Below are 113,014 nucleotides of genomic sequence, written 5' to 3' on the forward strand. Positions count from 1 at the left end.
TCGTTGTCCAGCCGCTGGGTGTCGACGCCCATGGCGGTGGCCACGTCCTTCAGGCGGCCGGGGCACACGCTGGCGTTGAAGCTTTCCACGTGGGGCAGCAGCACCGCGTTGCAGACGCCGTGGGGCAGGTCGTAGAAGCCACCCAACTGGTGGGCCATGGCGTGCACGTAGCCCAGGGAGGCGTTGTTGAACGCCATGCCGGCCAGGAATTGGGCGTAGGCCATGTTCTCCCGCGCGGTCATGTCCTCGCCCTGGGCCACGGCGGTGCGCAGGTTGGCGGAAATCAGCTCCACCGCCTTCAGGGCGCAGGCGTCGGTGATCGGCGTGGCGGCGGTGGACACGTACGCTTCCACAGCATGAGTCAGCGCGTCCATGCCGGTGGCAGCGGTCAGGCCCTTGGGCATCTTGGCCATCAGCGCCGGGTCGTTCACCGACAGCAGCGGCGTAACGTTGCGGTCGACGATGGCCATTTTCACGTGGCGTGCTTCGTCGGTGATGATGCAGAACCGGGTCATCTCGCTGGCGGTGCCGGCCGTGGTATTGATGGCGATCAGCGGCAACTGCGGCTTGGCCGACTGGTCCACGCCTTCGTATTCGCTGATGTGGCCGCCATTGCTGGCGCACAGGGCAATGCCCTTGGCGCAGTCGTGAGGCGAGCCACCGCCCAGGGAAATGATGAAATCGCTGCGCGACTGCTTCAGCGCGGCCAGGCCTTTCTCGACATTGCCCACGGTAGGGTTGGGCTGCGCGCCGTCGAAGACGGTGGCGTTGATGTCCTGCTCGGCCAGCAAGGCGGCCACTTTTGCAGCCACCCCGGCCTTGGCCAGGCCAGCGTCGGTGACGATCAGGGCGTTGCGGAAACCATACTTGCGAATGGCCACCACCGCCTCGTCGAGGCTGCCGATACCCATCATGTTCACGGAGGGAATGAAGAAGGTGCTGCTCATGATTGATCCTCTTTTATTGTGGTTGGCCCAGGGCCGGGCCGAGGTTGCGGTTCATCAGGCGAGCTGTGTGCGAGGTCAATGCTAGGCGCGGGGCGGCGGGGGAAGAATGGTGCTTTGGGGGGGATGGAGGGGGTGCTTTGGTAGTAGGTGGGCGCCGACGCAATCCCATCCACAACCCTCCTGCCGGCTGCTACGATACCCCTCACCAAAAGAACAAACCGGCGCGATCTTTGTAGTCTCCCGGATGGAGGAAAGATGACCGCCCAGAATGACCATCCGCTGACCGAGCTGCACCGCCTGCCCCGCAATCCCTGGCTGCAGAAGCTGGCCAACGCCCCCGCCGGCCTGTGGTTCTGGCCGATCATGCTGCTGGCCACGGTGGCGCGGCTGTACCAGCTGACCGCCTCGGCGATCTGGTGCGACGAGGGCTCGAGCCTGGTGATCAGCCAGTACGACCCCGCGCAGATCTGGCTGCACGCCGCCCACGACGTGCACCCGCCGCTCTATTACCTGGTGTTGCATGGCTGGATGTCGCTGTTCGGCAACGGCATGTTCTCGATTCGCGTCATCAGCGCCCTGCCCGGCATCGCCAGCGTGGGCCTGGGCGTATGGCTGCTGCAGTTGACGGCTGGCCGGCGGGCGGCGCTGCTGGGCGGAGTGATGCTGGCGCTGCTGCCGATTGCCGTGCACTACAGCCAGGAAATCCGCATGTACCCGCTGATGGGCATGTGGCTGCTGGGCGCCACCCTGGCGCTGGTGCATTGGGCCAGGCAGCCGCACCGGCATCGCTACCTGGTGATCTACGCGCTGCTGATGGCCGCCAGTTTCTACACCCATTACTTCACCAGCCTGTGCGTGCTGGCCCACTGGGCGTGGCTGGCGCTGCTGCGCGGCCATGGCAACCGCCTGGTGCAGCGCCCGGCGTGGTGGCTGGCCAACGTCGCCATCGTCGTCCTGTACGCACCGTGGATTCCCAGCCTGGTCGGCCTGGTGCAGCATCTGCCCGAGCTGGAAGCGGGCAACGATGTCGGCTGGATTGGCGCGGTGACCCTGGGTTCGCTGCCGTCGATGGTGTGGCAGTACCTGATCCTCAGCGACGGCTTCGACCTGCCAGTGGCGCTGTTCATCAGCGTGCCGGTGCTGCTGGCGGCCATTGTGTTCTGGGTGCTGTGCACCGACCGCCACGCCCTGCGGCTGCCGTCGATGCTGGTGATCTACTGCGTGCTGCCGCTGCTGCTGATCTTCCTCATCTCGTTCAAGACGCCGCTGCTGGTGGACCGCTACATGATGTTCTCGGCGCTGGCCCTGCCGCTGGTGCTGGGCGTGGCGGCCGACCGCCTGGCGCGCCATTCGCGGCCCCTGGCGATGGTCGCGGTGCTGGCCTACGTAGCCCTGCAGGGCGTAGGCCTGCAGCGCAACTATGACGTGGACGATGATCAGTTCGACAAGATGGTGGACTTCGTCAACCAGCGCTTCCAGCCCGGCGACCGCATCGTGGTCAGCGACCTGTTCTGGTATTTCGGCTACCTGTACTACAACACCACCGACACCGAGCCGCTGCTGTACACCCCGGCCAAGCCCGACGGCAGTTCCGGCCGCCCCACCGACTACGGCTTCGGCAACCTGGTGGACGAGCGCGCCGACCACATCTACGTCGACGCCCTGCAGCAGCTGCCCGCCGACCACCAGCGGGTATGGCTGATCAGCGGCACTGGCGACGTCGACGACTTCGCCTCGATACCCGCCCAATGGCGCAAGGTCGACCAGAAGGTGGTGGGCGACACCGAGGCGCGGCTGTACGAGCGCCCCTGATCAGGGCAGGTAAAGCTTGAAGTTGCCGCCGCCCAGGCTGCCGCCGTTGCTCAGTTGCACGTGGCCCAGCACGCCGTTGCGCTCATGGCGCTCGGCGATGCGCGCGGCGAAGTACAGGCCCAGGCCAGTGCTGCCGCTGACCGGGTTGATACCCTGCACGTAGGCCGACTGCGACTCGATCAGGGCCGGTGGGTAGCCAGGGCCGTCGTCGTTGACGCTGATCACCAGCTGGCCGTCTTCCTCGGCTGCGGTGATATGGATGGCCTCGCGGGCGAAGCGGATGCCGTTGATGATGACGTTGGCGACCACCGACCCCACCAGCTCGCGGTCGAAGAAGCCTAGCGGGCACAGCACGTCCACGTCATAGCTGGCACTGATGCCGCGGCTGGCCAGCACTTCCTGGTGCCAGGCCAGCTGCGACTCGATGAAATCGTCCATCTCGTGGTATTCGGGGCGCAAGGGCAGCTGGTTGACGCCCAGTTTGTACAGGCCCAGCAGCTGCACCATCATGCCGTTGAGGTTGGCGAACTCGTAGTCGATCACCCCGCGCTCGGCGTTTTCGCGCTGGGCCGGCGGCAGGCTTTGCGACCATTTGCCGTGGGCGGTCATCACCGAAGCCAGGGAGTTTTTCATGTCATGCACGATGGAGGCGATGACCATGGAGAAATCCAGACTTGCCTTGTCGTCACTCATGCACCAAACGCCCTGTTACGCAGTTTCTGATAGCGCTCGAAGCGCGCGTCGCTCTCGGGCATGTGGCCTACCATCCGCAGGGCCTCGCGGCACTCGGCCAACCCCGCCGCGGTAATCGGCACGCCCTTGGCGTGCAGCAGGCCCTGGGCCAGGTTCAGGGCGATACTGATGTTCTTCGGCTGCAGGGCCATGGCCTTGCGGAACAGCGCCTGGGCCTCGGCGAAGCGGCCTTCGCGGTAGGCGCGCACGCCCTCCTGGTTGACGTCGATGGCCACCTTGTTGGCCCCCAGGATCGCGGGGTCATCGGTCTGCTTGGCGATGTTCTGCATCACCGCCGGGTCGTCGCCATAAATTTCCGCGCAGCTCTTGAGCACGCCCACGCCGGCGTCGGCCTGCCCCAGGTTCTGCAACTGCGCGGCCACCGACAGGGCGGCCTCGGCGCTGAGGAACTGGTCCATGTCCTGCAGGCGGCCCACGGCCTCCTCGACCAGCTTGGCCGCGGCCTCCGGGTCTGAACGCTGCAGGCTGGTGGCCTTGATCAGGCGGGTGCGCACCTGGATGCCCTGGTCGTCGCCGTTGTCCTTGGCCACGTCCATCAGGGTCTGGTTCAGCTCCACGCGGCTGCGTGCGTCGAGGCCGGCATCGCCGCCCTTGTTGATCAGCGCCTGGGCGAAGCCGAGGTTGGTTTCCGGGTTCTTGAAGCGCGAATACTGGCCCTGGTTGACCGCCTGGCGGTAGGCACGGGACGAGGTGTCGAAATCCTGGTTCTCCATGGCCAGCTTGCCCAGCAGGCTCTGCCGGCGCACGGCCAGCGGCGATAGTTTCACCGCGTCTTCCAGCACCTGCTGCGCACGCTTGCCGTCGTTGCGTGCCACCAGCACCTCGGCCAGGCCGTCGTACAGCGCCGGCAGCATGGGGAAGGTCTTCAGCGCGCGCTCGTACACGTCCTGGGCTTCGGCCAGCTTCTTGCGCTTGAACAGTTGGCTGCCCAGCAACCCGAATGCCCACGGCGTCGGGCGGTCGGCCAGGATGGTCTTGAGGAAGGCCTCCAACGGCTCATGCTGGTTCAGGTCACGCAACGCCTCTGCCTTGTAGCGGTGGCACAGCGGCGCGTAGCGGGCGTCTTCCTGAGTGAGACGCGTGCAGGCGGCCAACACCTCCATCGGCAGCTTCTTGTCCAGCGCCTGCAGGATCGGCTTGAGCAGCGTCTTGCGCTGCACCAGCTTCTCCAGGCGCTGGGCCAGGCCGGCGCGGTTGAACGGCTTGGTCAGGTAGGCGTCGGGCTCCCATTCCAGGGCGCTCATCACCATGGCCTGGCTGTTCTCGGCGGTCACCATGATGAACACGCTCTCGTGGCTGAGCAGCTTGTCCAGCATCAGGTCTTCGAGCACCTGCTGGCCGTTCTTCTTGCCGTCGCCGAGGTTGAAATCGTGCAGCACGAAGTCGTAGCGCTTCTGCGCGCACGCCTTCAGCGCCTGTTCGCCGGTGTCCGCCGTGTCCACGTCCTTCACGCCCAGCTCGCGCAGCATGGAACGCACCGAGCTGCGGAAGTCGGAGAAGTCATCGACGATAAGAAACGATTTTTGGTTGTACGCCAGCATTCGCGATCCCGTCAGGGGAGTGAATATGAGCCCGTGGGGGCTATCCAATACGTGGGCTATCGGCATGGGCGGAATTTTCTAGAGGGTGTGCACCCCATGAAAACCGCGCGTTTGGCCCGGGTGTGGGACCGCTGGAACGCCTGCGGGGTCACACCATATTGCCACCATACAGCCACCAGCAATGCTGGCCGCGGCCGATTGCCACACGGGTAAAAAGGTAGGCCAGGATTGCCGGGGCGTCTTGCCGGCCTCGTGCAACTTTTGCCTCAAGACACCCCTATTTGAAATAACCCGAACAGACTCAATGGTTAGTTTAATCATTCCAAAATAAACATATACGAAACCCACCGCAACACTTTAACCTGCCGCTAAATAACAGTAATGGTGCATTGAAAATAATGTGCGCCATTACTCATTTTCTGACAATTAAATTTTATCTGCCCCTCCTGCACGATGAGGTAATGCATCATGCACGCAACAATAGAACGCACCACTGATATCAACTTGCGGATCTTTGATATCCGCCAACGCATCATGGCGCAGTGTGCGGAACTACGCCGCCGCCATCCGCTGTTGAATCATCAGGACGCCTTGGGGGCCAGCGTGCTGCTCGCTGCCGTGGCGGCGATAGCAGGCACCGCGGGGCTTTATCTGGGCGGGTATATACCCTGGTGGGCCTGCATCATCGCGAACGCGTTCTTCACCTCGTTCACCCACGAACTGGAGCATGACCTGCTCCACCGCCTCTACTTCCGCAGTCGGCCCGTGGCGCAGCACCTGATGATGGCGCTGTCCTGGCTAACCCGCCCCACGGCCATCAACCCCTGGGTGCGGCGGGAGCTGCACATCAACCACCACAAGGCTTCGGGCACCGAGACCGACCTTGAAGAGCTGACCCTGTCCAATGGCACACCTTGGGGAATACTGCGAGGGCTAATGGTCAGCGACCTGATGATTGGCGCGGCAGTGATGGTTACGCGTGCCAAGACATGGCGTGAACGCAAACAGCTGCTCGATACTGGCTTGAAAGCCTATTTACCCCTCACCGCACTGACGTGGGCAGCCTGGTATGTATTCCTCGGTTTTCACCTTATTCAGGGCATCGGTGATTTATCTGCACTACCGTTCCACTTCTCCACCTCATCGCTGAATGCCATGCAATGGCTCGATACTGTGGTAGTGATCATTATCGCCCCCAACATCCTGCGCAACTTCTGCCTGAACTTCATCACCTCGAACATTCATTACTATGGCGATATAAACCCCAAGGACCTTACCCAGCAAGTGCAGGTGCTCAACCCATGGTGGCTGTGGCCGCTGCAGGCGTTCTGCTGCAACTTCGGCGGCACCCACGTGATTCACCATTTCGTGGTGATGGAGCCGTTTTACATCCGCCAGTTGAGCGTGCCGGCGGCGTACCGGGCGATGCGGGAGAACGGGGTGCGGTTTAATGATTTCGGGACGTTTGGGCGGGCTAATAGATGGGAGCCCAAAGCGTGACTCAACCTATGGGGTGAGCCAGGCTCACCCCAATTTTTCAGAGGCACTTAGATTGCGCAGCGCCGACTCAGAAAGGTCCCACCCCAAAATAGCCACTGTCCTAACGACATCCTGTAGTGGTCAACTGATCCCGGACACTGCGTTAAGTTTTTCCTCGGCAACGGCAGGCGCTAATCCTTCGTTGAATTGATGCGGTCGCCGCCAGTTGTACCGTTCCATCAGAAAACGACCGATATCTTGTTTAGCCAACGCGGCGCTCATGTAGCCCACCGTCGGTATCCATTCAGTTTTCAGGCTGCGAAATAGCCGCTCCATCGGCGCGTTGTCGTGGCAGTTGCCGCGCCGACTCATGCTCTGCGTGAAGCGGTATCTCCATAGTCTTTGGCGGAAACTCCGGCTGCCGTATTGGCTGCCCTGATCGCTGTGAAATAGCACATTCTGAGGCCGGCCACGCTGCTCATAGGCCATATCCAATGCCTTGATCACCAGCTCAGCGTCAGGCTTGACTGAGAACGCCCAGCCTACGACCCGGCGGGCATAAAGATCGATCACCGCTGCCAGATAGTGCCATCGACCTTCGGCCCAAACGTACGTGATGTCACCGCACCAGACCTTGTTGGGGGATGCCACGCTGAACTCTCGATCAAGTACGTTCGGGATATCGGGTCGCTCCACGGTGGCCTTTTTGTAGGCATGAGAGCCCGGTTGTTTGCTGATCAGGTTCATCTCGCGCATCAACTTACGTACCTTGAATCGCCCGATTTGCATGCCGTCCTCTTTCATCATCAGCATGATGCTTCGACTGCCCGCAGCGCTTCGGCTTTGGGTAAACAGTTCGTTGACGCGGCTGCGCAAAATCACCCGTTCGGCATCAGGGGATCGGCGTTTTCGAAGGTATGCGTAGTAGCAAGATCGGGTGACTTCAAATACCGAGCACAATAGATCAACCGGCTCCTCGGAGCGAAGCCGATCGACTAACGCGAGCGCTCGTGTTCCTCGGCCATCAAGAGCGCGGTAGCCTTTTTTAGGATCGATTTTTCCCGTTCCAGACGATTGATTCGGGCTTCCAATTCTTGGATTTTTTGCTGCTCAGGTGTTAACGCCTTGCTGGTCGGGGTGACACCGCCACGTTCTTGCTGGAGCTGGTTCACCCAACGACGCAAGGCCGACTCAACCAGCCCAAGCGAACGGGCTGCCTCGGTATGGCTGTAGCCTTGATCGAGCACCAGGCACGCAGCCTCGCGCTTGAACTCAGGGGTAAAGGTACGACGTTGCTTGGTCATCAGACACCTCTCTGTGGCGAGCATTCTCGCCTAAATGGGTGTCCGGTTTCATTAGACCACTACATCCCCTCACGCCTGCTCATAAAGTCCCCTGCTTCAACCACCCTCGCCCCGCTCGCCTCCCATGCGCTCAAACGATCGACAAAGGCGTAGCCGTTCGGATACAGTAAAAGCTGATGAGTCAATACACGATAAGGACGACAATACAGTTCGATTCCTGGCTTTCCAACCTGAAGGACCGTAATGCCAGAGGTGTCATAATCAGACGCATAGAGCAGGCAGAAAACGGCAATTGGGGCGACTGCGCATCTGTCGGCCCAGGAATCAGCGAAATGCGCGTATTTGTGGGGCCGGGCTACAGGATCTATTTTGCCCGCTTCGGCACAATCCTTTACATGCTGCTCAATGGCAGCGACAAGGCCGATCAACACCGCGCCATAAAAGCAGCCAAACTTATCTTGGCCGAACTCCAGGAGCAGCCACATGGCTAAATCCAAGCCTTTTGATCCGGAAGATATGCCAATCATCTCCATCGCCGAATCCAGCACAATCCCGTTCGAAGCGTCACGCTACCTGGATAACGACGAAACCATCAGCGCCTACCTCTCCGCCAGCCTGCAAGAGGCTGACCCAAACGCGTTTTTGAAAGCCTTGTCGCAAGTCGCCAAGGCAAGAGGGATGACACAGTTGGCGAAGGAGACCGGATTGAGCCGGGAAAGCCTGTATAAAGCGCTGCAGGAAGGCGCAAAACCTCGATACGACACCGTGTTGAAGGTTATCGGTGCGCTGGGCTTGCAATTGACGGCACAGCCAAGCACTTCCGGCACAGCGACCACCGTCTTTCATCCCCCCCAAAGACCGTAGCGCCAGCGGCGTTCGCCTTGAGGTCATCCGTAGGAGACGGTCTTGGCCGCGACAGCGCCAACTTGAGATTGCCGCGACAGGCTTTGCAGCCGCTGCCGTAGGCTGCACTGGCCTTGGTCCACACTGAAAATCTTCAGCGTACTCGCGGGCGAGCGCAGCCTGGCGGCAGCGGCTACAACGCCCCCCTATAGCAGCGGCCGCAGGCCGCGTCATTGGCGCCGCGGTGGGCCAGGCATACCTTGCATGCAGCCTGACGCCGCCTGCGGCAGCTGCTACGGGTGCTGGGCCGCCCGTGCGCGCTTTGCCGCCACGGCCCTGTCCAGGGTCAGGTTGGCACAATCGATGAAGATGTACGCCAGGTAGGTCAGCGCCTCTTCGTGATGAAGCTCGCCAGCCCGGGGATCCAGCCCCAGCAGCCGACGGTTGCGTTCGGGCAGTTGCTTCCAGCCGTCGAGCAGGAAGCTGTGCAACGCATCGACAATGCGTTGGCGGGAATTGAAGCAGCGGGGCGACATCCGGGTGCCGGGCTTGCGTTTGATCGAGCGGGCGGCGGGTGGGCGTTTAAATGGGCGTGGGGTGCGGGGGAAACGGGGGGCTTGGCGGTCCATGACCTGATCCTCTCTGCCTGAGATACGTTGAGAGTCTATCCTAAACCAAATATCCCGTTTTGGGATAATCCTAAAATAGGTTTATTGAAGGTGTCGACTCCCCGAATCGGCAATCTCATGAAAACCATCTACAAGGAACGGTACCAGCAGCTGCTCATGCTGCTGGTGGAGGCCAGAAAAACGGCCGGACTGACACAGGCGCAGGTTTCGGCGCTGCTCGATAGACCGCAGTCTTTCATTGCGAAGGTAGAGAACGGCGACAGGCGCCTGGATGTGATTGAATTCATGGTGCTTTGCCAGGCGCTCGGGCAATCGCCGGAGAACATCATCACGCGAATTTCATGACGGGCATGTAGCCTGACAGCAGCGGCGAGATGCTACAGCTGCATTTCTTTTGCCCTGAGGACTGGCTTGGGGCATGTGGAGCGCAACCCATCGATATGCTCCATCAGCCCTTCAGGAATGCTTTGCCACATAGGATCGAGAATGAAGTCAACACCTTCCCGGCGAGCCATTTTGGCAGCCGGGACGAAGTCGGCATCACCTGCTACGAGCACAATTTGGTCAACCTGCTTTTTAAATGAAAGCGAAGCAACATCAACGCCTATACGCATGTCCACACCCTTTTGCCGGGTTCCCATGGAAACGTCTTCTGCGCTCAAATCCGCGATCTGGATCTCACCCTTCAGGAGCGCAGAGATCTTGTCAGGCTTTATGGTCCACTTCACGCCTTTGGACAGGTGGCCGAGTCGCAACGCCAGCTTCCGCTTGCTGCGCAGGCGGGCGTGCAACTCTTTGCGGAACAATGCTTCCTTGGACTTTGAAAAGTCCACGGCACGCTTCGAAATTGGATTGTGGTGCTTGATGTCCAGCGGCGGACAATCGTAGAAGAATATTCTGTATAGCTCCCGCCGCTCCTGTTTGAGGCTTCGCTCCGGTGCGCTGCCAATCGACCTGGATTGCGATTTGCTTAAATGGGAGATTGCCCAGCGATGCACCAGATCTGCAGCCCGTTCGGCGTTGTAGGCATTCTGCGGCTCGATTCGGCGGAATCTTTTTATAAAATACGCGCCATCAACCAATACTGCGGTAGGCATCCATTTCCTCCAGATAGCAAAACGCCCATGGGGTCGGCAAGTCCAGGATAGGTAGGACCGCTTACAGCCATGGGCGGGATACGTGCAGGATAGGTATCACCAGGCACCGGGTCAATCAATCGATTGTTCCTGATTGTAAGGCCAGACAGCGGGTACACAAAAACAACGCACAAACAAAAAACCCCGCAGCTTCTCAGCTGCGGGGCTCTTCGATATATGGCGGAGAGATAGGGATTTGAACCCTAGGTACTGTCGCCAGTACAACGGATTTCGAATCCGTCCCGTTCGGCCACTCCGGCATCTCTCCAGTGGCGCGCATGATACCAGCGTTTTCTAAAAAGGCGAAACCTTTTTTGAAAAAAATTTGCGTGGTATCAAACGCTTGCGTGAGCTTGCCGAATTACAGCGGCACGCCCAGGCGTTTGGCGACTTCTTCGTAGGCTTCGATCACGTCGCCCAGACCCTGGCGGAAGCGGTCCTTGTCCATTTTTTTCTTGGTGTCCTTGTCCCACAGGCGGCAGCCGTCAGGGCTGAACTCGTCGCCCAGGACGATCTGGCCGTGGAACAGGCCGAATTCCAGCTTGAAGTCCACCAGCAGCAGGCCGGCGTCGTCGAAGAGCTTGTTCAGCACTTCGTTGACCTTCAGCGACAGCTCTTTCATCTTCGCCAGTTGCTCGGCGGTGCCCCAGCCGAACGCAACCACGTGGGACTCGTTGATGAACGGGTCGCCCTTGGCGTCGTCCTTCAGGAACAGCTCGAAGGTGTACGGGTTCAGCTTCAGGCCTTCTTCCACGCCCAGGCGCTTCACCAGGCTGCCGGCGGCGTAGTTGCGCACCACGCACTCGACCGGAATCATGTCCAGCTTCTTCACCAGGCACTCGTTGTCGCCCAGCAGCTTGTCGAACTGGGTAGGGATACCCGCTTCTTCCAGCTTCTGCATGATGAAGGCGTTGAACTTGTTGTTCACCATGCCCTTGCGGTCCAGCTGTTCGATGCGCTTGCCGTCGAACGCCGAGGTGTCGTTGCGAAACAGCAGGATCAGGCGGTCGGCGTCGTCGGTCTTGTAAACCGATTTGGCTTTGCCACGGTAGAGTTCTTCACGTTTTTCCATGATGGGCTCCGCTTGCTAAGTAGATGGGCTAGGCGATTTCACGCCAGTCGAGCCCTGCATCTTGATCGGCCAGTTGCAGCCAGTCCGGGTCGCACCCCAGGGTGTCGACAAAACATTGCCGGGCCAGCTGCGGCAGGTTGTTCTTGCTGCTGAGGTGGGCCAGCACCAGGTGTTGCAGGTTTTGCCAGCCCAGCTCCGACACCAGGTTCGCGGCCTGGTGGTTGTTCAAATGTCCCAGGGAGCCGCCCACCCGCTGTTTCAGAAACATCGGGTAGTGGCCCCGGGCAAGCAGGTCGCGGCAATGGTTGGACTCGATCACCAGCGCATCGAGGCCCTGGTAACTGTCCATGACACGCCCGCAGTACGAGCCCAGGTCGGTCAGCACGCCGAGGCGCCGCTGGCCATCGCTGAACACGTACTGGGTGGGCTCCAGCGCATCGTGCGCCACGCCCACCACGTTGATCTTCAGTGCGTCGACTTCCAGCACGTCGCCACACGCCACGAAACCGGTGGGTTCCACGGGTTTGCGCAGGGCGCGGTGGGTGCCGCGGCTCAGGTACACCGGAATATTGTAGCGCCGCGACAGCAAACCCACGCCATGCACGTGGTCGGCATGTTCGTGGGTGACCAGGATGGCGCTCAATTGTTCGGGGCTGACGCCCAGGCGGGCCAGCCGACGTTCGGTTTCACGCAGGGAGAAACCGCAGTCGACCAGCACGTAGGTGCCTTGGTGAACCACCAGCGTGCCATTCCCTTGGCTGCCGCTACCGAGAATGGCGAAGCGCACTTAACCCAGGTTGTCCTGGATCACGCTCAACACGCGACGGGCCACATCGGCCGGTGCCACGGTATTGATGTTCTTCTCGACGGTAACCTGGATGTTGTCACCCACCTTGCTCAGGCGAACCTGGTAGCGCTCGGCGCGTGCCTCGATCTCTTCCTTGCTCGGCTCGCTGCCGAACAGGCGGCTGAAGAAGCCTGGCTTGTCATCCTTCTTGACGGGTTTTTCCGCCAGGTTGATGTAGTACAGGCCCAGGCTGCGGTTGATGTCTTCCACCTTCCACTGGCCGTGGTCCAGGGCGCGGCCAACGCTGGACCAGGCGCGGTCCAGGTCCGTGCCCACGTTCAGCACCGGGTTGCCGCTGCCGTCTTCGCTCAGGGCCACGCGGCTCGGGGCGTCAAAGTCACGCGCAGCCAGCAGCGACACCGAGCCGCCCTTCTGGGCGCTGCGGGTCATGCTGGCAAGCATTTCGTCCACCAGGGCCACGTCGGCACCGGCGTTGGTCGGCATTTTCGGGAAGTCGACCGACTGGCTGCTGCCCGAAGGACGGCTGACGGTGGTCACGTAGACTTCACTGGTGTTGCGCTGCACGCCCGGCTCGATGCGCACGCGCACGCGGGTCTCGCCGTCGCCGCTGGCGGCAGAGGCTTGCAGGCGCTTGGCCATGGACGCCGACAGCTCGTCATAACGCTGCCAGGCGGTGGTGAACTCACCGGTCTGCGGGCGCTCGTCGGCGATGCGGAAGCCGTTGTCCTCGAAGAACTGGTGGGCCACCGGCCAGGTTTCAGCCGGCGGGTGCTCGGACAGGATCCAGTGGGCGTCGCCGTTCTTCTGCAAGGTGTAGTCGGTAGCTTCCTGGGACGCCTGCAGCGGCAGCGGGCGCGGCACCTGGTACTCGCCGGTGCGCTGGGCCTCATCGGCGACGTTGCGCGGGATCGGCAGCAGTGGGTCCAGGCGCTTGTCCAGCGCCAGGCCTTCAGGGGTCTGCATGGGAGCCGTCTGACGGGCCTCCAGGTAATCGCTGCCACGGTCACGGAAGTAACCATTCTCGCCCCACAACCAACTGCAGCCGCTGGTGCTCGAAATCACCAGGGCAAGGGCGGAAAGACCGGCCAATCGCTTCATGCGTTGTACTTCCTCAATTAGACCAGGACGCCGGTCTGGCGCAGGGCCTGACGCAGCGTTTCGTGATAAGGGGCGCTCAACCAGGTGAGCGGCAGGCGAATGCCTTCAGGCATCAGGCCCATTTCGTGCAGTGCCCATTTCACGGGAATCGGGTTGGCTTCCAGGAACAGGTTCTTGTGCAGCGGCATCAGTTGCTCGTTGATGGCGCGGGCCTGCTCGGCCTCGCCACGCAGGGCAGCGGCGCACATTTCGTGCATGGCGCGCGGCGCAACGTTGGCGGTGACCGAGATGTTGCCCTTGCCACCCAGCAGGATCAGCTCGACTGCGGTCGGATCATCGCCGGACAGCAGCAGGAAGTCGCTGGAGACGCCGGCCAGGATGTCCTTGGCGCGCTGCAGGTCGCCGGTGGCTTCCTTGATACCGATGATGTTCTTCACGGTGGACAGGCGGATCACGGTCTCGGCCTTCATGTCGCAGGCGGTGCGGCCTGGCACGTTGTAGAGGATCTGCGGGATGTCCACGGCCTCGGCGACGTGCTTGAAGTGCTGGTACAGGCCTTCCTGGGTCGGCTTGTTGTAGTACGGGGTCACCAGCAGGCAGGCGTCGGCGCCGGCTTCCTTGGCGTTGCGGGTCAGTTCCACCGCCTCGCGGGTGGAATTGGCACCGGTGCCGGCGATGACCGGGATACGACCGGCCACCTGCTCGACCACGCGGTGGATCACATCGATGTGTTCCTTGTAGTCCAGGGTCGCGGACTCGCCGGTGGTGCCCACGGCGACGATGGCATCAGTGCCTTCCTTGAGATGGAAGTCCACGAGTTTGCTGAGGCTGTCCCAGTCGAGACGACCTTCTGCGTCCATGGGTGTGACCAGTGCCACCATACTGCCCGCAATCATGCAACCGCTCCTGCCGGAAAAAGAGAGCGGTAATGGTACTGGGGCCATGTGCCTTGCACAAGCGAAGTACCACCTCGCGAGCATTCCCCTTGGCGCCGCTTTTCGCTACCCTTCAGACTTTGATCGGTACCGGTGGGCGTGTTTGTCCGGTTTGCAACGCGTTCCAAGCACTGCAAACCCCTGATCCTGAGCCGCCGATCCCCTGCCAACGGGCGTTTTGCGCGCCGTTGCCGGCATCGTGCCCGGCTACCATGGGGTCACGCGGGCCAGCCTTCATGTCCATTTGTGTACTGACCGCTCATCGCTTTAGGAATGCTGCATGTCCACCCCCACAGTTCGCGAACAATTCCTTGTCATCAGTGCCCTTGGCCCTAACCCCATGGAGCTGACCAACGTCCTGTGCCGGGCCAGCCACGACAGTCGCTGCTCGGTGGTGACCTCGCGCCTGACCCGCCACGGCGAGTGCAGTGCCCTGGTACTGCAGGTGTCGGGCAACTGGGACGCCCTGGCGCGCCTGGAAACCAGCCTCGGCTCGCTGGCCAAGAAGCACGGCTTCACCGTCAACCTGGTGCGCAGCGCCACCCTGGAAACCCGCCCGCTGTCGCTGCCCTACGTGGCCTACGTCAGCTCGGTGTACCGCTCGGACATCATCAACGAGCTGTGCCAGTTCTTCATCGACCACCACGTGGAACTGGAGAACCTGACCTGCGACACCTACCAGGCACCGCAGACCGGCGGCACCATGCTCAACGCCACCTTCACCGTGACCCTGCCGCCTGGCGTGCAGATCAGCTGGCTGCGCGACCAGTTCCTGGACTTCGCCGACGCCCTGAACCTGGACGCGCTGATCGAGCCCTGGCGCCCCACCAACCCCATCTGACAAGGACTTGCCCATGGCAGTTGAAATCGGCCAGCCGGTCGCGGACTTCGAAGCCCCGGCCACTGGCGGCCAGTCGGTCAGCCTGAGCGCCCTGAAGGGTCGCCAGGTGGTGATCTACTTCTACCCCAAGGACAGCACCCCGGGCTGCACCACCGAGGGCCAGGGTTTCCGTGACCAGCACGAAGCCTTCGCGGCGGCCAACACCCTGGTGTTCGGCGTGTCCCGCGACGGCATCAAGAGCCATGAGAACTTCAAGGCCAAGCAGGCGTTCACCTTCGAGCTGATCAGCGACAAGGACGAGGCCCTGTGCCAGCTGTTCGACGTGATCAAGCTGAAGAAGCTGTACGGCAAGGAATACCTGGGCGTGGACCGCAGCACCTTCCTGATCGACCAGAATGGCGTGCTGCGCCAGGAATGGCGCGGCGTGAAGGTACCCGGCCACGTCGACGCGGTGCTGGCCGCCGCCCAGGCCCTGCACAGCGCCTGACCTGTGGGAGCTGGCTTGCCAGCGAGCTGTTGGGGCCCGAAAAGCTCGCTGGCAAGCCAGCTCCCACAACACCGCCGTTCGTTACAGAATCGGCGACACCTGCGGCTCGTTGCGCGGCCACGCGTCCAGCACTGCCTTGAACAAGGTGGCCAGCGGGATGGCGAAGAAGATCCCCCAGAAGCCCCACAGCCCGCCAAACAACAGCACCGCGCAGATGATCGCCACCGGGTGCAGGTTCACCGCACCGGCGAACAGCAGCGGCACCAGCACGTTGCCGTCCAGGGTCTGGATGATGCCGTACACCGCCATCAGGTAGATGAACTGGTCACCCCAGCCCCACTGGAACAGCGCGATCAGGGTCACCGGCACGGTCACCACCACCGCGCCCACGTAGGGCACCACCACCGACAGCCCGACCAGCAGCGCCAGCAGGGCCGCGTAGTTCAGGCCCAGGGCCACGAACGCTATATATGTGGCGACGCCGCAGATGATGATCTCGATCACCTTGCCACGGATGTAGTTGGCGATCTGCCGGTTCATTTCCTGGCCGACGCGGGTGATCAGCGCCCGCTCGCGCGGCAGGTAGCCCTTCACCCAGCGGGCGATCATGACCCGGTCCTTGAGGAAGAAGAACACCAGGATCGGTACCAGCACGAAGTAGATCATGATGTTCACCAGCAACGGCAGGCTCGACAGCGAGAACGTCAGCGCCCACTGGCCGAACTTGCCGATCTCGCCGCGCGCCGCCTCGATGGCCTGCAGCACCTGCTCGTCCGACACCAGGTGCGGGTAGCGCTCGGGCAGCAGCAGCAACAGCGACTGCCACTTGCCAAGCATGCCCGGCAGCTCGTTGAACAGGGTGATCAACTGGTGCCACAGCAGCGGCACCAGCACCAGCATGAACACCGCCAGGGCGCTCATGAACAGGGCGAACACCAGGGCCACCGCCACCCCCGAGGGCACGCGCAGGCGCTCAAGGCCGGTGACCAGCCCCTGCATCAGGAACGCCAGAACCATGCCCGCCAGCACCGGCGCCAGCATGCCGCCCAGGGTCAGCACGGCCGTGAACGCCAGCACCAGCAGCACCGTGAGCACCACCGCTTCTTCATCCGAGAAGTAACGCTGTATCCAGTCGCGAAGCACTTTGAACATCAGTTTTCCTTGTTATGAGAAGCGGGCACGCACGCTCAGGCTTTCTTCAGCCAATAGGTATAAACCCCGTCCCGAACAGTTTCGTGTAACAGGGCATGACCTGCCAACCGGGCAAAGCTGTGAAAATCGCGCTGGGAACCAGCGTCGGTGGCGATGACTTTCAGCACCGCCCCGGCCTGCAGCCGGTTGAGTTCCATCTTCGCCTTGAGCAATGGCAACGGGCAATTGAGACCGCTGGCGTCGAGCTCGGCGTCACACTGTACTGCGTCGGTCATGGCCTTTTTTTCTCCGGGGCACGGCAAGCTGGCGGGGTTGGCCGCCTAGAATACCTCATGCGCGGCCCCCTCTGGTCGTGGAAGGATGACCCGGCTACAGTAAGGTCTTTCTCGACTCAGAGCCCCGTGCATGTCTTTATTGCGCCCCACCCTGCTGACGCTTGCCTGCCTGCTGGCCCTGCCGGGCCATGCCGACGACTTGCCGTCACTTGGCGATGCCAGTTCGGCCATTGTCTCCCCGCAGCAGGAGCATGACCTGGGCCGTGCCTGGCTCGGGCTGCTACGCAGCCAGGTCGGCCAGCTGTCCGACCCCCAGCTCAAGGATTACGTCGAAACCACCGTGTACCGCCTGGCCGAAAGCAGCCAGCTGGACGACCACCGCCTGGAATTCATCCTCATCGACAGCAAGGAGCTCAACGCCTTCGCTGCACCCGGCGGCATCGTCGGGGTGAACGGCGGGCTGTTCCTCAACGCCGACACCGAAGGCCAGTACGCCGGCGTGATGGCCCACGAACTCTCCCACTTGGCGCAACGGCACTTCGCCCGCGGCGTGGAAGAACAGAAGCGCATGCAGATGCCGGTAATGGCCGCCTTGCTGACGGGCATCGTGCTGGCAGCCACCGGTGCCGGTGACGCCGGCATCGCCACCATCATGGGCAGCCAGGCGGCGGCGATCCAGTCGCAACGGGCGTTCTCGCGTGAAAACGAGAGCGAGGCCGACCGCGTCGGCCTGGTCACCCTGCAGAAGGCCGGCTACGACCCGCGCAGCATGCCCGATATGTTCGAGAAGCTGGCGCGCCAGTACCGCTTCGACGCCAAGCCGCCGGAATTCCTGCTTACCCACCCGGTCACCGAAGCGCGGATCGCCGACACCCGCAACCGCGCCGAGCAGTTCCCCAAGGGCGGCATCGAGGACAGCCTGCGCTTCCAGCTGATCAAGAAACGCGTGGAGCTGATCTACGAGGACACTCCCGGCATGGCCGCCAAGCGCTTCCGCGCCCTGCTCGACGAGAACCCCAAGTCCGACCCGGCCCGCTACGGCCTGGCCATCGCCCAGATCAAGAGCAGCCAGTTGAACGACGCGCGCGAGAACCTCAAGCCGCTGCTGGCCAAGGCGCCCAATGACATCACCTACAACCTGGCGGCGGTGGACCTCGACGTGGCCGCCAACAAGCTAAGCGACGCCCAGGCACGGGTCGACCGCCTGCTGGGCCTGTACCCCGGCAACTTCCCGCTCAACCAGGTGCGGGTCGACCTGCTGATCAAGCAGAGCCGCACCGCCGATGCCGAGAAGGCCCTGGAAGACCTGCTGCGTTCGCGCCCCAACGACCCGGACGTGTGGAACCAGGTGGCCGACACCCGCGGCGCCAACGGCAACATCATCGGGCTGCACCAGGCCCGCGCCGAATACTTCGCCCTGGAAGGCGACTTCCGCCAGGCCCAGCAGCAGCTGGACTTCGCCAAGCGCCGGGCGGCCAACAACTTCCAGCTGGCCTCGCGCATCGACGCGCGCCAGAAGGACCTGGCCGAGCAGGAGCGCATGGTCAAGGAAATGATGCGCGGGTGATGTACCCGGACGCGGCCTGCGGCCGCTGCTACAGCGGGTTTCCTGTAGCAGCGGCCGCCAGGCCGCGTCCCCCGCCATCAGCTATACTTTTTCCCCGCCACGGAAGGAGTTAGCCGCGCCAACGGTTTTTTTCGCGGCCCATTCGACAAATTTTTCACCATTGACGGCCAGCGTCTAAGCTTCAGGCAGGTACGATGAAATTACCTGATTGGGCTGACGACTATGGGCGCTTTGTGGCAGACAGAACCCACCAAGACTGCGGTACCCACCGACAGTCCGGCTGAACCACCGACCCCGAAACCTGCACGCCAGCGCCATTTGTGGCGCCGCCTGTTCTGGCTGCTGGTGCTGATCGGCCTGGTGGCACTGGCCTTCGCCATGCGCGCCGAAATGCGCACCTCCAAGCTGCAAGCCCGTGAATTCAGCCGCTACGCCAAGGATTTGACCTACACCCTGGCCCCCGGCCCCAGCGACTCCATCGCCTACCCCGGCGAAGGCCCGTTCGACAAGCGCCTGGGCTACAGCGACCTGGGCCAGTTCCTGCCCCGGCTGATCAAGCGCGACTACGCGATCGAGGCGCAGACGCGCTTCTCGCCTTCGTTGATGGCCTACTACGATCGCGGCCTGTTCATCCCCTATTCCGAGAAGATCCAGGCCGGCCTGACCATTACCGACTGCAAGGCCGACGTCCTCTACGAATTCCACTACCCGCAGCAGCTGTACGCGCAGTTCCAGGACATTCCGCCGGTGGTGGTCAACAGCCTGCTGTTCGTGGAAAACCGCAGCCTGCTCGACCCGCGCGAACCGCTGCTGAACCCGGCGGTGGACTGGCCGCGTTTCGGCAAGGCGGCCTACACCCAGGTGGCGAAGATCTTCGCCCTGCCCGGCCAGTCGGCGGGCGGCAGCACCCTGGCCACGCAGCTGGAAAAGTACCGGCACTCCCCGGACGGCCTTACCGTGTCGGGCGGCGAGAAGATCCGCCAGATGGTGTCCGCCAGCGTGCGCGCCTACCAGGACGGGCCCGACACCCTGGAAGCACGCCAGCGCATCGTGCGCGACTACCTCAACAGCGTGCCGCTGTCGGCCGTGCCCGGCCACGGTGAGGTGCACGGCATGGCCGAGGGCCTGCGGGTGTGGTACGGCGCCGATTTCGCCCGGGTCAATCAGGTGCTGTCGTCCACCGACAACAGCCCGAAAATCCTCGCCGAGCGCGGCCTGGCCCTGCGCGAAGTGCTGTCGCTGATGATCGCCCAGCGCCGCCCCTCGCACTTCCTGTCCAAGGGCCATGACGAGCTGGCACAGCTCACCGACAGCCACATCCGCCTGCTGGCCGCCAACAACGTCATCGACCAGCCCCTGGCCGACGCCGCCCTGGCCAGCAAGGTCAGCTACCGCGACTGGGTGCTGGAACCGACCATCCAGCCCATCGAGACCAACAAAGGCATCAGCGTGGCGCGCACCCGCCTGTCCACCCTGCTCAACCGCCCGCTGTACGACCTTGACCGTCTGGATCTGTCAGCCACCAGCACCCTGCAGAATGACCTGCAGCTGCAGGTCACCGACTACCTCAAGCACCTGGCCGACCCCGCCTATGCCCAGCAACTGGGGCTGATTGGCGAGCACCTGCTGACCCCCGCCAGCACCCCCGAGGTGAAATACAGCTTCACCCTGATGGAGCGCACCCCGGACGGCTCGCGCGTGCGGGTACAGACCGACAACACCGACCAGCCGTTCGACATCAACGAAGGCAGCAAGCTGGAGCTGGGCTCCACCGCCAAGATGCGCGTGCTCACCAGCTATCTGGAGATCATCAGCGAGCTGCACGACAAGTACGGCGCCCAGGCACCTGCCGAGCTGAAGAAAGCCGACATCAACGAGCAGGACCGCCTCAGCCGCTGGGCCGTGGACTACCTGATGCAGAACAAGGACCACGCCCTCAAGCCCATGCTCGACGCCGCCCTGGAGCGCAAATACTCGGCCAGCCCCGGTGAAAGCTTCTTCACCGGCGGCGGCATGCACACCTTCAAGAACTTCCGCAACGAAGACAACGGGCGCATTCCCACGCTCAAGGAAGCCCTGCGCGAATCCATCAACCTGCCGTTCATACGGCTGATGCGCGACATCGTCCGCTACACCACCTACAACGGCCCCAACAACAGCGCCGAACTGCTCAAGGACGACGGCGACCCCCGCCGCCAGGAATACCTGGCGCGCTTCGCCGACAAGGAAGGCAGCGACTTCCTGCTGCGCTTCTATAAACGCTACCAGGGCAAGAGTGCCCAGGAACGCCTGGACACCTTCCTCGACGGCCTGCACCCCACCGCCTCGCACCTGGCCGCCGTGCACCGCTACCTGTACCCCACCGCCAGCCAGGCCACCTTCGAAAGCTTCGTGCGCTCGCACCTGGGCAAGGGCGAGACGGTCACCGAAAAACGCCTGGGCGAGTACTACGACAGCTACGGCCCTGGCCACTGGGACCTGCCCGACCAGGGCTACATCGCCCGCGTCCACCCCCTGGACCTGTGGCTGGTGGGCTACCTGATGCAGCACCCCGACGCCAAGTTCAGCGAGGCGGTGACCGCCAGCCACTTCGAACGCCAGGAGGTCTACGGCTGGCTGTTCAAAAGCCGCCACAAGAGCGCCCGCGACAGCCGCATCCGCACCATGCTGGAAATCGAGGCGTTCCTCGACATCCACCGGCGCTGGGCGCGCCTGGGCTACCCGTTCGACCACCTGGTACCGTCGCTGGCCACTGCCATCGGCAGCTCCGGCGACCGCCCCGCCGCCCTGGCCGAGCTGATCGGTATCATCCAGAACGACGGCGTGCGCCTGCCGGTGCTGCGCATCGACAGCCTGCACTTCGCCGCCGGCACCCCGTATGAAACCGAGGTAACCGCAGCGCCGGACAAGGCCCGCCAGGTGCTCAAGCCGGAAATTGCCCAGGCCATGCGCGAAGCGCTGTCGCAGGTGGTGGACGCCGGTACCGCGCGGCGCGTGTCGGGCAGCTTCAAGACCGCCGACGGCACCGCGCTGGTAATGGGCGGCAAGACCGGCACCGGCGACAACCGCATCGAGAGTTTCGGCGCGCGCGGCCGGGTGCTGGGCTCCAAGGCCATCAACCGCACCGCCACCTTCGTGTTCTACATTGGCCAGAACCACTTCGGCACCCTCACCGCCTTCGTCCCCGGCCGCGCCGCCGAAGGCTTCCGCTTCACCTCGGCGCTGCCGGTGCAGGTGCTCAAGGGCATGGCGCCAATGCTGACGCCGTACGTGCAGCCGGGCGCCGCCACCCAATGCAAAGTGCCCAACCAAAGCACCGCCGCCCGCTAACCCGTAGCAGCGGCCGCCAGGCCGCGTCCAACGCCAATACGAATGCGGCGCCTGTGACGCGGCCTGTGGCCGCTGCTACAGGGGCCTTGTTGAGAACCATTCGTCTTTTGTGCTTGCGCAATTATAAGATATATCTTACGGTATATCTTAAGTAACCAAGCGAAGAGAAAAAGACGATGAGAGACCACCATCACCCCCACCCCCGCCGCGAGTTCGGCGACGGCCACGACGGCCTGGAACGCCGCCCCGGCCGCGAGCGCGGCGGCCGCGGCCCCCGTGTGTTCGCCCCCGGCGACCTGAAATTGCTGCTGCTGGCCCTGGTGGCCGAGCAGCCCTGCCACGGCTACGACCTGATCCGCCAGATCGAAGGCATGTTCGACGGCGCCTACAGCCCAAGCCCCGGCGTGATCTACCCGACCCTGACGTTTCTGGAAGAAAGCGAGCTGGTCCAGGGCGACGCCCAGGGCGGCAAGAAGCTCTACACCGCCACCGACGCCGGCCGCGCCTCGCTGGGCGACCAGGCCATTGCCCTGGAAGGCGTGCGTACCCGCATCGACGTGAGCAAGCGCGCCCTGCGCGGCCACGACCGCCCGGCCGAGATTCACGAAGCCGTGCACAACCTGCGCCATGCCCTGCAGCTGCACCACGGCCGCTGGAGCCCTGAAGAGATCGTGCGGGTCCGCGACCTGCTCACCAGTACTGCCAAGGCCATCGTCGATGGCCCCGCCACTGCTTACCCCGCTCAGGAGAAGTCCGTATGAAGGTAGAGAACACTCACGGCGTGCACCGCGTCATGCACGAAATCAAGCGCCGCCGCCTGGACGTGTTGCGCGTTACCCAGCTGACCCCGCGCATGCGCCGCATCACCGTGGGCGGCCCGGAGCTGGAAGGTTTCCTGAGCCTGGGCGCCGACGACCACATCAAGCTGATGTTCCCGCGCAACGCCGAGGAACAGGCGGCCCTGCTGACCCTGAAACTGGGCGGCCCCAGCGAAGGCCCGAAACCGGCCATGCGCGACTACACCCCGCGGCGCATCGACCTGGCCGCCGGCGAACTGGACATCGACTTCGTGATTCACGGTGACGGCCCTGCCTCCACCTGGGCCGAGCAGGCCGCACCGGGCCAGCACCTGTACATCGGCGGCCCGCGCAGCTCCACCATCGTCCCGGATATCTTCGACAGCTACCTGCTGATCGGCGACGAAACCGCCATCCCGGCCATCGCCCGGCGCCTGGAAGAACTGCCGGCCAACCGCAAGGCGCTGGTGGTGATTGAAATCGAGAACGCCCAGGAGCAGCAGGTGCTCAGCAGCGCCGCGCAAGTGGAAGTGATTTGGGTGGAGCGCCACGCCAGCGAACACGCGCTGCTGGCCGCCGTCACCGACCTGACCATCCCCACGGGCGAGCTGTACGCCTGGGTGGCTACCGAAGCGGCGCTGTCGCGCCAGGTGCGCAAGGTGCTGCTGGACCACCACCACCTGGGCGAGTCTGCCGAGGTCAAGGCCGTGGGCTACTGGCGCCTCGACGAAAACGACGAAGGCTGACACCCCGTAGCAGCTGCCGAAGGCTGCGTCCGAGGCCATCCGCTAAACCGCGGCGCCTGGGACGCGGCCTCTGGCCGCTGCCACGCAGGGCTGCGTCCGAGGCGACCCGCAAATCCGCGGCGCCTGGGACGCGGCCTTTGGCCGCTGCTACGCAAGCAGGCGGCGGGCTTGCCAGCGGTCCACGCCCACCAAGGCGAAGGAAATGGCCACGAAGCCGAGCAGAATCACCAGCGCATTCACCACCACCCGCCCATACCCCAGCGTGCCCACGTCGATGAACGGATAGGGGTACACGCCAATCTCGCTTCCGCGCAGCAGGCAATAGCCGAAATACACGATGGGATAGACCATCCACGCCACCACGTGCCGGGCCCGCAGGCTGCCCTTGGGCACGCACCACCACCAGAACGCCACGAACACCGGCGGCAGGATGTCATGCAGCAGCTCGTTCACCACCCACTGCACCCCTTGCGGGTGCCAGGTGTTGCGCAGCAGCAGGCTGTAGGCCACGCCCACCAGGATAATGCTCGCCGTCACCCCCGAACTCACCCAGGGCCGCAGCCAGAACGACGCCGCGTTGCCACCCTGCGCCCGCGCCGTGGCTGTCAGCACGATGGCCACCAGGGTGTTGGTGAGAATGGTGAAGTAGCTGAAGAAGTGCAGCACCCCGCCCACCAGGCTCGCCTGGTCGGCCAGCCGCCCCTGCAGGATCAATAGCAGCTGCACCGTCAGGGCCAGCCAGGCGGCCCAGGCCGACAGGGTGACGAACAGGCGCAGCGGGCGCGATGGCAGGGGGTTATGCATACAGGTCAGTCCTCGACAGGCCGTTTGGTGCGGGCCAGCTTCACGTACAGGCGCTCCACCTTCTCCCGCGCCCAGGGCGTCTTGCGCAGGAAGGTCAGGCTCGACTTGATGCTGGGGTCGCTCTTGAAGCAGCGGATATCAATGCGCTCGGCCAGCCCTTCCCAGGTGTAGTGGGTGACCAGCGCAGTGAGAATCTGCTCCAGCGTGACACCGTGCAGCGGGTTGTTTGTGGTTTGGGTCATGCCTGGCTCCAGCCGTGTGAGGGGTGCGCACCATAGCCGAGCCGTACGGCAGCGGGAAGACCTTAGCGCCGCAGCCTGGGCTGGCTAATAGGCGCTTTCTGCGCACCTTGTAGGATATTTCCTAATTTACCACTGTGCGGCCGAGCTGGCGGCGGTTGGCAGATTTAACCGCGGCGGCGTGACGCGGCCTTGTGGCCGTTGCTGCGGGGCTGGGCGCCGCTTGTTCGCGGGTGCATGACTAAAGATTAAGCCACCGCGCACGTTCGCCAAGGGACACTGAAGAAATTTTCATGGCTGCGAAAGGTCGATATTCAGGCGGTTCGGCGGGGTCCGGCTATTGTTACGCCACTAGCAACTATGCATGTTGCATAAGCGTCTTTTAATAACAAAAAAACCTCTATATCCTCCGCCACCCGCAACTGAAACGATTTTTTTGCGTAATAAAACCTACATTCTCCATTGACATTAATGCCATCGAAGAATGTACCGTTTGGTTAATAATTAAAGATCCTTAATAAATGCCAAAATTCGAACTTCGCCGCGCCCGCGTCGCCGGCCGCATCAACGTATCGCCGACCCTGCGCCTGCTGGGCGGCATGACTGCCCTGGGCCTGGCTTCCTGCGTCCAGGCAGCACCGGCCTTCGACGCCGATTCGCCCTACATGCTGGGCGACTGGGGCGGCAAGCGCACCGAGCTGCACGACCTGGGCTACGACTTCAAGATGGAGTACGTGGGCGAATCGGGTTCGAACCTGCACGGCGGCTACAACCATGACCACGCCACCCGCTACAGCGACCAGTTCGCGCTGGGCATGCACATGGACCTGCAGAAGATCCTGGGCTGGCACGACGCCGAGTTCCAGCTGACCCTGACCGACCGCAACGGTGACAACATCACCAACGACCGCGTGGCCGATCCACGCACCGGCGGCATCAGCTCGTCCCAGGAAGTGTATGGCCGTGGCAGCATCGTGCGCATCACGCAGATGTACTACGAGCAAAAGTTCTTCGACCAGGCGCTGGACATCAAGGTCGGCCGCTTCGGCGAAGGCGAAGACTTCAACAGCTTCCAGTGCGACTTCCAGAACCTGGGCTTCTGCGGCTCGCAGGTGGGCAACTGGGCCACTGGCATCTGGTACAACTGGCCGGTCAGCCAATGGGCCGCGCGGGTGAAATACCACCTGAACAGCGAAGTGTACGCCCAGATCGGCGCCTACGCCCTGAACCCGTCCAACCTGGAAAATGGTAACGGTTTCAAATTGAACAACGCCGGTACTACCGGCGCCGTGCTGCCGGTCGAGCTGGTGTTCACGCCGAAGATCAACAACCTGCCGGGCGAATACCGCGTGGGTTACTACTACAGCACCGCCAACGCCAAGGATGTCTACAAGGACAGCAACGGCCAGCCGGCCGCCCTGAGCGGTGACGACTACCGCTCCAGCTCCAGCAAGCACGGCTACTGGCTGACCCTGAACCAGCAACTGACCGCCCAGGCCAGCGACAACTCGCGCGGCCTGAGCGTGTTCGGCAACGTCACCGTGCACGACAAGAAGACCAACATGGTCGACAACTATGTCCAGGCCGGCGTCGTCTACAAAGGCCTGTTCGATGCCCGTCCAAAGGATGACATCGGCTTCGCCCTGGCGCGCATTCACGTGAACCCGGCTTACCGCAAGAACGAAGAAGCGACCAACGCCGCCAATGGCGTGACCGACTACAACGATCCTGCCTACATGCCAATCCAGCGCACTGAAACCAGCGCCGAACTGAACTACGGCGTGCACGTGACCAACTGGCTGACCGTGCGCCCGAACCTGCAATACATCAAGCACCCAGGCGGCGTGGATCAGGTCGACAACGCCCTGGTCGCCGGCATCAAGGTGCAGAGCTCTTTCTAACAACAATTCAACTTTACGGAAGAAGTTAACCAGACCACGAGCGTAGGCCCCCCGGGCTACGCTCGACTACTCAAACGTAACGGAGAAACCACACTATGAGCACTGACAGTGCTTTCAGTCGGGGTCGCCTCGCGCCGAGCTTGCTCGGCCTGGTGATGCTGCTAATGGGCCTCGCCCTGCTGGCCGGAGGTGTCAAGCTTGTCACCCTGGGCGGCTCCCTGTACTACGTGATCGCCGGCCTGTTCCTGGTCGTCACCGGTGTCCTGCTGCTGACGGGTCGTTCCGTGGCACTGGGCATCTACGCCGTGTTCCTGCTGGGCAGCACCGTCTGGTCGCTGGCCGAGACCGGCCTGGACTGGTGGCAACTGGTGCCACGCCTGTCGCTGTGGTTCGTGCTGGGCCTGCTGCTGTGGCTGCCATGGTTCCGCAAGCCACTGGTGCTGCGTGAAGCCGCGCCAAAAGGTACTTCGGTACTGGGCGTAGCCGTTGTGCTGGCCGGCGCCTGCGCCGTGGCTGCGCAATTCACCAGCTACGGTGACATCAGTGGCGACCTGGGTCGCGACGACACCGACATGACCAGCGCCGCCCCTGCCCAGCCCGATGGCGAGTGGCAGTCGTACGGCCGCACCGAGTTTGGCGAGCGCTACTCCCCGCTGAAGCAGATCACCCCGGCCAACGTGGGTAACCTGACCGAAGCCTGGCGCATCCGCACCGGTGACATGCCTACCGACAAGGATCCGGTCGAGCTGACCAACCAGAACACCCCGCTGAAGGTGAACGGCATGCTGTACGCCTGCACCGCCCACAGCAAGGTGCTGGCCCTGGACCCGGACACCGGCAAGGAAATCTGGCGCTACGACCCACAGATTCAGGGCCCGAACGGCAATGACTTCCGTGGCTGGGCGCACATGACCTGCCGTGGCGTGTCGTACTACGACGAAGCCGCCTACAGCAAGTCGGACGTGCCAAGCGCGCCGGCCGCCCTGTCCACCGCTGGCCAGGCCGTGGCCACCAGCTGCCCACGCCGCCTGTTCCTGCCGACCGCCGACGCTCGCCTGATCGCGCTGAACGCCGACACCGGTAAAGTCTGCGAAGACTTCGGCGACAAGGGTGTCGTGAACCTGCGCTCCAACATCGGCAAGTTCACCCCTGGCGGCTACTACGCCACCTCGCCTGCCGCCATCACCCGTAACCTGGTGATCATCGGCGGCCACGTGACCGACAACGAATCCACCGACGAGCCTTCGGGCGTGATCCGTGCGTTCGACGTGCACGACGGCCACCTGGTCTGGAACTGGGACGCCGGCAACCCGGACGACACCGCGCCGATCGCCGAAGGCAAGTTCTACACCCGCAACTCGCCGAACATGTGGTCGCTGGCCAGCGTCGACGAGAAGCTGGGCATGATCTACCTGCCACTGGGCAACCAGATGCCTGACCAGTGGGGCGGCAACCGCACCCCAGAGTCGGAGAAATTCAGCGCCGGCACCGTGGCCCTGGACATCGACACCGGCAAGCTGAAGTGGAACTACCAGTTCACTCACCATGACCTGTGGGACATGGACGTACCAAGCCAGCCTACCCTGGTCGACATCAAGACTGCCGAAGGCGTGAAACACGCCCTGGTGCAGCCGACCAAGCAAGGCAGCCTGTACGTGCTGGACCGCACCACCGGCGCGCCAATCGTGCCGATCCAGGAAGTGGACGCGCCGAAGGGTGCCGTGGAAGGCGACCACACCGCGCCAACCCAGGCCCGCTCGGAGCTGAACCTGCTGCCGCCGGAGCTGAACGAAAAAGCCATGTGGGGCGTGACTCCATTTGACCAGCTGCTGTGCCGCATCCAGTTCAAGTCGCTGCGTTATGAAGGCCAGTACACCCCTCCGTCGACCCAGGGCAGCATCATCTACCCGGGCAACGTCGGTGTGTTCAACTGGGGCGCCGTGTCGGTGGACCCGGTTCGCCAGATGCTGTTTACCAGCCCCAACTACATGGCGTTCGTCTCCAAGCTGGTGCCTCGCGCCCAGGTGGAAGCGGGCAGCAAGCGTGAAAGCGAAACCAGCGGCGTGCAGCCAAACACCGGCGCCCCGTATGCCGTGATCATGCACCCACTGATGTCGCCGTTCGGCGTGCCATGCCAGGCTCCGGCCTGGGGCTACGTGGCCGGTGTCGACCTGACCACCGCCAAGGTGATCTGGAAGCACAAGAACGGCACCAGCCGCGACAGCTCGCCGATCCCGCTGAACCTGACCCTGGGCGTGCCTAGCATGGGCGGCTCGATGGTCACTGCCGGTGGCGTTGGCTTCCTGAGCGGCACCCTGGACCAGTACATCCGCGCTTATGACGTGAAAAACGGCAAGAAGCTGTGGGAAAGCCGCCTGCCAGCAGGTGGCCAGTCGACCCCGATGACCTACACCGGCAAGGATGGCGCACAGTACGTGCTGTCCGTGGTGGGTGGTCACGGTTCGCTGGGCACCAAGATGGGCGACTACATCATTGCCTACAAGCTGTCCAAGTAACGCTGTGATGTAACGAAAAACGGCTCCCTCGGGAGCCGTTTTTTTATGCTCAAAAGCCCGAACATCTCCGATCCGGCGACGGCTCTTGATCTGCTTTTGATGTTGATCTGGCTCTTGATCTTGATCTGGCTGTTGATCTGGCTTTTGATCTTGATTGTATGCCCCGTAAAGCGCCAGGGCCGACTGGAGGCGTCGCTCAACGGGCTGCCCGAAGGGCCGAGGCCGCAGGCCGAAGAGACGGTAACCCGCAGGCTTCTATAGCGGGTGCCGTCTGATCTGGTCAACCAATCCCGGACATTTGTTTAGGAGCTACGCCGCCAGCCTTTCATGCTCCACCGGCGTGCGGTACTCGTTATGGCTGTGAAGCCGGACCTGGTTGTAATGATGGATCACGTAGCGAAGTACATCCGGCCTGGCCTTCGCCTCGTCCTGGTAACCTTTCTTGGGTATCCACTCTGACTTCAGGCTGCTGAAAAAACGCTCCATCGGTGCATTATCCCAGCAGTTTCCACGCCGGCTCATGCTTTGCCTCATCCCGAATCCTTCAAGCTTGTCGCGAAACAGCTCACTGCTGTACTGACAGCCTTGATCCGAATGAAACATGACCTTGTCGGGCATTCCGCGGGCCTGATAAGCCAGCTCCAATGCCTTGCACGCCAATGCCGAATCGGGGCTTTTGGAGATGGCCCAACCCACGATCCGCCGGGCATACAGATCGAGGACAGCCGCCAGATAGAGCCAATGCGTCCCCGCCCAGATATAGGTGATATCACCACACCAAACCCGATTGGGCGCCGACACTTCGAACTGGCGCTCCAATAGATTGGGTGCAAATTTTGCCTCCACCGTGGCCAGGCGATAAGGGTTTGGCCGACGTTGAATGCTCCGCAAATCAGCCTCGGCCATTAACCGCCCGGCCAAAAAACGCCCCACCTGCTCTCCCTGGGCCTTGAGTGCCGCAGACAATACCCGTGCGCCCATGGAGCCTCGACTTTCGGCATGCAGCCCTGTGGCCAACGTTTTCAGCCGCTCCCGATCTGGATCGGGGCAATTGCGGCGCTTGAGATGCTCGTAATAGCCGCTGCGGCTTACCCCAAAAACACGACACAAGTCAGTTACCGTGAAACGCTCACTTAACGCATCGATCAAAGCCTTCGATCGAGGGAATCGTTCATCAAGAGAGCGGTAGCCTTTTTTAAGATTTCCTTCTCCAGCTCGAGCTTGCGGATTTTTACCTGCAGCGCCTGGATTTGCTGTTGTTCAGGCGTCATGGCTGAAGCCGTTTCGGGGGTGATTCCGAAACGCTCTTGGCGGAGTTGTTCCACCCACCGACGCAGTGCGGTTGGGCCAACGCCCATGGCTTTGCAGGCTTCTGGGGTGGTGTAGCCACTATCAAGGACAAGGGCTGCTGCCTCTTGCCTGAACTCTGTCGAAAAATTACGTCGGGACATCGAACACCTCTTGGTTGAGCGGTAGATTACCGCTCCTTTGGGCGTGTCCGGGATAATTAGGCCACATCAGTCTGCCCGTTGAGCGGCGCCGGAAGGAGGGGACCCGTAGCGCAGCGGAGGGCCCAAGCAGGGGCAAGCCCTTTTTGCTTACTTTTTGGGGCGACTGCCAAAAAGTGAGTCGCCGTAAGGGCGAAACGGTCGGTGGTCGCACCCCGAAAATGGATATATCCAGAAACGTCAGAAGCGGGATCCGACCATCGTGAACATATCCATTACCACGGGTGATGCAGAATCACCTTTTCGGCCTTACGCCGACTCACTTTTTGTCAAACGCCACAAAAAGTAAGCAAAAAAGGCTTGCCCCTGCTTGGTCCCTACGCTTCGCTGCGGGTCCCCTCCCTCCGGCGTCGCCCAAGCGGCCGACGGCCCGGAATAGAAGCGCCTCCGGTTCCGCCTTCCCCGGCTACGCCGTGGACCGCTCGGCCAACGCCTCCAGTCGGCCCTGGCGCTTTATGGGGCACACAATCAAGATCAACGGCCTCACGGGATCAAGATCGAGATCAAGAGCGGGGTCGCGGGCGCCGCTACTTCTCGATCACTTCCCCACGCATCGGCGCCAACCGCGCAATCAAGCGGTTCTGCGCCGTCACCGGCACGCCTTGGTCTTCCATGGCCTTGATCAGGTCCTCCACCAGCGCGTTGAAATCACTGCGGGTCAGGTGCTGGCCCTTGTGCGACTCGGCCATGGTGTCGCCGGTGTAGGTGCACGGCCCGCCCGCCTCGACGCAGAACTGCTCGATCAGCTTGTCGCGCAGGCGGGTGATGTTGACGTTGCGGAAGTGCTCGACGATGCGCTCGTCGTGGGCGATGTGCAGCAGCATACCCTCGACGATCCGGGTGATGCCGGGCTTGGCGCCCAGGTCGCGGTAGAGGCTGTCGTCCTTGGGCGGCTGGGTGTTGGCGGTGCAGGCGCCGAGCAGCAAGGCGGTGGCAAGCAACAGGCGGCGCATGTCAGTAGCTCCCCTGGATCGACAGGTACGTGCCGTTCTGGTTGTCCAGGGTAGCGATTTCGCCCAGGCGCGCGTAGGCCAGCACCACGGACACGTGTTTGTTGGGGAACCAGCCCACGAACAGGTCGGCCCAGTCGCTCTCGCCGGAGAACGACAGGTTGTCAGGCTTTTCCTTGTACTCCAGGCCCACTGCCCAGCGCGGGTTGAACAGCACCGCCACCGAACCCTCCTTGAGCACGCTGCGGGTGTCGCGGCGGTCGCCGCCAAAGCCCAGCACGCCCAGTTCGTTGGCGCGGCTGTAGCGCAGGTTGCCGTTCACCAGCAGGTCGTAGCCGAACGCGCCGCCGAGGAACAGCCGGCTGGCCGCCAGGTAGCCTTCCACGTCGGAGTCGCGCCTGGCGCCGACCATCTGCGGAATTTCGAAATTGTTGTCGTGCTTGTACTCAAGGCCCAGGGACACCTGAGGCAACTGGTCGTAGATCAGGTCGCCGAACAGCCGCACCTTCACCCCGAAGATATCCTGGCCCAGGCTGCTCTGGGGCAGGTCGAGCTTGTGCCCCAGGGTGCCGAGGTCGAAGCGCTGGTGCGCGTAGGAGACTTCCACGCGGTTGTCGTAGCTGGCCGCCAGGCCCACCACGTCCAGGTTGTAGTCGGGCAGGTCGACGTGGGTACCGAACGCCGTAGCGCCCCACTCGCCCTGCTCGCCGTAGCCGGCCAGCACCGCCCAGGGGTTGATGCCGCCCCCCGCGGCGCCATCCAGGCTGGAGGCGCCACCGGTGGCCAACAGGCGCCCCTGGTCCGCGACGGCGACCGAAGACAGGCACAACGAACACAGCAACAGGGACAATCGACGGGTCATATTTCAGTGGACCATGGCAGACAATGAAGGCAGGGGTTGCTTGAGCCAGGCCTCGAAAGCCATGGCGGTAAGCGGGCGGCTGATCAGGTAGCCCTGGGCCGTGTCGCAGTGCCAGCGCTCCAGCAGGCGCAGGCTGTGTTCGTATTCGACGCCCTCGGCCACCACCTTGAGCCCCAGGTTGTGGCTCATCTCGATAGTGGAACGCACGATTACGGCGTCTTCGCTGGTTTCATCCAGGTTGCGCACGAACGACTGGTCGATCTTCAGCTCCTGCACCGGCAGGCGCTTGAGGTGCGCCAGCGACGAGTAGCCGGTGCCGAAGTCGTCCACCGACAGGCTGATGCCACATTCGCGCAGGCGGTACAGCACTTTGAGCGCCGACTCCGGCTCGCGCATGATGGCGCTTTCGGTGATCTCGAAAATCAGCTGCCCGGCCGGCACGTCGTACACCTTGAGCAGCGCCGAGACGCGCTCTGCCAGGTCCTGCCCCAGCAAGTCGTCGGCGGAGATGTTCAGTGACAGCTGCACGCGCAGGCCGCGGCCGTTCCACTCGCTGAGCTGGCGGATGCCTTCCTCGATCACCCAGCGGGTCAGGATCTGGATGCTGCCGGTGCGTTCGGCCAGTTCGATGAACTCGCCCGGCGAGACGATGCCCAGCTGCGGGTGGTGCCAGCGCAACAGCGCCTCGGCCTGGCGCACCTGGCCCTGGCGGATGTCCAGCTTGGGTTGGTAGTTGAGCAGCAGCTCGCCGTTGTCGGCGGCGCGGCGCAGGTCGCGGATCAGGCGGATCTGGCGCTGGTGCGCCAGGTCGCGGCCCTGCTCGTAGACCTGCAGGCGGCCGGGCATCTGCGAGGCGTCCTTGAGGGCCACGGCGGCGCGGCCCAGCAGCTCCTCGGCGTTGGCGCCATCGGCGGGGAACGCGGCAATGCCGATGCGGCAGTCCAGGGCCACGTCGTGGCCGTTGAAGCGGTGCGGCTTGAGCAGCAGCTGCTGGAGTTTGTCCGCGCGGGCCACGGCGCTGTCGCTGTCGGTGTGCTCCAGCAGCAGCAGGAATTCGTCGGCGATCAGGTGCGCCAGGGTGTCGCCGGGCGTCAGGGTCGCCTGCAGGCGCTGGCTGACCTGTTTCAACAGGCCGTCGACGAACGCCGGGCCGGCGCCTTCGCTCAGCGCGCGCAGGTTGTCCACGCCCAGGTACAGCAGGGCCATGGGCCGGTTGGCGGCGATGGCGCTGCTCAGGCGTTCCATGGCCAGGGTGCGGTTGGGCAGGCCGGTGAGGCTGTCGTGCAGGGCGTTGTGCGCCAGCTGCAGTTCGCGCTCGGCGATGCCCTCGCGCATGTGGTTGAAGGCCTTGGCCAGCACCCCCAGCTCGTCGCGACGCTCCAGGTGCACCGGGCTCTGGTAGTCGCCGTTGCCGATGCGCTGGGCCGCCTGGGCCAGCACTTCCACTGGCTGCGACACGCTGCGCGCCAGCAGCAAGGCGCCGGCCAGGGACGCCGCCAGCGCCGCCAGGGCGATCACCAGGATGGTGTTGTCCAGCGTCGCGAAGGCGTGCAGGGCGTCGTCCAGCGGGCTTTGCAGCAGGGCGATGACCTGGCCGCCGTCGTTGTCATCGAGCATCAGCGGCTGGCTGAGGTAGCGGCGCTGGTCGTGGCTGGCCAGCGACACCTGGTGGCTGGCGCCGTTGGCCAGCATCCACTCGGTAATCGACGGCAGCAGCGCGGGCGGTTGGGTGCTGACCAACGTGCCCAGCTGGCCGCCGTCACGGGACAGGAACGACACCTGCAGGTTGGTCAGGCTGTGCAGTTCCTGCGCCAGCGCGTCGTCCATGACGAAGCCCACCACCACCCGGCCGATGGGCAGCGGCGCCATCACCGGGGCCTCCACCAGCAGGTGCGGTTGGCCCCCCAGGGGCACGATCAGCATGGCCTGGTTCTGCCGCCGCGCATCGCGCAGCGCCTGGTCGAAACGGAACGCCGTGCCATCCGCAAGCCCGGCCACGGTGCTGGCCATGACCTTGCCGTCCATGCCCAGCAGGATCATGTCGCTGGCGCCAATGCGCGAGCCATGGTTGGCCAGGGCCGAGCGAATGGTCGCCGAGTCGCCGCTGGCCACCGCGTCGCGGAAGCCGAAGTCGGCAGCCAGCAGCTGCGCGGCGTCCTTGAGGCGCTTGCCACGGGCGTCGAGCAGGCGTTCGAACACCCGCGCGCCCAGCTGCAACTGATCGGCAGCCTGGCCCCGCACCGCATCGGTGGTGGCCAGCTTCACCGACAGGGTCAGCGCGGCGATCACCACCAGCAGCAAGAGGATGAGCACGCAGGCGATGCGTGCCTGGAAACTACTTCTCAGTTTCACGGACAGCTTTATTGAAGGCATCGCCGAAGCCACTCGTTTCAGGAGCATGGGGGGTGTCGGCCGCAGGCGGCGTCACCGTGAGGTTCCAGGAACGCTGCAGGCCGCTGGCGGCGACGTCGATGGCGCCACCGCTGACGGTCTGCATGTCGGGCAACTGCGGGTGCCACAGGGTGACCTGATAATGGCCTGGCGGCACGTCCAGGCTGAGGCTGCCGTCGGCACCACTGACGGCAAACCACGGATCATCGGTCACGTAGATATAACCCAGCATCCAGTCATGAATGTTGCAACCCAGCACCACTACCCCGGGTTTGTCGAACAGCAGTGGCTTGGTCGGCGTCCCTTCGTACAAGCGTAGTTCGAAACGCTTGGGGGTTGAGAACGAATACACCTGGTGGCGGATGTTGTCGCTGTTGGGAAACTTGATGTTGGTGCCGGTGTGCACGGCCAGCACGTGGGGCACGAACTCCTGCTTGACCTGGTCCATGTCGGCGTTCGGCGCGGCGTTGCCCGGGCCCTGCCCTTGCAGGCTGAGCACCGCGCCCGGCAGCGGCTTGCCGGCGGGGTCGACGATTTGCACCTTCAATGGCGCGGCCACGCACGCGGCGGCCATACCCAGGCCGAGCAGCGTTGCAGCAACATGCTTGAACAATTTCGCCATAGCGGCACCCAAGGTCAGAAATCAGAATGCGCCAGCCTTGGCAATCGCGTGCTCCGGCAGATTAACCGTACCGGACAAAGAGATCACGCGGAAAAAAGAGGCAAATAGCCATCACTGAATTTTCCCGACGAAAGGCGGCGAGCCAGGCCGCGAGAATAGCACTTGAACGTCTATTCCGTGGCCTGCAACACAGCTCATGTGCACGTGCCGGTGGGTATATGAAGGTTATCGTCAGCTTTTGGTAAAGCTGGAGTGCCGCCATTGAAACCACCGGGCATCTGCCCCATCTAACCGCCATAGTCATTTGCGCAGGTGCCCCATGAGCGACCAGCAGGATTTCCCCGAACACCCGAACGAGCAGCCGGACCACGAGCACATCGAGCATTCGCCCCATTCCAGCACCGAGCTGGCGTTGCCCGACCAGAACCTGCCGGACAAGGTCTACATCATCCCGATCCACAACCGGCCGTTCTTCCCGGCCCAGGTGCTGCCGGTCATCGTCAACGAGGAGCCCTGGGCCGAGACCCTCGACCTGGTAGCCAAGGAGCCGCACCACTCGCTGGCGCTGTTCTTCATGGAGACGCCCCAGGACACCCGCCACCTGGACACCTCCAACCTGCCGCTGTACGGCACCCTGGTGAAGATCCACCACGCCAGCCGCGAGAACGGCAAGCTGCAGTTCGTGGCCCAGGGCTTGTCGCGGGTGCGCATCCGCTCCTGGCTCAAGCACCACCGCCCGCCGTACCTGGTGGAAGTCGAATACCCGCACCAGCCGGCCGAGCCCACCGACGAGGTGAAGGCCTACGGCATGGCCCTGATCAACGCGATCAAGGAACTGCTGCCGCTCAACCCGCTGTACAGCGAGGAGCTGAAGAACTACCTCAACCGCTTCAGCCCCAACGACCCGTCGCCGCTCACCGACTTCGCCGCCGCCCTGACCTCGGCCACCGGTGCCGAGCTGCAGCAGGTGCTGGACTGCGTGCCGATGCTCAAGCGCATGGAAAAAGTGCTGCCCATGCTGCGCAAGGAAGTGGAAGTGGCGCGGCTGCAGAAAGAGATCTCCGCCGAGGTGAACCGGCAGATCGGCGAGCACCAGCGCGAGTTCTTCCTGAAGGAACAGCTCAAGGTCATCCAGCAGGAGCTGGGCCTGACCAAGGACGACCGCAGCGCCGACCTCGAACAGTTCCAGCAGCGCCTGGAAGGCAAGACCCTGCCCGCCCAGGCGCAGAAACGCATCGACGAGGAAATGGGCAAGCTGGCCATCCTGGAGACCGGCTCGCCGGAATACGCCGTCACCCGCAATTACCTGGAATGGGCCACCGCCCTGCCCTGGGGCGTGTACGGCAAGGACAAGCTGGACCTCAAGTTCGCCCGCAAGGTAATGGACCAGCACCACGCCGGCCTGGATGACATCAAGAGCCGCATCCTCGAATTCCTCGCCGTGGGCGCCTACAAGGGCGAGATCAGCGGCTCCATCGTGCTGCTGGTGGGCCCGCCGGGCGTGGGCAAGACCAGCGTCGGCAAGTCCATCGCCGAATCCCTGGGGCGGCCGTTCTACCGCTTCAGCGTCGGCGGCATGCGCGACGAGGCCGAGATCAAGGGCCACCGCCGCACCTACATCGGCGCCCAGCCGGGCAAGCTGGTGCAGGCGCTGAAGGACGTGGAGGTGATGAACCCGGTGATCATGCTCGACGAGATCGACAAGATGGGCCAGAGCTACCAGGGCGACCCGGCCTCGGCGCTGCTGGAGACCCTGGACCCGGAACAGAACGTCGATTTCCTCGACCACTACCTGGACCTGCGCCTGGACCTGTCCAAGGTGCTGTTCGTGTGCACCGCCAACACCCTGGACTCCATCCCCGGGCCGTTGCTGGACCGCATGGAAGTGATTCGCCTGTCGGGGTACATCACCGAGGAAAAGCTGGCCATCGCCAAGCGCCACCTGTGGCCCAAGCAGCTGGAAAAGGCCGGCGTCGACAAGAGCAAGCTGAGCATCAGCGACAGCGCCCTGCGCGCGGTCATCGAGGGCTACGCCCGCGAAGCCGGCGTGCGCCAGCTGGAGAAACAGCTGGGCAAGCTGGTGCGCAAGGCCGTGGTGAAACTGCTGGATGAGCCGGGCCAGGTCATCAAGCTGGGGCCCAAGGACCTGGAAGCCTCGCTGGGCATGCCGGTGTTCCGCAGCGAACAGGTGCTGTCGGGCAAGGGCGTGATCACCGGCCTTGCCTGGACCAGCATGGGCGGTGCCACGCTGCCCATCGAGGCCACGCGCATCCATACCCACAACCGCGGTTTCAAGCTGACCGGGCAGTTGGGCGAGGTGATGAAGGAGTCGGCGGAGATCGCCCACAGCTACATCAGCTCCAACCTGAAGCAGTTCGGCGCCGACACCACCTTCTTCGACGAGGCCTTCGTGCACCTGCACGTGCCCGAGGGCGCCACGCCCAAGGACGGCCCAAGCGCCGGCGTGACCATGGCCAGCGCCCTGCTGTCCCTGGCCCGCGACCAGGCGCCGAAGAAAGGCGTGGCCATGACCGGCGAGCTGACCTTGACCGGGCACGTGCTGCCCATTGGCGGGGTGCGCGAGAAAGTCATCGCCGCACGCCGGCAGAAGATCAACGAACTGATCCTGCCGGAGGCCAACCGTGGCAACTTCGAAGAGCTGCCCGATTACCTCAAGCAGGGGCTGACGGTGCACTTCGCCAAGCGCTTCGCTGATGTAGCGAAGGTGCTGTTCTAAGTCCGCCGCACGCAATCTGTAGCCGCTGCCGCCAGGCTGCGCTGGCCCTCTGCCTCGCTGAAGATATTCGGTGAACCCCAGGGCCAGCGCAGCCTGCGGCAGCGGCTACAGCTGTGCGCCATGACACACATCTTCGGTTATGCTGGCGGCCATCCCGTTCACCTGGAGCCGTCCATGACCGCTGCCCGCCTCCTCCTGCCTGCCAGCCTCGCGCTGCTGGCCGCCTGCGCCCAGCAACCGACGCACAACGTCGACCTGGCCAAGCAAAGCCAATGCCCCTTGAAACTGGTCACCGGCCAGACCCTGACCCTGGCCCTGCCCAGCAACCCCACCACCGGCTACCGCTGGCTGGTGCAGAACCCTGCGCCCAACGTGCTGCAGGTGCTCAGCCCCGAGGTCTACACCAACCCCGAGGACGCCGGCCTGGTCGGCGCGGCCGGCCAGTCGGTGTGGCGCTTCCAGGCCAAGGCCGCAGGCGACGGGCACTTGCTGCTGGTGTTGCAGCAGCCGTGGGCGCCGGAGGTGAAGCCGGTGCAGGTGTTTGATTGTTCCATCAGCGTCAAATAGCCCTTGTGGGAGCTGGCTTGCCAGCGAGCTTTTAGAGGGTCCCAACAGCTCGCTGGCAAGCCAGCTCCCACAGTCTGTCTATCTCACCTGCAATAAACCGCCAATCCCGGTAAAATCCCGGCCTTCGTTTTTTACCGACCCGCCGGAACCGCCGTGAGCAAAGAACCCGACCGCCTTTTCGCCCAGCCCCTGGCCCAAGTGCCCGACTTCGCCTTCAACGAAGACGTGGTGCGGGTGTTCCCGGACATGATCAAGCGCTCGGTGCCCGGCTACCCGACCATTGTCGAGAACCTCGGCGTGCTGGCCGCGCAGTTCGCCCAGCCGCACACCGCGCTGTACGACCTGGGCAGTTCCCTGGGCGCCGTCACCCAGTCGTTGCGCCGCCACGTGCGCAGCGACGACTGCCGGGTGATCGCCGTGGACAATTCCAGCGCCATGGTCGAGCGCTGCCGCGAATACCTCAACGCCCAGGACTCGATGTTCCAAGAGCTGCTGCCGGTGCAGGTCATCGAAGGCGACATCCTCAGCCTGGACTTCGCCCCGGCGTCGGTCATCGCCATGAACTTCACCCTGCAGTTCATCGCCCCCGACCAGCGCCTGGGCCTGCTGCAACGCATCCGCCAGGCCCTGGTGCCGGGCGGCGCGCTGATTCTGTCGGAGAAGCTGCGCTTCGCCGATGAACAGGAACACGAACTGCTCACCGACCTGCACATCGCCTTCAAGCGTGCCAATGGCTACAGCGAACTGGAAATTGCCCAGAAGCGCAGCGCCATCGAGAACGTGATGAAGCCCGACAGCCTGGAGGAAAACCGCGAGCGCCTGCTGGCCGCCGGTTTCTCCAAGGTGGTGCCTTGGTTCCAATGCCTTAACTTTGCCTCGTTGATTGCCCTGCCATGATTGATCTAGCCCCCCTGGTCCGCCGCATGGCGGGCACGCCCCTGGCCAAGTGGAGCGAGGGCCTGCAGGCCCAGCTCGACGCCAAGATGGAAAAAGGCCACGGTGACCTGGAACGCTGGCAAGCGGCCCTGGACGCCCTGCCAGCCCTGGTGCCCAGCGAAGTCGAGCTGGCCAGCAGCCTGACCCTGGACTGCGCCTGCGACGACGCCACCCGCGCACAGATGCGCAGCGCGCTGATGGGCCTGTCGCCCTGGCGCAAGGGCCCGTTCAACCTGTTCGGCGTGCACGTGGACACCGAATGGCGCTCGGACTGGAAATGGTCGCGAGTGGCCCCGCACCTCGACCTCAAGGGCAAGCGCGTGCTGGACGTGGGCTGCGGCAATGGCTACTACCAGTGGCGCATGCTCGGCGCCGGCGCCGACAGCGTCATCGGCGTGGACCCCAACTGGCTGTTCTTCTGCCAGTTCCAGGCCGTGCAGCGCTACCTGCCGGACCTGCCTGCCTGGCACCTGCCGTTCGCCCTCGAAGACCTGCCGGCGAACCTGGAAGGCTTCGACACGGTGTTTTCCATGGGCGTGTTCTACCACCGCCGCTCGCCCATCGAACACCTGCTGGCCCTCAAGGACTGCCTGGTGAAGGGCGGCGAACTGGTGCTGGAAACCCTGGTGGTGGAAGGCGACAAGCACCAGGTGCTGGTGCCCGAGGACCGCTACGCGCAGATGCGCAATGTATGGTTCCTGCCCTCGGTGCCGGCCCTGGAGCTGTGGCTGCGGCGCGCCGGTTTCACTGACATCGAGTGCGTGGACGTGAGCCTGACCACCGTGCAGGAACAGCGCAGCACCGAGTGGATGAAATACCAGTCGCTGGGCGATTTCCTCGACCCCAACGACCACAGCCGCACCATCGAAGGCCTGCCGGCACCGATGCGCGCGGTGATCAAGGCCCGCAAGTAATCCACCTGTGGGAGCTGGCTTGCCAGCGAGCTGTGGCTGCCCCGAAAAGCTCGCTGGCAAGCCAGCTCCCACAAGGGTTACACCAACCCGTCGATCATCACCTGGGCGCTGCCCCGGGAGCAGCGCTCCACCCGCCCGCGCACGCCATACACCGCCGCCAGGCTGTCACCATCGATGACCTCGGCCGGCGCCCCGTGGGCAATCAACCGCCCGCCCTTGAGCATCAGCACCCGGTCGGTCTGGCGCAGGCTGATGTTGATGTCGTGCAGCACGATCAGGGTCACCATGTTGCGCTCGCGGGTCTCCTGGCCAATCACCTCCATCACGTGGAACTGGTGGTTGAGGTCCAGCGCGCTCAGCGGCTCGTCCAGCAACAGCAGCAGCGGCTTGCGGATCAGCGCCTGGGCCAGGCCCACCAACTGCTTCTGCCCGCCTGACAGCTGGTCGAGGAAGCTCATGGCCAGGTGGGCGATGCCCAGCCGCTCCAGCAGCGCCCGGGCTTCGTCGATGTCCTGCTGGCGCGGGGTGTTGCCACTGGCGCGGCGCGCCACCAGCAACGATTCGAACACCCGCAGGTGCACGCTGGCCGGCAGGCTCTGGGGCAGGTACACCACGCGCTCGGCACGGGCGGCGTAGCTGGCCTTGAGCAGGTCGTCGCCTTCCAGCAACACCTGGCCGCTGGCCGGCGTCAGGCCGGCGATGGCCTTGAGCAGGGTGGACTTGCCGCAGCCGTTGGGCCCCAGCAACGCGGTGACCTGGCCCCGGCCGATGCCGGCCAGCGACAGCTGCTCGATGATGCGACGCTTGCCGTAGCTGACGTCCAGTTGCCGTACTTCAAGCATCAGTGGCCTCCGCTGCGGCGCAGCACGATGGACAGGAAGAAGGGAATGCCCACCAGCGAGGTGACGATACCCACGGGAATCAGCACCCCGGGGATGATGTTCTTCGACGCCACCGAGGCCAGCGACAGAATCAACGCGCCGGCCAGGGCGCTGCCCGGCAGGTAGAAGCGATGGTCCTCGCCGAACAGCAGCCGCGCGATGTGCGGGCCCACCAGGCCGATGAAGCCGATGGTGCCGACGAAAGCCACCGCCAGCGCCGACAGCACGCTGACCCGCAGCAAGGTGCCCAGGCGCAAACGCTTCACGTCGATGCCGAAGCTGGCCGCGCGGTCTTCACCCAGGCGCAGCGCGGTCAGCTGCCAGGCCCGGCGCAGGGCCAGGGGCAAGGCCGCCGCCACGGCCAGCGCCAGCAGGCCGACTTTCATCCAGCTGGCCCGTGCCAGGCTGCCCAGGGTCCAGAACACCAGGGCCTGCAGCGAGTCTTCGGTGGCCACGAACTGAATCAGCGACACCAACGCACCGAAGGTGAAGCCCAGGGCGATGCCGAACAGCACCACCACGCTGGTGTCGGCCTTGCGCCAGCGCGCCAGCAGGTCCAGCGCCAGGGTGGCGATCAAGGCGAAGAGGAAGGCATTGATCGCCACCAGCCACTCGTCCGGCACGCCGGGAATGCCCAGGTTGAGCACGATCGCCAGCGCCGCGCCAAACGCCGCGGCATGGGACACGCCCAGGGTGAACGGGCTGGCCAGCGGATTGTTGAGGATGGTCTGCATCTCGGCGCCGGCCAGGCCCAGGGCGGCGCCCACCAGCACCGCCATCAGCGCCTGGGGCAGGCGGATGCTCCAGACAATCACCTGCTGGCCGGGGTTCACCGAGGCCTTGTGCACCAGGGTCTGCCACAGGTCGTGCAAGGTCAGGCCCGATGGCCCGAGGGTGAAGTCCAGCAGCAGCGAGGCGACGATGGCCACCGCGAACAGCCCCAGCAGCACCAGGCGCCGGCGCAGCACGCGCTGGTAGTCGTCGGTGATCGCCTGCTGCGTTGCAACCTCCATGTTCATGGCGCAGCCTTCAGGTCGGCCCAGAAGGCGCCGCTGATGTCTTCAGGCAACATTTTCTGCAGCTCCGCCTGGGTCTTCAGCGGGTCGAGGTCCTTGAACTGTTGCGGGTAGAACCACTTGGCCATGGCTTCGATGGCCATGATGTTCAGCGGCGAGTTGTAGAAGTTGTGCCACACGCCATGCACCCGGCCTTCGCGCACGGCGGTAAGGCTGTTGATGCCCTCGCGCGACACCAGGGTCTGCAGGCTTGCGCGGGCGTTGGCCACGCTCACGCCACCGCCAGCCTTGTAGCCGGCGTCGGTGGCGCTGTTGTCACGGGTCCCGCTGACCAGGTAGAAGCGCGGGTCGGCGGCAATGAGTTTTTCCAGGTTGATGTCACCGATGATGCCCGGCAGCAGCCCGGCGGCGATGTTGTTGCCGCCGGCGGCTTCGATGAACTCGCCCATGTTGCCGTTGCCGGCGGTGTGGCAGCAGGGAATGCCGCCCTTGCCGACGCCGGCCAGCATCTCGATGAACACGCTGGGGCGCTGCTCGCGGGGGATCTTGCCAACCACGTCCTGCACGCGCTTGAGGTGCTGCTGGTAGAAATCGATGTAGGCCTGGGCCTGTGGCTCGCGGTGCAGCACCTGGCCCAGCAGGCGCATGCTGGGCACGGTGTTCTGCATCGGGTGCTGGCGGAAGTCGATGAACACCACCGGCACGCCGGCGTCCTGCAGCTGCTTGACGATGGGGTTGTCCAGGCTCGGGCCATGGCCGGCGATGCCGAAGATGGCCACGTCGGGGTTCAGCGCCAGGACCTTCTCGGCGCTGACGCTGGCTTCGGAGGTGGTGCCGATGGTCGGCACCTTGGCGATGGCGGGGTAAATGGCCTTGAAGGCGTCATAGCCGGGCTTGTCCACCGAGCTCAGTTCACCTTGCCAGCCGGCCACGCGCTGGAACGGCTGCTTGCCTTCCAGCAGCGCCATGGCGTAGATCATCCGCCCCTCGCCCAGCAGCACGTGCTGGGGGTTGTCCGGCACCTGCACCGTGCGCCCGGCGATGTCGGTGACCGTCTGCGCCAGCAGCAACGGGCTGAACAGGCTCAGGGCCAGGGCGGCCAGCAGGCCTTTGGCGCGGGTGGAACGGGTTGCACGGCGTTGCATCGGGACACCTCGGTCGGATGAAAAACGCCGCCGATTTTAACTGCCAATGATTCTTAACTCCGTGAAACATGTGTCAGGTGTGGCTCACACCAGCACGCTGCGGTCGAACACGAACACCTTGCCCGGCTCCGGGCGGTGCTCGAGCAGGGTCTGCGGGCGGCCCATGGGCGGTCGGTTCTTTTCCCCGGTGTCGACGATCCAGCCCTTGTCCTTCATGCGTTCCAGGCGCCCGCGCAAGGTGGTGTGCTGCACCGCCTGGCCCAGGCTGGCCTCGAACGCGGCCAGGGCCTCGGTGACGGTGAAGCGCGGTTGCAGCAGGTGCAGCGGCAAGGCCGTGTACACCGCCTTCGCCGACAGGCGGGCGTGGGCTTGGGCCACCAGCTCGGCGTGGTCGAAGGGCAGCGCCGGGATGGCGTCCAGGGCGAAGAAGCGCAGGTCATCGCCTTCCAGCGCCGTGGTCGGGCACAGCAGCGCCAGGTAAATGGTGCTCATGGACCAGCCACGCGGGTCGCGGCTGGCGCTGCCCACGGTGGCCACCTGCTCCAGGTGGCGCGGCACCACCCGCGCCTTCTCGTCCAGGGCGCGGGTGGCGGCGGCGTCCAGGCTGGCATCGGCGCAGCGGCCATTCACCAGCACGCCGGGCAGCGCCCACTGGTCCTTGAACGGCTCGCGGGCGCGGCGAATCAGCAGCAGCTCCAGGCGCTGCTGCGGGTTGAGGCGCAGGGCGACGATGTCGACGCTGGCCAGTATCTGCGCGTTGTTCATAGGCATCCTTCTCGCTGTAGCCGCTGCCGAAGGCTGCGCTGGCCCTGTGCCTCACAGGAGATCTCCAGCGACCCGTCGGGCCAGCGCAGCCTGCGGCAGCGGCTACAGGATTGCGGGGCGGCAAAATTTGCTTGACCACATATTACATCAGGTGGAATATGTAGTCACGCACAGCGAAGCAAGGAGTTGCCCCATGAAGATCGCCAGTTTCGACATCGACGCCCAGAAAGGCTTCACCCCCCTCTGCCCGGCCGAGCTGCCGGTGCCCGAAGGCCATCTGATCGGTGCGGCGCTCAACCACCTGGCCAGCTTCGCCAGCCTGCGCCTGGGCAGCAAGGACGCCCACTCGCCGCAAGCGGCCTGGGTGGTCGACAGCCCGGAAAAAATGCTCCAGCCGCTGGCCCTGCCCAACGCCGACATCACCTGGGTCAGCCACTGCGTGCCCGGCACCACCGGCTTCGAGCTGCTGGACGAGCTACCCAAGCCGCTGGACTACGATTTCTTCGTGTGGAAAGGCATCGAGCCCGACCTGCACCCCTACGGCGCCTGCTACCACGACCTGGCCGACACCCGCAGCACCGGCGCCATCGAGTTCCTGCGCCAGCAGGCGGTGGGCTTCGTGCTGGTAGGCGGCCTGGCGCTGGACTACTGCGTGAAGACCACTGCCCTGCAGCTGCGCAACGCCGGCTTCCGCGTCGGCGTGTACCTGCCCGCCTGCCGCGCCATCGCCGAGGCCACTGCCACCGCCGCCTGCCAGCAGATGCAGGCCGCGGGCATCGAACTCTATGCCAGCGCCGCTGAACTGGCTGCTGCCGTGAACAAGGAGGCCTGAGCATGGCCGAGAGCGTATTTGCCGACCGTATCGTGCAGAACCTGCTGGACACCGACTTCTACAAACTGACGATGATGCAGGCGGTGCTGCACAACTACCCCAACGCCGAGGTGGAGTGGGAATTCCGCTGCCGCAACGCCGAGGACCTGACCCCGTACCTGGCCGAGATCCGCTACCAGATCGAGCGCCTGGCCGACATTTCCATCACCCACGACCAGCTGGCGTTTCTCGAACGCATTCCGTTCATGAAGCCGGACTTCATCCGCTTCCTCAGCCTGTTCCGCTTCAACCTGCGCTACGTGCACACCAGCGTCGAGGCCGGCCAGCTGTGCATTCGCCTGCGCGGGCCGTGGCTGCACGTGATTCTCTACGAGATCCCGCTGCTGGCGATCATCAGCGAGGTGCGCAACCGCCAGCGCTACGGCAATATCGTCATGGAGCAGGCCAGCGAGCCGCTGTACAAGAAGCTCGACTGGCTCAAGGGCGAAGCCAGCGCCAGCGAACTGGCCGGCTTCCAGCTGGCCGACTTCGGCACCCGCCGGCGCTTCAGCTACCGGGTGCAGGAAGAGGTGGTGCACATCCTCAAGCGCGACTTCCCCGGCCGTTTCGTCGGCACCAGCAACGTGCACCTGGCCCGCGAACTGGACGTGAAGCCCATCGGCACCATGGCCCACGAGTGGTTCATGGCCCACCAGCAACTGGGCCCGCGCCTCATCGACAGCCAGATCGCCGCCCTCGACTGCTGGGTGCGCGAATACCGTGGCCTGCTGGGTATCGCCCTGACCGACTGCATCACCATGAATGCCTTCCTCAAGGACTTCGACCTGTACTTCGCCAAGCTCTTCGACGGCCTGCGCCACGATTCCGGCGACCCGCTGCAGTGGGCGGAAAAGGCCATCCAGCACTATGAAAGCCTGGGCATCGACCCGCTGAGCAAAACCCTGATCTTCTCCGACGGCCTGAACCTGCCCAAGGCGCTGAAACTGTATAGAGCGCTGCACGGGCGGATCAATGTAAGCTTCGGCATCGGCACCAACCTGACCTGCGACATACCCGGGGTCGAGCCCATGAACATCGTGATCAAGATGACCGCCTGCAACGGCCATCCGGTGGCGAAGATTTCCGATACGCCGGGCAAGACCCAGTGCCTGGACGAGAACTTCGTCACCTACCTCAAACATGTATTTCGCGTCTGAATCGCACCCTCAGGAGTTCGACATGAGCAACCGTCAAATCGAAATCGCCCAGGCCCTCAACGTGGTGCCGCCCTTCGCCGACGCTGCCGCGCTGGAAGCGGAAATCGACCGTCGCAAGGCCTTCATCAAGCAGTGCCTGCGCAACGCCCACGTCAAGGTGCTGGTGCTGGGCATCAGCGGCGGCGTCGACTCGCTGACCGCCGGCCGCCTGGCCCAGCTGTCGGTGGAAGAACTGCGCGCCGAAACCGGCGACCAGGGCTATAAATTCATCGCCGTGCGCCTGCCGTACAACATCCAGCACGACGAGCACGACGCCGCCGCCTCGATGCAGTTCATCCGCGCCGACGTGGAAGACACCGTGAACATCGCCGGCGCCGTGCTGGGCCTGTCCGAGCAGGTCGCCCACCTGCACGGCCTCACCGACGCCCGCCGTGACTTCGTCATCGGCAACACCAAGGCGCGCATCCGCATGGTGGCCCAGTACACCATCGCCAACGCCAACAACGGCCTGGTGATCGGCACCGACCACGCCGCCGAGGCGGTGATGGGCTTCTTCACCAAGTTCGGCGACGGCGCCTGCGACCTGGCCCCGCTCAGTGGCCTGGTGAAACACCAGGTACGGGCCATTGCCCGGCACCTGGGCGCGCCGGAAAACCTGGTGGAAAAAGTGCCCACCGCCGACCTCGAGGAGCTGCGCCCAGGCAAGCCCGACGAAGAAGCCCACGGCGTCACCTACGCACAGATCGACGCCTTCCTGCACGGCCTGAAGGTGAGCGACGAGGCCTACGCCATCATCGTCCGCACCTACGACAACAGCCAGCACAAGCGCGAGCTGCCGTTCGCGCCTTAACCCGCCAGCACGTGCTGGCCGCGCTCCTTGAGCAAAGCCAGCAGCACCTGCGCCGCCGGCGACAGGTAGCCATCGATGCGCACCGTGACCCCCATGGTGCGCGTCACCGTGGTCTCCGCCAGCTCCACCTCGCGCAGCAGGTTCATGCCAATGCCATGCTCCAGCGACTCACGCGAGAAGAAACTGAGCAGGTGCGTGTGGGCGATCAGCCGCGGCAACACCGACACCGTATTGCTCTCCACCTGCACCACCGGCGGCGGCAGTTCGCGGCTGCTGAACAGGTTATCCAGCCAGCGCCGCGACGACACCGTGGGCCCCGGCAGCACCCAGCGGTAACGGTTGAGGTCGGCCAGGGTGTAGGGGCCGTCGAAGATCGGGTGGCTGGCGCTGGCCACCACCACCGCTTCGTCGCGCAGCAGCGGGTAGCTGGCCAGCGGCCCTTCGCTGGCGATGAACGAACTGATGATCAGGTCCAGGCGCCCCGCCACCAGCGATTCGCGCAGCACGTCGTCCTGGCCGATGGTCAGGTTCAGGGTGATGTCCGGCGCCCGTTCCAGCAGTGCCGCGGTCAGCTGCGGCAGCAGGTGGTCGGCCATGGACGCGGCGCAGCCCAGGCGAATGGTGCCCACTGTGCCGCTGGCGAAGTCCTTCACCTCGCGCTCGGTCTCGGCGATGCTCTGGCGCAGCTCGCGGCCACGGGCCAGCAGCAGCTCGCCGACGTCGGTGAGCTTGATGCCGCGGCCCTCGCGCCGGAACAGTTGGGTGCCCAGGGATTCTTCCAGGCGCTGGATGCTCTTGGTCAGCGCCGGCTGGCTGCGGTTGAGCTTATCGGCGGCCCGGCCCAGGTGGCCGAGCTCGGCGATGGTTTCAAAGTAGGTGAGGTCGCGCAGGTCCATAATTCATAACTGCCAGTTATCGTTTCATCAGTATTAGAAAATAGACTTGATCGGTTGCCAGGTCGATAATTCTTCCGCGTCCTGCCTTGACCAGGGCGCCTGGAGACTTGAAACCGTGTCGCGTGCCCCTTCCCTCGCTCTACGCTACTGGCCCACCTGGGCCCAGTGGTTCGCCCTGATCATCCTTGCCGGCAGCGCCGGCCAACTGCTTAACCACCTGCAACTGCCCGCCGGGCAATTCGTCGGCCCCATGCTGGTGGCCATCGGCTTCGGCGTCTGCGGCACCACCCTGCGCATCCACCGCCAGGCGTTCCGCCTGTGCCAGGGCACCATCGGCCTGCTGGTGGCGCACTCCATCAGCATGGCGGTGCTGACCGCCGTGGTGCAGTCCTGGCCGGTGATGCTGTTCGCCACCGCCCTCACCGTGCTGCTGAGCACCGCAGTGGGCCTGGTGATGGCCCGCTACGGTGGCATCGGCGCCCGCACCGCGGCCTGGGGCACCTCGCCGGGGGCAGCCTCGGCCATGGTCTCGATGGCCGAGGACAACGGCGCCGATGGCCGCATCGTCGCCACCATGCAATACGTGCGGGTGGTGTGCGTGGTGATGATCGGCGCGCTGGTCAGCCGCCTGCTGGGCGCCGACGGCAGCGGCACCCAGGCCCATGGCGCGGTGGTCAGCCTGCAGGGCGCGCCGCTACTGGACCTGGCGCTGAGCCTGGCGGTGATCGTCATCGGCGTGCTGCTGGGCACGCGCCTGCCGGCCGGCGCCCTGCTGGGGCCGTTGCTGCTGGGCGGCGTGCTGCAGCTGTGCGGGCTGATCCACATCGTGCTGCCAGCGCCGGTGCTGAGCCTGGCCTACGCTACGGTAGGCTGCTACGTGGGCCTGCGTTTCGACCGCACCACCATTCGCTACGTGTTCAAGCGGCTGCCGGCGATGATCAGCGGCTCGCTGCTGCTGATCGTGCTGTGCGCGCTGTCGGCGTGGCTGGTGGCAGACCTGCTGGGCAAGGACTTCCTCTCGGTGTACCTGGCCACCAGCCCGGGCGGCCTGGACTCCATGGCGATCATCGCGGTGGACACCCATTCGGACGTAGGGCTGGTGCTGGCGATGCAGACGCTGCGGCTGTTCGGGGTGATCGTGACGGGCGCGTGGCTGGCGCGGTGGGTGATTCGGTTGTCGGAGCGCTAGGCCGTATTGATTTCACTCCAAAGGAATGAAATCAATACGAAATGAACCGAGCGTCCGGCTTATCGAGCGATACCGGACCTCGGTGGCTTTGGAGCCGTAATGATTTCATTGCACTCTTAAAGACGTAAAACCGTAAATAATTGATTTATAACGATTTAATTTCTGGCACTGCCCTTGCTCTGTTCAACCTCATTCCAAACAGAACACAAGGACCGCGCCATGTTCTCCAAAAGCCTCACCCTCGCCGATTTCGACCCCGCCCTGCACGACGCCATCGCCCTGGAGGCGCGCCGCCAGGAGCAGCACATCGAGCTGATCGCTTCCGAGAACTACACCAGCCCGCAGGTCATCGAGGCCCAGGGCTCGGTGCTGACCAACAAATACGCCGAAGGCTACCCGGGCAAGCGCTACTACGGCGGCTGTGAGTTCGTCGACGTGGTCGAGCAGTTGGCCATCGACCGCGCCAGGCAGCTGTTCGGCGCCGACTACGCTAACGTGCAGCCGCACTCGGGCAGCCAGGCCAACGCCGCGGTGTTCCTGGCCCTGCTGCAACCGGGCGACACGGTGCTGGGCATGAGCCTGGCCCACGGCGGGCACCTGACCCACGGCGCCAAGGTGAGCTTCAGCGGCAAGCTGTACAACGCCGTGCAGTACGGCATCGACGACCAGGGCCTGATCGACTACGACGAGGTGGAACGCCTGGCCGTGGAGCACCAGCCAAAGATGCTGATTGCCGGTTTCTCGGCCTATTCGCGCACCCTGGACTTCGCCCGCTTCCGCGCCATCGCCGACAAGGTCGGCGCCTACCTGTTCGTCGACATGGCCCACGTCGCCGGGCTGGTGGCCGCCGGCCTGTACCCCAACCCGCTGCCCTACGCCGACGTGGTCACCACCACCACGCACAAGACCCTGCGCGGCCCACGCGGCGGCCTGATCCTGGCGCGCAGCAACCCGGCGCTAGAGAAGAAGCTCGACTCGGCGGTGTTCCCCGGCGGCCAGGGCGGCCCGCTGATGCACGTCATCGCTGGCAAGGCGGTGTGCTTCAAGGAGGCGCTGGCGCCCGGATTCAAGGCGTATCAACAGCAGGTCATCGACAACGCCCAAGCCATGGCCGCGGTGTTCGTTGACCGTGGCTACGATGTGGTGTCCGGCGGCACCGACAACCACCTGTTCCTGGTCAGCCTGATCCGCCGCGGCCTCACCGGCAAGGACGCCGACGCCGCCCTGGGCCGCGTGCACATCACCGTCAACAAGAACGCCGTGCCCAACGACCCGCAGTCGCCGTTCGTGACCTCGGGCCTGCGCATCGGTACCCCGGCGGTAACCACCCGCGGCTTCGGTACCGCCGAGTGCACGCGCCTGGCCGGCTGGATCTGCGACGTGCTGGATCATATGGGCGATGCCGACGTGGAAGCCGAGGTAGCCGCCCAGGTTGCGGCACTAAGCCGCGACTTCCCGGTATACGGCCGCTAGTCGGGCCGGGTTGCCCTCTGGCACACTTCGCCCAGAAGAACTGCCAAGTAGGGCAACCTAGCAGGCCTGCGGGCCCATGTCGGGAATAACAATGAAACTGCATCAACTTCGCGCTTTAGTCTCCATCCACGAAACCGGTAGCCTGCAAGACGCCTCGCAAGTGCTGCACCTGACCCAGTCGGCCCTGAGCCGCGCCATCAAGGAACTTGAAAACGAGCTGGGCATTACCTTGCTGGTGCGCTCCAACAAGGGCATGACCCTCACCGAATACGGCCAGCGCATGCTCGGCCACGCCCGCCAGGCACTGGAAAGCGTGCGCCGCGCGCGCCAGGAAATCGAAGACATGAAGGGCCTGGTGGTGAGCGAGATCACCATCGGCGTGACGCCCGTCACCGCTTTGCTGCAGCCGCTCAAGCAGAGCCTGGTGGACTTCCAGCACAGCTACCCCAACGCCACGCTGAAGGTGCTGGAAATGCGCCCCACCCAGCTGCTGCAGCACCTGCGCGACGGCCTGCTGGACTTTGCCCTGACCTCCCAGGTGCCGGCCAACGCCGTGGGCCTGGACTGGCAGCCGCTGTGCCGCATTCCCGGCGTGGTGGTGGTGCGCAAGGACCACCCGCTGCGCATGGTGCGCTCGCTGCGGTTGTTGCAGCAGGCGCACTGGATCAGCGTCGACCCGCTCACCGACAGCCAGTCGCAGTTCAACCAGCTGTTCGAAGGCAGTGCCCTGGGCCGCCCGCGCAAGGTGTTCGAATGCACGGCCATGAACCTGGCGATCAAGATGCTGATCGACAGCGACGCGGTGATGATCATGAGCCAGCCGGCCCTGGGGCATGACCTGGTGGGCCTGAGCGACATGTCCAAGCACCTGCTGAAGGTCGACATTCAGGAGCCGGTGCCCGAATACTCGGTGAACCTGGTGTGCGTGAACCGCAGCTACCTGACCAAGACCGCAGGGCAGCTGTTTGCCCAGTTGCAGGAACAACTGGCCAACAAGCCCGCCATCGTCTAATCCGTAACAACGATATCGGGTGGGAGCTGGCTTGCCAGCGAGCTTTTGGCACTTGAACAGCTCGCTGGCAAGCCAGCTCCCACAAAAACGATCCGGCATCCCAATGGAGCATTGCGCAAGGGGTTGCACGGCGCGCTGGATGAGGCGGGTGGGGCCTCTGCCACGGGGTTTGTTCTGATACGCAAATGCCGGCGCCCTGTCTGGAGAACGTCTCGCGTTACCCTTCTGCCCACCTCAAGGGCACCACATTCGCGCACCGCGAGTCGAAAATGCCCACCCGGCGCTCCCGCCATTTCCTGCGCCGCCCCTGACCCGCACCAACGGTTGGGGGCTTGCATAAAAGCGATGTGCACTTTCACCGGCGCTGTTCAACACTGCGGACCACCACGATCCCGGGTACAGGAACATCGCCATGAAGAGCACCCCCGCCAGTGATTTGCCCCTCCAACCCAGCCCGGCCCAGGCCTCGCTGCAAGCGCGCAAGATGCGCCGCGTGGTGATTGCCTCGTCCCTGGGCAACGGCCTGGAGATCTACGATTTCACCGTGTACAGCTTCTTCGCGGTGATCATCGGCAAGCTGTTCTTCCCCGGCGAGTCGGCGCTGGCCTCGCTGCTGATGTCCCTGGCGACCTTCGCCGTGGGCTTCCTGATGCGCCCGCTGGGCGCGGTGCTGATCGGCCGCGTGGCTGACCGCAAGGGCCGCAAGGCGGCGCTGTCGCTGACCATCGCGCTGATGACCCTGGGCACCGGCATCATCGCCTTCACCCCCACCTATTCGAGCATCGGCATCGCCGCCACCCTGCTGCTGGTGTTCGGCCGCCTGCTGCAAGGGCTGTCGGCCGGCGGCGAAGTGGGCAGCGCCTCGGCGTTCCTGATGGAATCGGGGCACACCGACAACCGCTGCTTCATGGTCAGCTGGCAAGGCGCCAGCCAGGGCGCTGCGGCGCTGCTGGGCGCCCTCACCGGCCTGCTGCTGAGCAGCAACCTGAGCCCCGAATCGCTCGAAAGCTGGGGCTGGCGCGTGCCGTTCGTGATCGGCCTGCTGATTGGTCCGGTGGGCTGGTTCATTCGCCAGCACCTGGAGGAAACCCATACTGAAACCACCAACACGCCTTCGCTGATGCAACTGCTGCGCGAACACAAGGGCACGCTGCTGCTGGGCATCATGTGGATGGCCGCCTCCACCGTGAGCATGTACATGGTGGTGTTCTACATGCCCACCTACCTGGTGCGCACCCTGCATTACCCCAGCAGCTTTGCCTTCGCCCTGGTGGGCCTGGCCAGCGCCCTGCTGGCGGTGATTCCGCCCATTGCCTCGCGCTACGCCGACCGCCTGCCCCGGCGCAAGCCATTGCTGTACTGGATCGCCGGCCTGGCACTGGTGTTCGCCTACCCCGCGTTCCTGCTGCTGGGCCTGCAAAGCACCTGGCTGTGCATGCTGGCCATCACCCTGCTGATCATGCCCATGGCCGTGGGCGTGGGTGCCAGCTTCGCCATGCTGATGGAGGCCTTCCCCCGCGAGCAGCGCGTCACCGGGCTGTCGGTTATCTACAGCTTCGGTGTGACCCTGTTCGGCGGCTTCTCACCGTTGCTGGTGACCTGGCTGATCGGCCTGACGGGCAACCCGCTGACCCCGGCCCTGTACCTGATCGCCACCCTGATCATGAGCCTGATCGCCCTGCGCCTGTTCCCCGAACATCCGGGCCGCGACTGACTCCCCCCTTTACTGCCAGAAAAAGGAAGCAACCGTGAGCAACCTGATCATCAACCAGAAACTGCAAGCCAGCGCTGAACATTTCGCCACCATCCGCCGCGACATCCACAGCTTCCCCGAACTGGGCGGCGAGGTGCCACGCACTGCCGGCCTGGTGGCCGAGATGCTCGGTGCCTGGGGCTACGAGGTGCATACCGGGGTGGGCGGCTGCGGCGTGGTGGGCGTGCTCAAGCGCGGCAACGGCGCGCGCACCCTGGGCATCCGTGCCGACATGGACGCCCTGCCGATCCTGGAAAAGAACGGCCTGCCCTGGGCCAGCCAGTACCAGGGGCGCATGCACGCCTGCGGCCACGACGGCCACACCGCCACGCTGCTGGCCGCGGCCGAGCAGCTGGCCCTGCACGCCAAGTTCGACGGCACCCTGAACCTGATCTTCCAGCCGGACGAAGAAGGCCTGTGCGGCGCCAAGCAGATGATCGACGACGGCCTGTTCACCCGCTTCCCCTGCGACGCGGTGTACGCCTACCACAACATGCCCGGCCTGCCCGTGGGCCAGGCCGTGGTGCAGGCCGGCGGTTTCATGGCCTCGTCCGAGCGCGTGACCATCACCCTGACCGGCCGTGGCGGCCATGGCGCCATGCCCGAGCGGGCCATCGACCCGGTGCCGGCGCTGGCCAGCATCATCACCGCGCTGCAGACGGTGATCTCGCGCAACCTGTCCACCGATGACGCCGCCGTGCTCAGCGTGGGCATGGTGCAGGCCGGCACCGCGTACAACATCATTCCCGAGACGGCCAAGGTGATGCTCAGCGTGCGCACCGCCGACCCGGCCGTGCGTGAGCGGGTGGAGAAGCGCATTCGCGAGATTGTCGAGGGGCAAGCCGCCAGCTTCGGCGTGAGGGCCGAGATCGACTACTGCCTGCTGGCCCCGGTGCTGGTCAACAGCAAGGCCGAGACCGAGCGCATGCTGGGCGTGGCCCGTGAGGTGCTGGGCGCGCAGAACGTGCTGGAGAAAATGCCGGTGCGCATCATGGGCAGCGAGGACTTCGCCTGGATGCTGCACGAGAAGCCGGGCTGCTACTTTATCCTGGGCAACGGCACCGGCGAGTTCAGCGGGTGCTCGGTGCACAACGACCACTACGACTTCGACGACGCGGTGATCCCGCTGGGCGCGGCGTGCTGGGTGGGGTTGGTGGAAGGTTATTTGAAAGGTTGAGATCGCGGACGCGGCCTTCGGCCGCTGCTACGGAGGATTGTGCCCTCCCCCTCCCGTAGCAGCGGCCGCAGGCCGCGTCCGAAGCCTACGCAATCAGCGAGCAGCAGCCACGATCAGCTGCTTCATCTCGCTCACCGCCGCCTTGAAGCCCACGAACAACGCATGGGCCACCAGCGCATGGCCGATGTTCAATTCGTTGATGCCCTTGATGGCCGCCACCGCCTCCACGTTGTGGTAGTGCAGGCCATGGCCGGCATTGACGATCAACCCCTGGGCCACGCCAAACGCCACGCCATCGGCGATGCGCTTAAGCTCCTCAGCCACCTGCGCCGGGGTTTCGGCATCGGCGTAACGGCCCGTGTGCAGCTCGATGGCCGGCGCGCCCACGCGCTTGGAGGCGGCGATCTGGCGCTCGTCGGCGTCGATGAACAGCGACACTTCACAGCCGATCTTGCTCAGGCGCTCTACCGCCGCCTGGATACGCGCTTCCTGGCCGGCCACGTCTAGGCCGCCTTCGGTGGTCAGCTCCTGGCGGGTTTCCGGCACCAGGCACACGTGGGCCGGACGGATGCGTTCGGCGAACGCCAGCATCTCTTCGGTAACGCCCATTTCGAAGTTCATGCGCGTCTGCAGCACGTCCTTGAGCAGCAGCACGTCGCGTTCCTGGATGTGCCGGCGGTCTTCGCGCAAGTGCACGGTGATGCCGTCGGCGCCCGCCTCTTCGGCGTCCAGCGCAGCCTTGACCGGGTCAGGGTAGCGGGTGCCGCGGGCCTGACGCAGGGTTGCCACGTGGTCGATGTTGACGCCGAGAAGAATGCGATTGCTGGTGGTCACGGGAGCGCTCCTTGGAATTGAGACCCCAAGGATACGTGGTGCTCACGGCTTGCGAAACAGTTCCCGACTGACCAGCGGACGACCGCCCAGGTGCACGGCCAGCGCCTGGCGCATCAGGCGCTTGGCAGCGCTCAATGCGCCGGGGGCAGTCCAGTCGGCTTCGGCCATGGCCAGCAGCTCGCTGCCCTTGAACAGGCCGGGCTGGATCAGCCACACGCGTTCAAGGCCGGCGTCCACCTGCAGGCGGTACAGGCCGTCGGCCTCCACCGGGTCGCCGTTGACGTCGCTGTCCATGGCGAAGCCGTAGCCCAGTTCATCCAGCAGCCGCCATTCGAACGCGCGCAGCAGCGGCTCCAGCGGCAGGCCGGCGGCCAGCGCCTGCAAAGTGGCGGCGTAGCTGTCGTAGATAACCTGGTTGGGGTCTTCGGCCGGCAGCAGGCGGGTCAGCAGTTCGTTCAGGTACAGGCCGCTGAACAGCGCGTCGCCGACCATCCAGGAGGCCACGCCCACCGCTTCCATGCGCCCGACGTTCTTCAGCTCACCCTTGCCACGGAACTCCACTTCCAGCGGCACGAACGGCCGCGCCAGGCTGCCGGCCTTGCCCCGGGCGCTGCGCAGCACGGCGCGCAGGCGGCCGCCCGGGGTAAGGAAGTCGACCAGGGCGCTGTTCTCGCGATAGGGGCGCGAGTGCAGGACGTAGGCGGGGTAAAGGACGAGGGTGGACATGGGTCGGCACTCGGTTTCAGGCGTTCCAAACAATTGTGGGAGCTGGCTTGCCAGCGAGCTTTCGGGCCTCAAAAGCTCGCTGGCAAGCCAGCTCCCACAAAAAACCATTCCCCCAAGGGGGAATGTGGCGCAGATCAGAGGTCGCCGTAACCCAGCGAGCGCAGGGCGCGTTCGTCGTCGGACCAGCCGCCCTTCACTTTCACCCACAGGTTGAGCATGACCTTGGAGTCGAACAGCAGCTCCATGTCCTTGCGTGCTTCCATGCCGATACGCTTGATGCGCTCGCCCTTGTCGCCAATGATGATCTTCTTCTGACCATCACGCTCCACCAGGATCAGGGCGTGGATGTGCAGGGTCTTGCCCTGCTGCTTGAACTCTTCGATCTCGACGGTGATCTGGTACGGCAGCTCGGCGCCCAGCTGGCGCATGATCTTCTCGCGTACCAGTTCGGCGGCCAGGAAGCGGCTGCTGCGGTCGGTGATCTGGTCTTCAGGGAAGAAGTGGTCATTTTCCGGCAGGTGCTTGGCGATCAGGCCTTCCAGAGCGTCGAGGTTGTGACCCTGCTGGGCCGACACCGGGACGATCTCGGCGCTGGGCAGCTGCTCCTGCAACCAGGCCAGGTGCGGCATCAGCTCGGCCTTGTCCTCGATGCGGTCGGTCTTGTTGATGGCCAGGATCACCGGGCCCTGCACGTACTGCACGCGCTCCAGCACCAGTTGGTCTTCGTCGGTCCACTTGGTGCGGTCCACCACGAAGATCACCACGTCCACGTCTTTCAAGGCCGCCGAGGCAGTCTTGTTCATGTAGCGGTTGAGCGCCTTTTCGTTGCTCTTGTGCATGCCGGGGGTGTCGACGTAGATGGCCTGGATCTCGCCTTCGGTCTTGATGCCCAGCATGTTGTGGCGGGTGGTCTGCGGCTTGCGCGAGGTGATCGCCAGCTTCTGGCCCAGGATGTGGTTGAGCAGCGTGGACTTGCCCACGTTCGGGCGGCCGACGATTGCGACATAGCCACAGCGGGTTGGGGTTGTATCAGTCATTGCCATTCTCCACGCCCAGGGCAATCAGGGCTGAAGCGGCCGCTACCTGTTCGGCAATACGACGGCTCACACCCTGACCTCGGCTTTTTTCGTTCAAAAGGGTCACTTCACATTCGACGAAAAACGTCCGGCAATGCGGTTCGCCCTGGATATCCACCACTTCGTAACGCGGTAGTTCGCAACCACGCGACTGCAGGTATTCCTGCAGGCGGGTTTTCGGGTCCTTGTTGGTGTCCACCAGCGTCAGGCTGTCGAACTCGCTGGTCAGCCAGGACAGCACACGCTCGCGGGCCACTTCCATGCCCGAATCCAGGTAGATGGCACCAATCAGCGCTTCCAGGGCATCGGCCAGGATCGATTCGCGACGGAAACCGCCGCTCTTCAATTCACCGCTGCCCAGGCGCAGGTATTCGCCCAGGTCGAAACCACGGGCCAGTACGGCCAGGGTCTCGCCTTTCACCAGCCGGGCGCGCAGGCGCGACAGCTGGCCTTCGCGGGCCTGGGGGAAACGTTCGAACAACGATTCACCGGCCACGAAGTTGAGGATGGCATCACCGAGGAACTCCAGGCGTTCATTGTTGCGCCCGGCGAAGCTGCGGTGAGTCAAGGCCAGCACCATCAGGTCCTGGTCTTTAAAGGTATAGCCGAGCTGACGCTCGAGACGGCTCAAGGAAACACTCACGGTTTACGCACGCTGAATTCGTGGTCAAATTTCACCACCAGATCGACGTTGCCGATCAGTGGCTCACGCTGTTCGTATTGCAAATGGGCGGCGAACACGTCGTCGTCCAGTGTCACTTTCATGATGTTGCGGGCTTGCAGGTCACGGATGTTATTGACACTCATGCCCTTGTCCACATGGTTGTAGAAATCACCAACCGTGTCGATTTTCTCCGCCTTGTCGGTCGCTGCCGATTCGATGATCTTCTTCATCGTCCAGTAGTCGAAATAGTGCGGCAGCACCTTGAAGGCCGTACTGGCGACAAACCCCAGTATGGCCAGCAGTACCAGCCCTCCCAGCAGCGAAATACCTTTCTGCGAACTGGCTGCGTTCATGCTCAAGCTCTCCATCCCTGCTGCCGCCTGAAAAGCATTCGGCGCTGTCCACTGGACAGCGCCGCCTGGTGTTACTTGATCAGCCCAACTCGCGAGAAGTTCGGCAAGTGGCTCATCTTCGGCTCCGGCCAGCTCATCCAGACCGCGAAGGCCTTGCCGACGATATTGCGGTCCGGGACCATGCCCAGCAGTTCCTTGGGAATACGCGGGTCATCCCAGTAACGGCTGTCGTTGGAGTTGTCGCGGTTGTCGCCCATCATGAAGTAGTGCCCGGCAGGCACGGTCCATTGATTGTCCGGCGGCATGTGGTAACGGCCCATTTCCTTGCGGATCAGGTGCTCGACGTCGCCGAGTTTTTCCTGATACAGCTCGGCGGTGCCCAGGCTGTTGGGCTCTTCGCCCAGCAGTTGCTCGGCCACCAGCTGGTCGTTGACGTACAGGCGCTTGTCATTGGTGTAGCGGATCTTGTCGCCCGGCAGGCCAATGACGCGCTTGATGTAGTTGACGTTCGGGTCGCTTGGGTAGCGGAACACCATGACATCGCCACGCTGCGGGTCACCGATCTGGATGATCTTCTGGTCGATCACCGGCAGGCGGATGCCGTAGGAGAATTTGTTGACCAGGATGAAATCACCCACTTCCAGGGTCGGCTTCATGGACCCCGACGGGATCTGGAAGGGTTCGACCAGGAACGAGCGCAGCACCAGCACGATGAACAGCACCGGGAAGAACGACTTGCCGTATTCGACCAGCGCCGGTTCCTTGTTCAACTGCTCGAGCACCACCGGGTCCGGCTCGCTGACACTACCCTGGTAGGTTGCGATCGCGGTCTTGCGGCGCGAAGCCAGGAAGACCAGATCGAACAGGGCCAGCAAACCGCAGACGGCGACAGCAATGACCAACAACAGCGGGAAATTTAGAGACATAGGACCTAACTATCCAACCTGAGCACGGCGAGGAAGGCTTCTTGTGGAATTTCCACGTTACCGACCTGTTTCATGCGTTTCTTACCGGCCTTCTGCTTCTCCAGAAGCTTGCGCTTACGGCTGACGTCACCGCCATAGCATTTGGCCAGTACGTTCTTTCTGAGCGCCTTGACAGTGGTCCGGGCCACGATCTGCCCGCCGATGGCGGCCTGGATCGCAACGTCGAACATCTGCCGAGGAATCAGTTCTTTCATCTTCTCGGTCAGCGCGCGGCCCTTGTAGTGGGCGTTGTCGCGGTGAACGATCAGGGCCAGGGCGTCAACCTTGTCACCGTTGATCAGCACGTCCAGCTTGACCAGGTTGGCCGACTGGTAGCGATCGAAATGGTAGTCCAGGGAAGCATAGCCGCGGCTGGTGGATTTCAGGCGGTCGAAGAAGTCCAGCACCACCTCGTTCATCGGCAGGTCGTAGCGCACCTGCACCTGGCTGCCGAGGAACTGCATGTCGCGCTGCACGCCACGCTTCTCGATGCACAGGGTAATGACGTTGCCCAGGTGCTCTTGAGGCACAAGGATAGTGGCGGCCACGATCGGCTCGCGGAAATCTTCCACCGAGGACACGTCAGGCAGCTTCGACGGGTTGTCGACGTAGATGGTCTCGCCGGTCTTCAGCACCACTTCGAAGATTACGCTTGGCGCGGTGGTGATCAGGTCCAGGTCGTACTCGCGCTCCAGGCGCTCCTGGATGATTTCCATGTGCAGCATGCCCAGGAAGCCACAGCGGAAACCGAAGCCCAGGGCGTCGGAGCTTTCCGGCAGGTACTGCAACGACGAGTCGTTAAGGGTCAGCTTGGACAGCGCGTCGCGGAAGTCTTCGAAGTCTTCGGAGCTGACCGGGAACAGGCCGGCGTAGACCTGTGGCTGGATGCGCTTGAAACCAGGCAGCACCGGCACGTCCGGGGTGCTGCTCAGGGTCAGGGTGTCACCCACCGGCGCGCCGTGGATGTCCTTGATGCTGGCGATGATGAAGCCCACTTCGCCCGCTTTCAGGTCGGCGGTGGCGGTGTGCTTGGGGGTGAACACGCCCACGCTGTCGACCAGGTGCACCTTGCCGGTGGACTTGACCAGGATCTTGTCGCCCTTCTTCACGCGGCCGTGGCGCACGCGTACCAGGGAGACGACGCCCAGGTAGTTGTCGAACCAGGAGTCGATGATCAACGCTTGCAGCGGATCTTCGATGTTGCCGGTAGGGGCCGGAATGTCCTGGACCAGGCGCTCGAGCACGTCGAGCACGCCCATGCCGCTCTTGGCGCTGCAGGCCACGGCGTCGGTGGCGTCGATGCCGATGACCTTCTCGATCTCGTCCTTGACGCGATCGGGGTCGGCCTGGGGCAGGTCCATCTTGTTCAGCACGGGCATGACTTCCAGGCCCTGCTCGATGGCGGTGTAGCAGTTGGCGACCGACTGGGCCTCCACGCCTTGACCGGCATCGACTACCAGCAGCGCGCCCTCGCAGGCGGCCAGCGAACGGCTGACTTCATAGGTGAAGTCGACGTGGCCGGGGGTGTCGATGAAGTTCAGCTGGTAGGTCTTGCCGTCCTGCGCCTTGTAATGCAGCGTGACGCTGTGGGCCTTGATGGTGATGCCACGCTCACGCTCCAGGTCCATGGAGTCCAGCACCTGAGCTTCCATCTCGCGATCGGCCAGGCCGCCGCACATCTGGATGAACCGATCGGCCAGCGTCGACTTGCCATGGTCAATGTGGGCGATGATGGAGAAATTGCGGATATGACTCAAATCACTCACGGATCAACACTCAAAAAGGCTGCGGGCCGGACGCCCAACGAAAAATAGCCGGGAATTGTACCTGAATTACGGGGCGATGTGGGAGACGGTTGATCATGAACATCCTGGGGAAGCCCACCCCCATCGACATCCGCTCACAAAAAAGGGCGGCCCACCGGCCGCCCTCCCCTGTTTCAACGCCAGCTTATCACTCGCTCAGCTTGAAGGTGATGAAGCTTGCGCGGCCCTGGCGCAGCACGCGCATGGACACCGAGCGGTTCTTCGGCAGGCCTTTGGCGATGTCGGTGAACTCCTTCGCCGAACCGATGGCCTGGTTGTTCAGGTGGGTGATGACGTCACCCGGCTGCAGGCCGATCAGCGCCGCAGGGCCGTCCTGCACGTCCTTGATGACCACGCCGCTTTGCAGGTCCAGGGACTTTTTCTGATCGGCGGTCAGGTCGGCCACAGAAACGCCCAGGCGATTGCTGTTGCTCTCGGCCTGCGACTTGGCGGCGCCACCGGCGAGGATGTCGTCGTCATTGGCCGGCATGGCACCGACGGTCACGTCGATGGTCTTGCGCTTGCCCTCGCGAACCACTTCCAGGCTGGCCTTGGCGCCGGCCTTGAGGCCGCCCACCAGGTGCGGCAGGTCGGCCGACATGACGATCGGCTGGCCGTTCATGCTCAGGATCACATCACCCACCTGCAGGCCGGACTTGGCCGCCGGGCCGTCCTCGACCATCTGCGCCACCAGGGCGCCGGCCGGCTTGTCCAGGCCGAAGGATTCAGCCAGGTCCTTGTTCACTTCCTGGATGACCACGCCCAGCCAGCCGCGGCTGACCTTGCCGTCTTTCTTCAGCTGGTTGGAGACATCCATGGCCACGTCGATCGGGATCGCGAACGACAGGCCCATGAAGCCACCGGAACGGGTGAAGATCTGCGAGTTGATACCCACCACCTCGCCGTTCATGTTGAACAGCGGGCCGCCGGAGTTGCCCGGGTTGATGGCCACGTCGGTCTGGATGAACGGCACGTAGGCGTCGTTGGGCAGGGTACGGCCCTTGGCGCTGACGATGCCCTTGGTGACCGAGTGATCGAAGCCGAACGGCGAGCCGATGGCCAGCACCCACTCACCAACCTTGAGCTTGTCGGAATCACCCAGTTTGACCGTAGGCAGGTTCTTGCCGTCGATTTTCAGCAGGGCCACGTCGGTGCGCGGGTCGGTGCCCACCAGCTTGGCTTTCAGTTCGCTGCGGTCGGACAGGCGCACGATGATTTCATCGGCGTCGGCGATCACGTGGTTGTTGGTCAGCACATAGCCGTCGGGCGAGATGATGAAGCCCGAGCCCAGCGACTGGGCCTCACGCTGGCGATCACCGCCCTTGGGGCTGCGCGGCGAACGCGGCATGTTGCGGAAGAAGTCGCGGAAGGCCGGGGGCAGGTCGTCCAGGTCCGGCATGTCGCCGGCACCGGCGCTGCGGTCGGGCAGCTTCTGGGTGGTACTGATGTTGACTACCGCGGGCGAGGCCTGCTCCACCAGGTTGGTGAAGTCAGGCAGCGCCTCGGCCTGGGCGGTGACGACCTGGCCGAGCATCAGCACGGCGGCGCACACGGTCAGGTAATGCTTCAAGCGTAGTATCGACATACGGCTCCCGTATTTAACGAGCTAGGTTTAGCAAGTGGGTTCGCCAGACGCACAAAACCCGGGCACTGCCGCAAGGCAATGTCCGGGTCCGGGGGTGTCGGCAGTGGCGATCCTGAAACAGCAGACAAGGCCAGACCCTTGAGGGTCTGACCTATAGAAAAATTCAGGGGGTTTTGCAACCTGACTGACAGAAGTTTCATTTCGTCATCCTTTGTAACGGATGCCGTGAAGCGCCATGCGACGTGCTCCCTGCACGCCCACTCCTGCTCAGCACAGGCGCCTCAATTCTTCGCCTGGGCGTCTTGGGCACGCATCGACAAGGCGATGCGCTCGGCGGTGCCGATGGGAATCTCACCCACCACGGTGACCATCACTTCCCCGTTGGGGGTGGTGAGGCGCCGCGACACGGCCGAGGTCGGCCCCAGCTGCGTGCGGGTGTCAGCCCCGACGCTGCCATTGAGCGGCTCAAGGAACACCGAGAAGCGCGCCAGGCCATCGTCATACATCAGGCTGCTGACGGTGGTCTTGGTGTCGGGGTCCTTGCGCGAGGAACTGCCGGCCAACTCGAAGCCCGGCGGCAGCCAGTCCGAACGCCAATGGCCGGCGGCGGGCGCCGAGGCCTGGGCGACAACGGCCGGCCCCAGGGGCTTGCAGTTGTCGCTGGCAGCCAGCTCCGCATCCGTGGGCACGTCGGTGTCCAGGCGGGTGAACTGGAAGCGTTCCAGCAGGCGCCCCTTGTCGTCGAGCAACAACGACTTGAGCGGCAGGCCAGTCTTGCTGTCCAGGTGCAATTCGAAACCGTAGCGGTGCTGATCCTTGGGGGTCAGCGTAACGATGGTGGCATCGCGCCCGGCCACGCGTGATTGCCCCGCGACCGCAAGGTCGTACCAGGACATCAGCTTGAGGGGGTCGAGCACGCGGCCAGAGGAATCAGGCGTCTCGCTCACACCGGGAACCAGGGCGCCACTCACGCACTGGGTACGGCCATCCACGCGCACGACTTCCTGGGCCGAGCCATCGAGCTGCAACAGCCGCTCGCTGACCTTGCCGTTCTGGGCGCGATGCCAGATGTCGTGGGTGGTGAAACTGCCGTTGCGTTCGTAGACGAAGGTACCCTGGAAGCTCTGCTGCTGCTCGGCCTGGGCCAGGCGGTTAAGCCACTGCGAAGCGTCGCTGGCCGCGAAGGCCGGGACGCTCAGACAGGAACCGAGCAATAGCGGTAGTAGCGGTATGGCGCGCATGGTCCTCCTTAGCGGTTTTCAAGGCTCGCGGCACGTGCGTATGGCAACGCGCTTTCGGTCCCTTTCAACGCAGCTTCCTGGGCGTGTTGGCGCAGGTAGCCTGGCAAGCGCTGGTCATGCATGCCAGCCTGACCTTGCAGAACACCGTTGGCCATGGGGCCAGTGCTCTGGTCGTTGCTCTCAGTGTAGCCTGCCAGCACGGCCGGGCCCTGCACCTGCGGCACGGAAGGTGCCTGCTGGGTAGCCGGTTGCTGCTGGGCCAGCTGGTTGCCGGCGATTTCGTCCTGGTTGTACAGGCGCACGCCTGCCAACACCGCCACGGTGACCGAGGCTGCCACGGCCAGGCGGCCCAGGCTGCGCCATGGACCACGAGTGGCCTTGACCGGTGCGATTTCCTCGGCAATGGCTGCCGATACGGCGGTGGCCAGGTCCAGGCGTGGGTCGAGCAAGTCCTTGTGCATTACCGCACGGGCAATCTGGTAGCGATTCCAGGTTGCACGTGTTTCTGGATCTTCCAGGGCGTTGATGACCCTGCGCAGTTCCAGTTCGTCCGCTTCGTTATCCATCACCGCGGACAGCGATTCCTGCAAAGCTTCACGACTCATGGCGGTTCCTCTCTTGGCTGTCGCCGCTGTCTCAGGTTTCCTGCAACAAAGGCTGCAGGGCTTTATCTATGGCCTCCCGAGCGCGGAAAATCCGAGATCGCACGGTACCCACCGGGCATTGCATGACGCTGGCAATGTCCTCGTAACTCAGACCGTCGAATTCACGTAAAGTTAACGCCGTACGCAAATCTTCTGGCAGTTGCTGGATGGTCCGGTGGACGGTGCCCTCGATCTCATCTCGTAACAGGGAGCGCTCCGGAGACTCCAGATCCTTGAGGCCATGATCGCCGTCGTAGAACTCGGCATCCTCGGAACTTACATCGCTATCTGGCGGCCGACGACCGCGGGACACCAGGTAGTTTTTCGCCGTGTTGATGGCGATGCGGTACAGCCATGTATAAAAGGCACTGTCACCGCGGAAATTGCCAAGCGCCCGATACGCCTTGATAAAGGCCTCTTGCGCCACGTCCTGGGCTTCATGGGTGTCGTGCACGAATCGCACGATCAACCCGAGAATCTTGTGCTGGTATTTCAGCACCAACAGATCGAAAGCTCGCCGGTCGCCGCGTTGAACACGCTCGACCAGTTGCTGATCCTCTTCCTGGGTTAGCATGAACACTCCTCGTTGAGCCGGGAGGAGCATTGCTTAAGCCATCGTTCAGGCTTGCAATCATAGACTCGGGCTTTTCGCAAAAGTTCTCCCCTCCAAGCAAGTTTCCTGCACGCCATGATTTGACCTGCACGAAAACCGCAGCGCGGTCATGGCCGGCTGCGTCAATAATCTTGTCGTCGAATCCGCTTGCAGTGGCCAGCGACTTCAGCCCCACATAAAGCCGACGCCGTTTCCCTTCTCATGGGCGACCGTCTATGGATACCGGGGTGTTGAATAAAGTTCCCGGTATTTGCAGGGATCGCCCGCGGACATTGCGCGATTGTGCGTTGACCGCCGGTGTTTCAGCCATGAAACAAGGCTCAAGCACGGTCGATCAGGCGCAAGCGCCCCATCCGTCGGTTCGTGTATCAGATAGCCCGACCAACGGTATAGTTCCACAACGCCATGAAGGCTTGGCTATTGTGCCGATACCCCCCTCTATATACTAGTAGCCCATGACCGATCCGCGATGCTCATGCGCCAGTAGCAGCTGCCAAAGGCGGCGTCCTGTACCAACCGCTACGAAGTGAGGATTGCGCGCGCAGGGCCGCTTGGAGGAGACTGCGCCGAAAACAATAGTCGCCCCCGCGGAATAAAGACATGAGCCAGCAGTATCAACACGACGTTCTAGTGATTGGCAGCGGTGCCGCCGGGCTTAGCCTGGCCCTGACCTTGCCCGGGCATTTGCGCATTGCGGTACTGAGCAAGGGCGACCTGTCCAACGGCTCCACCTTCTGGGCCCAGGGCGGCGTGGCCGCGGTGCTCGACGACACCGACACCGTGCAGTCCCACGTCGAGGACACCCTCAACGCCGGCGGCGGCCTGTGCCATGAAGACGCGGTGCGCTTCACCGTGGAGCACAGCCGCGAGGCCATCCAGTGGCTGATCGACCAGGGCGTGCCGTTCACCCGTGACGACGACCCGGCCCACGACGAGAACAGCTTCGAGTTCCACCTGACCCGCGAGGGCGGCCACAGCCACCGGCGCATCATCCACGCTGCCGACGCCACCGGCGCGGCGATCTTCCGGACGTTGCTGGCCCAGGCCCGCCTGCGGCCCAACATCGAGCTGCTGGAACAGCGCGTGGCGGTCGACCTGATCACCGAGCGGCGCCTGGGCCTGGCCGGCGACCGCTGCCTGGGCGCCTACGTGCTGGACCGCAACACCGGCGAGGTCGACACCTTCGGCGCGCGCTTCACCATCCTCGCCACCGGCGGCGCGGCCAAGGTCTACCTCTATACCAGCAACCCCGACGGCGCCTGCGGCGACGGCATTGCCATGGCCTGGCGCGCCGGCTGCCGGGTGGCCAACCTGGAATTCAACCAGTTCCACCCCACCTGCCTGTACCACCCCCAGGCCAAGAGCTTCCTGGTGACCGAGGCCCTGCGCGGCGAAGGCGCGGTGCTGAAACTGCCCAACGGCGAACGCTTCATGCCACGCTTCGACCCGCGCGCCGAGCTGGCGCCCCGGGACATCGTCGCCCGCGCCATCGACCATGAAATGAAGCGCCTGGGCGTGGACTGCGTGTTCCTCGACATCAGCCACAAGCCGGCCGAGTTCGTCACCAGCCACTTCCCCACTGTGTACGAGCGTTGCCTGGCCTTCGGCATCGACATCACCCGCCAGCCCATCCCGGTGGTGCCGGCCGCGCACTACACCTGCGGCGGCGTGATGATCGACCAGCACGGCTGCACCGACGTGCCCGGCCTGTACGCCATCGGCGAAACCACCTTCACCGGCCTGCACGGCGCCAACCGCATGGCCAGCAACTCGCTGCTCGAATGCTTCGTGTACGGCCGCTCCGCCGCCGCGCACATCGTCGAGCAGCTGCCGCATACCGCGCTGCCCGAGCGCCTGCCGCAGTGGGACGCCAGCCAGGTGACCGATTCGGACGAAGACGTGATCATCGCCCACAACTGGGACGAGCTGCGGCGCTTCATGTGGGACTACGTGGGTATCGTGCGCACCACCAAGCGCCTGCAACGTGCCGAGCACCGGGTGCGGTTGCTGCTGGACGAGATCGACGAGTTCTACAGCAACTATAAAGTCAGCCGCGACCTGATCGAGCTGCGCAACCTGGCCCAGGTGGCCGAGTTGATGATCCGCTCGGCCATGCAGCGCAAGGAAAGCCGCGGGCTGCACTACACGCTGGATTACCCGGAAATGCTGCCCGAGGCGCTGGACACTATCCTGGTGCCGCCCACCTTCGACGACTGAACTTGAGCCGCACCCGCAGGCGCCGATGCTCGTCGGCGCCCAGGGTGTCGGCGGGCAGGCACAGGCTGCGCGGCCACCACTGCCCCGGCAGGCGGAAGCGCAGCAGCACCAGGCCCGGCAGCGCCATGCTGTCGGGCAGCAGTTGCACCGCCTGCCAGCCCTTGGCAGGGTTCCACAGCGCCCAGCCGCCGGCATCACGGCGCAGGGCGCGCCAGGCGTGGGGGTGGCTGAGCAGAAGGCTGCGGGGCAGGTGCCAGGCGGCGTGGGCCAAGCATATCAACATGCCCAGGCCACGCCAGGCGAACGGCGCATCGAGCAGCACCAGGCTGAACAGTGCCAGCCCCAATGCCGCCAAGTAGGTCGCCAGCAATCGCCGCGAGGCGTGCCAGCGGCAATGGAACAGCTTACTTGGGCTGGACACGGTCCAGGATCATGCGAACCATGCGCTGCAGCTCCGGGTCCTCGGATTCGGTGCGTTCCATGAACCAGCCGAACATGTCCTGGTCTTCGCATTCCAGCAGGCGGCGGTAGCATTCGCGGTCCACGTCATTGAGGCTGGGGTACACCTCCTTGACGAAAGGCACCAGCAACACGTCAAGCTCCAGCATGCCGCGGCGGCTATGCCAGTAGAGCCGGTTGAGTTCAATATCTTCGACCATGGAGCGCTCCTCAAATAGGCGCGCAGTATACAGCGACCTGCGCCGCGCGGCACTTGGACGCATGTCTATATATGTGTGGGGTGCGCGGGACGCGGCCTGCGGCCGCTGCTACAGGTGTGTGGGGTGCCGCCAATCCGGATGCGGGGTGCCACCGATCCGGTTCGGCGCCGGCCTGCGGCACACCTCCAACCCGTAGCAGCTGCCGCAGGCGGCGTCCGGCACCAACACGCTGTTCAACCATAGTCACCTACCTATTTTCCCGGCAGCGCTCTATGATGGAGCCCAGTCTTTTAGCCCTTGCGATGCCCCATGGCCAATTCTGCTTTTTTCTGCGCGCTGTCCCACGAAGGCGTCCTCGCCGTACGCGGCTCCGATGCCGGCAAGTTCCTGCAGGGTCAATTGACCTGCAACATCAACTACCTCACCGAGCAGTACGCCAGCCTGGGCGCGCGTTGTACCCAGAAGGGCCGCATGCAGTCCAGCTTCCGCATCCTGCTGCAAGGCGATGGCGTGCTGCTGGCCATGGCCCGCGAGCTGGTGGAGCCGCAACTGGCGGACCTGAAGAAGTACGCGGTGTTCTCCAAGTCCAAGCTCACCGACGAAAGTGACGCCTGGGTGCGCTTCGGCCTGGTCGACGGCCAGCCGGCGCTGGCGGCCCTGGGCCTGGAACTGGGCGAAGAGAGCAACGTCGCCACCCGCAACGAAGCGTTGATCGCCGTGCGCGTGTCGCCCCAGCGTGCCGAGCTGTGGGTGCCAGCCGAGCAGGCCGAGGCCGTGCGCCAGCAGCTTGCGCAGCACTTGCCCCAGGGCGAGCTGAACGCCTGGCTGCTGGGCCAGGTGCGCGCCGGTATCGCCCAGGTGATGCCGGAAACCCGCGAGACGTTCATTCCGCAGATGCTCAACCTGCAGGCCGTGGGTGGCGTCAGCTTCAAGAAAGGCTGCTACACCGGCCAGGAAATCGTGGCGCGCATGCAGTACCTGGGCAAGCTCAAGCGCCGCCTGTACCGCCTGTCGCTGGCTGACGGCCAGCCGCCGGCGCCAGGCACCGCATTGTTCTCGCCCAACCACGCCAGCGCCGTGGGCGAAGTGGCCCTGGCGGCCGCTGCCGAGCAAGGCGTGGAGCTGCTGGCCGTGCTGCAGGCCGACGCCGTGGAAGACGGCAACCTGCACCTGGGCAGCCCGGAAGGCCCGCGCCTGAGCCTGCTGGACCTGCCGTATGAACTGGATCGCGACCGCGAGATCCAACGCTAGGCTACATTGCCCCGCCCCCGCGACCGCGTCCAGGAAGTCCCCATGAGCGAGCTGGCCGAGACAGTCCAAGAGCATTTGCTGACGGCCATCGCCAACGATGACCTGGTGCTGCCGACCCTGCCCGAAGTGGCCTTGCAGATTCGCGAGGCCGCCGAGGACGTCGATATCAGCATTCCCGCCCTGGGCAAGGTCATCGGCCGCGACCCGGCGCTGGCGGCGCGGCTGATCAAGGTGGTCAACAGCCCGATGCTGCGCGCCACCCAGGAAGTCACCGACCTGACCGGCGCCATCAACCGCCTGGGCATCAACTACAGCAGCAACCTGGCCATTGGCCTGGTGATCGAGCAGATCTTCAACGCCCGCGCACCCGTGGTGCAGGCCAAGCTGCATGAGGTGTGGAAGGCCAGCCTGGAAGTGGCCGGCATCAGCTACGAGCTGTGCCGCCGCTACACCCGGCTCAAGCCGGACCAGGCGGCGCTGGCCGGGCTGGTGCACCAGATCGGCGTGCTGCCGATTCTCACCTACGCCGAAGAACACAATGAGCTGCTGGCCGACCCGGTGTGCCTGAACCACGTCATAGAGCGCATCCAGCCGGTGCTGGGCAGCAAGATCCTCGCCGAGTGGGAATTTTCCCAGGCGCTGGTGCAGGTGCCGGGCGAATACCTCGACCTCAACCGCCCCAGCGTTCAGCTGGACTACACGGGGCTGATCCAGATCGCCCGGCTGCTGCGCCAGCATGACGTCCATCGCCTGCCTGACCTGGCGGCCTACCAGCACCTGGGCGTGGGCGACGAAGTGCCGCTGGACAGGCTCGAGCTGGACGCAGCGATGGCGATGTTCCGCTAATCGGCGACAAAACTCACCCGCACCTTCAAGCCGGTCTGCGCGCCATCGTGCAGGCTGATCTGCGCCCGGTGGGCCTTGCAGATCTCGCCGACGATCGCCAGGCCCAACCCCGAGCCCTTGGCGCTGCGCCGGTAGAAACGCTCGAACACCTTCCCCCGCTCGCCCTCGGGAATACCCGGCCCGTCGTCTTCGACTTCCAGCACGGCCGGGGCGCTGACCCGCAAGATCACGTTGCCGCCCACCGGCGTGTGCGCCAGGGCATTATCCAGCAGGTTGCTGAGCAGCTCGTTGAGCAGCGTCGGCTCGCCGCGCAGCCACACCGGCTGCTCGGCCTCCAGCGCCAGGGCCACGCCACGGGCATGGGCCAGGGGCGCCATGGCCATGCCCAGTTCGCGGGCCACCTGGCTCAGGTCCAGGCGCTGGGCGCCGCCCTCGGCGATGGCGCGGGCACCGTTCTCCACCCGCGCCATGGACAGCAGCTGGTTGGCCAGGTGGGTCAGGCGGTCGGCGTCCTGGCCGGCGGCGTCCAGGGTCTGGCGCCACACCTCGCCCTGCTCGGCCCGCTGGCCCAGGGCAATGCGCGCCTTCAGCGCTGCCAGCGGCGTGCGCAGCTCGTGGGCGGCGTCGGCGATAAACTGCGCCTGGCGCTCGAACTGCCCGCGCAGGCGTTCGGTGAAGTGGTTGAGCGAGGCCACCAGCGGCACCAGTTCGCGCTGCACGCTGACCTCTGGCAGCGGCCGCAGGTCATCAGGCTGGCGTGCTTCAACCTCGGCGCGCAAGCGTTCCAGCGGGCGTAGCGCGGCGCTGACCGCGTACCACACCAGCATCAGCGCGCCCAGCCCCAGCATGCCCAGGCGCAGCAGCGTGTCGGCCATCAGCCCGCGGGCCATGCGGATGCGCGCCTCCTCGGTCTCGGCCACGCGAATCTCGGCCATACCGTTCATTTCCGGCTCGCTGACCGCCTTGAGCAGGCTGACCACGCGCACGTCCTGGCCCAGGTAGCGGCCGTTGTAGAAACGCGCCAGCGCCGGGTAGTCGTCGGTGCGCGGCGTGCCCGGCGGCGGTGGCGGCAGGTTTTCGTAGCCCGAGATCAGCTGCTGGTGAATGTCGTTGACCTGGTAGTAGATGCGCCCGGCGCTGTCGTAGGCGAAGGTGTCCAGCGCCACGTAGGGCACGTCGGCGCTCAGGCTGCCGTCGCGCTGGGACAGGCCGGCAGCGATGGTCCGCGCCGACGCCAGCAGGGTGCGGTCGTAGGCGGTGTCGGCGGCCTCGCGGCCGTTCCAGTAGGCGCTCAGGCCGCTGGCCAGCATCAGCACCACCAGCAGCAACGCCAGGTTCCACAGCAGGCGCCCGCGCAGGCTGTCGAGCTTACGCATCGCGACCTTCGAGCAGGTAGCCCAGGCCGCGGAAGGTGACGATGGCCACGGCCTGGCCATCGAGTTTCTTGCGCAGGCGGTGCACGTAGATCTCGATGGCGTCGGCGCTGGCCTCCTCGTCCAGGCCGAACACCTGGGCGGCCAACTGCTCCTTGCTCATCACTCGCCCCGGCCGGGCGATCAGCGCTTCGAGCACGGCCTGCTCGCGGGAGGTCAGGGTCAGCAGCTCATCGCCGAGGGTGAAGCGCCGGGTCTCCAGGTCGTACACCAGCGCGCCGCAGCGTTGCTGGCGCTCGCCACCCAGCACGCTGCGGCGCAACAGCGCCTTGACCCGCGCCTCCAGCTCGCTGAGCTCAAAGGGCTTGGCCAGGTAGTCGTCGGCGCCCAGGTTCAGGCCGTGGACGCGGTCCTTGACGTCGCTGCGCGCGGTCAGCATCAGCACCGGCAGGTGCTTGCCACGCCCGCGCAGGCGCGCCAGCACCTCGAAACCGTCCATGCGCGGCAGGCCGACGTCGAGCACGGCCAGGGCGTACTCCTCGCTGCCCAGCGCCAGGTCGGCGGCCACGCCGTCGTGCAGCACATCCACCGTGAGGCCGGTATGCTTGAGCGCCTGGGCCACGCTTTCAGCCAGCGGCAAGTGGTCTTCGGCAAGTAGGACGCGCATGGTCAGGTATCTCTTGTTGTAGGTATCGACGCGGCAGTGTACGCCCCGATCCACGGCTGTGAAGGGCTGCGAAGGGCAATTTTCGGCTGAAAGGTTGGCGAAAGGTTGAGCCCCTAGGATCGAGCCACGACAGGTCCGCCATGGGCCTGCCGCGCAAGACGCCACGATGCGTTTTCGCCATAACAAGAACAAGAACTGGAGACATCACATGAGCCCTACCCTGCGCCAGCTGGCCCTGGCCGCCAGCTGCCTGTTGCTGGCCAACACGGCGTTCGCCGCCGAACCCAAGCGCCCCGAATGCATTGCCCCGGCCTCCCCCGGCGGCGGTTTCGACCTGACCTGCAAGCTGGTGCAAAGCGCCCTGGTCAACGAGAAAATCCTCACCAAGCCCATGCGCGTCACCTACATGCCTGGCGGCGTGGGCGCCGTGGCCTATAACGCCGTGGTCGCCCAGCGCCCGGCCGATGGCGGCTCGCTGGTGGCCTGGTCCAGCGGTTCGCTGCTGAACCTGGCCCAGGGCAAGTTCGGTCGTTTTGACGAAAACGCAGTGCGCTGGCTGGCGGCGGTGGGCACCAGCTACGGCGCCATCGCGGTGAAGAGCGATTCGCCCTACAAGAACCTCGACGACCTGGTGCAGGCGCTGAAAAAAGAGCCCGGCAAGGTAGTGATCGGTGCCAGCGGCACGGTCGGCAGCCAGGACTGGATGCAGACTGCGCTGATTGCCAAGGCCGCCGGCATCAACCCGCGCCAGCTGCGCTACGTGGCCCTGGAAGGCGGCGGTGAAATCGCCACCGCGTTGCTGGGCGGGCACATTCAGGTGGGCAGTACGGACATTTCCGACTCCATGCCGCACATCCAGAGCGGCGACATGCGCATGCTGGCGGTGTTTGCCGACAAGCGCATCGACGAGCCGGGCATGAAAGACATCCCCACCGCCCGCGAGCAGGGCTACGACATCGTCTGGCCGGTGGTGCGCGGCTTCTACCTGGGGCCCAAGGTCAGCGATGCCGAATACGACTGGTGGAAAACAGCGTTCGACCAGATGCTGGCGTCCGACGACTTCGCCACGTTGCGCACCCAGCGCGCGCTGTTCCCCTTCGCCATGACCGGCGCCGAGCTGGACGGTTACGTGAAGAAACAGGTAACCGAGTACAAGGCCCTGGCCCAGGAATTCGGCCTGGTGCAGTGACCTGCGGCCTGCCTCGTCCCGAGGCAGCCCCCTCTCGCCAAGGAGTTTCGACCATGGCCCTGCAACGACTGTTTGCCATTGCCCTGCTGCTGGCCTGCGCCGCGCTGGCGGTGATGGCCTGGCCCTACCAGGCCGCTTTTTCCTACGAACCCGTGGGCCCGCGCGCCTACCCGCTGCTGATGCTGGGCCTGATGGCCGCAGCCCTGCTGTACATGGCCGTGCGCCCCAGCGCCATCATCCACAGCGACGAGGCACCGCCACTGGACCGCGCCACCCTGGGCAAGATCGGCGCCTGCGTGGTGCTGTTGCTGGTGTTCGCCGGCACCTTCGAACCCCTGGGTTTCATTCTTGCCAGCGTGCTGACCGGCATCCCCATGGCCCGCCTGTACGGCGGCCGCTGGCTGCCCAGCGCTGTGGTGGTGAGCCTGATGAGCGTGGCCCTGTACCTGCTGTTCGACAAGGCCATGGACGTCCCCCTGCCCCTGGGCCTGCTCGACGTACTGGAGAACTGACATGGATACCTTCAGCTACCTGGGCCAGGGCTTCGGCGTGGCCCTGAGCCCCTACAACCTGGTCACTGCCCTGTGCGGCACGCTGATCGGCACCGTGGTCGGCCTGCTGCCGGGCCTGGGGCCGATCAACGGCGTGGCGCTGCTGATCCCGATTGCCTTCGCCCTGGGCTTGCCACCCGAGTCGGCGCTGATCCTGCTGGCAGCGGTGTACCTGGGTTGCGAGTATGGCGGGCGCATCAGCTCGATCCTGCTCAACATCCCCGGCGAAGCCTCGACGGTGATGACCACCCTCGACGGCTACCCCATGGCCCGCCAGGGCCTGGCCGGGGTGGCGCTGTCGCTGTCGGCCTGGAGTTCGTTCATCGGCGCCTTCATCGCCACCTGCGGCATGGTGCTGTTCGCGCCGCTGCTGGCGCAATGGGCCATTGCCTTCGGGCCCGCCGAATACTTCGTGCTGATGGTGTTCGCCATCGTCTGCCTGGGCGGCATGGCCGGCGACCGGCCGTTGAAGACCTTCATTGCCGCGCTGATCGGCCTGTTCCTGGCCTGCGTGGGCATCGACGCCAACAGCGGCGTGTACCGTTTCACCGGCGACAACGTGCACCTGGCCGACGGCATCCAGTTCGTGGTGCTGGTGCTGGGGCTGTTCTCGGTCAGCGAGATTCTGCTGTTGCTGGAGAAGACCCACCGCGGCCAGGAAGCCGTGAAGGCCACCGGGCGCATGATGTTCAACGTCAAGGAAGCGGCCTCGGTGTTCGTGGTGAACATCCGCTGCGGCCTGCTGGGCTTCGTGATGGGCGTGCTGCCCGGTGCCGGTGCCACCCTGGCCAGCGCCGTGGCCTACATGACCGAGAAGCGCATGGCCGGCGCCAGCGGCACCTTCGGCCAGGGCGACAAGCGCGGCCTGGCGGCGCCGGAAACCGCCATCGGCGCCTCGGCCTGTGGCGCCCTGGTGCCGATGCTGACCCTGGGCGTGCCCGGCTCGGGCACCACGGCGGTGATGATCGGCGCCCTGTCGCTGTACAACATCACCCCCGGGCCGCTGCTGTTCCAGCAGCAGCCGGACATCGTCTGGGGGCTGATTGCCTCGCTGTTCATCGCCAACATCATGCTGGTGATCCTCAACATCCCGATGATACGCATCTTCACACGCATCCTCGCGGTGCCGAACTGGGCGCTGGTGCCGGTCATCGCGATCATCACCGGCATCGGCGTGTACGCGGTGCATGCCACCACCTTCGACCTGTTCCTGATGGTGGGCATCGGTATCTTCGGCTACATCCTGCGCAAGCTGGACTTCCCGCTGTCGCCGGTGCTGCTGGGGTTCATCCTCGGCGGGCTGATGGAGCAGAACCTGCGGCGCGCGTTGTCGATCTCGGACGGGGCGCTGAATATCCTGTGGTCCAGCCCGATCACGGCGGGTGTGTGGGTGCTGACGGCGCTGATGCTGCTGTTGCCGTTGCTGCGCCTGTGGCGCAAGCGCGCTAGCCTGGCCACCGCCTGACGGCTGCGCGCCGGGACGCCGCCTCGGCGGCTGCCACGGGGCGTTCGGGGCGCAACACCGGGAAATCAGATGGGCGGCAACTGCCAGTCAATCGGCGCCAGGCCGCTCTGCTGCAGGAACTTGTTGGTACGGCTGAAATGCCCATTGCCGATAAAACCGCGGTAGGCCGACAGCGGCGAGGGGTGCACCGAGGTCAGCACCAGGTGCTTGCTGCTGTCGATCAGCTTCTGCTTGCTCTGGGCATGGGCGCCCCACAGCAGGAACACCACGCTCGACTGCTGGTCGCTGACGGTCTGGATGATGCGGTCGGTGAACGACTCCCAGCCCTTCTTCGCATGGGACGCGGCGTTGGCGCGCTCCACGGTCATGGTGGTGTTGAGCAGCAGCACGCCCTGCTCGGCCCAGTGCTGCAGGCAGCCATGGGGCGCGATGTCGATGTTCAGGTCGCGCTTCAATTCCTTGTAGATGTTCACCAGCGACGGCGGCGTGGCAATGCCCGGCTGCACCGAGAAGCACAGGCCGTGGGCCTGGCCCGGGCCGTGGTACGGATCCTGGCCGAGGATGACCACCTTCACCTGCGGCAGCGGCGTCAGGTTCAGCGCGTTGAAGATCAGCGGGCCGGGTGGGTAGATTTCCTTGCCGGCGGCGTGTTCCTGGCGCAGGAACTCACGCAGCTGGTTCATGTACGGCTGGTCGAATTCGTCACGCAGGGCGTGTTTCCAGCTGGGTTCGAGTTTGATGCGGTCGTCGGTGGTCATGGGCATAGCCTGGCAAACAATGGGGCGGACACTAGGAAAGCCGCCCCTGATTGTCAATCAATGTAACCGGAGACTGACGCCGTGCCGACGGCGGGCCATACTGCTGAATTGGACACTGCCCCATTCGCGTCACTCAAGAGGTCAGGATGAATCTGCAATTCGAAGAGCTTGTCGGCGTCGACGGCGCGCGCCTTGGCGTGGCCACCCTGGACGCCGAAAAATCCCTCAACGCGTTGTCGCTGCCCATGGTCGAGGCCCTCAACGACCAGCTGGAACGCTGGGAAAAGGACGATCAGATTGTCTGCGTGCTGCTGCGCGGCAACGGTGCCAAGGCCTTCTGCGCCGGCGGCGACGTGCGCAGCCTGGTGCAGGCGTGCCGCGCCCACCCCGGCGAGGTGCCGCCGCTGGCTGCGCACTTCTTCGCCGGCGAATACCGCCTGGACTACCGCTTGCACACCTTCCCCAAGCCGCTGATCTGCTGGGGCCACGGCTACGTGCTGGGCGGTGGCCTGGGCCTGCTGCAGGGCGCCAATATCCGCATCGTCACCCCCAGCAGCCGCCTGGCCATGCCGGAAATCAGCATCGGCCTGTACCCGGACGTGGGCGCCAGCTGGTTCCTGTCGCGGCTGCCCGGCAAGCTGGGGCTGTTCCTGGGCCTGACCGGCTCGCACATCAACGGCCGCGACGCCCTCGACCTGGATTTGGCCGACCGCTTCCTGCGCGACGACCAACAACCGGCGCTGATCGAGGGGCTGTTGCAGCTCAACTGGCAGGAACAGACCGCCGTGCAGCTCAACAGCCTGCTCAAGGCGCTGCAGCAGGAAGCGCTGGGCGAGTTGCCCGAAGCCCAGTGGCTGCCGCGGCGCACGCGCATCGACAGCCTGTTGGACACAAGCGACGTGGCCGGCGCCTGGCGCGCGCTGGTGCACCAGCGCCACAGCGACGACGTGCTGCTGGCGAAGGCTGCGCACACCCTTGAAGAAGGCTGCCCGTTGACCGCACACCTGGTGTGGGAGCAGATCCAGCGGGCGCGCTACCTGTCCCTGGCCCAGGTGTTCCAGATGGAGTACACCCTGAGCCTGAACTGCTGCCGCCACCCCGAGTTCAGCGAAGGCGTGCGTGCGCGGCTGATCGACAAGGACCAGAAGCCGCGTTGGCACTGGCCTGACGTCGCCAGCATCCCGCAGGCGGTGGTGGACGCGCATTTCAGCAAGGCGTGGGAAGGCCGGCATCCGCTGGCAGATTTGTCTGATTACTGAACTTCAGCGGCAGCTACACCACACCGTAGCCGCTGCCGTAGGCTGCGCTGGCCATCAGGGCCGCTGAAGATCTCCAGCGGTTGTATGGGCCAGCGCAGCCTGGCGGCAGCGGCTACAGTGTTTCGCGCCCTTCCAGTGCGCCATTAGCGCCGTCCAGGCCCGCCAAACCCGCCGTGGTCACCATGGTCACCATGCCCTTGCCAGTTGCCCCGGCCAGGGCCGCGGCCTGGTGGTGGGCCAGGTGGCGGCCGGTGGCCGTTCCAGCCCGGCCCACCCCAGCCAGGGCCGGGCCCTGGGCGGTAGTAATGAGGCGGCGGTGCGTAATAACGCGGCGAGCGCACGTAGTAACCGGAGTTGTAGTACGTCGACCCGTAGGGGTAGTAGCCGTAGGGATAGGCACCACCGGCATACACGTCGGTGCGGTAATAGGCTGGCCCCTCGTAAGGTGCACAGGCAGTGGTCAACAGACCCAGCAACACTAGCAGCAGAAGTCTCGTTTTCATGGCGGCCTCCCGGACCGCTGGACAGCTCGAACCAGCGACGCTGGTCGGCGCCGAGCAAAATATAGCGATCGGCATAGATTAAGACAGGCGAAATCCGACTCAGTGCCATCACGGAAATAATTTGCTACAACATCGAAACACTCCCAATTGCCGTCTCGTACTTTAGGCCAGCATTTCCCGCGCGGCCTCGCTTTCCCCTAGAATGCCGCACCGGTCTACAGCCAATGGATTTGCTATGCCGCCCCGCCTTGCCTCGCTGTCCCAGCGCTCGTTGATCCTGACCCTGGTGGTGCTGCTTGCCAGCGGCTTCGTGCTGACCTCGCTGTTGAGCTACTACGCCTCGCGCAGCTCGATCCGCGACAACATCGTCAACACCGAGCTGCCACTGACCAGCGACACGGTGTACTCGGAAATCCAGAAAGACCTGGTGCGCCCGGTGCTGATCTCCTCGATGATGTCGCGCGACACCTTTATGCGCGACTGGGTGCTGGCCGGCGAGCGCGACCCGCAGCAGATGACCCGCTACCTGCAGGAGGTGATGACCCACTACGGCGCCTACACCGCCTTCTTCGTCTCCAACGCCAGCCTCACCTACTACCAGGCCAAGGGCGTGTTGAAAAAAGTGCAGCCCCATGAACCCCGCGACGCCTGGTACTTCCGCGTGCGCGACATGGCCACGCCCTACGAGATCAACGTCGACGTCGACATGGCCAACCACGACGCGCTGACCATCTTCATCAACTACAAGGTGTTCGACTACCAGGACCGCTTCATCGGGGCGGCCGGCGTGGGCCTGCAGGTGAACGCCGTGGTCAAGCTGATCGAGGACTACGAGCAGCGCTACCAGCGCCGGGTGTACTTCGTCGACCGCCAGGGCCAGGTGGTGCTCACCGGCACCCACGGCGGCCCTCAGGGCGCCCGCAGCGGCCAGGCCCTGGGCGCCGTGCCAGGGCTGGAGCAGCTGCTGGCGCAGATGCCCCTGCCCAGCAGCGGCAACCACGAATACCTGGCCGACGGCGCCCGGCACTTCCTCAACGTGCGCTTCATTCCCGAGCTGGACTGGTACCTGTTCGTCGACAAACGCGAGGACAACGCCCTGGGCGACATCCGCCAGTCGCTGTACCTGAACCTGATGATCTGCCTGCTGGTGACCGCCCTGGTGCTGGCCCTGCTCAAGCGCGTGATCGGCCGTTACCAGCAGCGCCTGGAGCTGCTGGCCACCTGCGACACCCTGACCGGCCTGCCCAACCGCCGCGGCTTCGACCTGCTGGCCACCCAGGCCATCAGCGAGGCCATGCGCGACACCCAGCCACTGGCGGCGCTGCTGCTGGACCTGGACCACTTCAAGCAACTCAACGACAGCCACGGCCACCTGGCCGGCGACGAGGTGCTCAAGGGCTTCGCCCAGGTGCTGCGCGCCAGCCTGCGCCATTCCGACATCCTCTGCCGCTGGGGCGGCGAGGAGTTCATCGTGCTGCTGCGCGCCACCCCGGGCGCCGATGCCCTGCAGATCGCCGAGAAGATTCGTCGGCACACCGAGGAATACACCTTCCCCTATGGCGACAAATCGCTGAAAATCACCACCAGCGTCGGCGTGACCGGGCTGCAGCTGGACGACACCCTGCACACCCTGCTCAACCGCGCCGACCATGCGCTCTATCGCGCCAAACAGAGCGGACGCAATTGCGTGCGCAGCGAGTTGCCCCAATCCTGTCATGAATGATGTCAGCCTGTGCCCGGCCTGTGGCGCCCCCAACGCCTGCAGCCTGGCCGACCCGCGCACCGCCACCCAGTCCTGCTGGTGCTACGGCGTGAGCATCGACCCCAGCGTACTCGCCGCCCTGCCCGCGGCATTGCGCGACAAGGCCTGCCTGTGCCCGCGTTGCGCCCAGGTGCTGGACCAACTGCCGCCCCAAGGGCCTGCATGCGCCTCGACCGCTTCCTGAGCAACCTGCCGCAGCTCAACCGCAAGCAGGTACGCCTGCTGCTGGTGGAACGGCGCGTGCGCGTCGATGGCGTGGCCACGGGCGACCCGCATCATGAGGTGCGCGAGTTCAGCCAGGTGACGCTCGACGACCAGGTGCTGCAAGCCGGGCGCCCGGCGCGTTACTTCATGCTGCACAAGCCCATGGGCTGCGTCAGCGCCACGGTCGACCCGCAGCACCCCACGGTGCTCGACCTGCTGCATGAGCCGGACAAGCACGACCTGCACCTGGCCGGCCGCCTCGACTACAACACCTCGGGGCTGATGCTGATCACCAACGACGGCCAGTGGTCCCGCCGCCTGACCCAGCCGCAGACGAAACTGGGCAAGGTGTACTACGTTGAAACCGAGCAACTCATCGACGCGCAGTACATCGAGACCTTCGCCCGCGGAATTTATTTTGCCTTCGAAGACCTGACCACCCAGCCGGCCAAATTGGAGCTGTTGGGGCCGCGCAGTGCCCGCCTGACCATCGTCGAGGGACGGTACCACCAGGTGAAGCGAATGTTCGGTCACTTTCAAAACAAGGTGTTACGGCTACATCGTGAGCAAATGGGTCCGCTAACCCTTGATCCAGAGCTGTCGCCGGGCCAGTACCGGGCGCTGCGCGCTGAAGAGATTCAGCAAATCTAGGCGTCTTACCGCCGGGCAGAAACCTCACTGACATTGTGCCAACGGTACTTGCGCAGACGTCATCGGCCTGCTTGAATCCAATCGTCGGTCCACATGTGACTCGGCAGTCACCACCATATTCTAAGAAACCTTTTTGCTGGCAACCGGCCGCTTCCATCGGGCCGCGAACTGGCAGATCGCCCGCTTATAACAATACCCGTCGACCAGATTGTACGGATCGACATGGGCAAAAAATTCCCAGGCAATTGCCTACCTGTCACAAATTGCGTGCAGAGTCTTGCGTGCAGAGTCGCTTGCGCGAGTACCCGTTTCTTTTGCCAGGAGTCTTACGACATGAGGCCAGAAATCGCTGTGCTGGATATACAGGGTCAGTATCGGGTTTACACGGAGTTCTATCGCGCGGATGCCGCTGAAAAGACCATCATCTTGGTCAATGGGTCACTGGCCACTACCGCGTCATTTGCCCAGACAGTGCGCAATCTGCATCCTCAGTTCAACGTAGTGCTGTACGACCAGCCCTACGCCGGTAAATCCAAGCCCCACAACGTGCACCACCGTGCACTGACAAAGGAAGAGGAAGGCCAGATCCTGGTGGAGCTGATCGACCACTTCAACGCTGAACACGTGATGTCCTTCTCCTGGGGCGGCGCCTGCGCGCTGCTGGCCTTGGCCCACCAGCCAAAGCGCATCGAGAAGGCCGTGATCAGCTCGTTCTCCCCGGTGCTCAATGCCTCGATGCGCGACTACCTGGAACGCGGCGTCCATTACCTGGGCCGTTGCGATCGCCACAAGGTCGGGCACCTGGTCAACGACACCATCGGCAAGCACCTGCCGTCGTTGTTCAAGCGCTTCAACTACCGGCACGTCAGCAGCCTGGACGACCATGAGTACGCGCAGATGCATTTCCACATCAGCGAAGTACTGCAACACGACCTGGGCAACGCCTTGCACGCCGCGGCGAAGATCAACGTGCCGGTGCTGTTCATGAACGGTGAATGGGACGAATACACCACTGCCCACGAGGCACGGCATTTCGCCCAGCACGTGGCGCGGACCGAGTTTGCCACCATCCAGAGCACCGGGCACTTCCTTGACATGGAACACAAGGCAGCCTGCCGCGACACCCGCCTGGCCCTGATGGACTTCCTCAAGCCCAACCCGCAGGAAAACCGTGTTCGCTACCGCCCGTTCGACGGTCACCATGCGCTGGCCATCTGAACGCCTGGCCAGCCGACCGCTGTGCTTGCTGCTCGACGCCCGATAACCTGGCAAAGAAGCGTGGCAACCACGGCGGCCGGCCGGCAAATTCCGCCTCGGGCGGATAAAAGGCTTCAATTGACCGGCGAGTTCTGGTAAAAAGTGAACCGCGTTCAGCGGGTGTCGTATAATGGCATTACTCCAGCTTCCCAAGCTGATAACGAGGGTTCGATTCCCTTCACCCGCTCCAGCATTCTCCACGGTTCGCTGCTCGTCCTGAGCCAGTGAAACCATTCAAGGCAAGCGTCAGCCCTGCTGCTGATGCAGCCTGATACTCCCCCCAGAATATTCAAACACCCGTAGCCGCTGCCGTCAGGCTGCGCTGGCGTTCGTGTGCGCTGAAGATTTACCGTAGTCCTTCGGGTGCGGGAGATTATTACGCATTGTATTACGCATGATAACGCGCAACACTTAGCGCACACCTGGCCACCTCAATCCTATTTCCTGCATGCCAAGCCCGAGGATCAATTCATGAGCGCACTTCTCGACCGCGCCGATCAGGCAGTCTCCGCCACCGCCATGGCCCGCACCTTCGGGGCACGGTTAAAAGAAGTTACCAATGGAGACGTATCCCACCTGGTGGTCTTCAAGGACAATGAGCCAGCGGCAGTGCTGATAGGCGTGAGCGCCTACCAGGCCATGCAGGACGAACTCGAAGACCTGCGTGCTGAAGTGCTGGCCATCGAGCGGCTGCGCAGCCTTGATGAAAAAGAAACCGTGAGCCTCGAAGACATGGAAGCTCTGTTCAACTAAGCGGGTACCAATGAATTGGAATGTCCGGTTTCATCCCGGGGTGCAGGATGACCTCAAGCTGTTGGGCAAGGCGGAAGCCACGCGGGTGCTAAAGGTGATACGCGAACGTATTGCCCACGGCGAACCCGATAAGGCCGGCAAACCGCTTCGCGGACTCCTGGCGGGATATCGACGCCTAAGGACGGGCGATGTGCGGATTGTCTACCGCATAAATGGCGCCGAGATTGTGCTGGTGCTTTGCGTTGGTGCTCGGCGGGGTGACGAGGTTTATGAGGCTGCGACCCGGCGGGCCTGAATGCCTTCGACTGGCAACGTGAGCAAATCACCGGTCCATTGCCCGCTCCACCACCCAAGCCAACGGCACCGTCAGCAACAACATCGCCGCCAACGTCATCACCGCCGCCGGTATCCCGGTCGCGTCCCCCAACCGCCCGAACAGCACCGGCGCCAGCGCGCCCGCGCCGATGGTGCCGGTGTAGAACAGCGCGAAGGCCTGTTCGCGCTTGCCGGCACCGGCCAGCTCAGGCACGGCGCCGTACAGCACCGATGAGGTTCCGTTGAGCGCCAGCCCCAGCAACGGCAGCAGCGCCATCAGGGCGAACTGCGGCAGGAACACCGCGAGCACGATCAGCACCGCGGTAGTGGTCTCGGTGAGCCACACGGTCTTCATCATGCCGATGCGCGCGCCCAAATAGCCGCACAACAGCTTGCCGAAGGCACCACCGATGAACAACAGCATCAGCGCCAGGCCGATGCCGGCGCTACCCGCGCCCTTGCCTTGCAGCAGGAACGGCAGGAAGGTCAGGAAACCCATGCGCACGGCGCTGTCGAGGGTCCCGGTCGCCAGCAACGCGCGCAGACCGGTTACCGAACCTTCGCCAGCAGCCGCCTTCGGGGTTTTTCCAGCGTGGAGCGCAGCCACTGCTTGCGAGGGAATCAGCCACCACAGCAGCACGGCGGCACTGATACCCAGCAGGCCGATGAGGGTGGCGCTGGCGCGCCAGCTGATCACCGTCAGCAGCAGCCCTACCAGGCCGGGGATCAGGGTCTTGCCGATATCGCCGGCAAAGTTGTACTGCGACAGCGCCTGCTTCACGCCCCCGCCCACTTCATGGCTGTCGGTCACCAGCGATGACGCCAGCGGGTGCTGGGCGCTGGCTCCCAGCCCACCGAGCATCAGCGCAACCAGCAACACCCCCAGGCCACCGGCCTGGCCAACCAGCAAATACGCCACCCCGGCCAACGCCGTGCCGCCCACCAGCAACCGCTCCCGGCCCCAACGCCGGGCCGCGCGGCTGGCCAGCAGTTGCAACCCGGCCATGGTCCCCGAGTACGCGCCGCGCAAGAGCCCCACCTGGGCCAGGCTCAAGCCAAATTGCGCCTGCCAGATGGGCAGCAACACATAGATGAGATCGGTGAGACCGTCGTGCACGGCGTGGGCCCCGCAGGCGGCGAACAGCGAACGCCGGCGCAGGCTTTTATCGGTACCAATGGGGGAAGCGGCGGCAAGGGGATCGTCGAGTACAGTCATTGTTGGTCTTGGCGCTGAAAGACAGGTCGAGGGCTATCCGTGTTTATAAGCCAATCCGGAATCTGCGCACAAATACCCATTCCATCTAACCGACTTTCAAGGCGGATCGGGGAAAAAAACGTCGCTAGCGCTGGCTGCGGCAAGGGCTACACTGGCATCAATGCAAAAGTTGTCGGCAATGGATCCACCCGCAGGTTAACAGAACCATTACACACGCCGCAGGTCGTACCGATAATGACCCCCCAGCTGCCCTATGGAACAAGGAGCTCGGCATGACGGACCAGCTGCTGCAACCCGTGCTGTTGGACAAGCTGTATGAAAACCAGTTGGCGATTGCCGCCGCAGTAGAGGAACTGGCCCTGTGGGTCGAAGTGCGCTGGGAGGCGGAGGATATCGCCGAGAACGTGCGCAGCGCCCTGGAAACCCTGGACCGCAACGCCGACTACATCAACCGCACCATCGCCACGTTGCGCAAGGACCGCCAGGACCTGTAGCCCGCGCCCCATGGTAGGCAGCCCAGGCCCTAGGCACGCGCCTGGACGTTGCCTGCCTGGCCGCGACATCTTTCCGCGGACAAACTGCCTATATTATTTTTGCTGTATTCCTCGCAGCCAAAGAATAAAAACGTCGGTCCTGCCGAAATTGGATTCATTAAAAAGCGCCTAAAAACAATCACGTCGTAAAAGTTCCCGATGCGCCCCGCCCACTTATCAGGCCAATCACCGCTGCCAATATTCAAGCGCCAGCTTATTGCCCGTGCAGGTCGTTGACAGCAAACGACTTCAGTCATAGCTTCATGCCTCAGTGAATCGCCACCGACGTGCCCCAGGTTCACTTTCCAACAAGATGGGCGACATGCCCGCGCTTTGCCAAGCGTAACGAACTGGACTCTTCATTTGCCTACGTACTGCCGCTAACCGATGCAGTCACGGGTGCTGCGCGCCTGTCTGCCGGGGAACTACCACCGCACGATGTTGGAGTGCTGGACCATGGCCGAAGTACAAGCGAAGCGCTTTTCGTTGTCGTTGTTGCCGCGCCTTGTGGGATTTGGCGTGCTGTCATTCATCATCTGGTTGCTGTTTTCCACACTGTTCATGCCGCTGATGAGTTCATCGGCGACCCGGGCGATTCTCAACGCCCCGGTGATCCTGCTGACCACGCCCATCGACGGGGTGGTCCGCACCCTCAACATCGCCCCCGGCAGCACCTTCACCACCGGGCAGGACATCGCCACCATCGAAAACCCCCGCGCCAACCAGGAAACCCTGCTGACCCTGCAAACCCGGCGGCTTACCCTGGAACAGCAGCTGTCTTCGCTGGCCAGCCAGGCCGACCATGACCAGCAGTACTACGATGCCCTGGAAAAAACCAGCGAGCAGTACCAGAGCGCCTACCAGACCCGCCAACTTTATGCGCAGAAAGCTCTGAAAGCCGAAAGCAGCGCGGCCAGCGCGCGCCTGGCCGACGCCGCCGACACCGTGCAACGCAACCTGGAGTTGTTCCAGCAGGGCGCGGTCAGTGAGGCGGTGGTGGCCAGTTCCAAGGCGCAACTGGCGTCGTTGCAGGGGGCCGCCGAGTCGGTACGCTCGCGGCTGCGTATCAACAGCGGCGACCTGTCGGCTGCCAAGGATCAGGTGTACCTGGACCCCGACCAGTTGCGTATGTTCGACCTCAAGTCGCAGATGACTACCTTGCAGTTGAGCCTGGCCAACCAGGCGAAGAACCGTGCCACCCAGCAGCAGGAACTGGACAACCTCAACCAGCTGATCGACACCGAGCAGCACCGGGTGCAAATGATGGCTGCCTATGACGTGGTGGCCTACTCCCCCGGCACCGTGCAGGAACTGGTGGCCCCCCAGGGCACCCTGGTACGCGCGGGGGCAACCCTGTTGCGGGCGACCAATTGCAGCCAGAGCTACGTGATCGCGGTCTTCCCCGAGCGCATGGCCAGCAAGATCACCCGCGACAGTGCTCTTGAGGTATCGATACACGGGCTGGACCAACCGCTCAAGGCCAAGGTGGTGCAACTGCTCTCCAGCCCTACTGACATCCAGGCCAGCAGCTACAGCGTGCCCTTCCCCTATGCCGAGCAGAATTCGGTGTACGTGGTAGCTGCCTTCGACAACGACCTGCCCGACAGCGCACGTGCACTCACCTGCAACCCTGGCAACTGGGTCACTGCCACGGTGTCGCGATGAGGTGGCCGGCGCTCAAGGTGCTGGGGTTGATGGGCGCGCTATGGCTGGGCCACGCAGCGGCCGATGATGCCCGCCCGCATTTGGCGCAAATGACCTGTGCAGCCTTGGGCCAGGCAGTCCGGGCCCTGGGCAGCGGCCCGGTCCTGCTGGCCAGCTACCCGCCGCTCAATGGCCAGCCGCCGGCGATCCTGGCGTTGCGCGGGGTGGCGTTCACCTATGACAACGCCCTGGCCAGCATCGCCCTGTTCGGCTGCGGCAACGCCGCCGCGGGCCGGCAGATCGCCGATGCCCTGGCCTATGCCGTCGACCACGACCCCGACTACCACGACGGCCGCCTGCGCAACGCCTATGCCGCCGGCCCCATCAAGCCAGGCGCCATCGCCCTGCCCGGCTACTGGAGCCAGGAACGCGGCGGCTGGAACCAGGACGCCTATCAGGTCGGCAGCGCCACCGGCAACCAGGCCTGGGCGGTGCTGGCACTGCTGGAAGCCTACCGCCAGGGCCAGGATGACCATTACCTGCAGGCCGCGCGCAAAATCCTCGACTGGACCCAGGCCAACACCTACGACAGCCAGTCGCCACCGGGCTTCATCGGCGGCTACTACGGCTACCCGCCCAGCCCCCAGCGCCAGGGCTGGAAATCCACCGAGCACAACGTCGACCTGGCCGCCGCCTGGAGCGCGCTGGACCGCCTGCACGCCAACGCCAGCGCGGCCAGCCAGGCGCAGATCGCCCGGCGCTTCGTCTACAGCCAGTGGGACGCCGCACAGGGCCGTTTCCTGATCGGCACCCTGCCCGACGGCCACACCCAGGAGCGCGAGAAGTCCGGGCTGGACGCGCAGATCTGGCCGTTGATTGCCCTGCCCGACCGTCCCCGGGACTGGCAGCGCAGCCTGGCGTTCATCGACCACGCCCACCGCTTCGCCGACGGCTACGGCTTCAACCGTGCCCCCGACGGCCTGTGGACCGAAGGCACCGCCCAGGCCGCCGCGGTGGCCCAGCTCAGCGGCGCCAGCCAGCAGGCGCAGCCCTTGTGGGCGGTGCTGGTGGCACAGCAGGCCGGCGATGGCTGGCTGTTCGCAACGCCACAGGCGCAGATCAGCACGGGCCTGGCCATTGGCCCCAACTCCACCAGCAACGACTTTTTCTACTACCACCTGCCCCACCTGGGCGCCACGGCATGGGCGGCCATCGCCGCCACCGGCGTCAACCCCTTCACCGGTGCTCAAGAGGCGAACTGACATGCATGCACTCGACTCGCTGCAACTGTTGCAGATCAACCTGTGGACCCTGGCCATCGTCGTGCTGTTCAGCTGCCTCACCCACCGTGACCAGTGGGGCGCCCGTGCGCTGTTCGGCGGCCTGACCGCCGTGCTGCTGGTGAACTACCTGCTGTGGCGCATTCGCGAAACCCTGCCCGACAGCCACTCCGGTTTCGCCACGGTGTGGTCCTACAGTTTCCTGTTCTTCGAGATGCTCGCCATCGGCTACACGCTGTTTTCGATTCTGGTGATGCTCTGCCGCAGCGACCACCGCGCCAGCGCCGATGCCGGCGAACAACGCCTGCGCGCCATGGGGCGCGAGGCGCCGGCAGTGGACGTGTTCATCTGTACCTACAACGAAGGCCTCGAGGTGCTGGAGAAAACCATCATCGCCGCGCAGGCCATGGACTATCCCAACTTCACCGTGTGGGTGCTCGACGACACCCGGCGCGACTGGCTACGCGACTACTGCCAGCGCATGGGCGTGGAATACGCCCGGCGTGCCGACAACTTGCATGCCAAGGCCGGCAACCTCAACAACGGCCTGCGCCAGTCGGCGGCCCATAGCAACGCGCCGTACATCCTGGTGCTGGACGCCGACTTCGCCCCGCAGCAACCCATCCTGATGCGCACCCTGGGCCTGTTCCAGGACCCGAAGGTGGGCCTGGTGCAGACCCCGCAGTTCTACTACAACCCCGACCCCATCCAGCACAACCTGGGCTCGGCCACCTGCTGGGTGGATGAGCAGCGGGTGTTCTTCGACGTCTTCCAGCCGGCCAAGGACGGCTGGGACGCCGCTTTCTGCGTGGGCACCTCGTTCGTGGTGCGCCGCGACTTGATCGACAGCATCGGCGGTTTTCCCACCGGCTCCGTGTGCGAGGACATCTACACCACCTACCGCCTGCTGCAGCAGGGCTACGTCACCCGCTGGCTCAACGAACGGCTGTCCATCGGCCTGTCCGCCGAGGGCCTAACCGACTACATCAACCAGCGTGGCCGCTGGTGCCTGGGCACCGTGCAGGTGGCGCTGCTCAAGGATGGGCCTCTGCGCGGCAGCGGCTACACCCTCAACGACCGCCTGCATTACCTGCACGGCCTGCTGCACTGGTTTTCCAAGCCGTTCATTTTGATGATGCTGATTTCCCCGGTGCTGTACTGGTACTTCGGCATTGCCGGCTTCTACGCCAAGCCCATGGATTTCCTCGCGTTCGGCATGCCGGCATTGATCGCCTTCTGGGGCTACGGCACCTGGGTGACCGACCGGCGCACCCTGCCGATCTTCACCGAAGTGACGCAAATCGTCGCCTCGCTGGCGGTCACCGCCACCTTGGCGAGCGCCCTGCTGAGGCCCTTCGGGCGGCCATTCAAGGTCACCGCCAAGGGCATCGACCACTCAAAAACCGTGGTGCACTGGAAGCTGTTCGGGTTCTTCCTGGCGTTGACCACGCTTGCGCAGATCGGCGCCTTCACCGCCATCGTCACTGCCGACAGCCTGGACGGCAACATGACCTTCAACCTGTGCTGGACGGTAGTGGCGCTGGTCTACAACCTGGCCACCCTGGTGGCCTGCGTCGACCGCCCGCGCCTGCACGGTGAAGAGCGCTTCCCCTTCGACCGCCCCGCCGGCCTGCGCCTGGGCGGCCGCATCGTTACTGGCAGGCTGCTGGACATTTCCATCAGCGGCACGGCGTTCGCCTGCCGCCAGGCCAGCGCCATACGCTGCGGCGCGCGGGGTGAGATCTGGATCAACAAGGTGGGTTGGGTGGGCGTCGAGGTGATGCGTCAACACCAGGGCGTGCAGTTGGGCCTGCGCTTCATCGACATGGATGAGGCCCTGCGGCGCAAGCTCATCGGCCGGCTGTTCAGCGACGCCAACGCCAACGTCGCCGGCAAGGCGCACCCTGGCATCGCCTTCGGCAGCCTGCTGCGCCGTGCCTTGCTGGGCGAGAAACGCGTGGCGCCGCTGCCGGTTCGGCGGCGTCGCCGCAGCGCCGGGGCCGCAGGTTTTCCGAGCCTGCCGGCACGGCGCCAAACACCGCAACTGCTGCAGGTTGCCCATGGCAAGGGTGGCTTGCTGAGCCTGTTGTTTTCGCAACTGCGTGCCCTGCTGGGGCCGCGCCTGTAGGAGTGCGGTGATGAGAAACTACTTGCTGGCGTCACTGCTGGTGGTGGGCGGCTGCTCGCTGGAGCCACCCTACCAGCCACCCGAACCGCCGCTGGACCAGGCCTGGCCGGCCAACGCCAGCGGCGCCTGCTGCGAGGGTCGCGCGGCGTTCGCACAGGACTGGCACAACTTCATCAGCGACCCGCAGTTGCGCCACCTGATCGACCTGGCCCTGGCCAACAACCGCAGCCTGCGCCAGTTCGCCGCCAGCGTCGACGAATCACGCGCCTCCTACAACGGCGCCAGCGCGGCGCTGTACCCCAGCATCGGCATCGACACCTACGCCGGGCGCAGCAAACTGCCGGCGTTGGTGCAGACGCCCGGCGGCGGGGCGAGCGCCGGCAGCATCGCCAATACGTTCCAGGCCACCGCCGGGTTCACCTCCTACGAGCTGGACTTCTTCGGCCGCGTACGCAGCCAGCAACACGCGGCGGGGGCGCGTTTCGAGGCCAGCCAGGCCGACTACCAGACCGCGCGCCTGGCGCTGATCGGCGAGGTGGCCAGCACCTGGCTGACCCTGAAGGCCAACCAGACCTTGCTAGACCTGGCGCAGAGCACCTTCGAGTCCCAGCGCCACTACGGCGAGCTGCTGCGCTCCAGCTACAACCTGGGCTCCACCGCGCGCATCGACGTGCACCAGGGCGACGCCATGACCAACACCGCCGCCGTGCAGGTCAACACCTACCGCATGCAGGTGGCGCAGAACCTCAACGCCCTGCGCGTGCTGGTGGGCCAGCCGGTGCCCGACGCGTTGCTGCCCAAGGGTGACCTGGGCAGGCAGTTGGCTACGGCCGACGTGCCCGCCGGCCTGCCGTCGAGCCTGGTGGCACGGCGGCCGGACATCATGTCCGCCGAGGCGCAGATGCGCGCCGCCAACGCCGAAATCGGCACCGCCCGCGCCGCCTATTTCCCCAGTTTTTCGCTCACCGGTGCACTGGGTAGCCTGAGTGGCGACTTCTCGAAACTGCTCAGCGGCCCCGCCGCCTTCTGGAATTTGGCCGCCGCCGGTTCCCTGACCCTGCTCGACGGCGGCACGCGCAAGGCTGGCGTCGACGCCAGCCACGCCCGCTACGACGAGCGCACTGCGGCCTACGAACAGACCGTGCTCAACGCCTTCCGCGAGGCCGCCGACGCCCTCAACGCCCGCCAGGAAATGCTCACCCAGGTAGCCGCGCAACAGCGCCTGGTCACCGACTACCAGGAAGCCTACCGCCAGTCCCGGCTGCGCTTCGAAGCCGGCCTGGACAGCTACTTCTCCACCATGGACGCCCAGCGCTCGCTGTTCGGCGCGCAGCAGCAGTGGCTGCAACTGGAGCTGGCGCGGGAGATAAACCAGGTGAACCTGTACAAGGCGCTGGGTGGCGGCTGGACGCCGCCGGCCATCAAAGTGGCCGGGAAGTAGCCTCCTACGCTTCAAATATTAACTTACAAGGCTGGCAGCTCCGCGCCGCGGGGCCAAGAACTCTGGGGATAATGTTCTTTGGGATACTGAGGTTATCTGCGCGGGATCGGAAGAGTAATGTCCGCTCCCGCGTTTTATATCGGCGTCACAGGATTGGCGTCCTGGTACTCACAGGCGGACAGACATCCCCGTTTAGACGGCTAAGTCGTTCGCAGCATGGCTATGCTCTTTATGGGCAGGATCGTGCGTGGGTGCCCTTGGGCACGCCGGACTGTGGCCGGTACGCCAACCCGTACGGTTCTGCCCTCCTGATTGGCGTCAGGAAGCAGACATAGACCAACCACAGAGAAATCCTTATGAGCAATCCAGCTTTGTCCCAAGCCCTCCGGAGTATGGGCTATGTTCGTCTCAACGCTGACGAACGCACACTGATCGAAAACCTGCGCTGGACCCGCCATCCAGGGCGTGAACAGGTTTATCGACTAGCAGAAAAACTGCGTATCAAACGCCCTTGGGTATTGATAAAGGACTGATTTCTGAGCAATACCGTCTGGGGCACCAGGCCCCAGACGCTGGCTATTCACCTGAAAAAGGCTATCACTGGTAAAACCCCACGGTCTTTTTCAGCTGTTCCGAGTATTCATAAATATCATCCACGCAAGATATTGGGTGACGGGTTTCAACCTTAGCCTCGTCGAAGATACCTATATATTTCTGGCTACGGTTGAAATGCAATCTGCAGATCGGTTTCCGGTTATTGTCGTCCAGCAGGATTCCGAAATAGCTTTGCGTATCACGCTGGACAATGCGCTTCGCATCCACCACCGACCGGACCAAGGCCCTCACGATGTGGTAACCCTCCAGCTCTTCGAGGGTAGTGATCACCTTATCGTCAGACTCGTCATCAACCGCACTGTTAGCCGCTTCGACAGCCGTCGCTACAGTTGCGAGGGCGGGCTGAACCACTCCACTCATCGCAGATTTCAGCCGGTCGTTGATCTGATCGTTTAGAAACTGAATGAGCGCCTTCCGGGTGAGCTCATTGAACTGCTCTCTGACCTTCTGGGTGATGACACCGTCGTACACACGCGTCGTGAACACCTTGACGAAGTCGTCCTCAGGCTTGGTGAATTGCGCAGCTATCAGCTTTTTTATTTGGCTAACGTACTTCAGTTCGCCTGCAGCGCTGATAATCGAATCGACATCAAAGGCACCCTTTGTCAGCTTGGTGAGCTCTGGGACCGAGTACTCATCGATATCGAGCAAATCGAGCTCTAAAAACGGTTTTTCATCCATTTTATTCGGTGCATCAAGGTCAGTGAAAAACTTATAAACCTGACCGTTCGTCAACACAGATATCCGCGCACTGGTGACATGAAAATAGCGAAACAGCTGCGAGGCGTGGTTGATCTGCAACGGTTCACCGATCTTTTTGCACTCGATCAGGATCTGGACTTCTCCGTCCTTCATGATTGCGTAGTCGATTTTTTCACCTTTCTTGGTGCCCACATCGCAGACAAATTCAGGCGTCACTTCCTGCGGGTCAAACACGTCATAGCCCAGGACAGTGCTGATGAAAGGCATGACAAAAGCGTTCTTGGTGGCTTCCTCCGTCTGGATCGCCGGTCCCTGTAGACGCACCTTCGCGGCCAGGCTGGCCAATTTTTCGAAAAACTCCATGTGCCGCCCCTTTTTGTGTTTTTTCAGTCCGTAGATAGCGATGCTGGCTAACTGCCCATAAGCAAGCGTAGCCACAAAGCCATGCAAATAAAGCCTCGTTCGAGAGGAGGAAAAAAAGAGGAAATTTCCTACGCCTTTAGAACAGCCTTGCTGCATCCCGTGGCTTCCAAATACCCGTTAGCGCACGATGCGATCAACATCGGTGGTCATACGTCTGAGGGAACACAGCGCGCGCCCGTAGCAGCTGCCGCAGGCCGCGTCCCGGCGCAACACAGGCCCGCCGCCGGACGCAGCCTTCGGCAGCTGCTACGCGAATGCGGAGACCCCGTAGACCGCGTCGCCTGCATCGCGGCCAAGGCCGGCTCCTACCACGTATGGCGTAGGAGCCGACTTTAGTCGCGATGCAGACGACGCCATTTCAAGACAGTTGCTGCTGCGTGCGATCGCTGGGTCAGGGTGAATCAGTAGCCGTTCGCCTGGAGGATCTCCGCCACGCTGCGGCTGGCCGGGCGGTGGTAGAACTTGAGCAACTCGCTGCTGCGGTTGGTGAAGATGCCATCTACGCCCGCGGCCATGACTTTCTGGTAATCCACCGGGTCATCCACGGTGTACACGTGCACCAGCATGCCCTTGGCGTGGGTGAGCTGGTTCATCCAGGGTTGCACCAGGTCCATGTAGCTCTGGTCGCCGCCCTGGGTCAGGGCCGCCGAGGGGCCGGTGCCGACTGCGCCGTTGGCCTTGGCGAAGTCCAGCCACTGTTCGAAGGCCGAGTGGTCGCGGGGTTGCTGGCGGGCGTAGTAGGCGGCCTTGGTTTCGCCGCTGGCGGGGTTGTAGGCCACTGGCGAGGCGGGGTCGATGCTGCCCTCGCCTACCCACAGCAGCAACACCTTCGGCACCTTGGGCATGAACTGGTTGAGCAGGGTCAGGCTGCCTTTCTCGAAGGTCTGCAGCACCAGCCGGTGGCCCGGCGCCACCTCGCCGGCAGCGGTCAGCCAGCCGCGCTGGATCAGTTTGGCGGTGAGTTCCTTTTCGATGCCGGGGAACAGCAGCGGCGCCTTGGTCTCGATGTACAGCCCCGGGCGGTGTGCCGGGTCCTGGTCGGCCAGGTCGATGATCTCATCCAGGGTCAGGATTTTCAGGCCCGCGTAGGCCGGGCGGGCGCGATCGGGATAGGCCTTGTTGTACCAGCTGCCGGCATCCAGGGTTTTCAGCTGCGCCAGGGTGAACTGGTTGACGGGCTGGTCTTTCTGCTCGGGGAATTTCGTCGCGATGTCGGTGGTGCGCCCCAGGTTGGTGTCATGCAGGGCAATCAACTGGCCGTCGCGGGTGCGTTGCAGGTCCATTTCCAGGTAGTCGGCACCCAGCTCGCGAGCCAGCAGGTAGGAGGCGCGAGTGGACTCCGGCGCGTCATAGGAAGCGCCGCGATGGGCGATCACGGCCGGCCAGGGGATACCGGCAGCCTTGGCCAGTGCCTCGCCCGTGGGCACTTGGGCCTGGGCCACGGCAGCGGCGGTCATGAGTAAAGCGGTGGTCAACCAACGTAACGACATGGGTGCTTCCTGCAAGGGCAAAAGAGACCAGCATAGTCGGCGACGAACATGACAAGACGGTTTCCCCGCCCGCACCCCATGGTACAGTCGCGCCCTGTAACCGATCCCGAGCAAGACGCACGCCATGGAACTCGACGCTTTCGACGCCAGCCTGGGCCAATGGCCTCAGCTGCCCTTTCACTGCACCGGCCTGTTGCTGGGCAACGGCGCCAGCCGTGCCCTGTGGCGCAACTTTGCCTACGACTCGCTGTTCGAGCGCGCGCAGAAAGTGCGCAACAAGCCTCTGGGGCAGACCGACCTGGCGCTGTTCAAATCCATGGGCACCGAGAATTTCGAGCAGGTGCTCAGCGCCCTCAACACCACGGTACGGGTCAACGCCGCGCTGGCCATCAGTGCCTCGGCACCGCTGAACCGCTACTACGCGATCAAGGAAGCGCTGATCCACGCCATGCGCAGCGCCCACCTCCCGTTCCGTCTGCTACCGGGCGAACACTTGCATGCAATTGCCCGCCACCTGCGTGAATACACCACCGTGTACTCGAGCAACTACGACCTGCTGGTGACCTGGGCCGTGGAACAGGCACCCGAGGGCTTCGACGAGCTGTTCGACGTGGACCAGGGCTTTGACGTGCGCCGCGTGCGCAGCGACGCCACCCGCGTGCTGCACCTGCACGGCGGCCTGCACCTGATTCGCCAGGTGGACGGCACCACGCGCAAGCGCAACGCGGTGGGCAGCGCCCTGCTGGACGGCTTCGCCATCAACCAGCCTGGCGAGGTGCCGCTGTTCGTCAACGAAGGCCGTCGCGAAGACAAGCTGCGCGCCATTCGCCAGTCCGACTACCTGAGCTGGTGCCACGCGCAACTGGCCCAGCACCAGGGCCCGTTGTGCCTGTTCGGCCACAGCCTGGGCGAGCAGGACCGCTACCTGCTGGAGGCCATCGAACAGGCCGGCGTGCAGCAGCTGGCGGTGTCTATCTTCCCGCTGAGCGATGCCTGGATTCTCAGCCAGAAGCACTACTTCACCACCCTGTTCGCCGGCCGCGAGGTGCAGTTCTTCGACGCCACCAGCCACCCGCTGGGCGCGCCGGCGCTGAACGTGCCGGTGCCAAAGCCTGCGGTGAAGCGCAAGCGCTAGGCTGGTGTAGCAGCGGCTGCCAGGCCGCGTCACTGGCAACTCGGACGCAGCCTTCGGCAGCTGCTACGGGGGTGGTAGGCCGGCTTGCAGCAGGTCGAGCGACGGTGGTTCAGGCAGCAGTTGCCAGTCGCTGTCGCCTAGCTGTTCCGGCAGGACATGGCGCAGGCTCAGCACTTGGCCGTGGGGCAAGGTTAGCAGGGTGTGTTCACCGCTGCGGGTGAACGCCGGACGGCTGCCCTCGGCAAAGCCACTGAGCAGCAGGCGATCCTGCCCTGGCTCGAAGTCCAGCAGCGTATCGCCCTCCTCGGCCCGCGCGTGAATCACAAAACGATCGCGCCCCGGGCCGCCATTGAGCGTGTCGTGGCCAGGCCCGCCGTCCAGCCAGTCATCCCCGGCACCACCCCGCAGTTGATCATCGGCATGACCACCCAGCAGCGCATTGGCTGCCCCATTGCCGATCAGCAGGTCGGCGTAATCGCCACCGATCAAGTGCTCCAGCTCGCCAGGGGTCTCCAGGCGCACGGCCTGCCCGGCCAACCGCGCCTCGCCGCGACTCAAATCGATAACCGAAGCGCTGCTGATAGCCGCCGCGTTGAGGGTGTCAATGCCACCGTTCACGTCCAGCAGACTCTTGCGTGCAGGGGCGTGCAACGTGGCCAATTCGTTGGTGTACACGTAGTGATCATTGCCGTTGTCCTGGCGTCCGAACAGGTTCAGGCGCCAACTGTGCAGCACCCCGGTGCTGCCCTGGGCCAGGTCGGTGATGTGCAGCCGCCACTCGCCCGTCGCCGGTTCGCCACGCAGGCGTGCCGTGCTGAAGATGAAGTCCAGGCGCTGCTTGCGGTGGAAGCGCAGGTCGCCGGCATGGGCGCCATCGGCCGGCGGCTTGCCAGGCCGGTCCATCAACACCGAACGGGTGCCCGACGGTGAGACCAGCACCAGTTGCAGGTCCCCGGGCCGCTGGTGCGTCAGCTTGACCTCGACCAGCGCGTGCTCGACGCGCAGGCGCGCGTCCGCCAACGACATGGCGTAGCTCAGGCCGCCAGGGTCGTTGTCGGGAATGGCGAACTCGCCGCGGCGGCTGGCCAGCGGCTGCTCCAGCAGCGCCTCGTTGGCGAACCGCTGCCGCGCCGGCCAGTCCTGGGCCAGGCGCACGGCGGCCTGGGCGTCGACCTCGCCGTAGCCGTAGTCGTGGCTGACATGCATGCCGCCGCCGTTCCACTGGCGGCTGGCGTTGTACTGCCAGTCGGTGGACGGGTCGCGCACCTGGCGGGCGGTGAGCGTGAGGATGTCCTGCACATCGCGGTAGCCCAGGCGCGGGTTGGCCTGCAGCATCAGCGCGACGATGCCGCTGACAATCGGCGCCGCCAGGCTGGTGCCGGCCTGGGGCACCCCCACCCGGGTAAACACGCCCACCCCCTGGGCGCTGACCAGCAGGTTGGCGCCGGGGCTGGAAAAGCCCGGCGCCGCGCACGGCTGGCTGCGCGGCGGCGGGCAGGTGGCGGCGACCATGATGTTGCCGCGCATATTGCTCAGGCTGGCGTAGTTGGTGTTGCCACCGGCCTGGCGGTCGTTACCGGCGCTCATCACGATCACCGTGCCCAGCCCGTCGCGGCCTTCGCTCAATGCCCGCCGGTACTGCACCGGCACCGCGCCAATGGCCGGCACCTGCAGCACCGGCTCGAAACGCCCGATGGCGCCCCAGCTGAGGTTGGCCACGTCGTAGCGTTTCAGCTTGGCCAGGGTTTCCAGCTGCCCGCCCACCCAGTGGCCACCAATGGTTGCCTGGGGCGCCACGCCCACGGTGCCCTGGCTGTTGCGCGCGGCCACCATCACCGCGGCCACGCTGCTGGCGTGCTGGGCATGGGGGTCGGGGCTGGCCTTGCTGCCCCACAGCCAGGGCACGCTGTTGGCCTGCCACTGGGGGTCGACGTTGGGCAGCAGGTCTTCATCGTGGTAGGCGAAGGCCTTCTTGTGCGCCTTGCCGTGCGCCTCGAACTGGCCGATGCGCACGCCCTGGCCGCTATAGCGCGCCCACACCCCAGGTATATTGCTCTGGTGCAGGTAGGTTTGCAGTGGGTAGTCGGGGTCGCTGGGCGGCTCTTGCGCCCAGGCCTGGCCTGCGCCGCAGCAAAGCGCCGCCAGGAAGTAAATGCCATTGCCCATATGAGCACCTCGCCCGTGGGAAAAAGGCGAGTGTCACGGGGTACGGAGGGGCTGCCTATCCGACATCAAGCCTCGGACGGCAAAAAAGAACCGTCCTACGCTGGCGTCGGAAACGCGGGCTTCAGATCAGGCCGTCGGCCTTGAGCAGGGTTTCCAGGCAATGCTCCTGGATGGCATAGAATGCCTTCAGCGCCTCGATCTTTTCCAGCAGCGCACGCGGGTCCTGGGGTTCGGCGCGCTTCACCGCCAGGATCATCTTGTTCTTGTTGGTGTGCTCCAGCGAGATGAACTCGAACACCTTGGTGTCGTAGCCGCAGGCTTCCAGGTACAGGGCGCGCAGGCTGTCGGTGACCATCTCGGCCTGCTGGCCCAGGTGCAGGCCGTATTGCAGCATGGGCTTGAGCAGGCCAGGGCTCTGGATCTGCAGGCGGATCTGCTTGTGGCAGCACGGCGAGCACATGATGATGGCCGCGCCGGTGCGGATGCCGGTGTGAATGGCGTAGTCGGTGGCGATGTCACAGGCGTGCAGGGCGATCATCACGTCGATGGCGCTGGGCACCACGGTGCGCACGTCGCCGTGCTCGAACACCAGGCCGGGGTGGTCCAGGCGCGCCGCGGCGGTGTTGCACAGGGTGACCATGTCTTCGCGCAGCTCCACGCCCGTCACCTGCCCCTCGCGGCCCAGGGTGTTGCGCAGGTAGTCGTGGATGGCGAAGGTCAGGTAGCCCTTGCCCGAGCCGAAGTCAGCCACGCGCACCGGCTGGTTTGCCGCGATCGGCGCGCCGGCGAAGGCGTGGGAGAACACCTCGATGAACTTGTTGATCTGCTTCCACTTGCGCGACATGGCTGGAATCAGCTCATGCTGCTTGTTGGTGACCCCCAGGTCCACCAGGAACGGCCGGCTCAGTTCCAGGTAGCGTTTCTTCTCGCGGTCATGCTCGGCCGAGGCCGCCTGGCGCGGCTGCTGCGCGGCGTTGCGGTGCAGCATGGGCTTGTTCTTCTTGCTGAACTCCAGCTGCACCTCGTCGGTGAGGGTCAGCAGGTGCGCGTTCTTGAAGCTGGCTGGCAGCAGGTCGGCGATCAGCGCCAGGGCTTCGTCCAGCGCCAGGTTCTTGGTGATGTCGCGGGTCTGGTAGCGGTAGACGAACGACAGGCAGGCCTGCTCCTTCACCGTCACCGGCTTGATGATGACCCGCTGCAACTGCGCCTCGGCGCCCACGTGCCGGGCCAGCACCAGCTTGACCAGGGCATTCTGCTCAAGGCTTGCGCCCAGCAGGTCGAGGAAGGTGGCGCGCGGGTCGGTCGCGGTCTTGGGGCTGGCAGCAGGGGCGGACATCGGAAAAGCCTGGGGAGAATGAAGATGTGCGCATTTTACGGGGCTTTGGCCCGCCAGGGCACGGACTTGTTCATATTCCGGACGTCGGCCCTGCTACCACGCCGCCGCAGCCAGGCCGCCCACGCCCATCAGCAAGGCGGAATAGAACATCACCACCCTCTGCAGCAGCGCTTCCCTGCCCAATCGTGAACCTGCGCCTATGCGCAATACGCACAATCCCATCACGGCAATGGCCAGCATCAGCTCGCCTATCAATAACACCAGCATTTCAATAGTCCCGGACTCGATCAGATAAACACCCCCGCAGGCCTGGCCGCGGCCACCACGGGGGCGGACGGCAGCGGCGACAGGGCCAGTTCCATGCGGTTGCGCGCGCGCCCCTTGCGCAGCAGCGCCGACACATGATCACGCACGGTGTAGGCGCTGATACCCAGCAATTCGGCGATTTCCCGGTTGGTGGAGCCTGCCAGCAGAAGGCTCAGGACTTCCTTCTCCCGTGGGGTCAAATGCATGAAGGTTGCCTGCTCATCGACCAGCACAAGCGCGCACCTTAGTCAGGCGCAGGGAGAAAAACAATGCACGGAAATACGTACTTATAAAATCAGGAAGTGCCGCGCATTGACTTTCAAAAACAACAGAAGAAGGCCACAAAAAGATAAGGAAAAAGTTACACAGTCCTACAACTTCGTCTGTCAGAACACCCGCCGCTTCCTACTCACCGGCCAGCCGCCCGCCGCTGCCTGAATACGACACTGGGCAAAACAACTCTGGATTGCCGCCCCTCGATGGGCTAAAAGAAGCGCGCACATTACAAAAACATTCGTTCCACCTTCTTGGGCTCGCCTGTTTGCCTTCGCAAACCACTGCAAGCCATGACGAGAGCTATTCATGAAGAAGCTGTGCCTGCTGGGCATCCTTACAAGCCTGGCCTTTCCACCGGCCATGGCGGCCACCGCCCCCTCTCCTCTCAAGACCAAGGAAGCGTTCATCGCCGACTTGATGAAGCGCATGACCCTGGACGAGAAAATCGGCCAGCTGCGGCTGATTTCCATCGGCCCGGAAATGACCCATGAACAGATTCGCGACGAGATCGCCGCCGGCCACATCGGCGGCACGTTCAACTCGGTGACCCGCGCCGAGAACCGTCCCATGCAGGACGCGGCCATGCAGCGCAGCCGGCTGAAGATACCGATGTTCTTCGCCTATGACGTGATTCACGGCCAGCGCACCATTTTCCCCATCAGCCTTGCCCTGGCGTCCAGCTGGGACATGAGCGCCATTGGCCTGAGCGCGCGCACCGCCGCCCAGGAAGCGGCCGCCGACGGTATCGACATGACCTACGGGCCCATGGTGGACATCGCCCGCGACCCACGCTGGGGCCGCACCAGCGAAGGCTTCGGCGAGGACACCTACCTGGTGTCGCGCATCGCCAAGGTGATGGTCAAGGGTTACCAGGGCGACAACGTCGCCGCCGCCGACAGCGTCATGGCCGCGGTCAAGCACTTCGCCCTGTACGGCGGCGTGGAGGGCGGGCGCGACTACAACATCGTCGACATGAGCCCCACGCGCATGTACCAGGACTACCTGCCGCCGTACCGCGCGGCCATCGACGCCGGTGCCGGCGGGGTGATGGTGGCGCTGAACTCCATCAACGGCGTGCCCGCCACCGCCAACACCTGGCTGATGCAAGACCTGCTGCGCAAGGACTGGGGCTTCAAGGGCATCACCATCAGCGACCACGGCGCCATTCACGAGCTGATCAAGCACGGCGTGGCCCGCGACGACCGCGAGGCGGCGAAGCTGGCGATCAAGGCCGGCATCGACATGAGCATGAACGACCAGGTGTACGGCAAGGAGCTGCCGGGGCTGGTGAAGTCCGGTGAAGTGAGCCAGGCCGACGTCGACAACGCCGTGCGCGAGGTGCTGGGCGCCAAGTACGACCTGGGCCTGTTCCAGGACCCGTACCGCCGCATCGGCAAGGCCAGCGACGACCCGGCCGACACCTACGCCGACAGCCGCCTGCACCGCCAGGCCGCGCGGGAAGTGGCGCGTACCAGCATGGTCTTGCTGGAGAACCATGACCACACCCTGCCGTTGAAGAAGCAAGGCACCATCGCCCTGGTGGGGCCACTGGCCGATGCGCCGATCGACATGATGGGCAGCTGGTCGGCCGCCGGCAAACCCGACCAGTCGATCACCCTGCTGCATGGCCTGCAGAACGCCGTGGGCGACCGCGCCAAGGTGATCTACGCCAAGGGCGCCAACGTCACCGATAACCAGGACGCCATCGAGTTCCTCAACCGCATCATCTTCGACCGCGAGGAAGTGCACATCGACAAGCGCCCGGCCGAGCAGATGATCGCCGAGGCGGTGAAGGCCGCCGAGCAGGCCGACGTGGTGATGGCTGCCGTGGGTGAGGCCCGGGGCATGTCCCACGAGTCGGCCAGCCGCACCACCCTGGCCCTGCCCAACACCCAGAAAGCCCTGATCAAGGCGCTGAAGGCCACCGGCAAGCCGCTGGTGCTGGTGTTGATGAATGGCCGGCCGCTGTCGCTGGTCGAGGAGCAGAAGCAGGCCGACGCCATGCTGGAGACCTGGTTCTCGGGCACCGAGGGCGGCAACGCCATCGCCGACGTGCTGTTCGGCGACTACAACCCGTCGGGCAAGCTGCCCATCAGCTTCCCACGTTCGGTGGGGCAGATTCCGGTGTACTACAGCCACCTCACCATCGGCCGGCCGTTCAACCCCGGCCAGCCGGGCAACTACACCTCGCAGTACTTCGACGAGGAAACCGGGCCGCTGTACAGCTTCGGGTATGGCCTGAGCTACACCGACTTCAGCCTGTCGGACGTGAGCCTGTCCAGCGCCACCCTCAAGCGTGGCGGCACCGTCACTGCCAGCGTGACCGTGAAGAACACCGGCAAGGTCGCCGGTGCCACGGTGGTGCAGCTGTACGTGCATGACGTGGTGGCGTCCATGGCCCGGCCGATCAAGGAGCTGAAGAACTTCGAGAAGGTCACCCTGCAGCCCGGCGAGGAAAAAACCGTGCGCTTCACCCTCACCGAGGACGACCTGAAGTTCTACAACCCGCAGCTCAAGTATGCGGCGGAGCCGGGTGAGTTCCAGGTGCAGATCGGCCTGGACTCGCAAAACGTCAAGCAGCAGAGCTTTACCTTGCTGTAGGCGACGCCGCCTGCGGCAGCTGCTACGGGTTCGTCGAAATCCCGTAGCAGCGGCCGGCAGGCCGCGTCCGAAAGCGCCGCGCATTTCCCGGAATATTGGGGAAAGCCAGGCCCCGGCGAAGTATTACCAATGATGTGCGACAAAGTTACACACCCGCCCATCGTGCTATGGTTTTGCCCCCCAACCGATTGGCAATGCCCATGCGCTTCCCATCTCGCGCCCTGCGCCTGCCCCTGATCACCCTGTTGATCATCGCCGGCACCCTGGCTTCGGCCCTGCTGGCCATGCGTCACGCCCAACGCCTGGCCATGGCCGAGGAAGCGGGTCGTGCCCATCAGCAACTGGGGTTGTACGCCAACTCCCTGCACACCTTGATCGAGCGCTACCGCAGCCTGCCCGCCGTGCTGGCGCTGGACCCGCAACTGATCGCGGCGCTCAAGGGCCCCGTCGGCGCCGCCGCCCAGGACGCATTGAACCGCAAGCTGGAACAGATCAACCAGGCCGCGCAAAGCTCCACCCTGGAGCTGCTCGACCGTGACGGCCTGGCCGTGGCCGCCAGCAACTGGCAGCTGCCCACCAGCTACGTTGGCCAGAACTACGGTTTTCGCCCCTACTTCCTGCAGACCCGCAGCCAGGGCAGCGGCCGTTTCTACGCCGTGGGCGTGACCAGCGGGGTGCCGGGCTACTTCCTCTCCAGCGCGGTGAAGGACGAGCACGGCGCCTTCCTCGGCGCCATGGTGGTGAAGCTGGAGTTTCCGGAGCTGGAGCGCGAATGGCGCCAGGGCAGCGACACCCTGCTGGTCAGCGACGCCCGCGGTATAGTGTTCATCGCCAACCAGCCGGGCTGGCGCTACCGCCAGCTCAAGGCGTTGAGCGCTGCCGACCAGGCCGAGCTGGCCAGCACTCGCCAGTACGACCGCCAGCCGCTGAGCCCCCTGGCGGTGAAGCCGTTGGCGGCCTTCGACGGCGACAGCCAGTTGGCACGAGTCGACGGCCCGGATGGCAGCGCCGATTACCTGTGGGAGTCGCTACCACTGACCAGCGAAGGCTGGACCCTGCACCTGCTGCGCAAGCCGCAGCTGGTCGCAGAGGACGCCCGCAACGCCGCCCTGGCCGCCGCTGGTGCCTGGCTGACCCTGGTGTTCCTCGGCCTGTTCCTGTACCAGCGCTGGCGCCTGGGCCTGGTGCGCCAGCGCAGCCGGGAAGAGCTGGAAGCGCTGGTGCAGGCGCGCACCCGCGAGCTGCAAACCGCCCAGGACGGCCTGGTGCAGGCCGCCAAGCTGGCGGCCCTGGGGCAGATGTCGGCGGCCCTGGCCCACGAGATCAACCAGCCGCTGACCGCCCAGCGCATGCAGCTGGCCACCCTGCGCCTGTTGCTGGACCACGGCCGCGTCGACGACGCCTACCAGGCGCTGCTGCCGCTGGAGCAGATGCTCACGCGCATGGCCGCGCTCACCGGGCACCTGAAGACCTTCGCGCGCAAGAGCCCGGCGGGCCTGCGCGAGCGCGTGGACCTGGCCGAGGTGGTGGACCAGGCGCTGCAACTGCTGGAGCCGCGCATCCGCCAGGAACGGGTCAGCACCGTGCTGCACCTGACCCGCCCGGCCTGGGTGCGCGGTGACCCGATTCGCCTGGAACAGGTGCTGATCAACCTGCTGCGCAACGCCCTCGACGCCATGAGCCAGAAGCCCCAGCGCCGCCTGGAAGTGCGTATAGACCGCGATGCCGGGCAGTGGCGCGTGTCGGTGGCCGATAGCGGTGGTGGCATCGCCCCGGAACACCTGGCCACGGTGTTCGACCCCTTCTTCACCACCAAACCGGTGGGCGACGGCCTCGGCCTGGGGCTGGCGGTGTCCTACGCCATTGCCCACGAAAGCGGCGGCCACCTGAGCGCTGCCAACCAGGGCAACGGCGCCCTGCTCACCCTGGTCATGCCTGTAGAACCGGAGGCCCCATGAACCCGACGCCGCTACGCGACGTGATGCTGGTGGACGACGAAGCCAGCATCCGCGATGCCGTGACCCAATGGCTGGGCCTGTCCGGGTTCACCGTCACCAGCCATGACCGCGCCGAAGCCTGCCTGGCGGCGCTGGCCGCGGACTTTCCCGGGGTGGTCATCAGCGACGTACGCATGCCGGGCATGGACGGCCTGCAACTGCTGGAACAGCTGCAGGCCCGCGACCCGCAGCTGCCGCTGATCCTGCTCACCGGCCACGGCGACGTGCCCATGGCGGTGCAGGCCCTGCAAGGCGGCGCCTATGACTTCCTGGAAAAACCCTTCAGCCCCGACACGCTGCTGAGCAGCCTGCGCCGCGCCCTCGACAAGCGTGCACTGGTGCTTGAAAACCGCCGCCTGCAAGCCCGCGCCAGCCATCAAGACCGCCTGCAGGCCGACCTGCTAGGGCATTCGCCGGGCATGCAGCAGCTGCGCCGGCAAATCCTCGAGCTGGCCAGCCTGCCGGTGAACGTGCTGATTCGCGGCGAGACGGGCAGCGGCAAGGAGCGCGTGGCTCGTTGCCTGCATGAGTGCGGGCCACGGGCGGCGAAACCCTTCGTGGCGCTCAATTGCGCGGCAATCCCCGAGGCGCTGTTCGAGGCTGAGCTGTTCGGCCATGAAAGCGGCGCCTTCACCGGCGCCCAGGGCAAGCGCATCGGCAAGCTGGAACATGCCCATGGCGGCACGCTGTTCCTCGACGAAATCGAAAGCCTGCCGCTGGCCCAGCAGGCCAAGCTGCTGCGGGTGATCCAGGAGCAGACGGTGGAGCGCCTGGGCTCCAACCAGAGCATCGCCATCGACGTGCGCATTGTCGCCGCCACCAAGCCGGACCTGCTGCAGGAGGCGCGCGCCGGGCGCTTCCGCGAAGACCTGGCCTACCGCCTGAACGTGGCCGAACTGCGCCTGGCACCGCTGCGCGACCGCCGCGAAGACATTCCCCTGCTGTTCGAGCATTTCGCCGCCCACAGCGCGGCCCGGGCTGGCCGCGAGCTGCCCCGCCTGAGTGCCACACGCCTGGCGCAACTGCTCAGCCACGACTGGCCGGGCAACGTGCGCGAACTGGCCAATGCCGCCGAGCGCCATGCCCTGGGCCTTGAAGCGCCTGAAGCGACGCCAGCCGCCAGCCCTGGCACGTCGCTGGTCGCCCAGCAGGAAGCCTTCGAGGCCCAGTGCCTGCGCGCGGCCCTCAGCCGCCACCACGGCGATATCAAGGCGGTGCTGGCCGAACTGCAACTGCCGCGCCGCACCCTCAACGAGAAGATGCAGCGCCACGGCCTGCAACGCGAAGACTTCCTCGCCTGACAAAACCATGCGCCGCCTGCATCGCGACTAAAGTCGGCTCCTACGCTGCCCGTGGTAGGAGCCGACTTTAGTCGCGATGCAGGCGACGCGGTGTTCGGATCAGCGGAAATCCGCTTATAGGCGGGTGGTCAATCGGCGGAATTTTGCTTAAAACGCACGCTCACCCCCTCTAGACCAAGCCTCTGCAACCTGGCACGCCCCCTGCTACGTCCCTTCCCAAGGCACGCCGTTCGCTGCCATACAACAACAACGAAAAGGAACCAGCATGGAAATCTCCCCCAGCCTGCCCGCGGGCGCGCAGGCCACACCGAAAACCACCTCCAGCCGGCTGAAGTCGATCTTCAGCGGCTCGGTGGGCAACATGGTCGAGTGGTACGACTGGTACGTGTACGCCGCGTTTTCCCTGTACTTCGCCCAGGTGTTCTTCCCCAAGAACGACCTCACCGCGCAACTGCTCAACACCGCCGCGATCTTCGCCGTGGGCTTCCTGATGCGCCCCATCGGCGGCTGGCTGATGGGCCTGTACGCCGACCGCAAGGGCCGCAAGGCGGCGCTGATGGCCTCGGTGCTGTTGATGTGCTTCGGCTCGCTGATCATTGCCCTCACCCCCGGCTATGAAACCATCGGCGTCGGCGCGCCGATATTGCTGGTGTTCGCACGCCTGTTGCAGGGCCTGTCGGTGGGCGGCGAGTACGGCACCTCCGCCACCTACCTCAGCGAGATGGCCACCAAGGAGCGCCGCGGGTTCTTCTCCAGCTTCCAGTACGTGACCCTGATCTCGGGCCAGCTCATCGCCCTGGCCGTGCTGATCGTGCTGCAACAGACCCTCACCGAGGAGCAGTTGCTGGCCTGGGGCTGGCGCGTGCCGTTCGTGATCGGCGCGCTGTGCGCGGTCGTCGCCCTGTGGCTGCGCCGGGGCATGGAAGAAACCGCCTCGTTCAGCCAGAAGAAGGAAGCGCCCAAGGAAAGCCTGATGCGCACGCTGATGCGTCATCCCAAGGAACTGCTGACCGTGGTCGGCCTGACCATGGGCGGCACCCTGGCGTTCTACACCTACACCACGTACATGCAGAAGTACCTGGTGAACACCGTGGGCATGAGCAAGACCGACTCGACGATGATCTCGGCCGCCACGCTGTTCCTGTTCATGTGCCTGCAACCGGTGATCGGCGCGCTGTCGGACAAGATCGGCCGCCGGCCCATCCTGATCGCCTTCGGTGTGCTGGGCACCCTGTGCACCGTGCCGATCCTCACCACGCTGCACACCATTGAAACCTGGTGGGGCGCGTTCTTCCTGATCATGGCGGCGCTGATCATCGTCAGCGGCTACACCTCGATCAACGCGGTGGTGAAGGCCGAGCTGTTCCCCACCGAAATTCGCGCGCTGGGCGTGGGCCTGCCCTATGCGCTGACGGTCTCGATATTCGGCGGCACCGCCGAGTTCATCGCCCTGTGGTTCAAGAGCATCGGCATGGAAAGCGGCTACTACTGGTACGTGACGGCGTGCATCGCCTGTTCGCTGCTGGTGTACGTGTTCATGAAGGACACCCGCACCCATTCGCGCATCGAAACCGATTGACCTGTAGCCGCTGCCGCCAGGCTGCGCTGGCCCTGTGCCTCGCTGTAGATTCTCAGTGAACCGCAGGGCCAGCGCAGCCTGCGGCAGCGGCTACGGTTGCGTGGCGCGTCCTGTCGGCGGCACACTGGCATCTTTGCCCACCAGGATCGTGCAATGCCCGACGATATCCACTACTACGAACCTTCCCAGGGCCACGGCCTGCCCCACGATCCGTTCAACGCCATCGTCGGGCCGCGGCCCATCGGCTGGATCTCGTCCCACGACGAGCAGGGGCGCCTGAACCTGGCGCCCTACAGCTTCTTCAACGCCTTCAACTACATCCCGCCGATCATCGGGTTCTCCAGCGTGGGCCGCAAGGACAGCCTCAACAACATCGAGAAGACCGGCGAGTTCGCCTGGAACCTGGCCACCCGGCCGCTGGCCGAGCAGATGAACCAGAGCTGCGCGGCGGTGGCGCCGGAAGTCGACGAGTTCAGCCTGAGCGGCCTGACGCCAGTGGCGTCGAAGGTGATCGCGGTGCCGCGGGTGCAGGAAAGCCCGGTGTCGTTCGAATGCAAGGTCACGCAGATTATCCAGCTGCAACGGGCCGACAAGCAGGTGGTGCCCAGCTGGCTGATCCTGGGTGAGGTGGTGGCCGTGCACATCGCCAAATGGCTGCTCAAGGACGGTATCTACGACACCGCCGCCGCCCAGCCGATCCTGCGTGGCGGCGGCCCCGCCGACTACTTCCAGCTGGGCCCCGAGGCCCTGTTCAAGATGTATCGGCCGCAGTAGGCCGTTACCAGACCAGCTCGCCGTCGGTGTCCACGTCGGCGAGTTTTTCCAGCTCGTCGCAGGCAGCCTGGTCAGCGGTCATGGCGGTAGCGAAGGTGCTGCCTGGCAATATCTTGTGGAAGCGCGGCGCGCCACCGGCGCCCAGCGCCTTCACGGCAATGGCTGCGCTATAGCCACCCTCGCCCGGAACCACGGCCGAAACGGCCTCGAAGTGTTGAAACTCTTTGCGTGCCATCGTCAGTGCCCCGGCGTTTAGTGAAGCCGGGCATTCTAGCGCTTCAACTCGCGAGTTTGTGCACCGCGCAAGTGCTGCGGCTGTCCACGTCGCTAAAGGTGTAGAAGTCCAGGCTGGTGACCAGCATATCGTTCACCAGCGCATCGAACACCTGCATCACCGGCGAATCGAACCAGATGGCCATGGCCTGCTGGCTGGCCCAGAAACCGCTGATCAGCCACAGGTCTTCGTCGCACTGGGAGTGCTGCAGGGCAAAGTGCAGGCAGCCCGGGGTGTGGCGCGAGGGCGCCAGCAAGCGTTCCAGGCGCTGGCCCAGTTCGGCGGAACGCCCGGCGCGGGCCCGAATGAAAGCGCAATGGCTGACGGGGGTGGGTAATGACATGGGACGTTTCTCCGTAGTCGGCTGATACTGGTGGTACGGCAACAGAGATTAAGCGCTGCCGCCAGCCAGCGTTAGTCGATTCCTGCTCCAGCCTTGCCTGATCCTGCCGGGGTGCAACAACACCCAGGCAGCCGCCCGCTGCAACCGGACCAATGGCCGCCAGCAGCCAGGCCCATGGCCGCTGGCCCGTTCGGCAACATCGGCAGGATCAGGCAAGCATGGCGCAGGATTGGACTGGCCCCGGCGCTTGCACAAAACTATCCTCGACGCATTCGCCTACCGAGGCTTCGCCATGACCGATTTCGAGCGTCTCCACGCGCAGCTGGACCCTTTCATGGAAAGCCAGCGCGCCACCCTCGCCGACCTGATCGACCGCCACATCGCCGGCAACGGCAGCTTTGAATCCGCCATACCGGCGCTGTTCCTCAGCCGTTCGGAGCAGTGCAGCCAGTCGTTCCCGCAACTGATGCGCCCGGCCCTGTGCATCCTGGCCAATGGCAGCAAGCGCGTGCGCCTGGGCGATGAGGACTACCTGTATGACCCGCTGAATTACATGGTGGTGTCGGTGGCCATGCCGGTCAGCGGCGCGATCCTGGAAGCATCGCCACAGAGCCCGTGCCTGTCGTTGCGGCTGGACATCGACCCCGGCGAAATCAACGCGCTGATTGCCGCCGCCGGCCCCACCGGCGTGCCGGCGCGGCCCACCGAGCGCGGCCTGTACGTGGAACAACTGGATGCGCCCCTGCTCGACGCCGTGGTCCGCCTGGTGCGACTGCTGGATACGCCGCGGGACATCGCCATGCTGGCGCCGCTGGTGCGTCGGGAAATTCTTTATCGCCTGCTGCGCAGCCCCCAGGGCCACCGGCTGTACGAGATTGCCGTGAGCAACAGCCAGATGCACCGGGTGACCCAGGCCATCGACTGGCTGAACAGCCATTTCGATCACCCGCTGCGCATGGAAGACCTGGCCCGCGAGGTGAACCTGAGCGTGTCCACCCTGCACCACCGCTTCAAGGCCATGACCTCCATGAGCCCGCTGCAGTACCAGAAACTGCTGCGCCTGCAGGAGGCCCGCCGGCTGATGCTCACCGACGGCCTCGACGCCTGCGCCGCCGGCTACCGCGTGGGCTACGAAAGCGCCTCGCAGTTCAGCCGCGAGTACAGCCGGCTGTTCGGCGCCCCGCCGGCGCGCGACCTGCAGCGCCTGCGCATGACGGTGTGAGCCGGGCCAGCTGGATCACATGGCGCGCACCACGTGCTTGATCTCCTGGAACGCCTGCAAGCCCCACGGCCCCAGCTCGCGGCCCAGGCTGCTCTGCTTGTAGCCGCCCCAGGCGGTCTGCGGGAAGATCACCTGCGGCGCGTTGATCCACACCAACCCGGCCTGCAGGGCGTTGGCCACCTGCTCGGCACGCGCCACGTCAGCGCTGACCACACTGGCCACCAGGCCGAAGTCGCTGTCGTTGGCCAGGGCAATGGCTTCGGCCTCGCTGTCGAACGCCCGCACGCACAGCACCGGGCCGAAGATTTCCTCGGTCCACAGGGCGCTGTCCAGCGGCACGTCGGTGAACACCGTGGGCGCCACGAAGAAGCCGGTTGGCAGGTTGCCCGGCCGCGAGCCACCGGTGACCAGCGTGGCCCCCGCTTCGATGCCGGCCTCGATATGACCCAACACCCGCTGGTACTGCACGCGGTTCACCAGCGCGCCCATCTCGGTGCCCGGCTCGAAGGGGTCGCCCTGGACGATGGCTTCGGCGCGGGCCTGCAGGCGCTGCACGAACTCGGCGTACAGAGGCCGCGCTACCAACACGCGGCTGGTGGCCGAGCACATCTGCCCGGCGTTGAAATAGCCGCCACCGCTGGCCAGCTCCACGGCCAGTTGCAGGTCGGCGTCTTCCAGCACCAGCAAGGCTGACTTGCCGCCCAGTTCCAGGCTGACGCCCTTCACGGTCTCGGCGGCGCGTTGCATCACCTGCACGCCCACGGCGTTGCTGCCGGTGAAGGAGATCTTGGCGATACGCCGATGGGCCGCCATGGGCGCACCCACCGCTAGGCCGGTGCCGCACACCAGGTTGAACACCCCCTGGGGCAGGCCGCAAGCGGCGATGATGCGCGCCAGTTCCAGTTCGGCCAGCGGCGTGACCTCCGAGGGTTTCAGCACCACGCAGCAACCGGCGGCCAGGGCCGGCGCCAGCTTCCACGCAGTGGTGACCATGGGGAAGTTCCACGGCACGATCAGCCCGACCACGCCGCACGGCTCGCGGCGCACGCGGGCGCTGAACTCGTCGGTGGGCAGCGGCACGGGGCTGTCCAGCCGCGCGTCGAGACCGTCAGCCAGTTCGGCGTAGTAGGTGAAGGTGGCGATCACGTCGTCCACGTCGATGCCAGCCTCGAACAGCGGCTTGCCGTTGTTGCAGGCTTGCAATTGCACCAGGCGTTCGCGCTGGGCGGTCACCCCGGCAGCGATGGCGCGCAGGTAGCCGGCGCGCTCGCTGCCCGAGGTCGTGGACCATTGGCGGAAGGCGCGGTGGGCGGCGGCCACCGCCAGGTCGACCGCGCCTTCATCGGCGCCGTCCACCTGGGCCAGTACGGCTTCGGTAGCCGGGTTGATGACGCTCAGGGCCTGGGGCCCGTGGCTCCACTGGCCGTCGATGTACAGGCCGGCCAGGTTCTGCGGGAAAGTCAGCATGGGTGGAATTCGCTCATCCAGGTAGTTTGGTCAATTTCGATCAGGGTCGGCACGTTGCGCTCCACGGCGCCGTGCAGCGCCTCGCGCAGGGCCTGCACATTGCTGGCGGCCTGGGCGTGGCAGCCCATGGCGCGGGCGATGGCGATGAAGTCGGGGGTATGGATATCGACGCCCACCGGCTCGATGGCGCGGTTGACCATGTACTTCTTGATCTCCTCATAACCCTGGTTATTCCACAGCAGCACGATCACCGGGATGCGCGCTTCCACGGCGCTGGCCAGCTCCGGCAGGGTGAACTGCACGCCGCCGTCGCCGATCAGGCACACCACCGGCGGCCGCAGCTCGCGCTTGCCCGCGCCGCCCAGCCAGGCGCCCATGGCCGCCGGCAAGGCATAGCCCAGGGTGCCGTAGCCGGTGGAGGCGTTGAACCAGCGGCGTGGGTGGTCCATGTCCAGGGTCAGGTTGCCGGTGTACACCGGCTGGGTGGAATCGCCGACCAGCACCGCATCGGGCAACACCTCCAGCAGGGTGTCGAGCATCAACGTCTGGGCGCGGGTAGGCGCGTCCCATTCCGCGGCCAGGGTGGCACGCAGCTGGCTGGCGCGGGCGGCGCCCCACTGCGGCTCGCGCGGTGGCAGGAAGCCAACGTCCAATGCGGCCAGCAAGGCTTGGGCGGCGCTGCTGGCGTCGGCGACCAGGGCCACCTTGGGCAGGAAGTTGCGCACGGTCTGGTCGGGGTCGATGTCTACCCGCAGCAGGGTGCCGGGAATGCGGAAGGCGCCCTTGAAGGTGATGTCGTAGTCGGTCTCCGCCAGTTCGGTGCCGATGGCCAGCACCACGTCGGCCTCGTCGATCAGCGCACGGGTGGCGGGCAGCGACTGGGTGGAGCCGATCTGCAGCGGGTGCGCGGCGGGCAGCAGGCCCTTGGCGTTGATGGTCAGCGCCACGGGCGCCTGCAGGCGTTCGGCCAGCAATGTCAGCGCTGGCGCGGCATCGATGGCACCACCGCCGGCCAGAATCAATGGCCGCCGGGCCTGGCGCAGCCACTGCGCCATCTGGGCCACGGCCTGGGGCGCGGCACCGGCGCGTTGCACCCGCACCGGCTCGCTGGCCAGCAAGGCGTCGGCGTCTTCCACCAGCACATCCAAGGGGATTTCGATATGCACGGGGCGCGGCCGGGCGCCGTCGAACACGGCGAAGGCGCGCGCCAGCACGGCCGGTAGGTCGGCGGCCGCCATCAGCGTGTGCGAGAACGCGCAGACCCCGGCCACCAACGCGCTCTGGTTCGGCAGTTCGTGCAGCTTGCCGCGGCCGCCACCCAGCTGCCCGCGGGCCTGCACGCTGGAAATCACCAGCATGGGAATGGAGTCGGCATAGGCCTGGCCCATGGCCGTGGTGATATTGGTCATCCCCGGCCCGGTGATGATAAAGCACACGCCCGGCTTGCCGCGGGTGCGGGCGTAGCCGTCGGCCATGAAACCGGCGCCCTGCTCGTGGCGTGGCGTGACGTGCTCGATGGGCGAGCGCGCCAGCCCGCGGTACAGCTCCACGGTATGCACGCCCGGAATACCGAAGACCTGTTCCACGCCATAGCCTTCGAGGAGTTTGACCAACACTTCGCCGCACGTCGCCATTGTTTCACCGCCTGTTGATTGTTCTGCAAACAGGCGGCATTTCAGCGGTTGGCGGCTGGTGTGCACAAGGCAAATATAGTCATACTAGCCATGTCCCCAGATCATGGCTGAAGCTGATGAAACGCCTGCCCCCGTTGCCCGCGCTGCACACCTTCCTGGTCACCGCTCAATGCTGCAACTTCACCCGCGCCGCCCAGCAGTTGCACATCACCCAGGGCGCGGTCAGCCGGCAGATCGCCGGGCTGGAAAGCCACCTGGGCT

At 64.6% G+C, this 113,014-nt stretch carries 104 protein-coding genes and 2 tRNA genes (2 of these 106 only partly in view); 53 read left to right on the plus strand and 53 right to left on the minus strand.

The window, feature by feature from the left end; translation table 11 throughout:
* Positions 1-947 carry the 5' portion of an L-threonine dehydrogenase gene (gene yiaY, locus AC0J42_RS24840; RefSeq protein ID WP_473004304.1) on the minus strand. 202 nt of this gene lie to the left of the window's left edge, so 947 of the gene's 1,149 nt are visible here — the first part of the coding sequence; its start codon is at positions 945-947; its stop codon lies beyond the left edge, outside the window.
* Between the two features lie 255 nt (positions 948-1,202).
* Here yiaY and AC0J42_RS24845 point away from each other — a divergent pair, with 255 nt between their 5' ends.
* The gene (locus tag AC0J42_RS24845; protein WP_473004305.1) at positions 1,203-2,759 is read left to right on the plus strand and encodes a glycosyltransferase family 39 protein; all 1,557 of its coding nucleotides are present in this window, start codon (positions 1,203-1,205) and stop codon (positions 2,757-2,759) included.
* On the opposite strand, the gene AC0J42_RS24850 is transcribed toward AC0J42_RS24845, so the two are convergent.
* Both AC0J42_RS24850 and AC0J42_RS24855 read right to left on the minus strand, forming a co-directional pair.
* Positions 2,760-3,452, minus strand: coding sequence for a sensor histidine kinase (locus tag AC0J42_RS24850; protein ID WP_416426545.1), 693 nt, complete (start codon positions 3,450-3,452; stop codon positions 2,760-2,762).
* Entirely contained in the window at positions 3,449-5,053 is a 1,605-nt protein-coding gene (locus AC0J42_RS24855; RefSeq protein WP_473004306.1) for a response regulator, read from the minus strand. Before AC0J42_RS24855 ends, AC0J42_RS24850 begins: the two co-directional genes overlap by 4 nt.
* A 468-nt stretch (positions 5,054-5,521) precedes the next feature.
* On the opposite strand from AC0J42_RS24855, the gene AC0J42_RS24860 reads away from it, so the two are divergent.
* A complete protein-coding gene (locus AC0J42_RS24860; RefSeq protein WP_473004307.1) occupies positions 5,522-6,553 on the plus strand; it encodes a fatty acid desaturase in 1,032 nt (343 codons plus the stop codon).
* Positions 6,554-6,673: 120 nt separating this feature from the next.
* Here the strand turns inward: AC0J42_RS24860 and AC0J42_RS24865 are convergent.
* A protein-coding gene (locus AC0J42_RS24865; RefSeq protein WP_473002671.1) for an IS3 family transposase occupies positions 6,674-7,836 on the minus strand; the annotation gives its coding sequence in 2 pieces (ribosomal slippage) (positions 6,674-7,581 and positions 7,581-7,836; 1,164 coding nt in all).
* A gap of 176 nt (positions 7,837-8,012) precedes the next feature.
* On the opposite strand from AC0J42_RS24865, the gene AC0J42_RS24870 reads away from it, so the two are divergent.
* Both AC0J42_RS24870 and AC0J42_RS24875 read left to right on the plus strand, forming a co-directional pair.
* Positions 8,013-8,327, plus strand: coding sequence for a type II toxin-antitoxin system RelE/ParE family toxin (locus AC0J42_RS24870; RefSeq protein ID WP_473004308.1), 315 nt, complete (start codon positions 8,013-8,015; stop codon positions 8,325-8,327).
* Complete coding sequence (locus AC0J42_RS24875) at positions 8,320-8,700, plus strand: addiction module antidote protein (protein ID WP_473004309.1); 381 nt, start codon at positions 8,320-8,322, stop codon at positions 8,698-8,700. The genes AC0J42_RS24870 and AC0J42_RS24875 overlap by 8 nt, the downstream gene beginning before the upstream one ends.
* Before the next feature lie 272 nt (positions 8,701-8,972).
* On the opposite strand, the gene AC0J42_RS24880 is transcribed toward AC0J42_RS24875, so the two are convergent.
* Positions 8,973-9,308 carry a hypothetical protein gene (locus tag AC0J42_RS24880; protein WP_473004310.1) on the minus strand — a complete coding sequence of 112 codons (336 nt, stop codon included), beginning with the start codon at positions 9,306-9,308 and terminating at the stop codon, positions 8,973-8,975.
* A gap of 117 nt (positions 9,309-9,425) precedes the next feature.
* On the opposite strand from AC0J42_RS24880, the gene AC0J42_RS24885 reads away from it, so the two are divergent.
* Positions 9,426-9,653: a helix-turn-helix domain-containing protein gene (locus tag AC0J42_RS24885; RefSeq protein WP_473004311.1), complete on the plus strand. Its 228-nt coding sequence runs from the start codon at positions 9,426-9,428 to the stop codon at positions 9,651-9,653.
* A 32-nt stretch (positions 9,654-9,685) separates the two neighbouring features.
* Here AC0J42_RS24885 and AC0J42_RS24890 read toward each other — a convergent pair whose 3' ends face one another.
* From AC0J42_RS24890 to dapA, 6 genes are all read right to left on the minus strand, one after another.
* On the minus strand, positions 9,686-10,405 hold the full coding sequence (locus tag AC0J42_RS24890; RefSeq protein WP_473004312.1) for an NYN domain-containing protein: 720 nt from the start codon (positions 10,403-10,405) through the stop codon (positions 9,686-9,688).
* A gap of 217 nt (positions 10,406-10,622) precedes the next feature.
* Positions 10,623-10,712: transfer RNA gene (locus AC0J42_RS24895), tRNA-Ser, on the minus strand.
* Between the two features lie 93 nt (positions 10,713-10,805).
* The gene (purC, locus tag AC0J42_RS24900) at positions 10,806-11,516 is read right to left on the minus strand and encodes a phosphoribosylaminoimidazolesuccinocarboxamide synthase (protein WP_416426552.1); all 711 of its coding nucleotides are present in this window, start codon (positions 11,514-11,516) and stop codon (positions 10,806-10,808) included.
* A 28-nt stretch (positions 11,517-11,544) separates the two neighbouring features.
* Positions 11,545-12,303 (minus strand): MBL fold metallo-hydrolase, encoded by a 759-nt coding sequence (locus AC0J42_RS24905; protein WP_416426553.1) that lies wholly within the window; start codon positions 12,301-12,303, stop codon positions 11,545-11,547.
* Complete coding sequence (gene bamC, locus AC0J42_RS24910; protein ID WP_416426554.1) at positions 12,304-13,422, minus strand: outer membrane protein assembly factor BamC; 1,119 nt, start codon at positions 13,420-13,422, stop codon at positions 12,304-12,306.
* A 17-nt stretch (positions 13,423-13,439) separates the two neighbouring features.
* On the minus strand, positions 13,440-14,318 hold the full coding sequence (gene dapA / locus AC0J42_RS24915) for a 4-hydroxy-tetrahydrodipicolinate synthase (RefSeq protein WP_416426555.1): 879 nt from the start codon (positions 14,316-14,318) through the stop codon (positions 13,440-13,442).
* 319 nt (positions 14,319-14,637) lie between these two features.
* Here dapA and AC0J42_RS24920 point away from each other — a divergent pair, with 319 nt between their 5' ends.
* Together AC0J42_RS24920 and AC0J42_RS24925 are read left to right on the plus strand one after the other, a co-directional pair.
* Positions 14,638-15,198 (plus strand): glycine cleavage system transcriptional repressor, encoded by a 561-nt coding sequence (locus AC0J42_RS24920; protein ID WP_416426556.1) that lies wholly within the window; start codon positions 14,638-14,640, stop codon positions 15,196-15,198.
* 13 nt (positions 15,199-15,211) lie between these two features.
* Positions 15,212-15,685 (plus strand): peroxiredoxin, encoded by a 474-nt coding sequence (locus AC0J42_RS24925; protein ID WP_473004314.1) that lies wholly within the window; start codon positions 15,212-15,214, stop codon positions 15,683-15,685.
* An 81-nt stretch (positions 15,686-15,766) separates the two neighbouring features.
* Here the strand turns inward: AC0J42_RS24925 and AC0J42_RS24930 are convergent, their stop codons facing one another.
* The gene (locus AC0J42_RS24930; RefSeq protein WP_416426560.1) at positions 15,767-16,837 is read right to left on the minus strand and encodes an AI-2E family transporter; all 1,071 of its coding nucleotides are present in this window, start codon (positions 16,835-16,837) and stop codon (positions 15,767-15,769) included.
* A gap of 35 nt (positions 16,838-16,872) precedes the next feature.
* Complete coding sequence (locus AC0J42_RS24935) at positions 16,873-17,112, minus strand: sulfurtransferase TusA family protein (RefSeq protein ID WP_416426562.1); 240 nt, start codon at positions 17,110-17,112, stop codon at positions 16,873-16,875.
* A 130-nt stretch (positions 17,113-17,242) separates the two neighbouring features.
* Between AC0J42_RS24935 and AC0J42_RS24940 the strand changes: the two genes are divergently transcribed.
* The 4 genes from AC0J42_RS24940 (at position 17,243) to AC0J42_RS24955 (ending at position 23,552) form a co-directional block, all read left to right on the plus strand.
* On the plus strand, positions 17,243-18,679 hold the full coding sequence (locus AC0J42_RS24940) for a M48 family metalloprotease (protein ID WP_416426563.1): 1,437 nt from the start codon (positions 17,243-17,245) through the stop codon (positions 18,677-18,679).
* 222 nt (positions 18,680-18,901) lie between these two features.
* Positions 18,902-22,009, plus strand: a complete 3,108-nt coding sequence (locus AC0J42_RS24945; RefSeq protein ID WP_416426565.1) for a transglycosylase domain-containing protein — start codon at positions 18,902-18,904, stop codon at positions 22,007-22,009.
* Between the two features lie 176 nt (positions 22,010-22,185).
* Positions 22,186-22,770: a PadR family transcriptional regulator gene (locus AC0J42_RS24950; protein ID WP_416426567.1), complete on the plus strand. Its 585-nt coding sequence runs from the start codon at positions 22,186-22,188 to the stop codon at positions 22,768-22,770.
* Positions 22,767-23,552, plus strand: a complete 786-nt coding sequence (locus AC0J42_RS24955) for a siderophore-interacting protein (RefSeq protein ID WP_416426569.1) — start codon at positions 22,767-22,769, stop codon at positions 23,550-23,552. The genes AC0J42_RS24950 and AC0J42_RS24955 overlap by 4 nt, the downstream gene beginning before the upstream one ends.
* A gap of 147 nt (positions 23,553-23,699) precedes the next feature.
* Here the strand turns inward: AC0J42_RS24955 and AC0J42_RS24960 are convergent, their stop codons facing one another.
* Positions 23,700-24,356, minus strand: coding sequence for a Pr6Pr family membrane protein (locus tag AC0J42_RS24960; protein ID WP_473004316.1), 657 nt, complete (start codon positions 24,354-24,356; stop codon positions 23,700-23,702).
* Positions 24,357-24,361: 5 nt separating this feature from the next.
* On the minus strand, positions 24,362-24,598 hold the full coding sequence (locus AC0J42_RS24965) for a VF530 family protein (RefSeq protein WP_416426572.1): 237 nt from the start codon (positions 24,596-24,598) through the stop codon (positions 24,362-24,364).
* A gap of 518 nt (positions 24,599-25,116) precedes the next feature.
* Here AC0J42_RS24965 and AC0J42_RS24970 point away from each other — a divergent pair.
* The 3 genes from AC0J42_RS24970 to AC0J42_RS24980 all read left to right on the plus strand — a co-directional run bounded on the left by AC0J42_RS24970 (position 25,117) and on the right by AC0J42_RS24980 (position 29,273).
* A complete protein-coding gene (locus AC0J42_RS24970; RefSeq protein WP_416426574.1) occupies positions 25,117-26,496 on the plus strand; it encodes a carbohydrate porin in 1,380 nt (459 codons plus the stop codon).
* A gap of 95 nt (positions 26,497-26,591) precedes the next feature.
* Positions 26,592-29,012: a glucose/quinate/shikimate family membrane-bound PQQ-dependent dehydrogenase gene (locus tag AC0J42_RS24975; RefSeq protein WP_473004318.1), complete on the plus strand. Its 2,421-nt coding sequence runs from the start codon at positions 26,592-26,594 to the stop codon at positions 29,010-29,012.
* Between the two features lie 45 nt (positions 29,013-29,057).
* Positions 29,058-29,273, plus strand: a complete 216-nt coding sequence (locus AC0J42_RS24980) for a hypothetical protein (RefSeq protein ID WP_473004319.1) — start codon at positions 29,058-29,060, stop codon at positions 29,271-29,273.
* Between the two features lie 48 nt (positions 29,274-29,321).
* Here AC0J42_RS24980 and AC0J42_RS24985 read toward each other — a convergent pair.
* From AC0J42_RS24985 to AC0J42_RS25005, 5 genes are all read right to left on the minus strand, one after another.
* A protein-coding gene (locus tag AC0J42_RS24985; protein ID WP_473002887.1) for an IS3 family transposase occupies positions 29,322-30,463 on the minus strand; the annotation gives its coding sequence in 2 pieces (ribosomal slippage) (positions 29,322-30,214 and positions 30,214-30,463; 1,143 coding nt in all).
* 584 nt (positions 30,464-31,047) lie between these two features.
* The gene (locus AC0J42_RS24990; protein ID WP_416426577.1) at positions 31,048-31,473 is read right to left on the minus strand and encodes a group I truncated hemoglobin; all 426 of its coding nucleotides are present in this window, start codon (positions 31,471-31,473) and stop codon (positions 31,048-31,050) included.
* Between the two features lies 1 nt (position 31,474).
* Complete coding sequence (locus tag AC0J42_RS24995) at positions 31,475-32,332, minus strand: DUF3034 family protein (protein ID WP_416426579.1); 858 nt, start codon at positions 32,330-32,332, stop codon at positions 31,475-31,477.
* A 3-nt stretch (positions 32,333-32,335) separates the two neighbouring features.
* Complete coding sequence (locus tag AC0J42_RS25000) at positions 32,336-34,684, minus strand: putative bifunctional diguanylate cyclase/phosphodiesterase (RefSeq protein WP_473004320.1); 2,349 nt, start codon at positions 34,682-34,684, stop codon at positions 32,336-32,338.
* Positions 34,668-35,345: a methylamine utilization protein gene (locus tag AC0J42_RS25005; protein WP_416426583.1), complete on the minus strand. Its 678-nt coding sequence runs from the start codon at positions 35,343-35,345 to the stop codon at positions 34,668-34,670. Before AC0J42_RS25005 ends, AC0J42_RS25000 begins: the two co-directional genes overlap by 17 nt.
* Before the next feature lie 319 nt (positions 35,346-35,664).
* Here AC0J42_RS25005 and lon point away from each other — a divergent pair, with 319 nt between their 5' ends.
* From lon to cmoB, 4 genes are all read left to right on the plus strand, one after another.
* Entirely contained in the window at positions 35,665-38,082 is a 2,418-nt protein-coding gene (gene lon / locus AC0J42_RS25010) for an endopeptidase La (protein ID WP_473004321.1), read from the plus strand.
* A 174-nt stretch (positions 38,083-38,256) separates the two neighbouring features.
* Positions 38,257-38,649 carry a protease inhibitor I42 family protein gene (locus AC0J42_RS25015; protein WP_416426586.1) on the plus strand — a complete coding sequence of 131 codons (393 nt, stop codon included), beginning with the start codon at positions 38,257-38,259 and terminating at the stop codon, positions 38,647-38,649.
* A 153-nt stretch (positions 38,650-38,802) separates the two neighbouring features.
* Positions 38,803-39,546, plus strand: coding sequence for a carboxy-S-adenosyl-L-methionine synthase CmoA (cmoA, locus tag AC0J42_RS25020; protein WP_416426587.1), 744 nt, complete (start codon positions 38,803-38,805; stop codon positions 39,544-39,546).
* Positions 39,543-40,499 carry a tRNA 5-methoxyuridine(34)/uridine 5-oxyacetic acid(34) synthase CmoB gene (gene cmoB, locus AC0J42_RS25025; protein WP_416426588.1) on the plus strand — a complete coding sequence of 319 codons (957 nt, stop codon included), beginning with the start codon at positions 39,543-39,545 and terminating at the stop codon, positions 40,497-40,499. The genes cmoA and cmoB overlap by 4 nt, the downstream gene beginning before the upstream one ends.
* A gap of 77 nt (positions 40,500-40,576) precedes the next feature.
* On the opposite strand, the gene AC0J42_RS25030 is transcribed toward cmoB, so the two are convergent.
* The 4 genes from AC0J42_RS25030 to AC0J42_RS25045 form a co-directional block, all read right to left on the minus strand.
* Entirely contained in the window at positions 40,577-41,341 is a 765-nt protein-coding gene (locus AC0J42_RS25030) for an ABC transporter ATP-binding protein (RefSeq protein ID WP_473004323.1), read from the minus strand.
* Positions 41,341-42,399, minus strand: coding sequence for a FecCD family ABC transporter permease (locus AC0J42_RS25035; protein ID WP_473004324.1), 1,059 nt, complete (start codon positions 42,397-42,399; stop codon positions 41,341-41,343). The genes AC0J42_RS25030 and AC0J42_RS25035 overlap by 1 nt, the downstream gene beginning before the upstream one ends.
* Positions 42,396-43,541 (minus strand): ABC transporter substrate-binding protein, encoded by a 1,146-nt coding sequence (locus tag AC0J42_RS25040; RefSeq protein WP_473004326.1) that lies wholly within the window; start codon positions 43,539-43,541, stop codon positions 42,396-42,398. The genes AC0J42_RS25035 and AC0J42_RS25040 overlap by 4 nt, the downstream gene beginning before the upstream one ends.
* An 84-nt stretch (positions 43,542-43,625) precedes the next feature.
* On the minus strand, positions 43,626-44,306 hold the full coding sequence (locus AC0J42_RS25045; RefSeq protein ID WP_416426593.1) for an NUDIX hydrolase: 681 nt from the start codon (positions 44,304-44,306) through the stop codon (positions 43,626-43,628).
* 193 nt (positions 44,307-44,499) lie between these two features.
* On the opposite strand from AC0J42_RS25045, the gene AC0J42_RS25050 reads away from it, so the two are divergent.
* From AC0J42_RS25050 to nadE, 3 genes are read left to right on the plus strand one after another with little or no spacing between them, the layout of a single operon-like run.
* Entirely contained in the window at positions 44,500-45,138 is a 639-nt protein-coding gene (locus tag AC0J42_RS25050) for an isochorismatase family protein (protein WP_473004327.1), read from the plus strand.
* A gap of 2 nt (positions 45,139-45,140) precedes the next feature.
* Entirely contained in the window at positions 45,141-46,334 is a 1,194-nt protein-coding gene (gene pncB / locus AC0J42_RS25055; RefSeq protein ID WP_473004328.1) for a nicotinate phosphoribosyltransferase, read from the plus strand.
* A gap of 22 nt (positions 46,335-46,356) precedes the next feature.
* Positions 46,357-47,184: an ammonia-dependent NAD(+) synthetase gene (gene nadE, locus AC0J42_RS25060; protein WP_473004330.1), complete on the plus strand. Its 828-nt coding sequence runs from the start codon at positions 46,357-46,359 to the stop codon at positions 47,182-47,184.
* Here the strand turns inward: nadE and AC0J42_RS25065 are convergent.
* Positions 47,181-48,080 (minus strand): LysR family transcriptional regulator, encoded by a 900-nt coding sequence (locus AC0J42_RS25065; protein WP_416426598.1) that lies wholly within the window; start codon positions 48,078-48,080, stop codon positions 47,181-47,183. The two genes, nadE and AC0J42_RS25065, sit on opposite strands and share 4 nt — an antisense overlap.
* 115 nt (positions 48,081-48,195) lie before the next feature.
* Between AC0J42_RS25065 and AC0J42_RS25070 the strand changes: the two genes are divergently transcribed.
* From AC0J42_RS25070 to AC0J42_RS25090, 5 genes are all read left to right on the plus strand, one after another.
* A complete protein-coding gene (locus AC0J42_RS25070) occupies positions 48,196-49,269 on the plus strand; it encodes an AbrB family transcriptional regulator (RefSeq protein ID WP_473004333.1) in 1,074 nt (357 codons plus the stop codon).
* A gap of 219 nt (positions 49,270-49,488) precedes the next feature.
* Positions 49,489-50,742 carry a serine hydroxymethyltransferase gene (gene glyA, locus AC0J42_RS25075; RefSeq protein WP_473004334.1) on the plus strand — a complete coding sequence of 418 codons (1,254 nt, stop codon included), beginning with the start codon at positions 49,489-49,491 and terminating at the stop codon, positions 50,740-50,742.
* Positions 50,743-50,833: 91 nt separating this feature from the next.
* The gene (locus tag AC0J42_RS25080) at positions 50,834-51,754 is read left to right on the plus strand and encodes a LysR family transcriptional regulator (RefSeq protein ID WP_416426601.1); all 921 of its coding nucleotides are present in this window, start codon (positions 50,834-50,836) and stop codon (positions 51,752-51,754) included.
* Between the two features lie 412 nt (positions 51,755-52,166).
* The gene (locus AC0J42_RS25085) at positions 52,167-53,468 is read left to right on the plus strand and encodes an MFS transporter (RefSeq protein ID WP_473004336.1); all 1,302 of its coding nucleotides are present in this window, start codon (positions 52,167-52,169) and stop codon (positions 53,466-53,468) included.
* 34 nt (positions 53,469-53,502) lie between these two features.
* Positions 53,503-54,684: a M20 aminoacylase family protein gene (locus tag AC0J42_RS25090; protein ID WP_473004337.1), complete on the plus strand. Its 1,182-nt coding sequence runs from the start codon at positions 53,503-53,505 to the stop codon at positions 54,682-54,684.
* A gap of 93 nt (positions 54,685-54,777) precedes the next feature.
* Here AC0J42_RS25090 and pdxJ read toward each other — a convergent pair whose 3' ends face one another.
* The 11 genes from pdxJ to rpoE all read right to left on the minus strand — a co-directional run bounded on the left by pdxJ (position 54,778) and on the right by rpoE (position 65,151).
* Positions 54,778-55,518 carry a pyridoxine 5'-phosphate synthase gene (gene pdxJ, locus AC0J42_RS25095; RefSeq protein ID WP_473004338.1) on the minus strand — a complete coding sequence of 247 codons (741 nt, stop codon included), beginning with the start codon at positions 55,516-55,518 and terminating at the stop codon, positions 54,778-54,780.
* A 42-nt stretch (positions 55,519-55,560) separates the two neighbouring features.
* Entirely contained in the window at positions 55,561-56,244 is a 684-nt protein-coding gene (gene recO / locus AC0J42_RS25100) for a DNA repair protein RecO (RefSeq protein WP_416426608.1), read from the minus strand.
* Positions 56,245-56,378: 134 nt separating this feature from the next.
* Positions 56,379-57,281 (minus strand): GTPase Era, encoded by a 903-nt coding sequence (era, locus tag AC0J42_RS25105; RefSeq protein WP_473004339.1) that lies wholly within the window; start codon positions 57,279-57,281, stop codon positions 56,379-56,381.
* Complete coding sequence (gene rnc, locus AC0J42_RS25110; protein ID WP_416426612.1) at positions 57,274-57,963, minus strand: ribonuclease III; 690 nt, start codon at positions 57,961-57,963, stop codon at positions 57,274-57,276. Before rnc ends, era begins: the two co-directional genes overlap by 8 nt.
* Positions 57,960-58,337 carry a DUF4845 domain-containing protein gene (locus AC0J42_RS25115; protein ID WP_416426613.1) on the minus strand — a complete coding sequence of 126 codons (378 nt, stop codon included), beginning with the start codon at positions 58,335-58,337 and terminating at the stop codon, positions 57,960-57,962. Before AC0J42_RS25115 ends, rnc begins: the two co-directional genes overlap by 4 nt.
* 71 nt (positions 58,338-58,408) lie before the next feature.
* On the minus strand, positions 58,409-59,263 hold the full coding sequence (lepB, locus tag AC0J42_RS25120; protein ID WP_416426614.1) for a signal peptidase I: 855 nt from the start codon (positions 59,261-59,263) through the stop codon (positions 58,409-58,411).
* A 5-nt stretch (positions 59,264-59,268) separates the two neighbouring features.
* Positions 59,269-61,068, minus strand: coding sequence for a translation elongation factor 4 (lepA, locus tag AC0J42_RS25125; RefSeq protein ID WP_416426616.1), 1,800 nt, complete (start codon positions 61,066-61,068; stop codon positions 59,269-59,271).
* 187 nt (positions 61,069-61,255) lie between these two features.
* A complete protein-coding gene (locus AC0J42_RS25130; protein WP_473006901.1) occupies positions 61,256-62,641 on the minus strand; it encodes a DegQ family serine endoprotease in 1,386 nt (461 codons plus the stop codon).
* Between the two features lie 332 nt (positions 62,642-62,973).
* Entirely contained in the window at positions 62,974-63,933 is a 960-nt protein-coding gene (locus AC0J42_RS25135; protein ID WP_416426618.1) for a MucB/RseB C-terminal domain-containing protein, read from the minus strand.
* Between the two features lie 8 nt (positions 63,934-63,941).
* A complete protein-coding gene (locus tag AC0J42_RS25140) occupies positions 63,942-64,538 on the minus strand; it encodes a sigma-E factor negative regulatory protein (protein WP_416426620.1) in 597 nt (198 codons plus the stop codon).
* Positions 64,539-64,569: 31 nt separating this feature from the next.
* On the minus strand, positions 64,570-65,151 hold the full coding sequence (rpoE, locus tag AC0J42_RS25145) for an RNA polymerase sigma factor RpoE/AlgU (protein WP_003252049.1): 582 nt from the start codon (positions 65,149-65,151) through the stop codon (positions 64,570-64,572).
* Between the two features lie 639 nt (positions 65,152-65,790).
* Here rpoE and nadB point away from each other — a divergent pair.
* Positions 65,791-67,407, plus strand: coding sequence for an L-aspartate oxidase (gene nadB / locus AC0J42_RS25150; RefSeq protein WP_416426622.1), 1,617 nt, complete (start codon positions 65,791-65,793; stop codon positions 67,405-67,407).
* Here nadB and AC0J42_RS25155 read toward each other — a convergent pair.
* Together AC0J42_RS25155 and AC0J42_RS25160 are read right to left on the minus strand one after the other, a co-directional pair.
* On the minus strand, positions 67,376-67,828 hold the full coding sequence (locus AC0J42_RS25155; RefSeq protein WP_473004344.1) for a protein YgfX: 453 nt from the start codon (positions 67,826-67,828) through the stop codon (positions 67,376-67,378). The two genes, nadB and AC0J42_RS25155, sit on opposite strands and share 32 nt — an antisense overlap.
* Entirely contained in the window at positions 67,812-68,066 is a 255-nt protein-coding gene (locus AC0J42_RS25160) for an FAD assembly factor SdhE (RefSeq protein WP_027976992.1), read from the minus strand. The genes AC0J42_RS25155 and AC0J42_RS25160 overlap by 17 nt, the downstream gene beginning before the upstream one ends.
* 309 nt (positions 68,067-68,375) lie before the next feature.
* On the opposite strand from AC0J42_RS25160, the gene ygfZ reads away from it, so the two are divergent.
* Positions 68,376-69,317 (plus strand): CAF17-like 4Fe-4S cluster assembly/insertion protein YgfZ, encoded by a 942-nt coding sequence (gene ygfZ / locus AC0J42_RS25165; protein ID WP_473004345.1) that lies wholly within the window; start codon positions 68,376-68,378, stop codon positions 69,315-69,317.
* Between the two features lie 42 nt (positions 69,318-69,359).
* Positions 69,360-70,163 (plus strand): HDOD domain-containing protein, encoded by an 804-nt coding sequence (locus AC0J42_RS25170; protein WP_416426628.1) that lies wholly within the window; start codon positions 69,360-69,362, stop codon positions 70,161-70,163.
* On the opposite strand, the gene AC0J42_RS25175 is transcribed toward AC0J42_RS25170, so the two are convergent.
* Together AC0J42_RS25175 and AC0J42_RS25180 are read right to left on the minus strand one after the other, a co-directional pair.
* Entirely contained in the window at positions 70,160-71,539 is a 1,380-nt protein-coding gene (locus AC0J42_RS25175; protein ID WP_473004347.1) for a sensor histidine kinase, read from the minus strand. The two genes, AC0J42_RS25170 and AC0J42_RS25175, sit on opposite strands and share 4 nt — an antisense overlap.
* The gene (locus tag AC0J42_RS25180; RefSeq protein ID WP_416426632.1) at positions 71,532-72,203 is read right to left on the minus strand and encodes a response regulator; all 672 of its coding nucleotides are present in this window, start codon (positions 72,201-72,203) and stop codon (positions 71,532-71,534) included. The genes AC0J42_RS25175 and AC0J42_RS25180 overlap by 8 nt, the downstream gene beginning before the upstream one ends.
* A 208-nt stretch (positions 72,204-72,411) precedes the next feature.
* Here AC0J42_RS25180 and AC0J42_RS25185 point away from each other — a divergent pair, with 208 nt between their 5' ends.
* Genes AC0J42_RS25185 through AC0J42_RS25195 form a run of 3 tightly spaced genes read left to right on the plus strand, consistent with a single transcriptional unit; the run spans position 72,412 to position 75,408 of the window.
* The gene (locus AC0J42_RS25185) at positions 72,412-73,392 is read left to right on the plus strand and encodes a Bug family tripartite tricarboxylate transporter substrate binding protein (RefSeq protein ID WP_473004348.1); all 981 of its coding nucleotides are present in this window, start codon (positions 72,412-72,414) and stop codon (positions 73,390-73,392) included.
* A gap of 53 nt (positions 73,393-73,445) precedes the next feature.
* Positions 73,446-73,904, plus strand: a complete 459-nt coding sequence (locus tag AC0J42_RS25190; protein ID WP_473004349.1) for a tripartite tricarboxylate transporter TctB family protein — start codon at positions 73,446-73,448, stop codon at positions 73,902-73,904.
* Between the two features lies 1 nt (position 73,905).
* A complete protein-coding gene (locus AC0J42_RS25195) occupies positions 73,906-75,408 on the plus strand; it encodes a tripartite tricarboxylate transporter permease (protein WP_473004350.1) in 1,503 nt (500 codons plus the stop codon).
* A gap of 65 nt (positions 75,409-75,473) precedes the next feature.
* Here the strand turns inward: AC0J42_RS25195 and ung are convergent, their stop codons facing one another.
* Entirely contained in the window at positions 75,474-76,166 is a 693-nt protein-coding gene (gene ung, locus AC0J42_RS25200) for a uracil-DNA glycosylase (RefSeq protein ID WP_473004352.1), read from the minus strand.
* A 146-nt stretch (positions 76,167-76,312) separates the two neighbouring features.
* Here ung and AC0J42_RS25205 point away from each other — a divergent pair, with 146 nt between their 5' ends.
* A complete protein-coding gene (locus AC0J42_RS25205; RefSeq protein ID WP_473004353.1) occupies positions 76,313-77,425 on the plus strand; it encodes an enoyl-CoA hydratase/isomerase family protein in 1,113 nt (370 codons plus the stop codon).
* Between the two features lie 143 nt (positions 77,426-77,568).
* On the opposite strand, the gene AC0J42_RS25210 is transcribed toward AC0J42_RS25205, so the two are convergent.
* Positions 77,569-77,928 (minus strand): hypothetical protein, encoded by a 360-nt coding sequence (locus AC0J42_RS25210; RefSeq protein ID WP_473004354.1) that lies wholly within the window; start codon positions 77,926-77,928, stop codon positions 77,569-77,571.
* Positions 77,929-78,163: 235 nt separating this feature from the next.
* Here AC0J42_RS25210 and AC0J42_RS25215 point away from each other — a divergent pair, with 235 nt between their 5' ends.
* From AC0J42_RS25215 to AC0J42_RS25245, 7 genes are all read left to right on the plus strand, one after another.
* Complete coding sequence (locus tag AC0J42_RS25215) at positions 78,164-79,651, plus strand: sensor domain-containing diguanylate cyclase (RefSeq protein ID WP_473004355.1); 1,488 nt, start codon at positions 78,164-78,166, stop codon at positions 79,649-79,651.
* Positions 79,644-79,874, plus strand: a complete 231-nt coding sequence (locus tag AC0J42_RS25220; protein ID WP_416426648.1) for a cysteine-rich CWC family protein — start codon at positions 79,644-79,646, stop codon at positions 79,872-79,874. The genes AC0J42_RS25215 and AC0J42_RS25220 overlap by 8 nt, the downstream gene beginning before the upstream one ends.
* Complete coding sequence (locus AC0J42_RS25225; RefSeq protein WP_416426650.1) at positions 79,853-80,545, plus strand: pseudouridine synthase; 693 nt, start codon at positions 79,853-79,855, stop codon at positions 80,543-80,545. Before AC0J42_RS25220 ends, AC0J42_RS25225 begins: the two co-directional genes overlap by 22 nt.
* Before the next feature lie 333 nt (positions 80,546-80,878).
* On the plus strand, positions 80,879-81,763 hold the full coding sequence (locus AC0J42_RS25230) for an alpha/beta fold hydrolase (RefSeq protein ID WP_416426652.1): 885 nt from the start codon (positions 80,879-80,881) through the stop codon (positions 81,761-81,763).
* Positions 81,764-81,918: 155 nt separating this feature from the next.
* Positions 81,919-81,992, plus strand: a tRNA-Gly gene (locus tag AC0J42_RS25235).
* A gap of 329 nt (positions 81,993-82,321) precedes the next feature.
* The gene (locus tag AC0J42_RS25240; protein ID WP_473006902.1) at positions 82,322-82,555 is read left to right on the plus strand and encodes a type II toxin-antitoxin system Phd/YefM family antitoxin; all 234 of its coding nucleotides are present in this window, start codon (positions 82,322-82,324) and stop codon (positions 82,553-82,555) included.
* A 10-nt stretch (positions 82,556-82,565) separates the two neighbouring features.
* Entirely contained in the window at positions 82,566-82,850 is a 285-nt protein-coding gene (locus AC0J42_RS25245; protein WP_473004356.1) for a type II toxin-antitoxin system RelE family toxin, read from the plus strand.
* Between the two features lie 27 nt (positions 82,851-82,877).
* Here AC0J42_RS25245 and AC0J42_RS25250 read toward each other — a convergent pair whose 3' ends face one another.
* Positions 82,878-84,086 carry an MFS transporter gene (locus AC0J42_RS25250; RefSeq protein WP_473004357.1) on the minus strand — a complete coding sequence of 403 codons (1,209 nt, stop codon included), beginning with the start codon at positions 84,084-84,086 and terminating at the stop codon, positions 82,878-82,880.
* Positions 84,087-84,358: 272 nt separating this feature from the next.
* Between AC0J42_RS25250 and AC0J42_RS25255 the strand changes: the two genes are divergently transcribed.
* From AC0J42_RS25255 to AC0J42_RS25275, 5 genes are all read left to right on the plus strand, one after another.
* The gene (locus AC0J42_RS25255; protein ID WP_416426657.1) at positions 84,359-84,580 is read left to right on the plus strand and encodes a hypothetical protein; all 222 of its coding nucleotides are present in this window, start codon (positions 84,359-84,361) and stop codon (positions 84,578-84,580) included.
* 495 nt (positions 84,581-85,075) lie between these two features.
* Complete coding sequence (locus tag AC0J42_RS25260; RefSeq protein WP_473004358.1) at positions 85,076-86,284, plus strand: HlyD family secretion protein; 1,209 nt, start codon at positions 85,076-85,078, stop codon at positions 86,282-86,284.
* On the plus strand, positions 86,281-87,525 hold the full coding sequence (locus AC0J42_RS25265; protein WP_473004359.1) for a hypothetical protein: 1,245 nt from the start codon (positions 86,281-86,283) through the stop codon (positions 87,523-87,525). Before AC0J42_RS25260 ends, AC0J42_RS25265 begins: the two co-directional genes overlap by 4 nt.
* A gap of 1 nt (position 87,526) precedes the next feature.
* Complete coding sequence (locus AC0J42_RS25270; RefSeq protein ID WP_473004360.1) at positions 87,527-89,671, plus strand: glycosyltransferase family 2 protein; 2,145 nt, start codon at positions 87,527-87,529, stop codon at positions 89,669-89,671.
* Between the two features lie 10 nt (positions 89,672-89,681).
* A complete protein-coding gene (locus AC0J42_RS25275) occupies positions 89,682-91,112 on the plus strand; it encodes an efflux transporter outer membrane subunit (protein ID WP_473004361.1) in 1,431 nt (476 codons plus the stop codon).
* A gap of 597 nt (positions 91,113-91,709) precedes the next feature.
* On the opposite strand, the gene AC0J42_RS25280 is transcribed toward AC0J42_RS25275, so the two are convergent.
* Positions 91,710-92,792 carry a type I restriction endonuclease gene (locus AC0J42_RS25280; RefSeq protein ID WP_473006903.1) on the minus strand — a complete coding sequence of 361 codons (1,083 nt, stop codon included), beginning with the start codon at positions 92,790-92,792 and terminating at the stop codon, positions 91,710-91,712.
* Between the two features lie 461 nt (positions 92,793-93,253).
* Positions 93,254-94,342 carry a glycerophosphodiester phosphodiesterase gene (locus tag AC0J42_RS25285; RefSeq protein ID WP_473004362.1) on the minus strand — a complete coding sequence of 363 codons (1,089 nt, stop codon included), beginning with the start codon at positions 94,340-94,342 and terminating at the stop codon, positions 93,254-93,256.
* A 124-nt stretch (positions 94,343-94,466) separates the two neighbouring features.
* On the opposite strand from AC0J42_RS25285, the gene AC0J42_RS25290 reads away from it, so the two are divergent.
* Positions 94,467-95,477, plus strand: a complete 1,011-nt coding sequence (locus tag AC0J42_RS25290) for a DUF4917 family protein (RefSeq protein ID WP_473004363.1) — start codon at positions 94,467-94,469, stop codon at positions 95,475-95,477.
* A gap of 63 nt (positions 95,478-95,540) precedes the next feature.
* On the opposite strand, the gene AC0J42_RS25295 is transcribed toward AC0J42_RS25290, so the two are convergent.
* From AC0J42_RS25295 to AC0J42_RS25310, 4 genes are all read right to left on the minus strand, one after another.
* Positions 95,541-97,643, minus strand: a complete 2,103-nt coding sequence (locus tag AC0J42_RS25295; protein WP_473004364.1) for a S8 family serine peptidase — start codon at positions 97,641-97,643, stop codon at positions 95,541-95,543.
* A gap of 121 nt (positions 97,644-97,764) precedes the next feature.
* On the minus strand, positions 97,765-98,979 hold the full coding sequence (locus AC0J42_RS25300; protein WP_473004365.1) for a class I SAM-dependent methyltransferase: 1,215 nt from the start codon (positions 98,977-98,979) through the stop codon (positions 97,765-97,767).
* Between the two features lie 93 nt (positions 98,980-99,072).
* Complete coding sequence (locus tag AC0J42_RS25305) at positions 99,073-99,246, minus strand: hypothetical protein (protein ID WP_473004366.1); 174 nt, start codon at positions 99,244-99,246, stop codon at positions 99,073-99,075.
* 20 nt (positions 99,247-99,266) lie between these two features.
* Positions 99,267-99,491, minus strand: coding sequence for a response regulator transcription factor (locus AC0J42_RS25310; protein WP_473004367.1), 225 nt, complete (start codon positions 99,489-99,491; stop codon positions 99,267-99,269).
* Between the two features lie 376 nt (positions 99,492-99,867).
* On the opposite strand from AC0J42_RS25310, the gene bglX reads away from it, so the two are divergent.
* The 5 genes from bglX (at position 99,868) to AC0J42_RS25335 (ending at position 107,813) form a co-directional block, all read left to right on the plus strand.
* Complete coding sequence (bglX, locus tag AC0J42_RS25315; RefSeq protein WP_473004368.1) at positions 99,868-102,162, plus strand: beta-glucosidase BglX; 2,295 nt, start codon at positions 99,868-99,870, stop codon at positions 102,160-102,162.
* A 200-nt stretch (positions 102,163-102,362) separates the two neighbouring features.
* The gene (locus AC0J42_RS25320) at positions 102,363-104,120 is read left to right on the plus strand and encodes an ATP-binding protein (RefSeq protein ID WP_473004369.1); all 1,758 of its coding nucleotides are present in this window, start codon (positions 102,363-102,365) and stop codon (positions 104,118-104,120) included.
* On the plus strand, positions 104,117-105,460 hold the full coding sequence (locus AC0J42_RS25325) for a sigma-54-dependent transcriptional regulator (RefSeq protein ID WP_473004371.1): 1,344 nt from the start codon (positions 104,117-104,119) through the stop codon (positions 105,458-105,460). The genes AC0J42_RS25320 and AC0J42_RS25325 overlap by 4 nt, the downstream gene beginning before the upstream one ends.
* Positions 105,461-105,725: 265 nt before the next feature.
* Positions 105,726-107,039 carry an MFS transporter gene (locus AC0J42_RS25330; protein WP_416426675.1) on the plus strand — a complete coding sequence of 438 codons (1,314 nt, stop codon included), beginning with the start codon at positions 105,726-105,728 and terminating at the stop codon, positions 107,037-107,039.
* A gap of 153 nt (positions 107,040-107,192) precedes the next feature.
* Positions 107,193-107,813: a flavin reductase family protein gene (locus AC0J42_RS25335; RefSeq protein WP_416426677.1), complete on the plus strand. Its 621-nt coding sequence runs from the start codon at positions 107,193-107,195 to the stop codon at positions 107,811-107,813.
* A 4-nt stretch (positions 107,814-107,817) separates the two neighbouring features.
* On the opposite strand, the gene AC0J42_RS25340 is transcribed toward AC0J42_RS25335, so the two are convergent.
* Positions 107,818-108,048, minus strand: coding sequence for a hypothetical protein (locus tag AC0J42_RS25340; RefSeq protein ID WP_416426679.1), 231 nt, complete (start codon positions 108,046-108,048; stop codon positions 107,818-107,820).
* 43 nt (positions 108,049-108,091) lie between these two features.
* On the minus strand, positions 108,092-108,430 hold the full coding sequence (locus tag AC0J42_RS25345) for an antibiotic biosynthesis monooxygenase family protein (RefSeq protein WP_473004373.1): 339 nt from the start codon (positions 108,428-108,430) through the stop codon (positions 108,092-108,094).
* A 292-nt stretch (positions 108,431-108,722) separates the two neighbouring features.
* Between AC0J42_RS25345 and AC0J42_RS25350 the strand changes: the two genes are divergently transcribed.
* On the plus strand, positions 108,723-109,652 hold the full coding sequence (locus AC0J42_RS25350; protein WP_416426682.1) for an AraC family transcriptional regulator: 930 nt from the start codon (positions 108,723-108,725) through the stop codon (positions 109,650-109,652).
* Positions 109,653-109,667: 15 nt separating this feature from the next.
* Here the strand turns inward: AC0J42_RS25350 and AC0J42_RS25355 are convergent, their stop codons facing one another.
* Positions 109,668-111,119 (minus strand): aldehyde dehydrogenase family protein, encoded by a 1,452-nt coding sequence (locus tag AC0J42_RS25355; RefSeq protein WP_473004374.1) that lies wholly within the window; start codon positions 111,117-111,119, stop codon positions 109,668-109,670.
* Positions 111,113-112,753, minus strand: coding sequence for a 5-guanidino-2-oxopentanoate decarboxylase (locus tag AC0J42_RS25360; RefSeq protein ID WP_473004375.1), 1,641 nt, complete (start codon positions 112,751-112,753; stop codon positions 111,113-111,115). Before AC0J42_RS25360 ends, AC0J42_RS25355 begins: the two co-directional genes overlap by 7 nt.
* Before the next feature lie 116 nt (positions 112,754-112,869).
* Here AC0J42_RS25360 and AC0J42_RS25365 point away from each other — a divergent pair, with 116 nt between their 5' ends.
* On the plus strand, positions 112,870-113,014 hold the beginning of the coding sequence (locus AC0J42_RS25365) for a LysR substrate-binding domain-containing protein (RefSeq protein WP_473004376.1). Its footprint extends 737 nt past the window's final position; only the first 145 of its 882 coding nucleotides appear in the window; the start codon lies at positions 112,870-112,872; its stop codon lies off the right edge, out of view.

Source organism: Pseudomonas sp. Tav-5-1A (genome assembly GCF_055755055.1).

What these genes read in the sequence shown, in the direction of transcription:
- AC0J42_RS24845 (WP_473004305.1), top strand. Translation starts at nt 1,203, where the DNA reads ATGACCGCCCAGAATGACCATCCGCTGACCGAGCTGCACCGCCTGCCC.
- AC0J42_RS24850 (WP_416426545.1), bottom strand. Translation starts at nt 3,452, where the DNA reads ATGAGTGACGACAAGGCAAGTCTGGATTTCTCCATGGTCATCGCCTCC.
- AC0J42_RS24855 (WP_473004306.1), bottom strand. Translation starts at nt 5,053, where the DNA reads ATGCTGGCGTACAACCAAAAATCGTTTCTTATCGTCGATGACTTCTCC.
- AC0J42_RS24860 (WP_473004307.1), top strand. Translation starts at nt 5,522, where the DNA reads ATGCACGCAACAATAGAACGCACCACTGATATCAACTTGCGGATCTTT.
- AC0J42_RS24870 (WP_473004308.1), top strand. Translation starts at nt 8,013, where the DNA reads ATGAGTCAATACACGATAAGGACGACAATACAGTTCGATTCCTGGCTT.
- AC0J42_RS24875 (WP_473004309.1), top strand. Translation starts at nt 8,320, where the DNA reads ATGGCTAAATCCAAGCCTTTTGATCCGGAAGATATGCCAATCATCTCC.
- AC0J42_RS24880 (WP_473004310.1), bottom strand. Translation starts at nt 9,308, where the DNA reads ATGGACCGCCAAGCCCCCCGTTTCCCCCGCACCCCACGCCCATTTAAA.
- AC0J42_RS24885 (WP_473004311.1), top strand. Translation starts at nt 9,426, where the DNA reads ATGAAAACCATCTACAAGGAACGGTACCAGCAGCTGCTCATGCTGCTG.
- AC0J42_RS24890 (WP_473004312.1), bottom strand. Translation starts at nt 10,405, where the DNA reads ATGCCTACCGCAGTATTGGTTGATGGCGCGTATTTTATAAAAAGATTC.
- purC (WP_416426552.1), bottom strand. Translation starts at nt 11,516, where the DNA reads ATGGAAAAACGTGAAGAACTCTACCGTGGCAAAGCCAAATCGGTTTAC.
- bamC (WP_416426554.1), bottom strand. Translation starts at nt 13,422, where the DNA reads ATGAAGCGATTGGCCGGTCTTTCCGCCCTTGCCCTGGTGATTTCGAGC.
- dapA (WP_416426555.1), bottom strand. Translation starts at nt 14,318, where the DNA reads ATGATTGCGGGCAGTATGGTGGCACTGGTCACACCCATGGACGCAGAA.
- AC0J42_RS24920 (WP_416426556.1), top strand. Translation starts at nt 14,638, where the DNA reads ATGTCCACCCCCACAGTTCGCGAACAATTCCTTGTCATCAGTGCCCTT.
- AC0J42_RS24925 (WP_473004314.1), top strand. Translation starts at nt 15,212, where the DNA reads ATGGCAGTTGAAATCGGCCAGCCGGTCGCGGACTTCGAAGCCCCGGCC.
- AC0J42_RS24930 (WP_416426560.1), bottom strand. Translation starts at nt 16,837, where the DNA reads ATGTTCAAAGTGCTTCGCGACTGGATACAGCGTTACTTCTCGGATGAA.
- AC0J42_RS24935 (WP_416426562.1), bottom strand. Translation starts at nt 17,112, where the DNA reads ATGACCGACGCAGTACAGTGTGACGCCGAGCTCGACGCCAGCGGTCTC.
- AC0J42_RS24940 (WP_416426563.1), top strand. Translation starts at nt 17,243, where the DNA reads ATGTCTTTATTGCGCCCCACCCTGCTGACGCTTGCCTGCCTGCTGGCC.
- AC0J42_RS24945 (WP_416426565.1), top strand. Translation starts at nt 18,902, where the DNA reads ATGGGCGCTTTGTGGCAGACAGAACCCACCAAGACTGCGGTACCCACC.
- AC0J42_RS24950 (WP_416426567.1), top strand. Translation starts at nt 22,186, where the DNA reads ATGAGAGACCACCATCACCCCCACCCCCGCCGCGAGTTCGGCGACGGC.
- AC0J42_RS24955 (WP_416426569.1), top strand. Translation starts at nt 22,767, where the DNA reads ATGAAGGTAGAGAACACTCACGGCGTGCACCGCGTCATGCACGAAATC.
- AC0J42_RS24960 (WP_473004316.1), bottom strand. Translation starts at nt 24,356, where the DNA reads ATGCATAACCCCCTGCCATCGCGCCCGCTGCGCCTGTTCGTCACCCTG.
- AC0J42_RS24965 (WP_416426572.1), bottom strand. Translation starts at nt 24,598, where the DNA reads ATGACCCAAACCACAAACAACCCGCTGCACGGTGTCACGCTGGAGCAG.
- AC0J42_RS24970 (WP_416426574.1), top strand. Translation starts at nt 25,117, where the DNA reads ATGCCAAAATTCGAACTTCGCCGCGCCCGCGTCGCCGGCCGCATCAAC.
- AC0J42_RS24975 (WP_473004318.1), top strand. Translation starts at nt 26,592, where the DNA reads ATGAGCACTGACAGTGCTTTCAGTCGGGGTCGCCTCGCGCCGAGCTTG.
- AC0J42_RS24980 (WP_473004319.1), top strand. Translation starts at nt 29,058, where the DNA reads ATGCTCAAAAGCCCGAACATCTCCGATCCGGCGACGGCTCTTGATCTG.
- AC0J42_RS24990 (WP_416426577.1), bottom strand. Translation starts at nt 31,473, where the DNA reads ATGCGCCGCCTGTTGCTTGCCACCGCCTTGCTGCTCGGCGCCTGCACC.
- AC0J42_RS24995 (WP_416426579.1), bottom strand. Translation starts at nt 32,332, where the DNA reads ATGACCCGTCGATTGTCCCTGTTGCTGTGTTCGTTGTGCCTGTCTTCG.
- AC0J42_RS25005 (WP_416426583.1), bottom strand. Translation starts at nt 35,345, where the DNA reads ATGGCGAAATTGTTCAAGCATGTTGCTGCAACGCTGCTCGGCCTGGGT.
- lon (WP_473004321.1), top strand. Translation starts at nt 35,665, where the DNA reads ATGAGCGACCAGCAGGATTTCCCCGAACACCCGAACGAGCAGCCGGAC.
- AC0J42_RS25015 (WP_416426586.1), top strand. Translation starts at nt 38,257, where the DNA reads ATGACCGCTGCCCGCCTCCTCCTGCCTGCCAGCCTCGCGCTGCTGGCC.
- cmoB (WP_416426588.1), top strand. Translation starts at nt 39,543, where the DNA reads ATGATTGATCTAGCCCCCCTGGTCCGCCGCATGGCGGGCACGCCCCTG.
- AC0J42_RS25030 (WP_473004323.1), bottom strand. Translation starts at nt 41,341, where the DNA reads ATGCTTGAAGTACGGCAACTGGACGTCAGCTACGGCAAGCGTCGCATC.
- AC0J42_RS25035 (WP_473004324.1), bottom strand. Translation starts at nt 42,399, where the DNA reads ATGAACATGGAGGTTGCAACGCAGCAGGCGATCACCGACGACTACCAG.
- AC0J42_RS25040 (WP_473004326.1), bottom strand. Translation starts at nt 43,541, where the DNA reads ATGCAACGCCGTGCAACCCGTTCCACCCGCGCCAAAGGCCTGCTGGCC.
- AC0J42_RS25045 (WP_416426593.1), bottom strand. Translation starts at nt 44,306, where the DNA reads ATGAACAACGCGCAGATACTGGCCAGCGTCGACATCGTCGCCCTGCGC.
- AC0J42_RS25050 (WP_473004327.1), top strand. Translation starts at nt 44,500, where the DNA reads ATGAAGATCGCCAGTTTCGACATCGACGCCCAGAAAGGCTTCACCCCC.
- pncB (WP_473004328.1), top strand. Translation starts at nt 45,141, where the DNA reads ATGGCCGAGAGCGTATTTGCCGACCGTATCGTGCAGAACCTGCTGGAC.
- nadE (WP_473004330.1), top strand. Translation starts at nt 46,357, where the DNA reads ATGAGCAACCGTCAAATCGAAATCGCCCAGGCCCTCAACGTGGTGCCG.
- AC0J42_RS25065 (WP_416426598.1), bottom strand. Translation starts at nt 48,080, where the DNA reads ATGGACCTGCGCGACCTCACCTACTTTGAAACCATCGCCGAGCTCGGC.
- glyA (WP_473004334.1), top strand. Translation starts at nt 49,489, where the DNA reads ATGTTCTCCAAAAGCCTCACCCTCGCCGATTTCGACCCCGCCCTGCAC.
- AC0J42_RS25080 (WP_416426601.1), top strand. Translation starts at nt 50,834, where the DNA reads ATGAAACTGCATCAACTTCGCGCTTTAGTCTCCATCCACGAAACCGGT.
- AC0J42_RS25085 (WP_473004336.1), top strand. Translation starts at nt 52,167, where the DNA reads ATGAAGAGCACCCCCGCCAGTGATTTGCCCCTCCAACCCAGCCCGGCC.
- recO (WP_416426608.1), bottom strand. Translation starts at nt 56,244, where the DNA reads ATGTCCACCCTCGTCCTTTACCCCGCCTACGTCCTGCACTCGCGCCCC.
- era (WP_473004339.1), bottom strand. Translation starts at nt 57,281, where the DNA reads ATGACTGATACAACCCCAACCCGCTGTGGCTATGTCGCAATCGTCGGC.
- AC0J42_RS25115 (WP_416426613.1), bottom strand. Translation starts at nt 58,337, where the DNA reads ATGAACGCAGCCAGTTCGCAGAAAGGTATTTCGCTGCTGGGAGGGCTG.
- lepB (WP_416426614.1), bottom strand. Translation starts at nt 59,263, where the DNA reads ATGTCTCTAAATTTCCCGCTGTTGTTGGTCATTGCTGTCGCCGTCTGC.
- AC0J42_RS25130 (WP_473006901.1), bottom strand. Translation starts at nt 62,641, where the DNA reads ATGCTCGGCCAGGTCGTCACCGCCCAGGCCGAGGCGCTGCCTGACTTC.
- AC0J42_RS25135 (WP_416426618.1), bottom strand. Translation starts at nt 63,933, where the DNA reads ATGCGCGCCATACCGCTACTACCGCTATTGCTCGGTTCCTGTCTGAGC.
- AC0J42_RS25140 (WP_416426620.1), bottom strand. Translation starts at nt 64,538, where the DNA reads ATGAGTCGTGAAGCTTTGCAGGAATCGCTGTCCGCGGTGATGGATAAC.
- rpoE (WP_003252049.1), bottom strand. Translation starts at nt 65,151, where the DNA reads ATGCTAACCCAGGAAGAGGATCAGCAACTGGTCGAGCGTGTTCAACGC.
- nadB (WP_416426622.1), top strand. Translation starts at nt 65,791, where the DNA reads ATGAGCCAGCAGTATCAACACGACGTTCTAGTGATTGGCAGCGGTGCC.
- AC0J42_RS25160 (WP_027976992.1), bottom strand. Translation starts at nt 68,066, where the DNA reads ATGGTCGAAGATATTGAACTCAACCGGCTCTACTGGCATAGCCGCCGC.
- ygfZ (WP_473004345.1), top strand. Translation starts at nt 68,376, where the DNA reads ATGGCCAATTCTGCTTTTTTCTGCGCGCTGTCCCACGAAGGCGTCCTC.
- AC0J42_RS25170 (WP_416426628.1), top strand. Translation starts at nt 69,360, where the DNA reads ATGAGCGAGCTGGCCGAGACAGTCCAAGAGCATTTGCTGACGGCCATC.
- AC0J42_RS25175 (WP_473004347.1), bottom strand. Translation starts at nt 71,539, where the DNA reads ATGCGTAAGCTCGACAGCCTGCGCGGGCGCCTGCTGTGGAACCTGGCG.
- AC0J42_RS25180 (WP_416426632.1), bottom strand. Translation starts at nt 72,203, where the DNA reads ATGCGCGTCCTACTTGCCGAAGACCACTTGCCGCTGGCTGAAAGCGTG.
- AC0J42_RS25185 (WP_473004348.1), top strand. Translation starts at nt 72,412, where the DNA reads ATGAGCCCTACCCTGCGCCAGCTGGCCCTGGCCGCCAGCTGCCTGTTG.
- AC0J42_RS25190 (WP_473004349.1), top strand. Translation starts at nt 73,446, where the DNA reads ATGGCCCTGCAACGACTGTTTGCCATTGCCCTGCTGCTGGCCTGCGCC.
- AC0J42_RS25195 (WP_473004350.1), top strand. Translation starts at nt 73,906, where the DNA reads ATGGATACCTTCAGCTACCTGGGCCAGGGCTTCGGCGTGGCCCTGAGC.
- ung (WP_473004352.1), bottom strand. Translation starts at nt 76,166, where the DNA reads ATGACCACCGACGACCGCATCAAACTCGAACCCAGCTGGAAACACGCC.
- AC0J42_RS25205 (WP_473004353.1), top strand. Translation starts at nt 76,313, where the DNA reads ATGAATCTGCAATTCGAAGAGCTTGTCGGCGTCGACGGCGCGCGCCTT.
- AC0J42_RS25210 (WP_473004354.1), bottom strand. Translation starts at nt 77,928, where the DNA reads ATGAAAACGAGACTTCTGCTGCTAGTGTTGCTGGGTCTGTTGACCACT.
- AC0J42_RS25215 (WP_473004355.1), top strand. Translation starts at nt 78,164, where the DNA reads ATGCCGCCCCGCCTTGCCTCGCTGTCCCAGCGCTCGTTGATCCTGACC.
- AC0J42_RS25220 (WP_416426648.1), top strand. Translation starts at nt 79,644, where the DNA reads ATGAATGATGTCAGCCTGTGCCCGGCCTGTGGCGCCCCCAACGCCTGC.
- AC0J42_RS25225 (WP_416426650.1), top strand. Translation starts at nt 79,853, where the DNA reads ATGCGCCTCGACCGCTTCCTGAGCAACCTGCCGCAGCTCAACCGCAAG.
- AC0J42_RS25230 (WP_416426652.1), top strand. Translation starts at nt 80,879, where the DNA reads ATGAGGCCAGAAATCGCTGTGCTGGATATACAGGGTCAGTATCGGGTT.
- AC0J42_RS25240 (WP_473006902.1), top strand. Translation starts at nt 82,322, where the DNA reads ATGGCCCGCACCTTCGGGGCACGGTTAAAAGAAGTTACCAATGGAGAC.
- AC0J42_RS25245 (WP_473004356.1), top strand. Translation starts at nt 82,566, where the DNA reads ATGAATTGGAATGTCCGGTTTCATCCCGGGGTGCAGGATGACCTCAAG.
- AC0J42_RS25250 (WP_473004357.1), bottom strand. Translation starts at nt 84,086, where the DNA reads ATGACTGTACTCGACGATCCCCTTGCCGCCGCTTCCCCCATTGGTACC.
- AC0J42_RS25255 (WP_416426657.1), top strand. Translation starts at nt 84,359, where the DNA reads ATGACGGACCAGCTGCTGCAACCCGTGCTGTTGGACAAGCTGTATGAA.
- AC0J42_RS25260 (WP_473004358.1), top strand. Translation starts at nt 85,076, where the DNA reads ATGGCCGAAGTACAAGCGAAGCGCTTTTCGTTGTCGTTGTTGCCGCGC.
- AC0J42_RS25265 (WP_473004359.1), top strand. Translation starts at nt 86,281, where the DNA reads ATGAGGTGGCCGGCGCTCAAGGTGCTGGGGTTGATGGGCGCGCTATGG.
- AC0J42_RS25270 (WP_473004360.1), top strand. Translation starts at nt 87,527, where the DNA reads ATGCATGCACTCGACTCGCTGCAACTGTTGCAGATCAACCTGTGGACC.
- AC0J42_RS25275 (WP_473004361.1), top strand. Translation starts at nt 89,682, where the DNA reads ATGAGAAACTACTTGCTGGCGTCACTGCTGGTGGTGGGCGGCTGCTCG.
- AC0J42_RS25280 (WP_473006903.1), bottom strand. Translation starts at nt 92,792, where the DNA reads ATGGAGTTTTTCGAAAAATTGGCCAGCCTGGCCGCGAAGGTGCGTCTA.
- AC0J42_RS25285 (WP_473004362.1), bottom strand. Translation starts at nt 94,342, where the DNA reads ATGTCGTTACGTTGGTTGACCACCGCTTTACTCATGACCGCCGCTGCC.
- AC0J42_RS25290 (WP_473004363.1), top strand. Translation starts at nt 94,467, where the DNA reads ATGGAACTCGACGCTTTCGACGCCAGCCTGGGCCAATGGCCTCAGCTG.
- AC0J42_RS25295 (WP_473004364.1), bottom strand. Translation starts at nt 97,643, where the DNA reads ATGGGCAATGGCATTTACTTCCTGGCGGCGCTTTGCTGCGGCGCAGGC.
- AC0J42_RS25300 (WP_473004365.1), bottom strand. Translation starts at nt 98,979, where the DNA reads ATGTCCGCCCCTGCTGCCAGCCCCAAGACCGCGACCGACCCGCGCGCC.
- AC0J42_RS25305 (WP_473004366.1), bottom strand. Translation starts at nt 99,246, where the DNA reads ATGCTGGTGTTATTGATAGGCGAGCTGATGCTGGCCATTGCCGTGATG.
- AC0J42_RS25310 (WP_473004367.1), bottom strand. Translation starts at nt 99,491, where the DNA reads ATGCATTTGACCCCACGGGAGAAGGAAGTCCTGAGCCTTCTGCTGGCA.
- bglX (WP_473004368.1), top strand. Translation starts at nt 99,868, where the DNA reads ATGAAGAAGCTGTGCCTGCTGGGCATCCTTACAAGCCTGGCCTTTCCA.
- AC0J42_RS25320 (WP_473004369.1), top strand. Translation starts at nt 102,363, where the DNA reads ATGCGCTTCCCATCTCGCGCCCTGCGCCTGCCCCTGATCACCCTGTTG.
- AC0J42_RS25325 (WP_473004371.1), top strand. Translation starts at nt 104,117, where the DNA reads ATGAACCCGACGCCGCTACGCGACGTGATGCTGGTGGACGACGAAGCC.
- AC0J42_RS25330 (WP_416426675.1), top strand. Translation starts at nt 105,726, where the DNA reads ATGGAAATCTCCCCCAGCCTGCCCGCGGGCGCGCAGGCCACACCGAAA.
- AC0J42_RS25335 (WP_416426677.1), top strand. Translation starts at nt 107,193, where the DNA reads ATGCCCGACGATATCCACTACTACGAACCTTCCCAGGGCCACGGCCTG.
- AC0J42_RS25340 (WP_416426679.1), bottom strand. Translation starts at nt 108,048, where the DNA reads ATGGCACGCAAAGAGTTTCAACACTTCGAGGCCGTTTCGGCCGTGGTT.
- AC0J42_RS25345 (WP_473004373.1), bottom strand. Translation starts at nt 108,430, where the DNA reads ATGTCATTACCCACCCCCGTCAGCCATTGCGCTTTCATTCGGGCCCGC.
- AC0J42_RS25350 (WP_416426682.1), top strand. Translation starts at nt 108,723, where the DNA reads ATGACCGATTTCGAGCGTCTCCACGCGCAGCTGGACCCTTTCATGGAA.
- AC0J42_RS25355 (WP_473004374.1), bottom strand. Translation starts at nt 111,119, where the DNA reads ATGCTGACTTTCCCGCAGAACCTGGCCGGCCTGTACATCGACGGCCAG.
- AC0J42_RS25360 (WP_473004375.1), bottom strand. Translation starts at nt 112,753, where the DNA reads ATGGCGACGTGCGGCGAAGTGTTGGTCAAACTCCTCGAAGGCTATGGC.